This is a genomic window from Limnohabitans sp. Rim47, from assembly GCF_001517545.1.
GTDB lineage: Bacteria > Pseudomonadota > Gammaproteobacteria > Burkholderiales > Burkholderiaceae_C > Limnohabitans_A.
Genome location: NZ_FBYA01000006.1, coordinates 1 through 106,770, shown reverse-complemented (window position 1 = coordinate 106,770; position 106,770 = coordinate 1). Strand labels below are relative to the sequence as shown.

At 59.2% G+C, this 106,770-nt stretch carries 126 protein-coding genes, 5 tRNA genes and 1 pseudogene (1 of these 132 only partly in view); 86 read left to right on the top strand and 46 right to left on the bottom strand.

The annotated features are described in order from the left end of the window. The 5 genes in view from yghU to BN3544_RS13475 are tightly spaced (at most 47 nt apart) and all read right to left on the bottom strand, a layout consistent with a single transcriptional unit that may run on beyond the window. Positions 1 to 252 carry the 5' portion of a glutathione-dependent disulfide-bond oxidoreductase gene (gene yghU, locus BN3544_RS13495; protein WP_019429168.1) on the bottom strand. It extends 621 nt beyond the left edge of the window, so the window shows 252 of its 873 coding nt (coding positions 1-252); it begins with the start codon at positions 250 to 252; its stop codon lies beyond the left edge, outside the window. A gap of 30 nt (positions 253 to 282) precedes the next feature. Beyond that, a complete protein-coding gene (gene lipA, locus BN3544_RS13490) occupies positions 283 to 1,293 on the bottom strand; it encodes a lipoyl synthase (protein WP_019429169.1) in 1,011 nt (336 codons plus the stop codon). Positions 1,294 to 1,340: 47 nt separating this feature from the next. Then, positions 1,341 to 2,003: a lipoyl(octanoyl) transferase LipB gene (gene lipB / locus BN3544_RS13485; protein ID WP_019429170.1), complete on the bottom strand. Its 663-nt coding sequence runs from the start codon at positions 2,001 to 2,003 to the stop codon at positions 1,341 to 1,343. A 2-nt stretch (positions 2,004 to 2,005) separates the two neighbouring features. After that, positions 2,006 to 2,305 (bottom strand): DUF493 family protein, encoded by a 300-nt coding sequence (locus BN3544_RS13480; RefSeq protein WP_019429171.1) that lies wholly within the window; start codon positions 2,303 to 2,305, stop codon positions 2,006 to 2,008. Between the two features lie 26 nt (positions 2,306 to 2,331). After that, positions 2,332 to 2,778 carry a CopD family protein gene (locus BN3544_RS13475; protein WP_019429172.1) on the bottom strand — a complete coding sequence of 149 codons (447 nt, stop codon included), beginning with the start codon at positions 2,776 to 2,778 and terminating at the stop codon, positions 2,332 to 2,334. Positions 2,779 to 2,974: 196 nt separating this feature from the next. On the opposite strand from BN3544_RS13475, the gene BN3544_RS13470 reads away from it, so the two are divergent. From BN3544_RS13470 to BN3544_RS13415, 12 genes are all read left to right on the top strand, one after another. Further along, on the top strand, positions 2,975 to 3,493 hold the full coding sequence (locus BN3544_RS13470; RefSeq protein WP_019429173.1) for an ATP synthase subunit I: 519 nt from the start codon (positions 2,975 to 2,977) through the stop codon (positions 3,491 to 3,493). A gap of 15 nt (positions 3,494 to 3,508) precedes the next feature. Beyond that, a complete protein-coding gene (gene atpB / locus BN3544_RS13465; RefSeq protein ID WP_019429174.1) occupies positions 3,509 to 4,387 on the top strand; it encodes a F0F1 ATP synthase subunit A in 879 nt (292 codons plus the stop codon). 57 nt (positions 4,388 to 4,444) lie between these two features. Then, the gene (gene atpE, locus BN3544_RS13460) at positions 4,445 to 4,693 is read left to right on the top strand and encodes a F0F1 ATP synthase subunit C (protein WP_019429175.1); all 249 of its coding nucleotides are present in this window, start codon (positions 4,445 to 4,447) and stop codon (positions 4,691 to 4,693) included. Between the two features lie 36 nt (positions 4,694 to 4,729). Next, positions 4,730 to 5,200 carry a F0F1 ATP synthase subunit B gene (locus BN3544_RS13455; RefSeq protein WP_026036503.1) on the top strand — a complete coding sequence of 157 codons (471 nt, stop codon included), beginning with the start codon at positions 4,730 to 4,732 and terminating at the stop codon, positions 5,198 to 5,200. Between the two features lie 22 nt (positions 5,201 to 5,222). Then, positions 5,223 to 5,753 (top strand): F0F1 ATP synthase subunit delta, encoded by a 531-nt coding sequence (locus BN3544_RS13450; RefSeq protein WP_019429177.1) that lies wholly within the window; start codon positions 5,223 to 5,225, stop codon positions 5,751 to 5,753. A gap of 44 nt (positions 5,754 to 5,797) precedes the next feature. Then, the gene (atpA, locus tag BN3544_RS13445; RefSeq protein ID WP_019429178.1) at positions 5,798 to 7,351 is read left to right on the top strand and encodes a F0F1 ATP synthase subunit alpha; all 1,554 of its coding nucleotides are present in this window, start codon (positions 5,798 to 5,800) and stop codon (positions 7,349 to 7,351) included. Positions 7,352 to 7,378: 27 nt separating this feature from the next. After that, positions 7,379 to 8,266, top strand: a complete 888-nt coding sequence (atpG, locus tag BN3544_RS13440; RefSeq protein WP_019429179.1) for a F0F1 ATP synthase subunit gamma — start codon at positions 7,379 to 7,381, stop codon at positions 8,264 to 8,266. Positions 8,267 to 8,304: 38 nt separating this feature from the next. After that, the gene (gene atpD / locus BN3544_RS13435) at positions 8,305 to 9,708 is read left to right on the top strand and encodes a F0F1 ATP synthase subunit beta (protein ID WP_019429180.1); all 1,404 of its coding nucleotides are present in this window, start codon (positions 8,305 to 8,307) and stop codon (positions 9,706 to 9,708) included. A gap of 70 nt (positions 9,709 to 9,778) precedes the next feature. After that, positions 9,779 to 10,192 (top strand): F0F1 ATP synthase subunit epsilon, encoded by a 414-nt coding sequence (locus BN3544_RS13430; RefSeq protein ID WP_019429181.1) that lies wholly within the window; start codon positions 9,779 to 9,781, stop codon positions 10,190 to 10,192. Positions 10,193 to 10,311: 119 nt separating this feature from the next. Beyond that, on the top strand, positions 10,312 to 10,761 hold the full coding sequence (locus tag BN3544_RS13425) for a YybH family protein (RefSeq protein ID WP_019429182.1): 450 nt from the start codon (positions 10,312 to 10,314) through the stop codon (positions 10,759 to 10,761). A 5-nt stretch (positions 10,762 to 10,766) separates the two neighbouring features. Further along, positions 10,767 to 11,780 (top strand): YheT family hydrolase, encoded by a 1,014-nt coding sequence (locus BN3544_RS13420; protein ID WP_036074800.1) that lies wholly within the window; start codon positions 10,767 to 10,769, stop codon positions 11,778 to 11,780. After that, positions 11,773 to 12,306 carry a DUF2946 family protein gene (locus tag BN3544_RS13415; protein WP_019429184.1) on the top strand — a complete coding sequence of 178 codons (534 nt, stop codon included), beginning with the start codon at positions 11,773 to 11,775 and terminating at the stop codon, positions 12,304 to 12,306. Before BN3544_RS13420 ends, BN3544_RS13415 begins: the two co-directional genes overlap by 8 nt. 72 nt (positions 12,307 to 12,378) lie before the next feature. Here the strand turns inward: BN3544_RS13415 and BN3544_RS13410 are convergent, their stop codons facing one another. Next, positions 12,379 to 12,903: a c-type cytochrome gene (locus BN3544_RS13410; RefSeq protein WP_019429185.1), complete on the bottom strand. Its 525-nt coding sequence runs from the start codon at positions 12,901 to 12,903 to the stop codon at positions 12,379 to 12,381. A 139-nt stretch (positions 12,904 to 13,042) separates the two neighbouring features. Here BN3544_RS13410 and BN3544_RS13405 point away from each other — a divergent pair. Next, a tRNA-Arg gene (locus tag BN3544_RS13405) sits at positions 13,043 to 13,118 on the top strand. A gap of 52 nt (positions 13,119 to 13,170) precedes the next feature. Here BN3544_RS13405 and BN3544_RS13400 read toward each other — a convergent pair. Together BN3544_RS13400 and pyrE are read right to left on the bottom strand one after the other, a co-directional pair. Continuing rightward, the gene (locus BN3544_RS13400) at positions 13,171 to 13,761 is read right to left on the bottom strand and encodes an NlpC/P60 family protein (RefSeq protein WP_019429186.1); all 591 of its coding nucleotides are present in this window, start codon (positions 13,759 to 13,761) and stop codon (positions 13,171 to 13,173) included. A gap of 54 nt (positions 13,762 to 13,815) precedes the next feature. After that, entirely contained in the window at positions 13,816 to 14,520 is a 705-nt protein-coding gene (gene pyrE / locus BN3544_RS13395; RefSeq protein WP_019429187.1) for an orotate phosphoribosyltransferase, read from the bottom strand. Between the two features lie 10 nt (positions 14,521 to 14,530). Here pyrE and BN3544_RS13390 point away from each other — a divergent pair, with 10 nt between their 5' ends. Further along, a complete protein-coding gene (locus BN3544_RS13390; RefSeq protein ID WP_026036504.1) occupies positions 14,531 to 15,322 on the top strand; it encodes an exodeoxyribonuclease III in 792 nt (263 codons plus the stop codon). Here BN3544_RS13390 and BN3544_RS13385 read toward each other — a convergent pair. Further along, positions 15,311 to 16,369, bottom strand: a complete 1,059-nt coding sequence (locus tag BN3544_RS13385) for an oxidoreductase (RefSeq protein ID WP_026036505.1) — start codon at positions 16,367 to 16,369, stop codon at positions 15,311 to 15,313. The two genes, BN3544_RS13390 and BN3544_RS13385, sit on opposite strands and share 12 nt — an antisense overlap. 161 nt (positions 16,370 to 16,530) lie before the next feature. Continuing rightward, positions 16,531 to 17,247, bottom strand: coding sequence for a class I SAM-dependent methyltransferase (locus tag BN3544_RS13380; RefSeq protein WP_019429190.1), 717 nt, complete (start codon positions 17,245 to 17,247; stop codon positions 16,531 to 16,533). 108 nt (positions 17,248 to 17,355) lie between these two features. On the opposite strand from BN3544_RS13380, the gene BN3544_RS13375 reads away from it, so the two are divergent. Further along, positions 17,356 to 17,997 carry an MBL fold metallo-hydrolase gene (locus tag BN3544_RS13375; RefSeq protein WP_019429191.1) on the top strand — a complete coding sequence of 214 codons (642 nt, stop codon included), beginning with the start codon at positions 17,356 to 17,358 and terminating at the stop codon, positions 17,995 to 17,997. Positions 17,998 to 18,058: 61 nt separating this feature from the next. Here the strand turns inward: BN3544_RS13375 and BN3544_RS13370 are convergent, their stop codons facing one another. Next, the gene (locus BN3544_RS13370) at positions 18,059 to 18,946 is read right to left on the bottom strand and encodes a M48 family metallopeptidase (protein ID WP_036074804.1); all 888 of its coding nucleotides are present in this window, start codon (positions 18,944 to 18,946) and stop codon (positions 18,059 to 18,061) included. 72 nt (positions 18,947 to 19,018) lie between these two features. Between BN3544_RS13370 and BN3544_RS13365 the strand changes: the two genes are divergently transcribed. The 3 genes and pseudogenes from BN3544_RS13365 (at position 19,019) to BN3544_RS13355 (ending at position 22,490) form a co-directional block, all read left to right on the top strand. After that, positions 19,019 to 20,365, top strand: coding sequence for an AmpG family muropeptide MFS transporter (locus tag BN3544_RS13365; protein ID WP_036074808.1), 1,347 nt, complete (start codon positions 19,019 to 19,021; stop codon positions 20,363 to 20,365). Between the two features lie 60 nt (positions 20,366 to 20,425). Beyond that, positions 20,426 to 21,128 (top strand): annotated as a pseudogene (locus BN3544_RS13360) (response regulator). A 3-nt stretch (positions 21,129 to 21,131) separates the two neighbouring features. Further along, a complete protein-coding gene (locus BN3544_RS13355; protein WP_019429197.1) occupies positions 21,132 to 22,490 on the top strand; it encodes a sensor histidine kinase in 1,359 nt (452 codons plus the stop codon). A gap of 75 nt (positions 22,491 to 22,565) precedes the next feature. Here BN3544_RS13355 and BN3544_RS13350 read toward each other — a convergent pair whose 3' ends face one another. The 5 genes from BN3544_RS13350 to BN3544_RS13330 all read right to left on the bottom strand — a co-directional run bounded on the left by BN3544_RS13350 (position 22,566) and on the right by BN3544_RS13330 (position 26,940). Next, positions 22,566 to 22,769 carry a zinc-finger domain-containing protein gene (locus BN3544_RS13350; RefSeq protein ID WP_019429198.1) on the bottom strand — a complete coding sequence of 68 codons (204 nt, stop codon included), beginning with the start codon at positions 22,767 to 22,769 and terminating at the stop codon, positions 22,566 to 22,568. A gap of 11 nt (positions 22,770 to 22,780) precedes the next feature. Next, positions 22,781 to 23,719 carry a branched-chain amino acid transaminase gene (locus tag BN3544_RS13345; protein ID WP_026036506.1) on the bottom strand — a complete coding sequence of 313 codons (939 nt, stop codon included), beginning with the start codon at positions 23,717 to 23,719 and terminating at the stop codon, positions 22,781 to 22,783. A gap of 93 nt (positions 23,720 to 23,812) precedes the next feature. Continuing rightward, positions 23,813 to 24,244, bottom strand: a complete 432-nt coding sequence (locus BN3544_RS13340; RefSeq protein ID WP_036074812.1) for a hypothetical protein — start codon at positions 24,242 to 24,244, stop codon at positions 23,813 to 23,815. 194 nt (positions 24,245 to 24,438) lie between these two features. Continuing rightward, a complete protein-coding gene (gene radA, locus BN3544_RS13335) occupies positions 24,439 to 25,818 on the bottom strand; it encodes a DNA repair protein RadA (RefSeq protein WP_019429201.1) in 1,380 nt (459 codons plus the stop codon). Between the two features lie 69 nt (positions 25,819 to 25,887). Further along, positions 25,888 to 26,940 (bottom strand): NAD(P)H-dependent flavin oxidoreductase, encoded by a 1,053-nt coding sequence (locus BN3544_RS13330; protein ID WP_026036507.1) that lies wholly within the window; start codon positions 26,938 to 26,940, stop codon positions 25,888 to 25,890. A gap of 232 nt (positions 26,941 to 27,172) precedes the next feature. On the opposite strand from BN3544_RS13330, the gene hpaR reads away from it, so the two are divergent. The 11 genes from hpaR (at position 27,173) to BN3544_RS13275 (ending at position 36,983) form a co-directional block, all read left to right on the top strand. Further along, entirely contained in the window at positions 27,173 to 27,658 is a 486-nt protein-coding gene (hpaR, locus tag BN3544_RS13325; protein ID WP_019429203.1) for a homoprotocatechuate degradation operon regulator HpaR, read from the top strand. Between the two features lie 4 nt (positions 27,659 to 27,662). Next, positions 27,663 to 28,304: a fumarylacetoacetate hydrolase family protein gene (locus BN3544_RS13320; RefSeq protein ID WP_019429204.1), complete on the top strand. Its 642-nt coding sequence runs from the start codon at positions 27,663 to 27,665 to the stop codon at positions 28,302 to 28,304. Further along, positions 28,301 to 29,068 (top strand): fumarylacetoacetate hydrolase family protein, encoded by a 768-nt coding sequence (locus BN3544_RS13315; RefSeq protein ID WP_019429205.1) that lies wholly within the window; start codon positions 28,301 to 28,303, stop codon positions 29,066 to 29,068. Before BN3544_RS13320 ends, BN3544_RS13315 begins: the two co-directional genes overlap by 4 nt. Positions 29,069 to 29,297: 229 nt before the next feature. After that, positions 29,298 to 30,767 carry a 5-carboxymethyl-2-hydroxymuconate semialdehyde dehydrogenase gene (gene hpaE, locus BN3544_RS13310; RefSeq protein WP_019429206.1) on the top strand — a complete coding sequence of 490 codons (1,470 nt, stop codon included), beginning with the start codon at positions 29,298 to 29,300 and terminating at the stop codon, positions 30,765 to 30,767. A 36-nt stretch (positions 30,768 to 30,803) separates the two neighbouring features. After that, positions 30,804 to 31,730 carry a 3,4-dihydroxyphenylacetate 2,3-dioxygenase gene (gene hpaD / locus BN3544_RS13305; RefSeq protein ID WP_019429207.1) on the top strand — a complete coding sequence of 309 codons (927 nt, stop codon included), beginning with the start codon at positions 30,804 to 30,806 and terminating at the stop codon, positions 31,728 to 31,730. A gap of 98 nt (positions 31,731 to 31,828) precedes the next feature. Beyond that, entirely contained in the window at positions 31,829 to 32,287 is a 459-nt protein-coding gene (locus BN3544_RS13300) for a hypothetical protein (protein ID WP_019429208.1), read from the top strand. Between the two features lie 3 nt (positions 32,288 to 32,290). Next, a complete protein-coding gene (gene hpaH / locus BN3544_RS13295) occupies positions 32,291 to 33,112 on the top strand; it encodes a 2-oxo-hept-4-ene-1,7-dioate hydratase (protein WP_019429209.1) in 822 nt (273 codons plus the stop codon). A 167-nt stretch (positions 33,113 to 33,279) separates the two neighbouring features. Next, entirely contained in the window at positions 33,280 to 34,095 is an 816-nt protein-coding gene (locus BN3544_RS13290) for an aldolase/citrate lyase family protein (protein ID WP_019429210.1), read from the top strand. Positions 34,096 to 34,177: 82 nt separating this feature from the next. Further along, positions 34,178 to 34,966 (top strand): class II aldolase/adducin family protein, encoded by a 789-nt coding sequence (locus BN3544_RS13285; RefSeq protein ID WP_019429211.1) that lies wholly within the window; start codon positions 34,178 to 34,180, stop codon positions 34,964 to 34,966. Continuing rightward, positions 34,963 to 35,973 carry a 2-dehydropantoate 2-reductase gene (locus BN3544_RS13280; protein ID WP_019429212.1) on the top strand — a complete coding sequence of 337 codons (1,011 nt, stop codon included), beginning with the start codon at positions 34,963 to 34,965 and terminating at the stop codon, positions 35,971 to 35,973. Before BN3544_RS13285 ends, BN3544_RS13280 begins: the two co-directional genes overlap by 4 nt. A gap of 68 nt (positions 35,974 to 36,041) precedes the next feature. Beyond that, entirely contained in the window at positions 36,042 to 36,983 is a 942-nt protein-coding gene (locus BN3544_RS13275; RefSeq protein ID WP_050999078.1) for a DMT family transporter, read from the top strand. Between the two features lie 39 nt (positions 36,984 to 37,022). On the opposite strand, the gene rsmI is transcribed toward BN3544_RS13275, so the two are convergent. Further along, on the bottom strand, positions 37,023 to 37,922 hold the full coding sequence (rsmI, locus tag BN3544_RS13270) for a 16S rRNA (cytidine(1402)-2'-O)-methyltransferase (RefSeq protein WP_019429214.1): 900 nt from the start codon (positions 37,920 to 37,922) through the stop codon (positions 37,023 to 37,025). A 14-nt stretch (positions 37,923 to 37,936) separates the two neighbouring features. Between rsmI and BN3544_RS13265 the strand changes: the two genes are divergently transcribed. The 3 genes from BN3544_RS13265 to BN3544_RS13255 all read left to right on the top strand — a co-directional run bounded on the left by BN3544_RS13265 (position 37,937) and on the right by BN3544_RS13255 (position 39,631). Beyond that, positions 37,937 to 38,323 carry a YraN family protein gene (locus tag BN3544_RS13265; protein WP_019429215.1) on the top strand — a complete coding sequence of 129 codons (387 nt, stop codon included), beginning with the start codon at positions 37,937 to 37,939 and terminating at the stop codon, positions 38,321 to 38,323. A gap of 96 nt (positions 38,324 to 38,419) precedes the next feature. Then, a complete protein-coding gene (locus BN3544_RS13260; RefSeq protein ID WP_026036510.1) occupies positions 38,420 to 39,004 on the top strand; it encodes an SIS domain-containing protein in 585 nt (194 codons plus the stop codon). Beyond that, entirely contained in the window at positions 39,005 to 39,631 is a 627-nt protein-coding gene (locus BN3544_RS13255) for a BON domain-containing protein (RefSeq protein WP_019429217.1), read from the top strand. 106 nt (positions 39,632 to 39,737) lie between these two features. On the opposite strand, the gene BN3544_RS13250 is transcribed toward BN3544_RS13255, so the two are convergent. Then, positions 39,738 to 40,643 (bottom strand): NAD(P)-dependent oxidoreductase, encoded by a 906-nt coding sequence (locus tag BN3544_RS13250; RefSeq protein ID WP_019429218.1) that lies wholly within the window; start codon positions 40,641 to 40,643, stop codon positions 39,738 to 39,740. 168 nt (positions 40,644 to 40,811) lie between these two features. On the opposite strand from BN3544_RS13250, the gene BN3544_RS13245 reads away from it, so the two are divergent. Continuing rightward, positions 40,812 to 41,495 carry a YggS family pyridoxal phosphate-dependent enzyme gene (locus tag BN3544_RS13245; RefSeq protein WP_019429219.1) on the top strand — a complete coding sequence of 228 codons (684 nt, stop codon included), beginning with the start codon at positions 40,812 to 40,814 and terminating at the stop codon, positions 41,493 to 41,495. Positions 41,496 to 41,540: 45 nt separating this feature from the next. On the opposite strand, the gene BN3544_RS13240 is transcribed toward BN3544_RS13245, so the two are convergent. The 9 genes from BN3544_RS13240 to purU form a co-directional block, all read right to left on the bottom strand. After that, positions 41,541 to 42,557 (bottom strand): asparaginase, encoded by a 1,017-nt coding sequence (locus BN3544_RS13240; protein WP_019429220.1) that lies wholly within the window; start codon positions 42,555 to 42,557, stop codon positions 41,541 to 41,543. Positions 42,558 to 42,644: 87 nt separating this feature from the next. Beyond that, positions 42,645 to 43,970 carry a fumarylacetoacetase gene (fahA, locus tag BN3544_RS13235; RefSeq protein WP_019429221.1) on the bottom strand — a complete coding sequence of 442 codons (1,326 nt, stop codon included), beginning with the start codon at positions 43,968 to 43,970 and terminating at the stop codon, positions 42,645 to 42,647. A 10-nt stretch (positions 43,971 to 43,980) separates the two neighbouring features. Beyond that, entirely contained in the window at positions 43,981 to 44,517 is a 537-nt protein-coding gene (locus BN3544_RS13230) for a VOC family protein (RefSeq protein ID WP_019429222.1), read from the bottom strand. Between the two features lie 25 nt (positions 44,518 to 44,542). Beyond that, positions 44,543 to 44,743 carry a hypothetical protein gene (locus tag BN3544_RS13225; protein ID WP_019429223.1) on the bottom strand — a complete coding sequence of 67 codons (201 nt, stop codon included), beginning with the start codon at positions 44,741 to 44,743 and terminating at the stop codon, positions 44,543 to 44,545. Positions 44,744 to 44,754: 11 nt separating this feature from the next. Continuing rightward, positions 44,755 to 46,443, bottom strand: coding sequence for an FAD-dependent monooxygenase (locus BN3544_RS13220; protein ID WP_019429224.1), 1,689 nt, complete (start codon positions 46,441 to 46,443; stop codon positions 44,755 to 44,757). A 22-nt stretch (positions 46,444 to 46,465) separates the two neighbouring features. Continuing rightward, complete coding sequence (locus BN3544_RS13215; RefSeq protein ID WP_050999082.1) at positions 46,466 to 46,948, bottom strand: MarR family winged helix-turn-helix transcriptional regulator; 483 nt, start codon at positions 46,946 to 46,948, stop codon at positions 46,466 to 46,468. Between the two features lie 153 nt (positions 46,949 to 47,101). Next, positions 47,102 to 48,610, bottom strand: a complete 1,509-nt coding sequence (locus BN3544_RS13210) for an FAD-linked oxidase C-terminal domain-containing protein (RefSeq protein WP_019429226.1) — start codon at positions 48,608 to 48,610, stop codon at positions 47,102 to 47,104. 93 nt (positions 48,611 to 48,703) lie between these two features. Next, the gene (locus BN3544_RS13205; RefSeq protein WP_019429227.1) at positions 48,704 to 49,579 is read right to left on the bottom strand and encodes a LysR substrate-binding domain-containing protein; all 876 of its coding nucleotides are present in this window, start codon (positions 49,577 to 49,579) and stop codon (positions 48,704 to 48,706) included. Between the two features lie 47 nt (positions 49,580 to 49,626). Continuing rightward, positions 49,627 to 50,475 carry a formyltetrahydrofolate deformylase gene (purU, locus tag BN3544_RS13200; RefSeq protein ID WP_019429228.1) on the bottom strand — a complete coding sequence of 283 codons (849 nt, stop codon included), beginning with the start codon at positions 50,473 to 50,475 and terminating at the stop codon, positions 49,627 to 49,629. A 203-nt stretch (positions 50,476 to 50,678) separates the two neighbouring features. Between purU and BN3544_RS13195 the strand changes: the two genes are divergently transcribed. Then, a complete protein-coding gene (locus tag BN3544_RS13195; RefSeq protein WP_036074818.1) occupies positions 50,679 to 51,992 on the top strand; it encodes an omega-aminotransferase AptA in 1,314 nt (437 codons plus the stop codon). Between the two features lie 114 nt (positions 51,993 to 52,106). Beyond that, positions 52,107 to 53,189, top strand: coding sequence for an AbrB family transcriptional regulator (locus BN3544_RS13190; RefSeq protein WP_026036511.1), 1,083 nt, complete (start codon positions 52,107 to 52,109; stop codon positions 53,187 to 53,189). A 345-nt stretch (positions 53,190 to 53,534) separates the two neighbouring features. Here BN3544_RS13190 and BN3544_RS13185 read toward each other — a convergent pair whose 3' ends face one another. From BN3544_RS13185 to BN3544_RS13175, 3 genes are read right to left on the bottom strand one after another with little or no spacing between them, the layout of a single operon-like run. Next, positions 53,535 to 53,816 carry a BTH_I0359 family protein gene (locus BN3544_RS13185; protein WP_019429232.1) on the bottom strand — a complete coding sequence of 94 codons (282 nt, stop codon included), beginning with the start codon at positions 53,814 to 53,816 and terminating at the stop codon, positions 53,535 to 53,537. 53 nt (positions 53,817 to 53,869) lie between these two features. Beyond that, the gene (locus BN3544_RS13180; RefSeq protein ID WP_019429233.1) at positions 53,870 to 55,051 is read right to left on the bottom strand and encodes a DUF3108 domain-containing protein; all 1,182 of its coding nucleotides are present in this window, start codon (positions 55,049 to 55,051) and stop codon (positions 53,870 to 53,872) included. Further along, positions 55,051 to 55,878, bottom strand: a complete 828-nt coding sequence (locus BN3544_RS13175; RefSeq protein WP_019429234.1) for an IclR family transcriptional regulator — start codon at positions 55,876 to 55,878, stop codon at positions 55,051 to 55,053. Before BN3544_RS13175 ends, BN3544_RS13180 begins: the two co-directional genes overlap by 1 nt. A gap of 103 nt (positions 55,879 to 55,981) precedes the next feature. Here BN3544_RS13175 and BN3544_RS13170 point away from each other — a divergent pair, with 103 nt between their 5' ends. From BN3544_RS13170 to BN3544_RS13155, 4 genes are all read left to right on the top strand, one after another. Further along, positions 55,982 to 56,992 (top strand): fumarylacetoacetate hydrolase family protein, encoded by a 1,011-nt coding sequence (locus BN3544_RS13170; protein WP_019429235.1) that lies wholly within the window; start codon positions 55,982 to 55,984, stop codon positions 56,990 to 56,992. A gap of 215 nt (positions 56,993 to 57,207) precedes the next feature. Then, on the top strand, positions 57,208 to 57,420 hold the full coding sequence (locus BN3544_RS13165) for a type II toxin-antitoxin system RelB family antitoxin (protein ID WP_019429236.1): 213 nt from the start codon (positions 57,208 to 57,210) through the stop codon (positions 57,418 to 57,420). Continuing rightward, positions 57,404 to 57,673: a type II toxin-antitoxin system RelE family toxin gene (locus BN3544_RS13160; protein WP_019429237.1), complete on the top strand. Its 270-nt coding sequence runs from the start codon at positions 57,404 to 57,406 to the stop codon at positions 57,671 to 57,673. The genes BN3544_RS13165 and BN3544_RS13160 overlap by 17 nt, the downstream gene beginning before the upstream one ends. A gap of 64 nt (positions 57,674 to 57,737) precedes the next feature. Next, positions 57,738 to 58,937, top strand: coding sequence for a Fic family protein (locus BN3544_RS13155; protein WP_019429238.1), 1,200 nt, complete (start codon positions 57,738 to 57,740; stop codon positions 58,935 to 58,937). A gap of 3 nt (positions 58,938 to 58,940) precedes the next feature. Here the strand turns inward: BN3544_RS13155 and gatB are convergent, their stop codons facing one another. Genes gatB through gatC form a run of 3 tightly spaced genes read right to left on the bottom strand, consistent with a single transcriptional unit; the run spans position 58,941 to position 62,240 of the window. Then, the gene (gene gatB, locus BN3544_RS13150) at positions 58,941 to 60,416 is read right to left on the bottom strand and encodes an Asp-tRNA(Asn)/Glu-tRNA(Gln) amidotransferase subunit GatB (RefSeq protein WP_019429239.1); all 1,476 of its coding nucleotides are present in this window, start codon (positions 60,414 to 60,416) and stop codon (positions 58,941 to 58,943) included. Position 60,417: 1 nt separating this feature from the next. Continuing rightward, positions 60,418 to 61,932, bottom strand: coding sequence for an Asp-tRNA(Asn)/Glu-tRNA(Gln) amidotransferase subunit GatA (gene gatA / locus BN3544_RS13145; protein ID WP_036074822.1), 1,515 nt, complete (start codon positions 61,930 to 61,932; stop codon positions 60,418 to 60,420). Positions 61,933 to 61,940: 8 nt separating this feature from the next. After that, positions 61,941 to 62,240 carry an Asp-tRNA(Asn)/Glu-tRNA(Gln) amidotransferase subunit GatC gene (gene gatC / locus BN3544_RS13140; protein ID WP_019429241.1) on the bottom strand — a complete coding sequence of 100 codons (300 nt, stop codon included), beginning with the start codon at positions 62,238 to 62,240 and terminating at the stop codon, positions 61,941 to 61,943. 211 nt (positions 62,241 to 62,451) lie between these two features. On the opposite strand from gatC, the gene BN3544_RS13135 reads away from it, so the two are divergent. The 4 genes from BN3544_RS13135 (at position 62,452) to mrdA (ending at position 67,004) form a co-directional block, all read left to right on the top strand. Continuing rightward, positions 62,452 to 63,495 (top strand): rod shape-determining protein, encoded by a 1,044-nt coding sequence (locus tag BN3544_RS13135; protein ID WP_019429242.1) that lies wholly within the window; start codon positions 62,452 to 62,454, stop codon positions 63,493 to 63,495. A gap of 73 nt (positions 63,496 to 63,568) precedes the next feature. After that, the gene (gene mreC / locus BN3544_RS13130; RefSeq protein WP_019429243.1) at positions 63,569 to 64,510 is read left to right on the top strand and encodes a rod shape-determining protein MreC; all 942 of its coding nucleotides are present in this window, start codon (positions 63,569 to 63,571) and stop codon (positions 64,508 to 64,510) included. Next, complete coding sequence (mreD, locus tag BN3544_RS13125) at positions 64,507 to 65,028, top strand: rod shape-determining protein MreD (RefSeq protein ID WP_019429244.1); 522 nt, start codon at positions 64,507 to 64,509, stop codon at positions 65,026 to 65,028. The genes mreC and mreD overlap by 4 nt, the downstream gene beginning before the upstream one ends. A gap of 2 nt (positions 65,029 to 65,030) precedes the next feature. After that, positions 65,031 to 67,004, top strand: coding sequence for a penicillin-binding protein 2 (gene mrdA, locus BN3544_RS13120; protein WP_036074787.1), 1,974 nt, complete (start codon positions 65,031 to 65,033; stop codon positions 67,002 to 67,004). A gap of 9 nt (positions 67,005 to 67,013) precedes the next feature. Here mrdA and BN3544_RS13115 read toward each other — a convergent pair whose 3' ends face one another. The 5 genes from BN3544_RS13115 to BN3544_RS13095 all read right to left on the bottom strand — a co-directional run bounded on the left by BN3544_RS13115 (position 67,014) and on the right by BN3544_RS13095 (position 71,232). Then, entirely contained in the window at positions 67,014 to 67,613 is a 600-nt protein-coding gene (locus tag BN3544_RS13115; RefSeq protein WP_019429246.1) for a MarC family protein, read from the bottom strand. A gap of 5 nt (positions 67,614 to 67,618) precedes the next feature. Beyond that, positions 67,619 to 68,032 carry a VOC family protein gene (locus BN3544_RS13110; protein ID WP_026036513.1) on the bottom strand — a complete coding sequence of 138 codons (414 nt, stop codon included), beginning with the start codon at positions 68,030 to 68,032 and terminating at the stop codon, positions 67,619 to 67,621. A gap of 122 nt (positions 68,033 to 68,154) precedes the next feature. Further along, entirely contained in the window at positions 68,155 to 68,526 is a 372-nt protein-coding gene (locus BN3544_RS13105) for a TraR/DksA family transcriptional regulator (protein ID WP_036074824.1), read from the bottom strand. Between the two features lie 85 nt (positions 68,527 to 68,611). Further along, positions 68,612 to 69,262, bottom strand: a complete 651-nt coding sequence (locus BN3544_RS13100; RefSeq protein WP_019429249.1) for a glutathione S-transferase — start codon at positions 69,260 to 69,262, stop codon at positions 68,612 to 68,614. A 74-nt stretch (positions 69,263 to 69,336) separates the two neighbouring features. Then, on the bottom strand, positions 69,337 to 71,232 hold the full coding sequence (locus BN3544_RS13095; RefSeq protein ID WP_019429250.1) for a sigma-54-dependent Fis family transcriptional regulator: 1,896 nt from the start codon (positions 71,230 to 71,232) through the stop codon (positions 69,337 to 69,339). A 331-nt stretch (positions 71,233 to 71,563) separates the two neighbouring features. Here BN3544_RS13095 and BN3544_RS13090 point away from each other — a divergent pair, with 331 nt between their 5' ends. The 7 genes from BN3544_RS13090 to BN3544_RS13060 all read left to right on the top strand — a co-directional run bounded on the left by BN3544_RS13090 (position 71,564) and on the right by BN3544_RS13060 (position 77,398). Then, on the top strand, positions 71,564 to 73,084 hold the full coding sequence (locus tag BN3544_RS13090; protein ID WP_019429251.1) for an acetaldehyde dehydrogenase ExaC: 1,521 nt from the start codon (positions 71,564 to 71,566) through the stop codon (positions 73,082 to 73,084). 73 nt (positions 73,085 to 73,157) lie between these two features. Further along, entirely contained in the window at positions 73,158 to 73,535 is a 378-nt protein-coding gene (locus tag BN3544_RS13085; protein WP_026036514.1) for a DUF779 domain-containing protein, read from the top strand. Positions 73,536 to 73,593: 58 nt separating this feature from the next. Then, entirely contained in the window at positions 73,594 to 73,959 is a 366-nt protein-coding gene (locus BN3544_RS13080) for a DUF2946 family protein (RefSeq protein WP_019429253.1), read from the top strand. Positions 73,960 to 74,034: 75 nt separating this feature from the next. Further along, the gene (locus BN3544_RS13075; protein ID WP_019429254.1) at positions 74,035 to 74,577 is read left to right on the top strand and encodes a YcnI family copper-binding membrane protein; all 543 of its coding nucleotides are present in this window, start codon (positions 74,035 to 74,037) and stop codon (positions 74,575 to 74,577) included. A 32-nt stretch (positions 74,578 to 74,609) separates the two neighbouring features. After that, positions 74,610 to 75,080 (top strand): copper chaperone PCu(A)C, encoded by a 471-nt coding sequence (locus BN3544_RS13070; RefSeq protein ID WP_019429255.1) that lies wholly within the window; start codon positions 74,610 to 74,612, stop codon positions 75,078 to 75,080. Between the two features lie 217 nt (positions 75,081 to 75,297). Further along, entirely contained in the window at positions 75,298 to 76,149 is an 852-nt protein-coding gene (locus tag BN3544_RS13065; protein WP_019429256.1) for a PhaM family polyhydroxyalkanoate granule multifunctional regulatory protein, read from the top strand. 7 nt (positions 76,150 to 76,156) lie between these two features. Continuing rightward, positions 76,157 to 77,398 carry an FIST signal transduction protein gene (locus BN3544_RS13060; protein ID WP_026036515.1) on the top strand — a complete coding sequence of 414 codons (1,242 nt, stop codon included), beginning with the start codon at positions 76,157 to 76,159 and terminating at the stop codon, positions 77,396 to 77,398. On the opposite strand, the gene tgt is transcribed toward BN3544_RS13060, so the two are convergent. The 3 genes from tgt to BN3544_RS13045 form a co-directional block, all read right to left on the bottom strand. Next, a complete protein-coding gene (tgt, locus tag BN3544_RS13055) occupies positions 77,399 to 78,595 on the bottom strand; it encodes a tRNA guanosine(34) transglycosylase Tgt (RefSeq protein ID WP_026036516.1) in 1,197 nt (398 codons plus the stop codon). A gap of 30 nt (positions 78,596 to 78,625) precedes the next feature. Beyond that, a complete protein-coding gene (gene queA, locus BN3544_RS13050) occupies positions 78,626 to 79,723 on the bottom strand; it encodes a tRNA preQ1(34) S-adenosylmethionine ribosyltransferase-isomerase QueA (protein ID WP_019429259.1) in 1,098 nt (365 codons plus the stop codon). A gap of 113 nt (positions 79,724 to 79,836) precedes the next feature. Beyond that, complete coding sequence (locus BN3544_RS13045) at positions 79,837 to 80,394, bottom strand: outer membrane beta-barrel protein (protein ID WP_019429260.1); 558 nt, start codon at positions 80,392 to 80,394, stop codon at positions 79,837 to 79,839. Positions 80,395 to 80,618: 224 nt separating this feature from the next. On the opposite strand from BN3544_RS13045, the gene BN3544_RS14390 reads away from it, so the two are divergent. The 4 genes from BN3544_RS14390 to ubiA are packed head-to-tail and all read left to right on the top strand — an operon-like array spanning position 80,619 to position 84,990. Continuing rightward, the gene (locus BN3544_RS14390; RefSeq protein ID WP_193364656.1) at positions 80,619 to 81,032 is read left to right on the top strand and encodes a hypothetical protein; all 414 of its coding nucleotides are present in this window, start codon (positions 80,619 to 80,621) and stop codon (positions 81,030 to 81,032) included. Positions 81,033 to 81,060: 28 nt separating this feature from the next. Next, complete coding sequence (gene recG, locus BN3544_RS13035) at positions 81,061 to 83,145, top strand: ATP-dependent DNA helicase RecG (RefSeq protein WP_019429263.1); 2,085 nt, start codon at positions 81,061 to 81,063, stop codon at positions 83,143 to 83,145. A gap of 16 nt (positions 83,146 to 83,161) precedes the next feature. Beyond that, positions 83,162 to 84,124 (top strand): LysR substrate-binding domain-containing protein, encoded by a 963-nt coding sequence (locus BN3544_RS13030; protein ID WP_019429264.1) that lies wholly within the window; start codon positions 83,162 to 83,164, stop codon positions 84,122 to 84,124. A gap of 8 nt (positions 84,125 to 84,132) precedes the next feature. After that, the gene (gene ubiA, locus BN3544_RS13025; RefSeq protein WP_019429265.1) at positions 84,133 to 84,990 is read left to right on the top strand and encodes a 4-hydroxybenzoate octaprenyltransferase; all 858 of its coding nucleotides are present in this window, start codon (positions 84,133 to 84,135) and stop codon (positions 84,988 to 84,990) included. A gap of 55 nt (positions 84,991 to 85,045) precedes the next feature. Here the strand turns inward: ubiA and proC are convergent, their stop codons facing one another. Then, positions 85,046 to 85,870, bottom strand: coding sequence for a pyrroline-5-carboxylate reductase (proC, locus tag BN3544_RS13020; protein ID WP_019429266.1), 825 nt, complete (start codon positions 85,868 to 85,870; stop codon positions 85,046 to 85,048). 584 nt (positions 85,871 to 86,454) lie between these two features. On the opposite strand from proC, the gene rplN reads away from it, so the two are divergent. The 18 genes from rplN to BN3544_RS12930 all read left to right on the top strand — a co-directional run bounded on the left by rplN (position 86,455) and on the right by BN3544_RS12930 (position 95,357). After that, entirely contained in the window at positions 86,455 to 86,823 is a 369-nt protein-coding gene (gene rplN / locus BN3544_RS13010) for a 50S ribosomal protein L14 (protein ID WP_019427444.1), read from the top strand. A gap of 9 nt (positions 86,824 to 86,832) precedes the next feature. Further along, positions 86,833 to 87,153: a 50S ribosomal protein L24 gene (gene rplX, locus BN3544_RS13005; RefSeq protein WP_019429268.1), complete on the top strand. Its 321-nt coding sequence runs from the start codon at positions 86,833 to 86,835 to the stop codon at positions 87,151 to 87,153. A 2-nt stretch (positions 87,154 to 87,155) separates the two neighbouring features. Next, on the top strand, positions 87,156 to 87,695 hold the full coding sequence (gene rplE / locus BN3544_RS13000; protein ID WP_026036518.1) for a 50S ribosomal protein L5: 540 nt from the start codon (positions 87,156 to 87,158) through the stop codon (positions 87,693 to 87,695). Between the two features lie 8 nt (positions 87,696 to 87,703). Further along, a complete protein-coding gene (gene rpsN / locus BN3544_RS12995; RefSeq protein ID WP_026036519.1) occupies positions 87,704 to 88,009 on the top strand; it encodes a 30S ribosomal protein S14 in 306 nt (101 codons plus the stop codon). A gap of 18 nt (positions 88,010 to 88,027) precedes the next feature. After that, entirely contained in the window at positions 88,028 to 88,423 is a 396-nt protein-coding gene (gene rpsH, locus BN3544_RS12990) for a 30S ribosomal protein S8 (RefSeq protein ID WP_019429271.1), read from the top strand. 13 nt (positions 88,424 to 88,436) lie between these two features. After that, on the top strand, positions 88,437 to 88,970 hold the full coding sequence (gene rplF, locus BN3544_RS12985; RefSeq protein WP_026036520.1) for a 50S ribosomal protein L6: 534 nt from the start codon (positions 88,437 to 88,439) through the stop codon (positions 88,968 to 88,970). An 11-nt stretch (positions 88,971 to 88,981) separates the two neighbouring features. Next, positions 88,982 to 89,347, top strand: a complete 366-nt coding sequence (rplR, locus tag BN3544_RS12980) for a 50S ribosomal protein L18 (protein WP_019429273.1) — start codon at positions 88,982 to 88,984, stop codon at positions 89,345 to 89,347. Positions 89,348 to 89,364: 17 nt separating this feature from the next. Beyond that, on the top strand, positions 89,365 to 89,883 hold the full coding sequence (rpsE, locus tag BN3544_RS12975; RefSeq protein WP_019429274.1) for a 30S ribosomal protein S5: 519 nt from the start codon (positions 89,365 to 89,367) through the stop codon (positions 89,881 to 89,883). A 14-nt stretch (positions 89,884 to 89,897) separates the two neighbouring features. Beyond that, positions 89,898 to 90,080 (top strand): 50S ribosomal protein L30, encoded by a 183-nt coding sequence (gene rpmD / locus BN3544_RS12970; protein ID WP_019429275.1) that lies wholly within the window; start codon positions 89,898 to 89,900, stop codon positions 90,078 to 90,080. 10 nt (positions 90,081 to 90,090) lie between these two features. Beyond that, positions 90,091 to 90,522 carry a 50S ribosomal protein L15 gene (rplO, locus tag BN3544_RS12965; protein WP_026036521.1) on the top strand — a complete coding sequence of 144 codons (432 nt, stop codon included), beginning with the start codon at positions 90,091 to 90,093 and terminating at the stop codon, positions 90,520 to 90,522. A 22-nt stretch (positions 90,523 to 90,544) separates the two neighbouring features. Next, positions 90,545 to 91,864 carry a preprotein translocase subunit SecY gene (gene secY / locus BN3544_RS12960; protein WP_026036522.1) on the top strand — a complete coding sequence of 440 codons (1,320 nt, stop codon included), beginning with the start codon at positions 90,545 to 90,547 and terminating at the stop codon, positions 91,862 to 91,864. A 198-nt stretch (positions 91,865 to 92,062) separates the two neighbouring features. Beyond that, on the top strand, positions 92,063 to 92,176 hold the full coding sequence (gene rpmJ / locus BN3544_RS14205) for a 50S ribosomal protein L36 (protein WP_011481465.1): 114 nt from the start codon (positions 92,063 to 92,065) through the stop codon (positions 92,174 to 92,176). 24 nt (positions 92,177 to 92,200) lie between these two features. Continuing rightward, entirely contained in the window at positions 92,201 to 92,566 is a 366-nt protein-coding gene (rpsM, locus tag BN3544_RS12955; RefSeq protein WP_019429278.1) for a 30S ribosomal protein S13, read from the top strand. Between the two features lie 19 nt (positions 92,567 to 92,585). Further along, entirely contained in the window at positions 92,586 to 92,990 is a 405-nt protein-coding gene (gene rpsK, locus BN3544_RS12950; RefSeq protein ID WP_019429279.1) for a 30S ribosomal protein S11, read from the top strand. Positions 92,991 to 93,075: 85 nt separating this feature from the next. After that, positions 93,076 to 93,699 (top strand): 30S ribosomal protein S4, encoded by a 624-nt coding sequence (gene rpsD, locus BN3544_RS12945; protein ID WP_019429280.1) that lies wholly within the window; start codon positions 93,076 to 93,078, stop codon positions 93,697 to 93,699. A 100-nt stretch (positions 93,700 to 93,799) separates the two neighbouring features. Then, positions 93,800 to 94,792, top strand: a complete 993-nt coding sequence (rpoA, locus tag BN3544_RS12940) for a DNA-directed RNA polymerase subunit alpha (protein WP_019429281.1) — start codon at positions 93,800 to 93,802, stop codon at positions 94,790 to 94,792. 83 nt (positions 94,793 to 94,875) lie between these two features. Next, entirely contained in the window at positions 94,876 to 95,262 is a 387-nt protein-coding gene (gene rplQ / locus BN3544_RS12935; RefSeq protein WP_019429282.1) for a 50S ribosomal protein L17, read from the top strand. A gap of 18 nt (positions 95,263 to 95,280) precedes the next feature. Then, a tRNA-Met gene (locus BN3544_RS12930) sits at positions 95,281 to 95,357 on the top strand. Between the two features lie 72 nt (positions 95,358 to 95,429). On the opposite strand, the gene BN3544_RS12925 is transcribed toward BN3544_RS12930, so the two are convergent. From BN3544_RS12925 to apaG, 4 genes are read right to left on the bottom strand one after another with little or no spacing between them, the layout of a single operon-like run. After that, positions 95,430 to 95,867, bottom strand: coding sequence for a CinA family protein (locus BN3544_RS12925; RefSeq protein WP_369814616.1), 438 nt, complete (start codon positions 95,865 to 95,867; stop codon positions 95,430 to 95,432). 28 nt (positions 95,868 to 95,895) lie between these two features. Continuing rightward, on the bottom strand, positions 95,896 to 96,438 hold the full coding sequence (locus BN3544_RS12920; RefSeq protein ID WP_019429284.1) for a phosphatidylglycerophosphatase A family protein: 543 nt from the start codon (positions 96,436 to 96,438) through the stop codon (positions 95,896 to 95,898). After that, a complete protein-coding gene (thiL, locus tag BN3544_RS12915) occupies positions 96,435 to 97,394 on the bottom strand; it encodes a thiamine-phosphate kinase (RefSeq protein ID WP_026036523.1) in 960 nt (319 codons plus the stop codon). Before thiL ends, BN3544_RS12920 begins: the two co-directional genes overlap by 4 nt. Before the next feature lie 35 nt (positions 97,395 to 97,429). Beyond that, the gene (apaG, locus tag BN3544_RS12910) at positions 97,430 to 97,822 is read right to left on the bottom strand and encodes a Co2+/Mg2+ efflux protein ApaG (protein WP_019429286.1); all 393 of its coding nucleotides are present in this window, start codon (positions 97,820 to 97,822) and stop codon (positions 97,430 to 97,432) included. 29 nt (positions 97,823 to 97,851) lie between these two features. On the opposite strand from apaG, the gene rpe reads away from it, so the two are divergent. The 14 genes from rpe to BN3544_RS12845 form a co-directional block, all read left to right on the top strand. Then, the gene (gene rpe / locus BN3544_RS12905; protein WP_019429287.1) at positions 97,852 to 98,532 is read left to right on the top strand and encodes a ribulose-phosphate 3-epimerase; all 681 of its coding nucleotides are present in this window, start codon (positions 97,852 to 97,854) and stop codon (positions 98,530 to 98,532) included. A gap of 4 nt (positions 98,533 to 98,536) precedes the next feature. Next, positions 98,537 to 99,265: a phosphoglycolate phosphatase gene (gene gph, locus BN3544_RS12900; protein WP_019429288.1), complete on the top strand. Its 729-nt coding sequence runs from the start codon at positions 98,537 to 98,539 to the stop codon at positions 99,263 to 99,265. Between the two features lie 112 nt (positions 99,266 to 99,377). After that, positions 99,378 to 99,503 (top strand): hypothetical protein, encoded by a 126-nt coding sequence (locus BN3544_RS14530; protein WP_019429289.1) that lies wholly within the window; start codon positions 99,378 to 99,380, stop codon positions 99,501 to 99,503. Between the two features lie 29 nt (positions 99,504 to 99,532). After that, positions 99,533 to 101,032 carry an anthranilate synthase component I gene (trpE, locus tag BN3544_RS12895; protein ID WP_019429290.1) on the top strand — a complete coding sequence of 500 codons (1,500 nt, stop codon included), beginning with the start codon at positions 99,533 to 99,535 and terminating at the stop codon, positions 101,030 to 101,032. Positions 101,033 to 101,034: 2 nt separating this feature from the next. Further along, a complete protein-coding gene (locus BN3544_RS12890) occupies positions 101,035 to 101,616 on the top strand; it encodes an anthranilate synthase component II (protein WP_193364657.1) in 582 nt (193 codons plus the stop codon). Further along, positions 101,613 to 102,680, top strand: coding sequence for a low-specificity L-threonine aldolase (gene ltaE / locus BN3544_RS12885; protein WP_019429292.1), 1,068 nt, complete (start codon positions 101,613 to 101,615; stop codon positions 102,678 to 102,680). The genes BN3544_RS12890 and ltaE overlap by 4 nt, the downstream gene beginning before the upstream one ends. A gap of 11 nt (positions 102,681 to 102,691) precedes the next feature. After that, positions 102,692 to 103,372, top strand: coding sequence for a LysE family translocator (locus BN3544_RS12880; RefSeq protein ID WP_019429293.1), 681 nt, complete (start codon positions 102,692 to 102,694; stop codon positions 103,370 to 103,372). A 37-nt stretch (positions 103,373 to 103,409) separates the two neighbouring features. Then, positions 103,410 to 104,438, top strand: coding sequence for an anthranilate phosphoribosyltransferase (gene trpD, locus BN3544_RS12875; protein WP_019429294.1), 1,029 nt, complete (start codon positions 103,410 to 103,412; stop codon positions 104,436 to 104,438). A 136-nt stretch (positions 104,439 to 104,574) separates the two neighbouring features. Further along, positions 104,575 to 105,363 (top strand): indole-3-glycerol phosphate synthase TrpC, encoded by a 789-nt coding sequence (trpC, locus tag BN3544_RS12870; protein WP_019429296.1) that lies wholly within the window; start codon positions 104,575 to 104,577, stop codon positions 105,361 to 105,363. Further along, positions 105,363 to 106,124, top strand: a complete 762-nt coding sequence (locus BN3544_RS12865; RefSeq protein WP_019429297.1) for a uracil-DNA glycosylase — start codon at positions 105,363 to 105,365, stop codon at positions 106,122 to 106,124. The genes trpC and BN3544_RS12865 overlap by 1 nt, the downstream gene beginning before the upstream one ends. 62 nt (positions 106,125 to 106,186) lie before the next feature. Beyond that, positions 106,187 to 106,272: transfer RNA gene (locus tag BN3544_RS12860), tRNA-Tyr, on the top strand. Positions 106,273 to 106,357: 85 nt separating this feature from the next. Continuing rightward, a tRNA-Gly gene (locus BN3544_RS12855) sits at positions 106,358 to 106,431 on the top strand. A 30-nt stretch (positions 106,432 to 106,461) separates the two neighbouring features. Beyond that, a tRNA-Thr gene (locus BN3544_RS12850) sits at positions 106,462 to 106,536 on the top strand. Between the two features lie 73 nt (positions 106,537 to 106,609). Further along, positions 106,610 to 106,770: GTP-binding protein (locus BN3544_RS12845; RefSeq protein ID WP_059356001.1), on the top strand; the 161-nt coding region annotated here is incomplete at its 3' end.

The window sequence follows — 106,770 nt, the reverse complement described above, 5'->3', positions numbered from 1 at the left end:
CTGGATACGGATCAGCCAGGCGTCGTATTCAGCGCCCACATGGCCCAAGGCCAGCAGCTCTTCGAGCATCACCGTGACTTTGACGCCATTGGGCGTGGCCAGCGAATACAGCTGCAGCGGGTGCTTGCCGCGGGGCAGTTCTTGCTCGTGTGTTGGTCCTGCAATGGGGCGATTGATGTTGGCAAAGCGTCCGCCATTGGCCTTGTTCCAAGTCCAGATGGAGGGTGGTGTGTAAGGGCTGGAATCGGTCATGACGGCCTTGAGGTGGATAGGTTGAGCGGGTCAGGGTTTGTCGGCCAGATTCAGCTGCGCCGAATGCGCCTGCTGGTCTGCGTGGTAGCTGCTGCGCACCATCGCGCCCACTGCCGCATGCGAAAAGCCCATTTCGTAGGCTTTGGCCTCGAACATCTTGAAGGTGTCGGGGTGAACATAACGGCGCACGGGCAGGTGGCTGTTGCTGGGTGCCAAGTACTGGCCAATGGTCAGCATCTCGATGTTGTGCGCGCGCATGTCGCGCATGACGTCCAAAATTTCTTCGTCTGTTTCGCCCAAGCCGACCATCAAGCCACTCTTGGTGGGCACGTTCGGAAACAGCGCTTTGAATTTCTTCAACAAGCTCAACGAAAACTGGTAATCCGAGCCGGGGCGCGCTTCTTTGTAAAGGCGCGGCACGGTTTCCATGTTGTGGTTCATCACATCGGGTGGTGCGGCTTTGAGGATTTCCAATGCGCGGTCATCGCGTCCCCGGAAGTCGGGCACCAGCACTTCGATCTGGGTGGTGGGTGACAGCTCACGTGTTTTGCGGATGCACTCCACAAAATGCCCCGCACCGCCGTCGCGCAGGTCGTCGCGGTCCACGCTGGTGATCACCACGTATTTCAGCTTGAGTTGCGCAATGGTCTTGGCCAGGTTGTCGGGCTCGTTTACATCCAGCGGGTCGGGGCGGCCATGGCCCACATCGCAAAACGGGCAGCGGCGGGTGCACTTGTCGCCCATGATCATGAAGGTGGCGGTGCCTTTGCCAAAGCATTCACCAATATTGGGGCAGCTGGCTTCCTCGCACACAGTCACCAGTTTGTTGGCGCGCAGCACGTCTTTGATTTCGTAAAAGCGGGTGGTGGGGGAGCCCGCTTTGACGCGGATCCACTCGGGTTTTTTGAGCACTTCACCGGCTTCGACTTTGACCGGAATGCGAGACAGCTTGGCCGCTGCTTTTTGCTTGGCCATGGGGTCGTAGTTTTCAACGCTTTGGGCTTCGCGAACCACGTTGCGTTCGGTGGGGGTGTTGCTCATCTTGTTCTTTCAGTCACTGCAGCCACATCGCGTGCGCAGGCAGGGGTTCATAAACGGGCCGCCAATTGTTGGGCCAGCACATGGGCGGTTTCGTCCCAAGTGGTTTCTACGCCGATTGTAGAAAGGTCCACGGTTTTCAGGCCGGCATAGCCACAGGGGTTGATGCGGTTAAAGGGCTCGAGGTCCATCGCCACGTTGAGTGCGGCACCGTGGTAGGTGCAATGTCGGCTGACTTTGATGCCCAGCGCACTGATTTTGCCCAGGCCTTTGAATGGGTCACTGGCTGGCGCAGGCCCCACCAGCGCAGCATGCGAGTAGGGGTCGTCTAGGCGCACATAAATGCCTGGCGCACCGGTCACACGGTGGCCCGTGACACCAAAATGCGCCAGCGTGCGGATGACCGATTCTTCGAGCTTGTAAACGTATTCTTTGACGAAATAACCAGCACGTTGCAAGTTGACCAGTGGGTATGCCATCACTTGGCCCGGTCCATGAAAGGTGACTTGCCCGCCCCGGTTGGTCTGCAGCACCGGAATGTCGCCAGGCATCAACACATGACCCGCTTGTCCAGCCAGGCCTTGTGTAAACACAGGAGGGTGTTCGCAAATCCAGAGTTCGTTGGGCGTCTCAGGCGTGCGTTCGTGGGTGAAGACCTGCATGGCCTCGTAAGTTGGCAGGTACTCGACCCGCCCCAGAAGCCGGATGTCCATGTTCAGAGGACGATTTTGACCATCGGGTGCGAGGTCAGCGCACGGTACAAATCGTCAAGTTGTTCACGGCTTGTGGCGGTGATGTTGAGCGTTACGCCAAGGTAGTTGCCGCCCTTGCTGGGGCGCAGTTCGATGGTGGCTGCATCAAAACCGGGGTCAAATTGCAAGGCTACCTGGCATAAAGCTTCAGCAAAACCATCGACCATGGCCCCCATGACTTTGATGGGGAAGATCGAGGGGTATTCGATCAGGGTTTCTTTGCGCGGATCAATGCCGGCAGGAGGAGTAATGGACGCACTCATGAAAAAATTCCGTTGGGGTTGCAAGCTTAACGCCAGACCACGACGGCCAAAACCGCCAGCCAGCCCAGCACGAAATTGGTCACCACCAAGGGGTGAATTTGCCCAAGAGCTTTGCCTGCAGCGGGCCAGTCAGCGGCCAGCACGGCGGCCTTCAGCTTGCGAAATGGCGCGAACCAGATGTGCGCAAAAATCAGACACATCAACAGGCCAAGTCCGGACATGGCATGCCAACCTTTGGGGGCCAGTTTCATATCGGTCATGGACAGCATCCAGAAGCCCGAAGCCAGGAGCAGGGCGATCGAAATCCACACCATCACAAAAAAGCGGGACAACACACCAGACATCAGGGTCAAGCGCTCGGGTGGCGCCATCTGAGCCATGACCATCGGGCGCAAAGCCAAAATGACCGAGGCCATGCCGCCGAGCCACACGATGCCAGCGCCAAGGTGAAAAAATTTAAACCATTCGTACATATAAAGAGCCAATCATCATGCTTTGAAACGAGTCCTCAAATGAGGATGAACGAGACAATTGTCGCTGTTGGGGGCAGGCCACATACAGCATGAGGGAATTGTTGTGAATCAAAAGCTGAAGACGCACGGGTTTCTACGTATAATCAAAGGCTTTGCTGGATTTGACGTGTTGTACGTAACTTCGGTGTAATTTGAGATGGTCAAAATCGCCTCATACCCAGAAACGGGTATCCCGGTCAGTGCGTCAGATGGTGCAGATGAAGGTCTTGAGCCCGAATTCAAGCCCTTGACGGCTGAACAGGCCCAAGCTTGGCGTCAACAAAACCCGGTGGTTTCACCTTGGCGCGTGTTGGCTTTGCAGGTGGTCGTGGGTGCGTTGATGGCTGTGTTGACTGGTTTGGTCAGCGGGCAGTTTCGATTGGCGGCATCGGCGGCATGGGGTTCTGTGGCGGTGGTGATTCCGGCTGTTGTATTTGTCAGGGCTTTGAGTCGACAAATGCGACGAACCCAATCAGGCTCTGCCTTGGCGGGTCTGTTTGTTTGGGAGTTGGTCAAGATCATCTTGACCGTGGCGTTGCTTCTGGTGGCGCCAAAAGTGATTTCAGATCTGAGCTGGCTCGCCTTGGTGGCCAGTTTTGTGGTGACGATGAAGGTGTATTGGCTGGCCATGGCGCTGGGCTGGATGCAAACCAAGTCGAAGCCGAAACTTTTATGAACTGATTGGTGATTTATGTCTGCTGAAAACGCTGGCGCGCATGCCCCAACGGCTGGAGAGTACATCCAGCACCACCTGCAACACCTGCAAATGAACTTCTCATTTGAGGGCGTCAAGCAAACGAGCATCGTTGACTTCAGTCTGTTTAACTTGGACTCGGTCGTTTTCTCACTCGTTTTGGGTGTGATCGGTTGTTTTGTCATGTGGGCGGCTGCCCGCAAAGCCACTTCGGGCGTTCCCGGTCGTTTTCAGGCCGGTTTCGAGCTGCTGGCTGAAATGGTTGAAAACCAAGCCAAAGGCGTCATTCACAACGCCAAGAGCCGTAAACTCATTTCTCCTTTGGCGCTGACCGTGTTTGTCTGGATTTTCCTGATGAACGCCATGGACATGCTGCCTGTTGACTTGATCCCGGGCGTTTGGCATGCTGCCGGCCCTACTTTGGGTTTTAAAGACTATTTGCGCGTCGTGCCAACAGCCGACTTGTCCTCCACGCTGGGCCTTTCTTGCTCGGTGCTGTTCATTTGCCTGGTTTACAACATCAAGATCAAAGGCTTGGGCGGCTGGGCGCACGAGCTGATTGCTGCGCCCTTTGGTGACCATTGGGCTCTGTATCCGATTAACTTCTTGATGCAGATGATTGAATATTTGGCCAAGACGGTTTCGCATGGCATGCGACTGTTTGGCAACATGTTTGCGGGTGAGTTGGTGTTCATGTTGATTGCCCTCATGGGTGGCGGCTGGGCATTGTCGGCAACTGGCGTGGGTCTGGCTATTGGCCATATTCTTGCCGGTACCGTGTGGACTTTGTTCCACATCCTGGTCATCACCTTGCAAGCCTTCATCTTTATGATGTTGACGCTGATCTACACAGGTCAAGCGCACGACGCACATTGATGACACTTTTTCTCTCGTTTCCTGTTTCTTTTTTCCACTAACTTTTAGGAGCTTCTCATGGAAAACATTCTCGGCCTGGTGGCATTGGCATGTGGTTTGATCGTTGGTCTGGGTGCTATCGGCGCTTCTATCGGTATCGCTTTGATGGGCGGCAAATTCCTCGAGTCTTCGGCTCGTCAACCTGAGTTGATGAACGAACTCCAAACCAAGATGTTCATCTTGGCTGGTCTGATCGACGCTGCGTTCCTGATTGGTGTGGCCATCGCTTTGCTGTTTGCCTTCGCCAACCCCTTCGTTCTGAAGTAATCCACGTACCTCTTCCAACAGAAGAAGGACTGAACCGTGAACATTAACGCTACTCTGTTCATTCAGATGATCGTTTTTGCGATTCTGGTGTGGTTCACGATGAAATTCGTGTGGCCCCCGATCACAAAAGCGCTCGACGAACGGGCACAGAAAATCGCTGACGGCCTCGCTGCCGCAGACAAAGCCAAAGCCGAACTCTCCAGCGCCAACGCGCGTGTCGAGTCCGAGTTGGCCCAGTCGCGCAACGAGACGGCTTCGCGCTTGGCTGATGCCGAGCGCCGTGCAAATGGCATCGTTGACGAAGCCAAAGCACGCGCCACCGAAGAAGGCAACAAGATCATCGCTGCTGCAAAAGCTGAAGCTGAGCAGCAGGCTGTCAAAGTCCGCGAAACCTTGCGTGAGCAGGTTGCGGCTTTGGCCGTCAAAGGCGCCGAGCAGATTCTCCGCAAGGAAGTCAACGCTGGCGTCCACGCTGATCTGCTGAGCCGCCTCAAGACCGAGCTGTAAGAAGCTCCAGCCAGAGAAGACCATGGCAGAACTTGCTACCATCGCCCGCCCTTATGCCGATGCGCTTTTCAAGGCGCAGGCATCCGACCTCGCTGGCACGGCCGCTTGGCTGGACGAACTGGCTGTGATTGCCGACAACGCGCAATTGCAACAGTTCGCCGACAGCCCCAAAGTGTCCGACGAGCAGGCATTCGAGCTGATCTCTGGCGTGGTGCGCACAGCACTGCCCGAGGCTGGCAAGAATTTCCTGCGCCTGGTGATCGAAAACCGCCGTCTCAGTGCGCTGCCTGTCGTTGCACAGCAGTACCGGGCCCTCATGAATGCGCAAGCTGGCACCGCTGACGCGGTCGTGTACAGCGCATTTCCCATCGACGCTTCGGCCTTGGCCGATCTGTCGTCCACGCTCGAAAAACGCTTTGCGCGCAAGCTCAATGTGAGCGTCGAGCAAGATGCTGCCTTGATCGGTGGCATTCGTGTGGTGGTGGGCGACGAGGTGCTCGATACCTCTGTCAAGGCCCGACTGGAACAAATGAAATCGGCCCTCACCGCTTGATGCGGATTGAGACCGGACATATTTAAAGAAAGAAGGAAAGAGTCATGCAACTCAATCCCGCAGAAATTTCTGAACTGATCAAGAGCCGCATCGAAGGGCTGTCCGCCAGCGCCGATATCCGCAACCAAGGCACTGTGGTGTCTGTGACCGACGGTATCGTTCGCGTCCATGGCTTGTCGGATGTGATGCAGGGCGAAATGCTCGAATTCCCATCCACAGCCGATGGCACTGCCACTTTTGGTCTGGCCCTGAACCTCGAGCGTGACTCGGTTGGCGCAGTGATCTTGGGCGAGTACGAGCACATCTCCGAAGGCGACACTGTCAAATGCACAGGCCGCATTCTGGAAGTGCCCGTGGGCCCCGAACTGATTGGCCGTGTGGTGAACGCTTTGGGTCAGCCGATTGACGGCAAAGGCCCCATCAACGCCAAGATGACCGACGTGATCGAAAAAGTCGCCCCTGGCGTGATCGCACGTAAATCGGTTGACCAGCCTATGCAAACCGGCCTGAAGTCGATCGACTCCATGGTGCCCGTGGGCCGTGGTCAGCGCGAGCTGATCATTGGTGACCGTCAGACTGGCAAGACCGCTGTCGCCATCGACGCCATCATCAACCAAAAGGGTCAGAACATGACCTGCGTTTACGTCGCGATTGGCCAAAAAGCCTCGTCGATCAAAAACGTGGTGCGCGCTCTGGAACAAGCTGGCGCGATGGAATACACCATCGTCGTGGCCGCTTCTGCCTCTGAATCTGCTGCCATGCAGTACGTGTCGGCCTACTCCGGTTGCACGATGGGCGAATATTTCCGTGACCGTGGCGAAGACGCACTGATCGTTTATGACGATCTGTCCAAGCAAGCCGTGGCTTACCGTCAAGTGTCGCTGTTGCTGCGCCGCCCACCAGGCCGCGAAGCCTACCCTGGCGACGTGTTCTATCTCCACAGCCGTTTGCTCGAACGTGCAGCCCGCGTGAATGCCGATTACGTCGAAGCCTTCACCAAAGGCGCGGTCAAAGGCAAAACAGGTTCCTTGACGGCTTTGCCCATCATCGAAACCCAAGCCGGTGACGTGTCCGCATTCGTGCCCACCAACGTGATTTCGATCACCGACGGTCAGATCTTCTTGGAAACCAGCCTGTTCAACGCCGGCATTCGTCCTGCGATCAACGCCGGTATCTCGGTGTCGCGCGTCGGTAGCTCAGCTCAAACCAAGATCATCAAAGGCCAATCCGGCGGTATCCGTACCGACTTGGCCCAGTACCGTGAATTGGCGGCTTTCGCCCAGTTCGCATCTGATCTGGACGAGTCCACACGCAAGCAGTTGGACCGTGGTGCCCGCGTGACTGAATTGCTCAAGCAAGCCCAATACAGCCCTCTGTCGATCAGCTTGATGGGCGCCAGCCTGTTTGCGGTGAACAAAGGCTTCATGGACGACATCGACGTCAAGAAAGTCCTGGCTTTCGAACACGGTTTGCACGCTTACCTCAAAGACAAGAGCGCAGCCCTGTTGGCCAAGATGGAAAGCACGCAAGCACTGGACAAAGAAGCTGAGGCTGAATTGACCACTGCTGTCGCCGCTTTCAAGAAAAGCTTTGCTTAATTTCTACCTGATCAAAAGGAGCCGCTGATGGCATCGGGCAAGGAACTACGCACCAAGATCAAATCGGTGGAAAACACCAAGAAGATCACCAAGGCCATGGAGATGATTTCCGTCTCCAAAATGCGCAAAGCGCAGGAGCGTATGCGCACGGCCCGGCCTTACAGCGAGAAGATTCGCACCATTGCGACTCATCTCGGGCAGGCCAACCCTGAGTACGTACACGCCTTCATGAAGCAAAACGACGGCAAGTCCGTCGGCTTCATTGTGGTGACCACGGACAAAGGTTTGTGCGGTGGCTTGAACACCAACCTGCTGCGTGCCGTGACTGGTAAATTGCGTGAAACGCAGGCCGCAGGCAACACGCCTCTGGCCGTGGCCATTGGCGGCAAAGGTTTGGGTTTCCTGAACCGCGTCAATGCCAAAGTGGTGGCGCATGTGACGCATCTGGGCGACAAGCCTCATCTGGACAAGCTGATTGGCCCCGTCAAGGTGCTGCTCGACGCTTATGCCGCTGGTGAGGTGAGCGCTGTGTACCTGTGCTACAACAAGTTTGTCAGCACCATGGCACAAGTGCCCACCATCGACCAGCTGCTGCCACTGTCTTCTTCCAAGATGGAAGCAGACACCAAGGCAGCAGGTGCCGTGGCCCATGGATGGGATTACATCTATGAGCCCGATGCCCAGTCGGTCATTGACGATTTGTTGATCCGCTATGCAGAAGCCCTGGCTTATCAAGCCGTGGCCGAAAACATGGCTTCTGAGCATGCTGCGCGCATGGTGGCCATGAAGGCTGCTACAGACAACGCAGGCAATGTGATTGGCGAGCTCAAGCTCGTCTACAACAAGACCCGTCAAGCAGCCATCACCAAAGAACTGTCGGAAATCGTCTCTGGCGCAGCCGCGATCAGCGGCTGATCCCCAGTTCAGCAAATTCAAATTATTTGGAGCGAAAAATGCAAGCCCAAGGAAAAATTGTTCAGTGTATTGGCGCTGTGGTCGACGTGGAGTTTCCACGCAACCAGATGCCCAAGGTTTATGACGCACTCAAAATGGAAGGCTCCGCGCTGACCCTGGAAGTGCAGCAGCAACTCGGCGATGGCATCGTGCGCACCATTGCGCTCGGTTCTTCTGACGGTTTGCGTCGTGGTCTGATCGTGTACAACACCGGTAAGGCGATCACCGTGCCTGTGGGCAAAGCCACACTGGGCCGCATCATGGACGTGTTGGGTGCGCCCATCGACGAACGTGGTCCTGTCAGCCAGGAACTCACTGCTTCCATTCACCGTAAAGCCCCTGCGTACGACGAACTGAGCCCTTCGCAAGAACTGCTGGAAACCGGCATCAAGGTGATTGACTTGGTTTGCCCGTTCGCCAAAGGCGGCAAGGTCGGCTTGTTCGGTGGTGCCGGTGTGGGCAAGACCGTGAACATGATGGAACTCATCAACAACATCGCCAAGGCGCACAGCGGTTTGTCCGTGTTCGCCGGTGTGGGTGAGCGTACCCGTGAAGGCAATGACTTCTACCACGAGATGGCCGACTCCGGCGTCGTGAACCTCGAGAACCTGCCTGAGTCCAAAGTGGCCATGGTGTACGGCCAAATGAACGAGCCACCAGGCAACCGTTTGCGCGTCGCCTTGACCGGTCTGACCATCGCCGAATCCTTCCGTGACGAAGGCAAAGACGTGTTGTTCTTCGTGGACAACATCTACCGCTACACCTTGGCCGGTACCGAAGTGTCCGCCCTGTTGGGCCGTATGCCTTCTGCTGTGGGTTACCAGCCTACGCTGGCCGAAGAAATGGGCCGTTTGCAAGAACGTATCACGTCGACCAAAGTCGGCTCGATCACCTCCATTCAGGCCGTTTACGTGCCAGCCGATGACTTGACCGATCCATCGCCAGCGACCACCTTTGCGCACTTGGACTCGACTGTTGTGTTGTCCCGTGACATCGCTTCGCTGGGTATCTACCCCGCTGTGGATCCTCTGGATTCCACAAGCCGTCAGCTCGATCCTTTGGTGGTGGGCCAAGACCACTACGAAACCGCTCGCGCTGTGCAAGGTACTTTGCAGCGTTACCGCGAACTGCGCGACATCATCGCCATCATGGGCATGGACGACTTGGCTCCTGAAGACAAGTTGGCCGTGGCCCGTGCCCGCAAGATCCAGCGTTTTCTGTCGCAGCCTTTCCACGTGGCTGAAGTGTTTACCGGTTCCCCCGGCAAGTACGTCACATTGGCTGAAACCATCCGTGGCTTCAAGATGATTGTGGCCGGCGAGTGCGATCACCTGCCAGAGCAAGCTTTCTACATGGTCGGTACCATCGACGAAGCTTTCGAAAAGGCCAAAAAGGCCGCGTAAAGCAGAACCCCGGGGCGGCTATCCAGCCTCCCCGTAGTCCGCTTTAACGCACCTTTTTTAAGGAGTAAACATGAACACCATCCACGTTGATGTGGTCAGTGCAGAAGAGTCCATCTATTCGGGCGAAGCCCGATTCGTGGCCTTGCCTGGCGAGTCTGGCGAACTGGGCATTTACCCACGTCACACCCCGCTGATCACCCGCATCAAAGCCGGTTCGGTTCGCATCGAGACGGCTGACGGCGGCGAGGAATTTGTTTTCGTGGCCGGTGGCATTCTGGAAGTGCAGCCTGACTGCGTGACCGTGCTGTCTGACACCGCGATCCGCGGCAAAGACCTCGACGAAGAGAAAGCCAATGCGGCCAAAGCAGCAGCAGAAGAAGCTTTGAAAAACGCCAAAAGCGAAATCGACTTGGCCCGTGCCCAGTCCGAGTTGGCTGTCTTGGCGGCTCAGTTGTCGGCCTTGCGGAAATACCGCAAAAAATAAGACGCTGAACAAGAGCAACACCTGCAGATAAGCAGGCCCATTCAAAAACCCGACGCAGCAATGTGGTCGGGTTTTTTGTTGCCCGACGTACCAAAGGCGCGTGTAGACTTGGTCGGATCATGAAACGAGCCAAATTGCAAGCAGCCATCGTGGGTGGAACACCCGACGACATCGAACAAAGCTTTTATGAGGCGCTGCACAACGCTGACATCGAGCAGCTCATGGCGTGTTGGGCAGAAGAAGATGACATCGTCTGTGTGCACCCTGGTGGGCCGCGCATGATCGGGCCGGGCGCCATCCGTGCCACATTTGAGGGCATGTTTGCCAACGGCAGTGTGCAAGCGCACCCAGAAAGAATCCACAAAATCGTTTCCCTCGCGTGCGCGGTTCATCACCTTGTGGAGCGTGTGGAGGTGATCACACCGCAGGGCGCCAAACAGGCATTTGTGATTGCCACCAATGTGTACCAAAAAATGCCACAGGGTTGGCGCATGGTGGCCCACCATGCAAGCCCTGGCACCCCGAATGACTCGGCCGATGTGGGGGTCAAGCCCACAGTGTTGCACTGATGCTGATGCACTATCGAGCACCTGTATGGCTGCCCGGTGGCCATGCCCAGACCATTTGGCCAGCGCTGTATGCACGCAGACGGTGGGGCCCGGCATTGCCTAAACAACGTGAGCGCTGGCTAACTCCGGACGATGACTTCATCGATGTCGATCGACAAAACGCCAGTCGACATGACAGGCCGATGTTGGTGTTGTTTCACGGCCTCGAGGGTTCATCGGACAGCCATTACGCGCAGTCATTCGCTGATTGGGCGGCAGCGCACGACCTCAACTTTGCTTTGCCCCACTTTCGCGGCTGCGGCGGCGAACTCAATCGTGCACCGCGTGCGTACCATTCAGGTGATCACCAGGAAATAGACTGGGTATTGAGCCGTCTGCGCAAGCAGCATCAATCTCAGGGGGGGCAAACACTGATCGCAGCAGGCGTGTCCTTGGGCGGCAATGCCTTGATGCGTTGGGCCGCCGAACACGGCACCGCAGCCTTGCAAAGTGCAGATGCCATCGCTTCAATTTGTTCGCCGCTTGATTTGATGCAAAGCGGGCATGCCATAGGCCGTGGTTTGAACCGACAAATATATACGCGCATGTTTTTGCACAGCATGAAGCCAAAGGCGTTGGCCAAGTTGGCGCAGCACCCAGGCCTGTTTGATCGGCAGCAGCTCATGGCTGCGCGAGATCTGTATGAGTTTGACAATGTGTTCACAGCGCCTTTGCATGGCTTCAAAAACACAGACGATTACTGGTCCAAAGCATCGGCCAAACCGTTGATGCAGAACATCTGTCTGCCTGCCTTGGCATTGAATGCCCGGAACGACCCCTTCGTGCCAGCGAGCAGTTTGCCGCAAAAGAACGATGTATCGAGGTCGGTCACGCTTTGGCAGCCCGAGCACGGAGGGCATGTTGGATTCGCCCAAGGCAGTTGGCCCAGCCATGTGCGTGGCTTGCCCGATGCCGTGGGAAGCTGGCTTTTGGGTGCTTCAGGCCGGCCGTTTCATGAAGGGACTTCAGCCCATGGATGACATCGTTCGCCAAGCCATGACCAAGTGGCCGAATGTGCCCGACTGCTTTGGCTGGCTGGGTTTGGACAGTCGCGGGCAGTGGCACATGCGAGATGACCGGGTGCAGCACTTGGGTGCGTTTCAAAGTGGTCAACCAGGAGCAAAAGGCTCTGTGCTGAGGCATGAAAAGTTGATTGACTTCATTCATCGCAACTACGATGCCGATGTGCATGGGCGTTGGTTTTTTCAGAACGGACCCCAGCGGGTCTACATCGAGCTGGAAGTTGCGCCCTACATTTGGCGGCTGAACGAAAGCTTCGAGCCGACTGCGCACACAGGTCAACAAGCCATGCAGGTGCGCGCTTGCTTGGTTGACGAAACCGGGCGTGTTTATCTGGAAACCACATCGGGGTTTGGCCTGGTTCACACCCTGGATGTGGGGCTGGTTGCCGAAGCCATAGAAAGTGGTCTTTGGACGCCTGAGGATTGTTTGTCTCAGGCATTGCCAGAGCGCTTTGGATTTGTCATCAGCCCACAGCAAGGCTAAGTTTGTTCATCAGAGCGCGGACATAAAAAAACCGACCACAAGGGTCGGTTCATTCAAAAGGCCGCAGCTGCTTTACTTCGTTTCGCCTTCGGCAGCAGGGGCCTTGGGTTCATCGAATTTGCCACCGGCATTGTTGGCCATGTAGACCACAGCGCGGGCAATTTCGGTGTCGTTGAAATCACCGCCACCTTGCGCACCCATGGCGCCTTTGCCTTTGAGGGCCGAAGTCACCAAAGTTTCCAGACCTTGCTTGATGCGTGCACCCCAAGCGCCAGCGTCGGCAAACTTGGGCGAACCGGCAGCGCCAACAGCGTGGCAAGCAGAGCACTGCGCTTTGTAAACGTCTTCACCGGTCTTCAAAGGACGATTGGCATCGCGAATTTCAATAGTGCCGATTTTTTGAATGCGCTGGGCAACCGATCTTTCGGAGTCACTTGCACCCGGAGCCGTCTTGTTGGCAGAAGTCACGTAAAAGACCAGGCCGATGATGATGAACACCGGGATGATGAAAGAAGCAAGGCTTAGCAAAAGCATTTGCTTGGGCGTTTTCACCGGGCCGGTGTGTGCTTCGTGTTGATCGTGGCTGTTGTCGCTCATGAGGTCCTCTTGTTGGGCTTGGCCTTTGGGCCTGGGTGTTGACCGTAATCAACCCAAGATTATAGCGGCCCACCCTTCACCGGACTTGCAACCATCGGCCAGAAAGACAAGCCGTGACATAATCCGTGCAGCATCAAGTGCGGCTGTAGCTCAGTGGATAGAGTATTGGCCTCCGAAGCCAAGGGTCGTGGGTTCGATCCCCGCCAGCCGCACCAAACTCAACTTCGCCACCCTTCGCGGTGGCGTTTTTGTTTCTGAAAGACGGATTCAGCGGCTGGGACTGTCGGTTGCAGGTGTTTCTTTGACTCGGCGGGCGCCGGTAAAACGTTTGGTCCAGTAAGCCGCGCGCAAATCATCCACGCGCACCGTTTTGCCGGCGCTGGGTGCATGGATGAATTTGCCATCGCCAAGGTAAATGCCTACATGGCTGAACGTGCGACGCATGGTGTTGAAGAAAACCAGATCGCCCGGGTTGAGTTCATTGCGATCGATTTTGTCTGTCGCCGCTGCTTGCTCATCTGCACGCCGTGGCAACAAGCGCCCAACGGATGTTTCATACATGTAGCGCACGAATCCGCTGCAGTCAAAGCCAGTTTCGGTAGAACTGCCGCCGCGTTTGTAAGGCACGCCCAGCAAGCCCATGGCTTTACCAAGCATTTGGTCGGTTTTTTCGCCGACGCTGTTTTTCATTTGGTCGCCCAGTTGCATCAAGCTGGCCAGTTCTGACATCCGCTTGACTTCTGCCGCCTGCTCGTCTGCAGGCGCGGCAAAAACCATGGTGAACGCCAGCAGCAAACTGACAGCGGTGGCAAGGGGCTTAAATTTCACGATATAAGATTTTGTGGAATAACCGCCCATAATAACCGCTCCAACCGTGCGCGGGCAATGGCTTTATTGAGTATCTTTGTTTAATCAAACGCCGTAACGGTCACGATAAGCTTGAACTTTGGGCAGATGTTCGGCCAGCGCGTTGCCGCCCTGGTTCGACAGATAAGCCAACAAATCAGACAGTTGAGCAATCGTGCAGACCTGCATGCCCAGTGTGCCGCGCACGTACTGCACGGCGCTGTGGGGCACGTCTTGCACCGAGCCGTCGGCCTGCTTTTCGGTGGCCATTTCTTGACGGTCTAGGGCAATGGCAATCGCGTGGGGCGTGGCACCAGCGGCCTGAATCAGCGCAATCGACTCGCGTGCGGCGGTGCCCGCGCTCATCACATCGTCCACGATCAGCACGCGGCCCTTGAGTGGCGCACCCACCAAACTGCCGCCTTCGCCGTGGTCTTTGGCTTCTTTGCGGTTGTAGGCGAAAGGCACGTTCTTGCCCAAGCGGGCCAGTTCTACCGAGACCGCCGCGCCCAGCGGAATGCCTTTGTAGGCAGGACCAAAGATCATGTCGAATTCGATGCCGCTGGCCAACAGGGCTTTTGCATAGAATTGCGCGAGTCGACTCAGCTTGGCGCCGTCGTCAAACAGCCCGGCGTTGAAAAAATAGGGGCTCATGCGCCCGGCTTTGGTCTTGAATTCGCCAAAGCGCAGCACGCCCGAGTCGACCGCAAATTGCACAAATTCTTGAGCGAGCGCCTGCATCTCGGCGCTGCTTGCCTGTCCTGTCACCATGGGGAAATCCTTGTTCAAACTCACCAGCCTCAACCTCAACGGCATCCGTTCAGCCACGACCAAAGGGGTCGAAGCTTGGTTGGCGCAAGAAAAGCCAGATTGTATTTGCGTGCAAGAAGTCAAAGCCCAAGCGGCCGATGTCGCAGGGAAATTTGAAGACATTGCAGGCCTGAAAGGCCACTTTCAGTTTGCCCAGAAAAAAGGCTATTCCGGCGTGGGCGTGTACACCCGGCATGAGCCCAGCGATGTGGTCGTGGGTTTTGACGGTGGCGAGTTCGACGCCGAAGGCCGCTATGTCGAGCTGCGTTTTGACACGCCCAGCCGCAAGCTGTCCATCATCAGCAGTTACTTTCCCAGTGGTTCATCGGGGCCTGAGCGGCAAGAGGCCAAGTTCCGATTTTTGGACAAGATGTACCCGCACCTCATGGCTCTCAAAGCCGAGCGCGACTTTGTGGTGTGCAGTGATGTGAACATCGCGCACCAAGAGGCCGACCTCAAGAACTGGAAGGGCAACCTCAAAAACAGCGGGTTTTTGCCCGAAGAGCGTGCCTGGATGACGCAGCTCACCACCACCGGGGGCATCGCGGATGTGTACCGCCGCCTCCAGCCCGACACCACCGACGCTTGCTACACCTGGTGGAGCAACCGGGGCCAGGCCTATGCCAAGAACGTGGGCTGGCGGCTGGACTACCACCTCGCCACCCCGGCCTTGGCTGAAAAAGCCCGAACCGAATCGATTTACAAAGACCAAAAGTTTTCGGACCACGCGCCGATCACGATCGAATACGACTTAGACCTTTGAGCGCAAGGCCACGGCCATGCGCCGCCCTTCGGTGGCGCTGCGCTGACCCAGCTCGATCAGTTCCATCACCCGCAGCGCTTCTTCGGCGGGCACTGGGTTGACCGCGCCGCATTGCACTGCATCGCGAATGCCCGCGTAATAGCGCGTGTAATCGCCGGGCATGCCCATTTGCGTGCTTTCGCTCAGTTGTTGCTGCGCGTCTGACAGCGTCAAGCGCAGGGGCTCAGGGTCAACGCCCCAATGGGCTTGGGGTGGGCGCTGGCCCGCCTTCAATGCGGCCTCTTGGGTGTCCAGCCCCCACTTGAGCATCGACCCCTCGGTGCCATGCACGGTGAAGCGGGGGGCCACATGGGCGGTCAAGGCACTGGCGTGCAGCACCACCTTCAAATCGCCGTAATGCAAAAGCGCATGAAACCAATCGTCGGCGCGGCTGTTCTCACGCTGGCGTGCCCAGTCCAGTGAAAGCGCTTGGGGTGGGCCAAACAACTGCAATGCCTGGTCCAGCAAATGCGGCCCCAAGTCGTACCACAGGCCGCTGCCGGGCTCTCCAGAGTCGCGCCAGCGCTGCGGCACCAGTGGGCGATAGCGGTCAAAGTGAGATTCAAAATGCACGATGCGACCCAGCGTGCCGCTGCGCAGCAAAGCTTGCAGCGACAAGAAATCCCCATCCCAGCGTCGGTTGTGAAAGACCGACAACAAACGCGCTTGCTGCTTGGCCAACAAGATCAGGTCGCGGGCCTCTGGCACATTCAGGGTAAAGGGCTTATCGACCACTACATGCTTGCCCGCTTGCAGCGCTAAAGCAGCCAGTGGGGCATGGGTGTTGTTGGGCGTGGCCACTACCACCAAGTCAATGTCGGGTCGCGCGATCAATTGCTCGGGGCTGTCGCATACCGCCACGCCGGGCCAAGCGGCGTGCACGTCTTGCGCACGGCTGCTGGCGATGGCCGTCAACTGCAAACCCGGCACAGCGGCAATCAGTGGTGCATGAAAAGTGGCGCTGGCATAGCCAAAGCCCAAAAGGCCCACTTTCAGGGGAGAGGTCATCGTTGTGCTTTCGGTTTGGCCATGAAACTTGGCCATTTAACAGGGTCGTCAGCTTAAACCAAGCCGCTTGCCTACGCCGATACATCCAGATCGTGACACTCAAGCCCTTGCCAGCATTTGGTGCACATTTGCCTTGCACACAAGTCAGGCCCGTGTTCAGCTCAACCCCGTGTATAGGTCAGCATGCGCCCCTTGTAGGCCAGGGCATCTGAATGGGCGGACTGGTCCAGCACCTGCTCGTGCATGGCAAAGCCCACACGCGCCATGTGCTTGTGAAACGCTGACCTGTTGCCCCGATTCGGGTCCACCACCCAAATTTCCGAAACCCGTGCGGCATGGGTATTGATGAAGCTTGCCAGCGTGCCCTCGTCGTCGCGCTCGTACAAAATGTCGCTGCCCACAATCAGGTCAAAAAGGCCGTTCACTCCGGCATCTTTTGCCGACGTCAGCACTGGCAAGCCGTCTTCACGCAGCGCAGCGGTGCCCCATAAACCATGGCGGTAAGTCATCGGTGGCAGGCCATTCAATAGGGTGTTTTCATCGAGAAAGGCGTGGGTCAACGGGTGGCAGTCACTGGCCGTGACATTGGCCCCGCGCCGATGCGCCACCAGGCTGGACAAACCCAGGCCGCAGCCAATCTCCAGAATGCGCTCGCCCGTCACGGGCCGCTTGGCCATGCGCTCAGCCATGCGCTGACCCGATGGCCACAGCAGGCCAAACAAAGGCCAAGTGGCCGAAGAAATGCCCAAATTCAGGGCCTCGTCCAAGGGGTCGTGGAATTGGTTTTTGTCGAGCAGGGAGCGGATGAGCAAGTCATCCACGCCCAAAACCGCGATGCTTTCCTGTTTGGTCAGGTAGCCGGGAAAAGAGGTGTGCAAAAGGGCAATCGGTGCAGCGCAAAGGCCGAAGTTCAAAGGCGCTGGCTGGGCGCACTGTACACCCCGACCTCGAGAGACGGGCGCAATCGCATCCCTGATAATTCTCACATGCTGCAATACCAAACCATCCCCGTTACCCCTTTCCAGCAAAATTGCTCCCTGATTTGGGACGACCAAACCCGCCAAGCGGCGGTGGTGGACCCGGGGGGCAATCTCGATTTGATTTTGGCCGCGGTCAAAACGCGAGGCCTTCAGCTGGAGCAGATCTGGATCACCCACGGCCACGTGGACCACGCATCGGGCACGGCCGACTTGGCTGAGCAATTGGGCGGCTTGCCGATCATTGGGCCGCACCCGGCGGACCAGTTCTGGATCGATGGCTTGCCTGCAGCGGCTGCGGCCTATGGCTTTCCACCTGCGCGGGTCTTCAAACCCACGCGCTGGCTGGCCGATGGCGACACCGTCACCTTGGGTGCGCACACCTTGCAGGTGCGCCACTGCCCAGGACACACACCGGGCCATGTGGTGTTTTATTCGCCAGAGATCCAGCGTGCTTTTGTGGGCGATGTGCTGTTTGCCGGCAGCATCGGGCGCACCGATTTTCCGCAAGGCAATCACGATGATTTGATCGCCAGCATCACCGAGCGGCTGTGGCCCATGGGCAATGACACTGTGTTCATTCCCGGGCATGGCCCTGAAAGCACCTTCGGGCGTGAACGCCAGTCGAACCCTTATGTGCGGGATGTCTGAAGGCATGGATTCCCGATCCAGTCGGGAATGACAGCCACTGGTGCTTATGCGCTTGTCAAACTCAGCCTTTGAGCGCCTGCTCGTACAGGTGTTGCACCTTGGGCAAGTTGGCTTGGAGTTCTTGAATGCGGTTGGCCCCGCTGGGGTGTGTCGACAGGAATGAAGGGCTGCCATTGCCACTGGTTGCTTGCATTTTTTGCCACAGACTGACACTGGCCTCGGGCTTGTAGCCGCCGCGTGCGGCGATCTCCAGCCCCACCAAGTCTGATTCGGTTTCGTCGTCCCGGCTGTACTTCAGGGTGAGCAATTGAGTGCCCAGGCTGGCCGCGGCATCGCCCAAAGAGCCCAAGCCCAAGAGCTGAGACGCAATCGACAGGCCGATGCTGGTGGCTTGGCTTTTGGCCAGCCGTTCGCGGGCGTGTTCACGCAGGGCGTGCGCCATCTCGTGTCCCATGATCATGGCCGCTTCGTCATCGCTGAGTCTGAGCTGCTCCAAGATGCCGGTGTAAAAGGCGATCTTGCCGCCGGGCATGCACCAGGCGTTGATTTGTTTGCTGCCAATCAGGTTGACTTGCCACTTCCAGTCACGCGATCGTGTGTTCCATTGCGAGGTGTGGGGAATGAGCTTTTGGGCAATGGCTTGCAGGCGTTGCAGTTGCGGGTGGCCGTCGGGGGCCAGAGCACCTTTGGCCCGGGCCTCGGCCAGCACCTGCGTGTATTGCTGCCGGGCTGAAGATTCCAGTGTTTCAGCCGGAACCAGTTTGCGCAGGCCAGAGGCCGCGCCCACGTCGACTTGGGCCAGGGCCGAGCCGGCGGCCGTGGCGCCCGCTGCCAGCATGAATGCCCGGCGGGCTTGCCAGCGCGGCGCGGTGGGCAGGGGCGTGCGGGCTTCGGGTGTGGCAGCGCTGGGCAGGGCCGAGGGGGTTTTGAGGTCGCAAATCAAGCACATGGTTTGCAAATGATAGCGACTGGCCAGATGCGCCGTGAACAAGGCCGGACTGGTGCATCCGATAATCGGCGCATGTCTGAAATCACCCCCCCTCTTGAGACCTCCGCGCCAAGCACCCTGCGCACCTGGCGCGAAGCTTTGCGTTTGTATCTGCAGCCCGCCAGCTTGCGCATGTTGGCCCTGGGCTTTGCGGCGGGCTTGCCGCTGTTGCTGGTGTTGGGCACCTTGAGCTTTCGGTTGCGCGAGGCGGGCATTGACCGCAGCACCATCGGTTATTTGAGCTGGGTGGGTTTGGCGTATGGCGTCAAGTGGATGTGGGCACCTTTGGTGGACCGCATGCCCATTCCGTGGCTCACGCGCCAGTTAGGGCGTCGCCGCAGTTGGTTGCTGTTGTCGCAAACCGTCATTGTGGGTGGTTTGGTGGGCATGGCGCTCAATGACCCGTCGCAGCTGTTGGGGCCTTTGGTGGCCTGTGCGGTGGCGGTGGCGGTGGCCTCGGCCACGCAAGACATTGCGCTCGATGCCTACCGCATCGAGTCAGCCCCGGTCCATGAACAGGCGGCCTTGGCGGCCAGTTACCAAACCGGGTATCGCCTGGCCATGATCTGGGCCGGTGCGGGTGTGTTGTGGATTGCGGCATGGGCGCAAGGCGAGCAAACCACGGGCTATGCCCAAGCGGCCTGGCAAGTGGCGTATTTGGTGATGGCGGCCAGCATGTTGCCCGGCATGTGGATGGTGCTGGCCTCGCCCGAGCCAGTGCCTGCACCGATGCCGCCCGCCCGCAATGTGGCCGAGTGGGTGAAGGGCGCATTGATCGAACCCTTTGCCGACTTTTGGCGACGTTACCGCTGGCAGGCACTGCTGGTGCTGGGCTTGATCGCGGTGTACCGCATCAGCGATGTGGTGATGGGCATCATGGCCAACCCGTTTTATGTGGACATGGGTTTCACCAAAGCCGAGGTGGCCAGCGTGACCAAGGTGTATGGTGTGGTCATGACGCTGGTGGGCGCGTTTGTGGGCGGGGTCTTGTCGGCGCGTTGGGGGGTCATGCGCATCCTCATGCTGGGCGCGGTGCTCAGCGCCGCCAGCAATTTGCTGTTTGTCTGGCTCAGCGGCGTGGGGCACGATGTGAGCGCCTTGGTCTGGGTGATCTCGGCCGACAACTTGGCCAGTGGCATCGCTTCGGCGGCCTTCATTGCCTACTTGTCTTCGCTGACCAACATCCAATATTCGGCCACGCAATACGCGCTGCTCAGCTCGATGATGCTGCTGCTGCCCAAGTTTTTGGCGGGTTTTTCGGGGGACTTTGTCGATGCCTATGGCTACGCCAGTTTCTTCACCGCCACCGCTTGGCTGGGGGTGCCGGTGCTGCTGCTGGTGGCCTTGGCGTCGCGGGTGCATGCCAGCGCCAAGGCATGAATTTACCCATCTTTACCCAAGCGACACGACAAACCCCACAGCCCGGACGATGATCAGGCCATGCAAGAACTTTTGATGATCGAAGACGATGTCCGCTTGGCGGGCATGGTGTCTGACTATCTGGGGCAAAACGGTTTTGGTGTGGGCCACGCGCCCGATGCCCAAAGCGGTTTGGCCCGTTTGCAAACGGCGGGCGTCGATTTGGTCATTTTGGATTTAATGCTGCCCGACATGGACGGCCTTCAAGTGTGCCAACGCATCCGCGCTTTGCCAGGGGCCTTGGGCCAAGTGCCGGTGCTCATGCTCACCGCCAAAGGCGACCCGATGGACCGCATCATTGGGCTTGAAATGGGGGCCGACGATTACCTGCCCAAGCCCTTTGAGCCGCGTGAGTTGCTGGCCCGCATCAAGGCCATCTTGCGGCGCAAAAGTGCCCCCCCCCGAAGTCAGCAGCCAGGTCATGCAGTTTGGCTCGCTCGAAATCGACCGCGATGCGCGGCGGGTGTCGGTGGCCGGGCAGGCCTGCGACCTGACGTCTTACCAATACGATGTGTTGGTGGCTTTGGCCGAACGCGCGGGCCGCGTGCTCACGCGCGACCAGATCATGGAAGCCGTGCGCGGGCGTGAGCTGGAGGCGTTTGACCGCTCGATCGACGTGCACATGGGCCGCATCCGTGCGGCCATCGAGGCCGACCCCAAAGCGCCGCAGCGCATCTTGACGGTGCGCGGCGTGGGCTATGTCTTTGCCCGGCAGCAGGACTGACGCATGGCCTTGCGCACTTGGTTACGGCAATGGTCGCGTCATTTGTATTTGCGCATTTGGCTGGCTGTGGTCGTGGGCGTGGCCTTGCTCATGCTGGTGGTGGGCTGGGCCTGGCGTGCCAGTGTCGAGCACAACAACCCGCCGCCCGTGCCGCGTGAATGGGTGGTGCTTGATGCCCAAGGCGAAGTGCTGTCCACCTCGACCCGGCCGCCTGGCCCCGGCGCGCCGCTTGAATTTGACGTGACCTTGCCCGATGGGCAACAACTCCAGTTGCGTGTTCAGCGCAACGGGGAGCGTGCAGACCCGTTCGACATGGGCCATCCGCGTGGTGGGCGCATGGCGTCGCCACACATGTCGCAGCAAGACTCACCGCACAGTTCGGCACGCATGCCACCCCATGTGCGCAACGAGCCGCCTTGGTGGGCCAAGCCGCCCTATGGTTTTTTTTGGATGCTGGGGCTGATCGGGTTGGCGGTGGCGCTGGGTTTGTACCCGGTGGTGCGGCGACTGACTCAAAGGCTTGAAGGCTTGCAGCGTGGGGTACAGCGCTGGGGCGATGGCGATTTGTCGGTGCGTGTGCCGGTGCAAGGCGATGACGAAGTGGCCGATTTGTCGGAGCGCTTCAACGCGGCGGCCGAACGCATCGAAGGGCTGATGGCCTCGCAAAAATCATTGCTGGCCAATGCCTCACATGAGCTGCGCTCGCCTTTGGCCCGCATCCGCATGGGGCTGGAGCTGATGGACACGGCGGTTGCCGACAGCGTCACGCGCCAAGCCACGCGCACCGAAATTTTGCGCAACATGAGCGAACTCGATCAGCTGATTGATGAGATCTTGTTGGCCAGCCGTTTGGATGCCAAAGAAGCGGACATTGGCACGGTCGAGGCAGTGGACTTGGTGGGCCTGTGTGCCGAAGAATGCGCCCGCGTGGGGGCCTTGCTGGAGGTGCCGCCCGGCCTGTCGGTGCTGGAGGTGCAGGGCGTGGCCAAGTTGCTGCGGCGCATGGTTCGCAATTTGTTAGAGAACGCGCGGCGCTATGGTGCCACCGGCATCGATGGTCACGTCAACCGCGGCGATGACGTGGCCTTGTCTTTGGCGCAGCAAGGCCGGCAGGTTCATCTCCGTGTGTGCGACCACGGGCCGGGGGTGCCACAGGCTTGGCGTGAGCGGATTTTTGAGCCGTTTTTTCGGCTGCCGGGTGCCAGTGAGCGCGTGGGCGGTGTGGGTTTGGGTCTGTCGCTCGTTAAATCGATTGCCGAGCGGCACGGCGGGCGGGTACGGTGTGCAGATCGCCCTGGCGGTGGTGCGTGTTTTGAGGTGAGTTTCGACCAAAGGCCCCAAAGCAAAACGGCGAACACCTGAGGGTTCGCCGTTGCAGCGCGCTTGAGGAGCGCCGTGGGGTTAGCTGGCCATCGCCTTGATGGCCGCGCAGGCCTGTCAGTGGTGGTGACCCACCACTTCACCGGCTTTCAATTTGTAAGCGGTGCCGCAATACGGGCATTTGGCTTCGCCGGTTTTGGCCACGTCCAGATAGACCTTGGGGTGGCTGTTCCAGAGTTTCATGTCGGCTTTGGGGCTGGGGCAAAAAACACCGCCCTGGGGGTTCAGGTCGGCGGCCAGCAGTTCAACGGGATTGCTCATTTTTTCTTTCCTTAAACCAGCGTCAGCCAGTGGGCGTATTTCGGGTTGCGGCCGTTGACGATGTCAAAGAACGCGGATTGGATTTTTTCGGTGATCGGGCCACGGCTGCCTGCGCCCAGCTCAATTCGGTCCAGTTCGCGGATCGGGGTCACTTCAGCGGCGGTGCCGGTGAAGAAGGCTTCGTCGGCAATGTAAATTTCGTCGCGTGTGATGCGCTTTTGCACGATCTCCAGGCCCAGATCTTTGGCGATGTGGAACACCGTGTTGCGGGTGATGCCGTTCAGGGCACCAGCCGACAAATCGGGGGTGTAGATCACGCCGTCCTTGACCACGAAGATGTTTTCGCCAGCGCCTTCCGACACAAAGCCCGAGGTGTCGAGCAACAAGGCTTCGTCGTAACCTTCGTCGGTCACTTCCATATTGGCCAAGATCGAGTTGGTGTAGTTGCTCACCGCTTTGGCCTGCGTCATGGTGATGTTGACGTGGTGGCGTGTGTAGCTGCTGGTCTTCACGCGGATGCCGCGCTTCATGCCTTCTTCGCCCAGGTAGGCGCCCCAGGTCCAGGCAGCGACCATCAGGTGGATGGTGTTGCCCTTGGGGCTCACGCCCAGCTTTTTGTCGCCAATCCAAGTGAGCGGGCGGATGTAACCGCTTTCCAAGTTGTTCTCGCGCACCACATCGCGTTGGGCTTGGTTGACCTGATCTTTGGTGAAGGGGATGGCCATGCGCAAAATTTTGGCGCTGTTGAACAGTCGGTCGGTGTGTTCTTGCAAACGAAAGATGGCCGTGCCTTGCTCGGTTTTGTAGGCGCGCACGCCTTCAAAAGCGCCACAGCCGTAGTGCAGGGTGTGGCTCAACACATGGATCTTGGCATCGCGCCAATCGACCATCTGGCCGTCCATCCAGATTTTGCCGTCGCGGTCGGACATGGAGGGAATGACAACGCTCATGAAAGTGTCCTTTGAAGAAGGGGCAGTAAACAGTGCAAAAAAATGATTTTAAGGTCCGCCGCCACCGTCAGATGACGCGGATGTGGACGGCACTCAGGTGGACAGCGGCGGGGCTGATGCTTCAACTGGGGTGTCGGTGGTGGGACGCTCCAGCGTCCACTCGGTCAGTTTGCCCCCCACGAAAGTGCCGGTCACCTGCGATTGGCCGGCGTCTGTCCAGCGAAAGATTTCTGGCTGGGCGTCTTTTTCGGTCAAGAGTTGGCCCAAAGACCGTGTCATGGCGATCACATGCATCAAGCTCGCTCCTTTTTGGAGCTTGGCGTTGAGCATCACGGCGCTGGCGACATGCCCGATGGGGCGGTTGGACGCTTTTTTAAGGATGGTGACCATGCGCGTGAAGTGCAGCAAGATCCACATGACCACACCCCCTGCAGCCAGGGCAATGCCGGCCCACTGAAAGGCGTGCCAAGCACCGATGGTGAAAACGAGGATGGCCGCAGGAGCCAATATTTTGTTGAAATTCATGGGGGCAGATTGTGCCTTGTGTGGCGTGGGCTTGCTCTTGGAGTCCTCGCTCAAGCCGGGCTTCATGAGGTCGTTTCAAACCTTCTTTTAACGGCAGCCATATCGAAGTCAAAGGTTGTGTGGAGGTCAACAACGGCTTCTGGGTGATCCAGTTCAAAGTCAAAAATGGCGACAGCGACCGTGAGGACTGAGCCTTAATCCAGCTCACGCACCACGCTCATCGCTTCTTCAATCCTTTCAACGGCATGCACCTGCATGCCCGGGATGGCGGTCTTGGGCGCATTGGCTTTGGGAATGATGGCGGTGGTGTAGCCCAGTTTGGCCGCTTCTTTCAGGCGGTCTTGGCCACGCGGCGCAGGGCGCACCTCACCGGCCAAGCCCACCTCGCCAAAGGCGATGAAGCCTTTGGGCAGGGCTTTTCCGCGCAAGCTGCTGGTGATGGCCAGCATCACCGCCAAGTCGGCGGCGGGTTCGCTGATGCGCACGCCGCCCACGGCGTTGACAAACACGTCTTGGTCCATGCAGGCCACACCTGCGTGCCGGTGCAGCACCGCCAGCAACATGGCCAAGCGGTCGCGGTCCAGGCCCACGCTCAGGCGGCGTGGCGAAGGGCCACCGCTGTCCACCAGCGCCTGAATCTCGACCAGCAGAGGGCGTGTGCCTTCCAAGGTGACCATCACGCAGCTGCCGGGTACAGGCTCGCTGTGCTGGCTCAAAAAGATGGCGCTCGGGTTGCTCACGCCTTTGAGCCCTTTTTCGGTCATGGCAAAAACGCCAATTTCGTTGACGGCCCCAAAGCGGTTTTTGATGGCACGGATCAGCCGGAAGTTGGAGTGGGTGTCGCCCTCAAAGTACAGCACGGTGTCCACCATGTGCTCCAGCACACGCGGGCCAGCCAGGGCGCCTTCTTTGGTGACGTGGCCAACCAGCACGATGCTGGTGCCGGTGGCTTTGGCCGTGCGCGTCAGGTGTGCCGCGCACTCGCGCACTTGGGCCACAGAGCCAGGCGCACTGGTCAATTGATCCGAGTAAACCGTCTGGATTGAGTCGATGATGGCGATGTTCGGCTGGCGTGCTTGCAGGGTGTGCAAAATCTTTTCGAGCTGGATTTCGGGCAACACCGGCACTTGCGAGTCGGGCAAACCCAAGCGGCGTGAACGCATGGCCACTTGCGCACCGCTTTCTTCGCCCGTCACATACAGGGTGTTCATGCCGCTGCGCTGCAAGGCGTCCACCGCTTGCAACAGCAAGGTCGATTTGCCGATGCCCGGGTCGCCACCAATCAACACCACGCCGCCTTCGACCATGCCGCCGCCGAGCACGCGGTCTAACTCGTCGATGCCGGTAGGGTGGCGCTCAAAGTCGGCGGCTTCGATTTGTGACAAGGGCAGCACTTCGGAGGTGGGGGCCAATGAGGCGTGCACCGAACCAAAGCGATTTTTGCCTGTGGCCGCCGGCTCGCTTGCGCTCTCGATCAGCGAGTTCCAAGCGTTGCAGCTGGGGCATTTGCCCATCCAGCGGGCGCTGGTGCCGCCGCATTCGTTGCAGGTGAAAATTGTTTTGTCTTTGGCCATGGGAGGATTGTGCCTTTGACCGTGTCTTTGCCGACAGTCGACCGCAGTGGCACTGCTGGCCCCAAGTTTTTAGGCCACTTTCAGCCAGGCCTTGACAAAGTCTTGTGTGATCTCTGCTGCGCTCAGGCTGCGCGCACCTGTCGCGTTTTGCCCAGACCACAAGGGGGTGAAATCACTCGAACCCCTGGCCTCGGCCGCCGCACGCAGGGGGGCAATGCCTGCTGTAGCCAGTGGAAATACCGGGGCCTGTTCGCCCAAAGGCCCCAGCTCGCGCATGAGGCGGTTGACGATGCCGCGTGCCGGACGGCCGCTGAACAGCCGGGTCAGAGCCGTGTGTTGCGCCGCAGGCGATTGAAGGGCGGCGCGGTGCAAGGCGCTGGTGGTGGCCTCGTGGCTGCACAAATAGGCGGTGCCGATCTGCACACCTGCGGCACCCAGCGCCCTGGCTGCTGCCACGCCCCCTGCGGTGGCGATGCCACCCGCTGCGATCACCGGCACATTCACGGCTTGCACAATTTGTGGCAGCAGCGCGAAGGTGCCCAGTTGCGTGCTCAGGTCGTCGGTCAGGAACATGCCCCGATGCCCGCCGGCTTCCAGCCCTTGCGCGATCACCGCATCTGCACCCTGTGCTTCGAGCCACAGCGCTTCTTGCACCGTGGTGGCGGACGACAGCACCTGGCTGCCCCAGCTTTTCACCCGGGCCAGCAAGTCAGGCGCAGGCAAACCGAAATGGAAGCTGACCACCGCCGGGCGAAACACTTCCAACACATCGGCGCTGTCGTGGTTGAAGGGCAGACGCCCTGGGTCGGAGGGGATGTTGTCGCTATCCAAGCCGGCTTCGCGGTAATACGGAGCCAGCGCTTGGTGCCACCGCGCTTGGCGCTCCGTGTCGGGCGTGGGGCTGACGTGGCAAAAGAAATTGATGTTGAAAGGGGCGCTGGTGGCTGCCTGCAGTGCTTGCAGTTCGGCGTGCAGTGCCGGGGGGCTGAGCATGGCGGCCGGCAGTGAGCCCAGGCCGCCTGAATGGCAGACGGCGGCAGCCAGGCGGTGATCTTGCGCGCCGGCCATGGGGGCCTGGATGAGGGGGGCGGCAAGGCCCAAGCGGTGAAAGAAGTGAGACATGCCCAAAATGTAACGCGAGTGGACGCCCTTGAGTGCGTTGGCCGTCACCGCGATGATGGGCGTGCGGGGCTTGAAGCTGGCTTGCTCCATGGCGCGGATGATCTCGGTCGCCTCGATCCCGCTGATTGCAGGCTGAAAACTCAGTGAGACTTGACAGTGGTGCCATTCGCCGGGTTGATTAAGGGTAATCCCGGGGTCTTTTCTTCATCAAATCATTTAACATGTTAAATAAATGACAAGCACTCCATTCGTTCACCGCAATTTGCCGCGTTTGTTGCTGCAGGCGCGAGAGGCCGTCATGGCACATACCCGCCCGAGTCTGCGCGCGCATGGCTTGTCGGATCAGCAGTGGCGTGTTTTGCGGGTTTTGGGCGAACACGCGCAAGAGTTGGCTGGGGTGGAAACGGGGCGCGTGGCGAAAGAAGCGTATTTGTTGGGCCCCAGCCTGACGGGCGTACTGACCCGCATGGAGCGTGACGGCCTGATCGAGCGCAGCCGTTGCCCGCAGGATGCGCGGCGCACGGTGGTGCGGGCCACCCCGGCGGGTTTGGCCAAAGTCGGGGCCTTGTCGCAAACCATTGAAGCCCACTACGCCTGGATGGAAATGCAACTGGGCAAAGCGGCCTTGCAAACCCTGTACGGCCTGCTGGACCAAGTCATTGAACTGGAAGGTGACGTGCTGTCGGCCAGTGAACTGCCGCAAGGCACAGAGGAATGAAAACATGAGCCACATGAGCCATTGGCAACCCCGAGGCACGGTGTATGGCACCCTGCTCAATTTTCGCCGCGAGTGGGACCTGTGGTCACCGCGCATGACACAAGAGCCGCACAAGGCCGCGCCCCAAGCGCCCGTGCTGTACGTCAAAACGGCCAACACCTTCAGCCCCGCTGGACAAAACTTGTTGCTGCAAGACGGTGTGAGCGAAGTCGACATTGGCGCAACGCTGGGCTTGGTGATCGGTGAGGCGGGGCAAGTGGCTGGGGCGGTGTTGCTCAATGACTGGTCTGTGCCGCACACCAGCTATTACCGCCCGCCGGTCAAGTTTCGCTGCCGCGATGGTTTTTTGGCCCTGCCCGAGCAGATCACGCCAGGCCGTGTGCAAGACTGGGCCGCGCTGCAGCTCACAGTGCACTGCAACGGCGAACCGGTGCAGACCGTGGACTTGCGCGAGCTGGTGCGCGACATGCCCACTTTGTTGGCCGATGTGGGCGAATTCATGACGCTGCAAGCGGGCGATGTGCTGATGGTGGGCACCGATAGCCTGGCCGATGGCGCGCGCCCGCGTGCCCGGGCCGGTGATCGGGTTGATATTTCTGCGCCCGGCTTCGCGCCTGTGTCGGTGCAAGTGGGAGGTGCCGCATGAAACGCGCTCGCATCGCATGGGCAGGTGCTGTGCAGCAAGCGCTTGAATCTGAGGGTCAGCTGCTCATCACCCAAGGCCCGCACAAAGGCCATCGCGTGGGTTTTGACGAAGTGGTCTGGCTGCCGCCACTTGCACCCGTGCCGCAAGCCCGCACCGTGATTGCGCTGGGCCTGAACTATGCCGACCATGCCAAAGAATTGGCCTTCAAGGCCCCAGAAGAACCCTTGGCATTTATGAAGGGCGAGGCTTCATTGATCGGCCACAAGGCGCTGACCGTGCGCCCCAAAGGGGTCAAATACATGCACTACGAGTGCGAACTGGCCGTGGTGATGGGACGCACCGCGCGGCGCGTGAAAAAAGCCGATGCCTACGACTTTGTGGCCGGCTACACCGTGGCCAACGACTACGCGATCCGCGATTACCTGGAAAACTGGTACCGCCCCAACCTGCGCGTGAAAAACCGTGACACCTGCACCCCCATTGGCCCCTGGCTGGTGGACGCGGCAGACGTCATCAACCCCATGGCCTTGACATTGCAGACCACCGTCAACGGCCAAATCACACAAAGCGGCAGCACGGCCGACATGATTTTTGATGTGCCTACCCTGATCGAATACTTCAGCAGCTTCATGACGCTCCAGCCCGGCGACCTGATCTTGACCGGCACGCCCGATGGCATCGTGGATTGCCAGCCCGGTGACGTGATCGTCACCGAGATCGAAGGCATCGGGGCGCTGAGCAACACCATCGTGGCCCAGACATGAATATGCACATGCTGCAAATGGCAACCGCAACCGCAACCGCAGCAACAGCAACAGCAACAGCAACAGCAACAGCAACAGCAACAGCAACAGCAACAGCAACCGCAGCAACAGCAAGCCCCCGATTTGTCATCCCTGCGAACGCGGGGATCCATGGCTTTGGTGCCGTGCACGCGTGACCATTCGCATGCTCGGCTGTGGCATGAATTTAAGAAATTGACGGAGACACCCCATGCAAATCGACCACCTCATCAACGGCCAACGTGTCGCGGGCAGCGACTACTTTGAAACCACCAACCCGGCCACTCAAGAGGTGTTGGCCGAAGTCGCCTCGGGCGGCGAGGCGGAGGTCAACGCTGCCGTGGCCGCCGCCAAAGCGGCCTTCCCTAAATGGGCCGCTACGCCCGCCACCGAACGCGCAAAAATCATGCGCAAGTTGGGTGACTTGATCACGCAACATGTGCCCGAGATTGCAGACACCGAAACTCGCGACTGTGGCCAGACCATCAGCCAGACCGGCAAACAACTGGTGCCGCGTGCCGCCGACAACTTCCATTACTTTGCCGAAATGTGCACCCGTGTGGACGGCCACACCTACCCCACGCCCACTCACCTGAACTACACGCTGTACCACCCAGTGGGCGTGTGCGCGCTCATCAGCCCCTGGAACGTGCCTTTCATGACCGCCACCTGGAAAGTCGCGCCGTGCTTGGCCTTTGGCAATACTGCCGTGCTCAAGATGAGCGAGCTGTCACCCCTGACCGCCGCGAGATTGGGCGAGCTGGCGCTGGAGGCGGGCGTGCCTGCAGGCGTGCTCAATGTGGTGCACGGCTTTGGCAAAGAGGCGGGCGAACCGCTGGTGTCGCACCGCGATGTGCGGGCGATCAGTTTCACCGGCTCGACGGTCACGGGCAACCGCATTGTCCAAAGCGCGGGTCTCAAAAAGTTCAGCATGGAGTTGGGCGGCAAAAGTCCGTTTGTGATTTTTGAGGATGCCGACCTGGAGCGCGCCCTTGACGCGGCCATCTTCATGATCTTTTCCAACAACGGCGAGCGCTGCACCGCAGGCAGCCGCATCTTGGTGCAGCAAAGCATCTATGCCGACTTTGCGGCCCAGTTTGCCGAACGCGCCAAACGCATCTCCGTGGGCGACCCGCTGGATGAAAAAACCACCGTCGGCCCCATGATCTCTAAGGCCCACTTGGCCAAGGTGCGCAGCTACATCGAACTGGGTCCGAAAGAGGGCGCAACCCTGCTGTGCGGTGGCTTGGGGCAACCCGCTTATGCCGCCGATTTGCCCGCCCATGTGCAAAACGGCAACTTCGTTTGGCCCACCGTGTTTGCCGATGTCGACAACCGCATGCGCATCGCACAGGAAGAAATTTTTGGCCCCGTGGCTTGTTTGATTTCTTTCAAGGACGAGGCCGATGCCATCGCCAAAGCCAACGACATTGAATACGGCTTGAGCAGTTACGTCTGGACCGAAAACCTGGGCCGCGCCCACCGCGTGGCCGCTGCCGTGGAGGCGGGCATGTGCTTTGTCAACAGCCAGAACGTGCGCGACCTGCGTCAGCCCTTCGGCGGCACCAAGGCCAGTGGCACGGGTCGCGAGGGCGGCACCTGGAGCTACGAGGTGTTTTGCGAGCCCAAAAACGTGGCCGTGTCGATGGGCAGCCACCACATTCCACATTGGGGCATCTGATCATGGGACCACTCGATCACTTCAGGAGACTTCGCCATGGGTAAGCTCGCACTCGCCGCCAAAATCACCCACGTGCCCAGCATGTACCTGAGTGAGATCCCCGGGCCACGCTTTGGCACGCGGCAAAGCGCCATTGATGGCCACCACGAAATCAGCCGCCGCTGCCGCGCGATGGGCGTGGACACGCTGGTGGTGTTTGACACGCACTGGCTGGTCAACGCCGGTTATCACATCAACTGTGCGCCGCATTACAAGGGCGTGTACACCAGCAACGAGTTGCCGCACTTCATCAGCAACATGGCGTTTGAGTCGCCGGGCAACCCGGTGTTGGGCCAGTTGTTGGCCAAGGTCGCCAACGCACACGGCGTGGAAACCTTGGCGCACGAAGCCACCACCTTGCAGCCCGAATACGGCACGCTGGTGCCGCTGCGCTACATGAACGCCGACCAGCATTTCAAGGTGGTTTCGGTCTCGGCCCTGTGCACCTCGCACTACCTCAATGACAGTGCCCGTCTGGGCTGGGCCATGCGCGAGGCGGTGGAGCAGCATTACGATGGCACGGTGGCGTTTTTGGCCAGCGGCAGCTTGAGCCACCGCTTTGCACAAAACGGCTTGGCGCCTGAGTTCGCGCACAAAATCTGGAGCCCTTTTCTGGAAAAACTCGACGAGCAGGTGCTGCGCATGTGGGACCAGCGCGAGTGGAAAGCCTTTTGCGAGATGCTGCCCGAGTACGCCAGCAAAGGCCACGGTGAGGGCTTCATGCACGACACGGCCATGCTCTTGGGTGCTTTGGGCTGGACGGGCTACGACGGGGCGGTGGACATCCTTACCCCTTACTTTGGTGCATCGGGCACCGGCCAGCTCAATGCCGTGTTTGAAATTACGCCCCAAACCGGCCAGCACATCCCGGCGGCGCAGGCCAGCAGTGCCCAGGGCTACACCGCAGTGAGCACCCGATTGTGAGCACGGTGCTATGACCATGAAAAAACAGCATGGCTCCTCGGGTCAAGCCCAAGGATGACAACGTTTCAAGCTTCAACGACAAAGTCAGAAGGCACACCATGCCCCACCTTGTGATTCTCTACACCGGCCAGCTCGACGCCGAAGTCAACATGACCACGCTGTGCCGGCAAATGGCCGACGCCATGCTCACCGTTCAAGACGAAAACGGCCAAGCGGTTTTTCCGACAGGCGGCACGCGTGTGCTGGCTTACCCCGCGCCACATTACGCAGTGGCCGATGGCGGCGCGGCAGGCTTGGCGGCGGGTGTGTATGCGCACAACCCGCATGGCGGTGCGGGCGATTACGCGTTTGTGTACCTGAACCTGCGCATGGGCAAGGGCCGCAGTGAGGCGGTGCAACACAGCGCCGGACAAAGCTTGATCGAAGTGGCCAAAGCCTTTTTTGCACCCACCATGGCGCAACGCCACATCGGCATCACGCTGCAAATCGATGTGGGTCCTGAGGTGTTTGATGCCAAGCACAGCAACCTCCATCCTTTGTTCATCAAGAAGGCCTGAGCCATGTTTGTTTTCACCGAAGAGCAAATCCAGCAGCTTGCGCAAGCGCTGAACGAGTCTGAAAAATCGCGCGTGCAGATCGAGCACTTTTCCAAGCGCTTCCCAGGCATGACGATCGAAGACGGCTACCGCATTAACCGCGCTTGGATGCAGATCAAGTTCGCCGAAGGGCGAAAGATGATTGGCCACAAGATCGGGCTGACCAGCCGCGCCATGCAGGTCTCTAGCCAGATCGACGAGCCCGACTACGGCACGCTGCTTGACGACATGCGCTACGACTGCACGCCGGGCCAGGTGCTGGACATTCCGTTCAGCCGTTTCATGGCCCCGCGTGTGGAGGTGGAGTTGGCCTTCATCCTTAAGAAAGCGCTGCGCGGCCCCGATGTGACGGTGCAAGAGGTGCTCGATGCGACTGAGTATGTGACCCCGGCCATCGAGATCATCGATTCGCGCATCGAGCAATTCGACCGCCACACCCAGGTGATGCGCAAGGTGTTTGACACCATCAGCGACAACGCCGCCAATGCGGGCATCGTGCTGGGAGCCAAACGGGTCGATCCCTTGACGACCGACTTGCCTTGGTGCGGTGCCATCTTGCGCCAAAACGGCGTGGTCGAAGAAACCGGCCTGGCCGCGGGCGTGCAGGGCCACCCGGCGGTGGGCATTGCCTGGTTGGCCAACAAGTTGGCACCTTGGGGCGAGCATCTGCAAGCCGGTGAGATCGTGTTGGCCGGCTCGTTCACCAAACCGGCGCTGGCCAAAGTGGGCGATGTGTTTGAGGCGGACTACGGGCCATTGGGCAAGCTGGCGTTTCGTTTTGTTTGAGCGTTTTGAAGAGTCTGCAGTGGCTTCGTCTGGCGATAGCGGGAGGCTGCTGGGGCCAGGGTGGCGGCCCGGGCTCAGAGGCGCTTCGCTTTGCCACATCGCCCGAGCCGCCACCCCGACCCCAACATCCTGTGAGCCGTTTGGCCTTTAAAGAGAGGAACTGATTGATGAGCACCCCCGTGAATACATTCAAGCAAGCCCTGCAAAACAAGCAGCCTCAGATTGGCCTGTGGATGGGCTTGGCCAGCGCTTACACCGCCGAAATCTGTGCCTTGGCGGGCTTCGACTGGCTGGTCATCGACGGCGAACACGCGCCCAACGACCTGCGCAGCATCCAGGCGCAACTGCAAACCTTGGCCGCCTACCCCACCAGTCACCCCGTCTGCCGCGTGCCCGTGGGCGAGACGGCGCTCATCAAGCAATACCTCGACTTGGGGGCGCAAAACATCTTGGTGCCCATGGTCGATACCGCCGAGCAGGCCGCGCAACTGGTGCAAGCCATGCGCTACCCGCAAGACGATGGCCGTGGCGGCATGCGCGGCATGGCGGGTGCACGGGCTTCGCGCTGGGGCCATTACCCTGACTATTTCAAGCGTGCCAATGAAGAGGTCTGCCTGTTGGTGCAGGTGGAGTCACGCGAGGCCCTGAAAAACCTGGACGCGATTGCCGCCACGCCCGGTGTGGACGGTGTGTTCATTGGCCCAGCAGATTTGTCGGCCTCGATGGGCCATGTGGGCAATGCCGCTCACCCCGAGGTGCAGGCTGCGATTGCCGATGCGGTGGCCCGCATCCTGCAAGCGGGCAAGGCCCCCGGAATCCTCACGCCCGACCGCGCATGGGCGGCCCAGTACCTGAAACTGGGGGTCTTGTTTGTGGCGGTGGGCCTGGACACGCAAATCCTGATGCGCCAAACCACCGACTTGGCCGCGCACTTCAAATCAGAAGTGCGCGCCATCGCATCCACCCCAGGCGCGACTTATTGATGCGCACCTTTAAAACAATGGGGATCTGACCCCAATTGATCCCAATTGACCAAATTCACTGACCCCAAACCAGGAGATCACGATGTTTCCCACCCCTCAAGCTGTGGTGCCGTCTTTGCAAGCGCGTGTCCACCCAGACGAATGGCAGACCCGCTTGCAGCTGGCGGCCTGCTACCGCGTGTTTGCCATGCTCGGCTGGACCGAGATGATCTACAACCACATCACCGTGCGTCTGCCCGACAGCGTCACGGGCGGTGATAAGCAGTTCTTGATCAACCCTTTTGGCCTGCATTACAGCGAGGTCACGGCCAGCAACCTGGTCAAGATCAACTTGCAGGGCGAGGTGTTGGACGGCTCACCCTATAAGGTCAATCCGGCTGGCTTTGTGGTGCATGCCACGCTGCACGGCGGCATAGACGGAGCGCACTGCGTGATGCACACCCACACCACGGCAGGTGTGGCGGTGGCTTGCCTGCAAGATGGCTTGTCCCAAAGCAACTTTTACTCAGCTCAGCTGCACGGCATGGTGGCCTACCACGACTTCGAGGGCATCACCATCCATGCTGACGAAGCGCCGCGTGTGCTCAAAAGCATTGGCAACAAGCCCGCCGTGATCCTGCGAAACCATGGCCTGTTGGCTTGGGGCGCGAGTTTGCCGCAGACCTTTGCCATTCTTTGGACGCTGCAACGTGCCTGCGAAATCCAGCTCGCTACGCAAAGTATGGGCGCACCGATTGCCGTGCCTGAGACGATTGCTGCCAAGTGCACGCGGGACGCGCTGCAGTTCAACCCGAACCACGGGGCCGGTCAGGACGTGTTCGAGGCGCTGGTGCGTCAGATGGACAAACAAGACACAGGGTGGCGCGCATGAGCGAAACAATCAACGGCGTGTCATTCAACAAAGTCGCCATCGTCGGCGCAGGGGCCATTGGTGGCTGGCTGGGCGTGCACTTGGCGCGTGCAGGAGTGCAGGTCAGCGTGCTGGCGCGTGGCGACACACTGGGCGCCTTGCAGCAGCAGGGCCTGCAATTGCATCAAGGGAGCAATTTGCACACCGTGCCGGTTCACGCCTCGAACGATGCTGCCGCATTGGGCGTGCAAGACCTGGTGGTGATTTCGGTCAAAGCTCCCGCGCTGGCCTCTGTCGCACAGCAGCTTGGACCCCTGATCGGGCCCAATACCGTGGTGCTGACCGCCATGAACGGCGTGCCTTGGTGGTTTTTGCAGGGGCTCGGTGGCACAGTAGCGGACCGCTCTCTGGACGCCGTGGACCCGCAGGGGGCGATTGCACGCGCCTTGCCTGCCGCGCACATCATCGGCTGCGTGGTGCATGCCAGTTGCTCGGTGGATGCGCCGGGTGTGGTCCGTCACCACTTTGGTGATGGCCTGATCGTGGGCGAGCTTTCGGGCGAGGTGTCGCCCCGCGTGCAGGCCTTGCATGCACTGCTGCAAAAGGCCGGCTTCAACGCCAGTGTGTCGCCGCAAATCCAAAAAGACATTTGGTACAAACTTTGGGGCAACATGACGATCAACCCCATCAGTGCCATCACCGGGGCCACGACCGACCGAATTCTGGACGACCCCTTGGTGCGTCAATTCATTTCGGGGGTCATGCTCGAAGCCAAAGCCATTGGGGAAAAAATCGGCATCCCCATCGACCAGCAACCCGAAGACCGCCACGCTGTCACTCGCAAATTGGGCGCATTTCGCACTTCAATGCTGCAAGACGTGGAGGCAGGCAAGCCGGTTGAACTGGATGCCTTGGTCTCGGCCGTGCGTGAGTTGGGTCAGTTGACCCATGTGCAGACGCCATTGACCGATGTTTTGCTGGGGCTCAGCCGCTTGCATGCACAAGGTAGGGGGCTTTACGGCTGCTGATTCAAGTCTTCAGTGTGCCAGTCGCGTTCTTGTCATCCCTGAGCCGAAGAGGGCGGTAAATTGGCCCCATGTCATCTCGCCCCACCTCAGCTACTTCCTCCGCTGCCCCCGCGTCCTTTTCCCGGTTGACCCTGACCGGTTTCCTCACGCTCTTGTTGATCGCCCTGATGATGGGTGCCAACCATGTCGCGGCCCGCACCGCTTTCAACCATGGTGTGGATGTGGTGACCGCCGTCACCTTTCGCAGCAGTGTCACGGCCGTTGTGGTGGCCTTGATCCTTTGGCAGCAAAAGGTTTCGCTCCAGCTGACGGGGCGGCACAAAAAGAACCTTCTGCTGATTGGCGCATTGATCGCCGTGCAAAGTGTTTGCCTCTATTCGTCGGTTGCCCGTCTGCCTGTGGCCTTGGCTTTGTTGGCGTTTAACACCTACCCTTTGCTGACGGCTTTTTGGGCGCGGGTGCTGTACCGCCACCGCCCGGAGCGTGCCGTGTTGTTGGCCATGCCCGTGATGCTGTTGGGGCTGGCTTTGGCCCTCGACGTGATGGGTGCTGCATCGGGGCTGGGTGCCGCCCAGCAATGGGGGCAAATCGGTGTGGGCGTGGGCTTTGCCATGGCGGCATCGGCCACGTTTGGCTTGGCCTTGGTCATCACCCAGCACGAGGCTGCCGATGTGGATGGCCGTTTGCGCACCTTCACCACCATGGCCACGGTGGCAGTGTTGGCGGCGGCGGTGGCCGCCAGCCAGAGCGGCTTGCATTTGCCCACGGCCACGGCCGGTTGGTGGGGTTTGGGGGCGTTGACGTTCTTGTATGGCACGGCCTTCACCATCATGTTCACGGTGTTGCCCAAGTTGGGCGTGGTGGGCAACTCGGCCATCATGAACGTGGAGCCGGTGTTTGCCTTGGTGTTGGCTTGGGGCGTGTTGGGGCAGTCGATTGCACTGATGCAGTTGGTCGGTGCTTTGGTGGTGGTGGCCACCGTCATGTGGCTGGGTTTGCGCAAGCGTTGAGGCGCTAAGGCGCTAAGGCGCTTTGTCGGGTCAGCGGTGTCAGCCGTTTTTCAGCGCCAAGGCTTTGTCGTACAGCTCGTTTTTTGATTCGCCCGTGATCTCGGCCGCCAGTTTGACCGCGGTTTTCAGGGGCAGTTCGGGCAACAGCACTTGCAGCACACGCAGGCCTTCGCCCGCTGAGGCTTCAACAGGCGCATCGTGCAGCACCAGCACAAACTCACCACGCTGGCGGTCTGGCTTTTCGGCCAGCCAGCCTGGCAAGGCCTGTGCCGTGACGGTTTCGATTTGTTCAAATTGCTTGGTCAGCTCGCGCCCCACGGTGATGCGGCGCTCACCGAGCACCGACAGCGCTTGCGCCAAGGCTTCGATGCGGTGTGGCGCTTCCAGCAGCACCACGGCACGACTTTCTTGTGCGAGGGCCTGCACGGCGCGTTCGCGTTCGCCGGATTTGCTGGGCAAAAAGCCCGCAAACACAAAGCCGTCTTCGCCCGTCATGCCCGAGGCGCTGAGCGCGGTGGTCACGCTGCTGGCGCCTGGCAAGGGCAGCACCCGGTAACCGGCTTGCCGCACCGCCGCCACCAGCCGGGCGCCCGGATCGCTGATGGCCGGGGTGCCTGCATCGCTCACATACGCCACGCGCTCACCTTGTGCCAGACGGGCGATCACGGTTTGTGACGCTTCTGCTTCGTTGTGCTGGTGCACCGCCAGAAGCTGCGCGCCGGGGCGGTCCATGCCATAGGCCCGCAGCAGTTGCTGGGTGTGGCGGGTGTCTTCGCAAGCCACGGCGTCGACCTTGGCCAGCACATGCAGCGCACGCAGGCTGATGTCGGCGAGGTTGCCAATGGGGGTGGCCACGACATACAGTGTGCTGGCCGGGTTGTTTTGCGATCCGGCAGCGTCGTGCGCGGCCTCCAGGGCTTTGGCAAACGAGGCAGACAAGGGAGACGGAGTCAATGCAATTCCTCAAAAAAGACATGGTGGGCCAGACCACCAAAGCCCGTGGTGATGCGGGCGAAGACGAGGCGCTGGCCTATTTGCAAGAGCGGGGTTTGCGCCTGCTGAAGCGCAATTATCGGACGCCTGGCCGAGGGGGTGGCGAAATCGACCTGATCATGCAATCGGCGGATGGCACGGTGGTGTTTGTCGAGGTTCGTCAACGCAGCCGAAGTGACCATGGCGGGGCTGCTGCCAGCATCGGGTATCCAAAGCAAAGGCGCATTATTTTTGCGGCGCAGCACTACCTGTTGCGCTGGCGCAGCTTGCCCCCGGCACGCTTTGATGTGGTGACCATCGAGGCCACTGGACCCGAATGGTTGCAAGCCGCTTTTGATGTGAGCTGATGCACACAACTGAAGCCTGACGAAGGCTCGAATAACCGTGTAAATAACTGTTTTTCCGGGTGGCCGCCGTGTTGCGGGGGGTATCATTCGCACCGCATGCTAGACCTACGAATCCAACAACACTTTATCGACAGTGCCGATTTGCACTACCAAGTGGCCGAGACTTTGGCCAAACCTGTGGACGCCGCTGTTCAGGCCGTTCTGGCTTGTGTGACCGGGGGCGGCAAGGTGCTTGCTGGTGGCTTGGGCCCTTCGGCCGCATTGGCCCAATATTTGGCGAATTTGCTGGTGGGTGGTTTTGAACGTGAGCGTCCGGGTTTGGCCGCCATGGCCTTGTCATCGGACGCCTTGACGGCCAGTCGCTGGCCCGATGGCCAGGCCTTGGCCCGGCAGGTGCTGGCGCTGGGCCAAACCGGCGACGTACTGGTGCTGATCAGTGTGGATGGTGCAGAGCCTGCATTGGTCGAAGCGGTGCAAGCGGCCCACGACCGGGAAATGAGCGTATTGGCCCTGACTGGCCATCACGGGGGCGGTTTGGCCCGCCAGTTGCGCGAGACCGATGTGCATGTGTGTGTGCCGCATGAGCGAGCCGCCCGAATTCGTGAAGTTCAGCACTTGGTGCTGCACTGTCTGTGTGATGGCATTGACACCCAACTTTTGGGTGAACAGGAGACTCTTTAAATGAAACGCAATCTGCAATCTTTGGTTTTTTCGGGTGCTGTTTTGGCCGTTGCGCTGTCCAGCTTGTCCGCCTGCGCCCCCTTGATCGTGGGCAGTGCTGTCATGACCGGCATCGTGGCCACCGATCGCCGCACCACGGGCGCACAGGTCGAAGACGAGGGCATCGAGCTCAAGGTCGCCAGCGCTGTGCGTCAGGATTTGGGTGAACGTGTGCACTTGAACGTGACCAGTTTCAACCGCAAAGTGTTGCTCAGCGGTGAGGCCCGGACCCAGGCCGACAAAGACCGTGCAGAGAAGCTGGCTCAGAGCCAAGAAAATGTCCAGTCGGTCGTGAACGATTTGGCGGTGACCATGCCCAGCAGCCTGACCCAGCGCTCCAAAGACACGGTGACCACCAGCCAGGTCAAGGCCGCATTCATCGATGCAAAAGACCTGCAGGTCAATTCAATCAAGGTGGTGACCGAGCGCGGCATTGTGTACCTGATGGGCCGTGTGACGGCTCGTGAAGCAAAACGTGCCAGTGACATCGTGCGCAGCATCAGCGGCGTGACCAAAGTGGTCCGCGTGTTTGATGAAATCTCTGAAGAAGAGCTCAAGCGCTTGAGCCAGCCGCCTCTGTCCAAGTAAAGCCTTGCTGCTTCATGAAAAAGAGCGACCTTTGTGTCGCTCTTTTTTTTCAAATCTTGGGTCAAGCCCGTGCAGGCGTGTCGTCAAGGCCTTCTGCTGTGCGCGTTCAGCGCAGTCGGCGGATCAGGCTGGAGGTGTCCCAGCGGCCACCGCCCATTTTTTGCACATCGGCGTAAAACTGGTCGACCAGTGCCGTCACGGGCAGGCGAGCGCCGTTGCGCTTGGCTTCGTCCAGCACCAGGCCGAGGTCTTTGCGCATCCAGTCCACCGCAAAGCCAAATTCGAACTTGTCGTCGGCCATGGTTTTGCCCCGGTTGTCCAGCTGCCAGCTTTGCGCAGCGCCCTTGCCGATCACGTCCAGCACTTGGTGCATGTTGAGGCCCGCCTGCTGGCCAAAGGCTACGGCTTCGGACAAGCCCTGCACCAGCCCGGCGATGCAGATCTGGTTAACCATCTTGGCCAGCTGGCCCGCGCCCGATTCGCCCAGCAGGGTGAAAGCACGTGAAAACGCCATGGCGGCGGGTTTGACGTTGTCAAAAGCCACTGCATCGCCACCGCACATCACGGTGAGCATGCCGTTTTGCGCGCCCGCCTGGCCACCCGAGACGGGGGCGTCGATGAATTGCAGGCCGAGCTTTTGCGCTTCGGCAGACAACTCCCGTGCGATGGAGGCCGAGGCTGTGGTGTGGTCCACAAAAATGGCACCGGGCTTCATGCCGGCAAACGCGCCATCGGCACCGAGCACCACACTGCGCAGGTCATCGTCGTTGCCCACACAGGCGAACACAATGTCGGCACCCGAAGCCGCTTCACGCGGGGTGGGGGCGCTGGCGTTGCCGGGGCATTCGGCCACCCAAGCGGCGGCTTTGGCCGCGCTGCGGTTGTAAACGGTGACATGGTGACCCGCGCGGGCCAAGTGCCCGGCCATGGGGTAGCCCATGACGCCCAAGCCCAAAAAGGCGACTTTGCGGCTGGGTGCAGGTTCGTAGGTTTTGGCAGCGATTTGGCTCATGGAGGTCTCGATTCAGGATAAACAAGCGGCTAATTTAGCAGTCTGGCCAAGAGTCGGTGCACCTTGGGTGCATTGGGCTGACCGCTGGGCGACAGCTGGGTGTCATCTGAGGGTGCGCAAGAAAGGTTCACCCGTAAGGCTCGCACTCGGGTTTGGTACGCTCGGTCCATGAACACTACCATCGCCGAGAACCTGGCGCAGGTCCACGCGCACATTCAGGCCGCCTGCCAAGCGGCAGGCCGCGCGCCGGGCAGCGTGCAATTGCTGGCCGTCTCCAAGACCTGGGGGCCCGATGCCGTGCGGGCCGCCCATGCCGCGGGGCAAACCGCTTTTGGCGAAAACTACATCCAAGAAGCGGTGGACAAGATCACGGCCTTGCACGACCTGCCCTTGCAATGGCACTGCATCGGCCCGATCCAGAGCAACAAAACCCGCTTGGTGGCCGAGCACTTTGACTGGGTGCACAGTATTGATCGCCTGAAAATCGCACAGCGCTTGAGTGAGCAGCGCCCAGACCACAGGCCGCCCTTGCAGGTGTGCATTCAGGTCAATGTGGATGGGGGCGAGACCAAATCGGGTGTGGCCCCGCAGGACCTGCCTGCGCTGGCCCAGGCGGTGGCCGCTTTGCCACGCTTGCAGTTGCGCGGTTTGATGACCATCCCCGAGCCCGCCGAAACCGATGCCCAGATGCGGGCGGTGCACCGTCAGGCCAAAGACTTGCTGGACCGTTTGCGCGCACAAGGCTTGGCGCTGGACACGCTGTCGATGGGCATGAGCGCCGATCTGGCCGCCGCGATTGCCGAAGGCAGCACGATGGTGCGGGTGGGCACAGCCATTTTTGGCAAGCGCTGAAAGCCGCTGCCGCGATGGCTGCGGCTGCGGATGCGGCGGGTGTTTTTAGCGCCCAGCGCTCGCTTGCAGTTGGAACACACTGCGCCGCTCGCCCACGGGCAAGCCCGCCACATTCAAGAGCTGCTGAGCACGCCAAGGGGCCAGTTGCTGGCGCTGGGCGTCGTCCAGCCAGCCCAGTTGGCCCAGGGCCTCGACCGTGGCGGCAAACAGGGCGGCCTTGTTGCCGTCCATGATCTTGATCGCCAGAGCCTGCCCCCGCGCACGACTGGCCACGACCTGCACGCCGTCCGCCCCCACTTTGCTGACCCAATCGCCTCGGCCTGCACGCATGAAGTCGGCGTCGTTGCGCCCGGTGCCCGAGACCAGTTCGGGGTGTGCGCTCATGGCTTGGCCCAGCTGCTGCAAGCTCTGGCCGTAAAGTCCATCGGCTTCGGGGCAGGCCAAACGGGCATAGCTGCGGGCCAAGCGCGACAAGGGCATGGCGTAGTTGGGGGCCGAGCAACCGTCGATGCCCAGCGGCAGCTCTTCTTCGCGCAATCCGGCCAGGTGCGCCACGGCTTGGCGCACCTGTTGTTGCAAAGGATGGTCCACCTCGGTGTAGTCATCGGTGGACAAACCGTGTTGCACGCAATAGGCCAAAAAGCCACTGTGCTTGCCGCTGCAGTTGTGGTGCCGCTCATCGTAGGCAAAGCCCTCGGGCATGGGGCGGTCGAAAAACGTGAAGCGGTAGGGCACATGGCAGCCGCAGCGCATCTGCTGGGTGCCAGTGCCGCTTTTGCGCAAGATGGAAGCCACCTGCTCGACGTGCATCGCCTCGCCGTTGTGGCTGGCACACATCATGGCCAACTCGGGTGGCGTGAAGCCGAAATGGGCCACGCCGCCCGACTGGATCAACGGCAGCGCCTGCATGGCCTTGAGGGTTGATCGGGTGAAGCACAGCCAGTGCGGGTTGCCCACTTGGGCCAGCACACGGCCTTCGGTGTCGGTCACGGCCAGTGCGCCCATGTGCAGGCACTCTGGCACGCCGTTGCGGGTCAACTCGATCAGGGGTTCAAAGTTCATGGCTTCGCCTTGGTGTGTGGACAAACCAGTGTAAGTTCTCGCCTGTCCGGTGAGGGCTGGCCGCTTGGGCCGCGCAGCGCCGTTGACTCAGCCTTGGGGCAGCCGCGCCGGCAGCACCGTGCCCACGCATTCGCCAAAGCCAATGCGTGCCGCGCCTTCGCGCTCGCACCAGCCGCGCAGCACCACGCTGTCGCCGTCTTCGAGCCAGGTGCGCTGTTCGCCGTTGGGCAAGGCGATGGGGTTCTTGCCGCCCGTGGTCAGCTCGATCAGGGCGCCTGCTTGGTCCAAAGTGGGGCCTGACAGGGTGCCGCTGCCCAGCAAGTCGCCCGCTTGCAGGTTGCAGCCATTGACGGTGTGGTGGGTGAGCATCTGCGCCACGGTCCAATAGGCGTGGCGGTAGCTGGTGCGGCAGATGCTGGCGTCGCTGAGGCCTGCGGCGCGCATCTGCGGTGTTTGCAAACCCACTTGCAGTTGGATGTCAAAAGCGCCGCCGCTGCGGTTGGCTGGTGAGTCCAAATAAGCCATGGGCTGCGGGTCTTCGGCAGGCCGGGTGAAGGCCACGCGGTAAGGGGCCAAGGCTTCGAGCGTGACGACCCAGGGCGAGATCGTGGTGGCGAAGTTCTTGGACAAGAAGGGGCCGAGCGGTTGGTATTCCCAGCCCTGGATGTCGCGGGCCGACCAGTCGTTGAGCAGGCAGATGCCGAACACATGGTCTTCGGCTTTGGCGATGTCCACGGCTTCGCCCAGTGCATTGCTGCGGCCCACAAAAATGCCCAGCTCCAGCTCGATGTCCAGTCGCTTGCAGGGGCCGAACGTGGGCGCGGCTGCGCCCGGCGGCATGGTTTGGCCGACTGGGCGGCGAAATGTTTGGCCCGACACGCCAATGCTGGAGGCTCGGCCGTGGTAACCGATGGGCACCCATTTGTAGTTGGGCAGCAGCGGGTTGTCGGGGCGGAACTGTTTGCCGATGTTGGTGGCGTGGTGCACCGAGGTGTAGAAGTCGGTGTAGTCGCCAATGCGGGCAGGCACGTCGTATTCGGCCTGGGCTTGCGGCACGAGGCCGTCTTGCAAGGCGGCTTGCGCTGCCGATCCTTCGCGCAGAGCGCGTGACAGGGCCAGGCGCAAGGCGCTCCAAGCCGGGGTGCCCAGCGCCATCAAGGCGTTGAGCTTGTCTTGCGCGCCCGCTTGGGCGGCTGCAGCGGCCTCGCCGGTCAGTACGCCTGACTTGGCCAATGCGGCCAAGTCCACGATTTGGTCGCCAATGGCCACGCCGCCGCGAAAAGCCTCGGTTGAGCCCTTGCGGCGAAACACCGCGAACGGCAGGTTTTGGATGGGGAAGTCGCAGCCTGCGCTGTTGGCCGAGGCGAGCCAGCTTTTGAGCGCCGGGTTGTGGGTGTCGTTCAGCAGAGTCATCGAGGCCCTTTCAAGCGGCCATGCTGCCATCGTGCATCCACGCGGCGTGCTTGGGGGCGCGTTTGGTTTGGCTCCATTCTTCGAGCATGTCCCACTTCACTTCGTCGAGCTTTTGCATCATCTCGGGCGTGCCGCAGTCGGCGGCCAGCTCCAGGCGGTGGCCGCTGGGGTCAAAGAAATAAATGCTTTTGAAAATGGTGTGATCGACCGGTCCGAGCACCTCGATGCCACCTGCGACCAATTTGTCTTTGGCGGCGATCAGCGCGTCCATCGACTCGACCTTCAAAGCCAAGTGCTGCACCCAAGCCGGGGTGTTGGTGTCGCGGCCCATTTCGGGCTGGCTGGGCAGCTCAAAAAAGGCCAGGATGTTGCCGTGGCCCGCGTCCAAAAAGATGTGCATATAGGGGTCGGGTGCTTTGGTCGAAGGCACTTCGTTTTCGGCAATGGCCAGCACAAATTTCATGTCGAGGTGTTTTTGGTACCACTCAACGGTTTCTTTGGCGTCTTTGCAGCGGTAAGCGACGTGGTGAACGGATTGAACGAGCATCGTGGTCTCCTTTGAAGTGAGGGGGTCAGAGGTCTTGCAATGCAGCGGTGATGTGCTGCTGAAACAGGGTTTCGTCGGCCAGCGCGTTGGCGTTGAGCAAAGCCAGCTTGACGAGGAACAGCGGGGCCTTGTCGGCCCCGGCTTGGTCGATGGCCGTGGCCAGCGCGTCGTAGACGGTTTCGAGGCCGCCGATGGAAAGTGTGGGTGAATGTGACAGGGGGGTCATGGTGTTGTTCCTTATCGGGGCAAGGCCTGGTTCAGGGCCGCTTGCAGCCGCGTGGCGTCCAGCGTGAGCCAGCGGGCGCAGATGTGCTGGTCGGGGCGCAGCAAATACGCGCCGCCATGGGCTGGCACACCGTAGCGTTGGCGCAGGTGGCCATCGGCATCGGGCAGGTGTTGGTCGGCCCCGGCCACGGGCTGCGCCGCGCCCACGGCGGTGACGTTTAAAGGCATGCCTTTTTGCCGTGCGGCGTTGATCACTTGTTGCAGTGCATCGGGCAAGGCGGTGTCGGTGAAATACAGCAGCTCAAAGCCGCCGCCCAGGTGGTCGAGCAAAAAGTCGTTGGCCCCCAAGCGCACGTTTTGCGGTGGCGCACCGTGGGCCGGGCCACTCTTGAACAAGCCATTGTCGTCCCCCGTGCTGTTGAGCATCGAGTGCGTGTACGCGTGCGGCCTTGAGGTTCGCCAGTGGTACAGGGGCCGCACAAATTCTTGTGTGAGCGAGAGCGACAGCACCGCGTCGCGCAGCAGCCGAAAGCCCGGACTGGGCGGGGCCATGAAGCGGGTGCTTTTGCCCGCTTCGGTGATGATCTCGCGGGCTGCGCCCACGCGCTCGGCGCTGTGGTTGGCCAGCAGCCGTGGGCCGGCAAGCCCTTTGACCACCAAGCCCAAGTGCCAGCCCAGCGACTGCGCATCCTGAAAGGCGGTGTTGGCCCCGCGCACGCCAAAAATCGGCAACAGGTGCGCGGCGTCGCCCGTGAAGATGACGCTGCCGTGCACAAAGTCGGGCAAGGTGAGCGTGCGGGCCGAGTAGACCGAAGACCAGTCCATCTGCCACGGCACACCGGCGTGGCCGATCATGGCCAGCTGGGCGTCGATGCGGGCTTTGAGCGACTCGGGGCGCAGCGCTTCTTCGGGCGTTTCGCCCGGCGGCAGTTGGTAGTCCACGCGCCAGATGCCGTGGGGCTCACGGTGCATCAAGATGGTGTTGCCGGGGTTCCAGTCGGGGTCAAAGTAAGCCAGGCGCTCGGTGGGCAAAGGCAGGTCGACTTGGATATCGGCGATCACGAAAAAGCCTTCGTAAGACGCGCCTTCCATTTGCAGGTTCATGGCTGTTCGGATGCCCGAGCGCCCGCCGTCAGCGGCCACCACCCAGTCGCTCTCCAGCGTGTAAGGGCCTTCGGGCGTGTCGACTTCCAATTGCGCATGACCGTCTTTTTGCACCACCGCCGTGACCTTGTTGCCCCAGCGGAAATCGATCAGCGGGTTGGCTTGGCAGGCCTCGTGCAGGTACTCCTCCAAGAACTGCTGCTGCACATTGATGATCGGGAAAAACCGGTCATCGGCATCGTGCGGCGCTTCCATTCGAAACACGCGCTGGCCCCGGTAAAACGAGTTGCCAAAGCGCCAAGGCAGACCGCCTGCGGTCATGCGGTCGGCCACCTCCACTTGCTGCAAGATTTCCATCGAACGGCGGGTGAAGCAGATGGCGCGGCTGCCTTGAGACAACTGCAATTCGGCGCTGAGCACCACGCTGGGCACGCCGTGGCGGGCCAACTCCAGCGCCGTCACCATGCCGGCTGGGCCAGCGCCAACGATCACCACCTTTTGACGCGTCTGTGGAGGGTGCGCCGAGGCCAGCCAAGGTTTGAACACCTGGTACTGGTAATAAATGGAAGGGCGGGCTTCGGTGCTGGGGGTGTGCATGTTGTCTTCCGGATGTTGGGGCTCAGCGCGGGCGAGAGTTCGAAGCAAGGACTGGCCGGGAGTCCGTCGTAACCCCCGGACGGGCGTGGGCAATCAGGCGGTCGAACATGGCGCTCAAGGTGCTTTGTTCTTTTTCTGTCAGGCAGCCGAAGATGTCTTGGTTGCGTTGGGCGACCATGGCCATGGCGCGGTCGAACACCCCGCGCCCTTTGGCCGTCAGGGTCAGCACCACACCCCGGCCATCGCCCGGATGATCGGCTTTGAGCACTAAACCCTGATCGACCAGCGCCTGCGCGCCCCGGCTGGCCTGGCCTTTGTTCAGGTTGGCTTTTTCGGCCAGTTCTTTGACCGACAAGGGCTCAAAGGTGCCAATCGTCGTCAAGCAGCGCCCGTCGCTCATCGACAAACCCGTGTGTTCAGGGTAGGCCGATTGGCTGTCCGAGTCGGTCAGCTTGTGCAGTTGGTGCAGGCGGTAGGTCAGCGTGCGGTCAAGAGGCGTGGGCATGGCGGGCGTTGCCGTGGTTTGGGAATTGGCCCGCATCTTAGGTGAATATGGTTGCGTGCGCAACCATATTCGTCGGCATGGCCTTGTGCGTTGAGCCATGCCCCCGAAAAAAAGGCCTGAGGATCGCTCAGGCCTGTGGGGTGTTGGCGAAGCTCAGAACCGCTCCAACTCCGGGTGCTTGATTGCCCCCGCACGCACCAGCATGCGGCCATATTCAGCGCACCGGTTCAGCGTCGGAATCACTTTGCCGGGGTTGAGCAGGCCCTGCGGGTCGAAGGCGCGTTTGATGGCGAACATCTGCTCGTTTTCTTCGGCGCTGAACTGCACGCACATGCTGTTGACCTTTTCGATGCCCACGCCGTGCTCACCTGTGACGGTGCCGCCCATGGCCACGCTGGTCTCCAAAATCTCGGCACCAAACAGCTCGCAGCGGCGCAATTGGTCGGCGTCGTTGGCATCGAACAGGATCAAGGGATGCAGGTTGCCGTCGCCTGCGTGGAACACGTTCAGGCATTTCAGGCCGTACTTGATTTCCATTTCGGAAATGGCTTGCAGGATGTCGGCCAGGCGCTTGCGCGGAATGGTCGAGTCCATGCACATGTAATCGGGGCTGATGCGGCCCGATGCGGGGAAGGCGTTTTTGCGCCCGCTCCAGAACTTCATGCGCTGGGCTTCGTCACGGCTGACGGTGATGGCGGTCGCACCGCAGCCGCGCAGCACCTCGCTCATGCGGCCGATTTCCTCTTCGACTTCTTCGGGCGTGCCGTCGCTCTCGCACAAAAGAATAGCGGCGGCGCTCAGGTCGTAGCCCGCGTGCACAAAGTCTTCGACGGCCACGGTCATGGGGCCGTCCATCATCTCTAGCCCTGCGGGGATGATGCCCGCTGCGATCACGGCGGCCACGGCATCGCCCGCTTTGCGCACGTCGTCAAAGCTGGCCATGATGCAGCGTGCCAGCATCGGTTTGGGCACCAACTTAACGGTGACTTCGGTGGTCACGGCCAGCATGCCTTCGCTGCCCACCAGCACGGCCAACAGATCGTAGCCAGCCGTGTCGAGCGCGTCGCTGCCAAATTCAATCGGGTCGCCTTCGATCGTGAAGCCTTTGACTTTGAGCACGTTGTGCACCGTGAGGCCGTATTTGAGGCAGTGCACCCCGCCCGAGTTTTCGGCCACGTTGCCGCCAATCGTGCAGGCGATCTGGCTCGACGGGTCAGGTGCGTAATACAGGCCATAGGGCGCAGCCGCTTCGCTGATGGCCAGGTTGCGCACGCCGCACTGAACCACCGCCGTGCGGCTGACCGGGTCCACGGTTTTGATCTGGTTGAAGCGGGCCATCGACAAGGTCACACCCATGCGGTGCGGCATGGCCCCGCCCGACAGGCCGGTGCCGGCACCGCGTGCCACCACGGGCACTTGCAGAGCGTGGCAGACCTTGAGCACGGCCTGCACTTGGCCCTCGGTCTCGGGCAATGCCACCACCAAGGGCCGCTCGCGGTAGGCGGTCAGGCCGTCGCATTCATAGGGCGTGGTGTCTTCGGGGGTGTAAAGGATGGCATCTTGGGTCAGCACGCGGCCCAAGGCCTGCACCACGGCGCGCTGGCGCTCGGCCCGTTCGGTGGCGGTCAATTGCTGGGTTTCGATGGGGGTGTTGGCACTCATGACAGTCAAAACCTGGAGTTAAGCCCATCACTGTAAGCCCAAGGCCGGTCGCCGGGGCTGAAGAATCTTTGATGGGTTTGTGAATTTGGCCGCTCAGGCCAGCGCTTTTTTCAGCCAGTCGGCAAAGGCGGCGCATTCCCAGCGCTCCATGGTGCCGGTGCGCCAGCACAGGTAGTGCGCATGGGGGCTGGGCACGCTGCGCTCAAACAGCCGAACCAGTTGGCCGCTTTCGAGCCAAGGAGCGCCCAGCTTGGTGCGGATCAGGCCGATGCCCAGGCCTTGGGCTGCGGCATCGCACATGAGGCCGATGTCGTTGAACGATGACCCGTCGATGGGTTCTGGCCAATCGAGGTCGTGTGCGGCAAACCAGGTACGCCAGGGCTCCAGCGGGCTGCGCAGCAGAGGCTGGCCTTGCAGGTCTTCGGCGTTGGCAAACGGACCGTTTTCACGCAACCAAGCGGGCGATGCCAAGGGCGTGACTTCGTCTTTGGCCAGGCAGACGTGTTCTACGTCCGAGTAGCGGCCTGTGCCAAAGCGCACGGTCAGGTCGGCGTCTTCGGCCACCACGTCCAAAAGCGGAATGCTGACCTGCAAAGTGATGTCGATCTCGGGGTAAGCGTCTAAAAAGTGTTTCAGGCGCGGCATGAGCACCGAGCGGGCAAAAGTGGGCGTGACCGCCAGGCGCAGCTTGCGCCGCCCCGGGGTGTTGCTGGCGCTGGGAAAGCGCTGCAGCGACACCAGCCCTTCGCGCACATGCGCCAGGTATTCGATGCCTTCGGTCGTGAGCGAGAAATCGGCCCGACCAAACAGCTTGGTTCCGATGATTTGCTCCAGCTGCTTGACGCGGTGACTGACGGCGCTGGGCGTCACGCACAGTTCTTCGGCCGCTTGGGTCACGCTGCGCAGGCGCGCCAAGGCCTCAAAGGTCAAGAGGCACTGGATCGGCGGGATGCGCGAGTTGGCGGACATAGTTAATCAGTTGGGGACAGAGCTAAAGATCTGTCCCGCAAGTTTATTTATTTGAAAATCACCGTCTTGTGGCCGTTGATGAGCACGCGGTGTTCGCTGTGCCATTTGACAGCGCGGGCCAGCACTTGGCTTTCGGTGTCGCGGCCAATGGTGGTCAGGTCTTCCACGGTTTTGCTGTGGTCCACACGGGCCACGTCTTGCTCAATGATTGGGCCTTCGTCCAGGTCGGCCGTCACATAGTGGGCGGTGGCACCAATCAGTTTCACACCCCGGTCGTGCGCCTGGTAGTAAGGCTTGGCGCCCTTGAAGCTGGGCAAGAACGAGTGGTGGATGTTGATGGCACGGCCGGCCAGTTTGCGGCACAGGTCGTCGCTCAGAATTTGCATGTAGCGGGCCAGCACCACCAGCTCGGCACCTTCGGCTTCGATGATTTCGTACTGCTTGGCTTCGGCCTGTTCTTTGGTGGCGGCGGTCACCGGAATGTGGTGAAACGGCACGTTGTAGCTGGCCGCCAGCTGGTAGAACTCGCGGTGATTGCTCACGATGGCGCGGATGTCCAAAGGCAGCAGGCCGCTCTTCCAGCGGAACAGCAGGTCATTCAGGCAATGGCCTTCCTTGCTGACCATGAGCACGGTGCGCATGGGCTGGGTGGTGGCATGCAAGTCCCACTTCATCTGAAAGGTCTGTGCAAACTCGCCCCACTGCGCGTTGAGTGCTGCGCCGTCGGCTTGGCCGCACGCAAACTGCACGCGCATGAAAAACAGGCCGGTGTCGTGGTCGTTGTATTGCGCCGCTTCTTCGATGTTGCCGCCTCGCTCCAACAAAAAACCCGAAACGGCATGCACGATGCCGGTGCGGTCAGGGCAAGAAAGCGTCAGGATGTAAGTCGTGGTCATGGGGCAAAGCGGTTGGGTGGACGCGCCCTTTAAAAGGTGGGGCGCTTCAGTTCAGGACGGCTTATTGTAGAGACACCCTCCGGGGTCCTCGGGCACAGGCGCGGCATGTCGCCCCGGTGGCGGGGCCAGGCCCTTGCGGGCTTTAAACTGGCTAGCTGAATGGATTTCAAGGAGTTTTTGCCGTGACCCTCACCGATCTGAACATGGACAACCAGTGGTTGCCCTTCACGCCCAACCGCACTTTCCGCCAAGACCCCCGTGTGTTCGTGGGTGCCGAGGGCATGCACTTCACCACCCACGATGGCAAAAAAGTCATCGACGGCATCTCTAGCCTGTGGTGTGTGGGCGCGGGCCACAACCGCATGCCGATCAACGAGGCCATCAAAAAGCAGCTGGACACGTTGGACTACGCCACGGCGTTCCAGGCCAGCAACGACAAGGCCTTCAAGGCGGCGCAGATGATTGCCGCCATGGCCCCGGGCGACCTGAATAAAGTGCTGTTTTGCAATTCGGGCTCTGAGGCGGCTGACACCGCCCTGAAAGTGGCGCTGGCTTACCACCGCGCTCGGGGCGAAGGCCACCGCACGGTGTTCATTGGCCGCGAAAAGGGTTACCACGGCGTGAACTTCGGCGGCATGAGCGTGGGCGGACTGCCAGCCAACCGCAAGGCGTTTGGGGCGCAGTTGTTGCCGCGTGTCGACCACATGCGTTTCATCCACGATCCTGTGAAGCACCCCTACATCCACCACGAAGAACCAGTGTGGGCCGAAGACCCGCTGCTGGAGCTGGAAAACCGGATCTTGGTGCTGCACGACCCGAGCAATGTGGCGGCGGTCATCGTCGAGCCGATCGCGGGCAGCGCGGGCTGGTACATCCCGCCCCAAGGCTATGTGAAGCGCCTGCGCGAGATTTGCGACAAGCACGGCATCTTGCTGATTTTTGACGAGGTCATCACCGGCTTTGGCCGTTTGGGTGTGAACTTTGGCGCGGACTATTACGGCGTGGTGCCCGACATGCTGAACTTTGCCAAGGCGGTGACCAACGGCGTGATCCCGCTGGGCGGCGTGATCTGCCGTGACTTCATCTACGACGCCATGATGAATGCCAACTCGCCCCAGCATGCCATCGAGTTTTTCCATGGCTATACCTATTCTGGCCACCCTGTGGCTTGCGCTGCGGCCATTGCCACGCTTGACTTGATGGCAGAAGAAAACCTCTTTGCCCGTGCGGGCCAGCAAGGCCGCGTGTTGGGCGACGCGATGCACAGTGCCCTTAAAGGCTTGCCCAACGTGATCGGCATCCGCACCTTGGGCCTGGCTGGGGCGGTGGAGCTGGCCAGCATCGCGGGCTCGCCAGGCAAGCGGGCCTATGACATTTTTATGGATTGCTTTCACAAAGGCGTGTGGGTGCGCCCCGCGGGTGAAAACATCGTCATTTGCCCGCCTTACATCGTGGAAGACGCGCACATCGACCAGATCGTGCAGACGGTGGCCGACAGCATCCGCCGGCATGCCTGAGCGGGTTCCCGTCGGGCGGATGGGTGTCAGTCAGGGCTTCAGCTCCGACATGAGCTGTATAGGGTGCTGGCGACACAAGGTCGTGACTGAAGCCGCCAACCGATGGGGCCGAGCATGATGTTTTGGGGACGAACGGCGTTGACCTTGCTGGTGGCGCTGGTTGCTGCCCAGGTGTGTGTCTGGCTGCACACACCGATTCCATGGATGCTGGGGCCGTTGCTGGCGACGGCGGTGGCCTCGGTGCTGGGCGCGCCCACGCGCAGTGCGGCCTTGTTGCGCAATGCTGGGCAGTGGGTGATCGGTGCCGCTTTGGGCCTGTATTTCACACCGCAGGTGAGTGAACTGGTGGTCAGTCTGTGGTGGGCGATTGGGCTGGCGGTGCTTTGGGCGCTGGGCTTGGGGGCTTTGTTTGGTGCGTGGCTGCAACGCCAGCATGCGGCCGATTTTGCACACCTGCCGCCGGGGGCTTGGCGGGCCACCAGTTACTTTGCCAGCGCGATTGGTGGCGCTTCAGAGATGACCTTGTTGGCCGAACGCCATGGTGCCCGCACCGACTTGGTGGCGGCAGCGCACAGCGTGCGGCTGGTGATCGTGGTGGTGTCGGTGCCCTTTGCCATGCAATGGGCGCAAAACCATTGGGGCTTGCAGGTCGATGCCCGTCTGCTGCCGGGGCCGCGTGTGGCGCAATGGCCGGGCTTGCTGTGGTTGGCGCTGGCCACGGCGGGCGGGGCGTTCTTCATGACTTGGCTCAAACGCACCAACCCATGGTTCATGGGCGCTTTGCTGGTGTCGATGGGGTTGACGCTTTCTGGGGTTTATTGGTCGGCGGTGCCCACGGCTTTGTCGAACGCGGCGCAGCTGGTCATTGGCGTGAGTCTGGGGGTGCGCTTTCAGCGTGAATTTGTGCACACCGCGCCGGGCTGGCTCGCCTCGGCCGCCACGGGCACGGTGGTCATGATGGTGCTGTCTGTGGGTTTTGGCTTGGCGCTGGCGTGGGCCACGGGGCTGCACCCTGCGACTTTGATTTTGGGCACCTCACCGGGCGGCATTGCCGAGATGGCGATTACCGCCAAAGTCCTGCAGTTGGGCGTGCCGGTGGTCACGGCGTTTCAGGTTTGCCGTTTGGTGGCCGTGCTGATTTTGGTGGGGCCGATTTTCCAGTGGCTCGGTGGGCACAAAAAAGCGTCTGACAAGTAGTCGGTGTGTGGCGTGTGGTGAGTGGTGAGTGGTGAGTGGTGAGTGGTGAGTGGTCACCCATATGTCATGCCCGCGAATGCGGGTATCTATGACTCGAACCACATGGATACCCGATCAAGTCGGGTATGACAAAAACCAAGTTGTTTATGACGACAAGCCACAAAGTCACCTCCAACCTCAACCTCAACCTCAACCTCAACCTCAACCTCAACCTCAACCTCAACCTCAACCTCAACCTCAACCTCAACCTCAACCTCAACCCCTCAACCTCAACCTCAACCTCAACCTCAACCTCAACCTCAACCTCAACCTCAACCTCAACCTCAACCTCAACCTCAACCTGTTTTAGTGCACCACCACCGGTTGTTGGGCCAGGCCGGTGTAGCCCTCGAGCGTGTCTTCGACTTCTTCTTGGGTGGGGGTGTGTTGCTGCCACGCCTGGATTTGCTGCTGGAACATTTCGGCCCACGAGCCGTCCAGATAGACCTCTTTGCCAGAGCGTTTGTCCACGATTTCGAAACCATGACGCTCCAGCATGGGCTTGCTGGTCACGGGGGCCGGCTCGGCAGGCGCGTTGGCCAGCACATGCATCACGGCAAAGGTTTCAGATTCGTACAACAGATTCATGCGTTCATTCTCTCTCAACTTGTGCTGACCACTTGGGGCTTTTGGGATGAACTTCAAGATGGTGTGGTTTTCCTGGCAGGCAGCTCAGCAACAGGCAAAGGCGGCAAGGGCTCTTGGCCACTCAGCGTCAGGTCGATGAAGTCACCGCTGATCTGGGTGATGCGGATGCGCACGGGCATCCAGGCGTATTTTTCGGCCATCCAGAACTCTACTTTGGCGTCAAAACGGTTGCGTGGCTGGCACACCCACTTGGCGGTGGGCAAGGTTTGTGCGTCCAATTTCAGGGTTTCGCCAGGCTCCATGGTCAGCAACCATGGCAAGGCGTCGCGCGTGGTGGCCGTTTGAATTTGCAGACGCGTTCCGGGCTGAAAGCGCTGCGGCTCGCCCGCCATGGCGGCGGCCAGTTGCACATACAGGCTGATCTGGTCTTGCGCGCCCGGCTCCAGCGTGGCCACGGGCGCGTTGCTGCTGAAGACCACCCGGTTGTTTTCGCGGTCAAAGTGCGCTGCGCGTTCACTGCGCCAGCTGTCTGAAAAACGGGTGGGGGCCAGGCCGGAGGCATTGACGGCGCCCACGCTGCGCCAGTGCCGCGAGCCGAGCAAAAAGGCCTTCACCGACAGGCTCATGGCGTAGGCGCTCTCGTTGGATTGCCAGCGAAGCTCGCCGGTGGCGTGGTAGGTGAGGCCCTTGGCCAAGCCCGTCAGGCGGTAGCTCAGCAAGCTCGAAGGCGGCAAGGCCCCCAGTGGAATAAGGGGCATGGCCGAGGTGGCGGTTTGTGCTGCGGCATTGCTGGCGGCCGTTGCGGCAGGCAACGCCTGAGTTGGGGCGCTTTCGGCAGGTGTTGCCAATGGGGCCGCAGGAGGCGGTTCGACCGCCGTGGACGGTGGCAACTCTGCCGGTTCCGGCATGGCGACCGGCTCGGGCGCGGGTGAGGATACAGGTGCAGGCACGGGTGCAGCCGGTTCGGTGGCGATGCGTTGGCGCGGCGTGACCGCTTTCGGGGCAGCTTGAGTAGGCTTAGCAGCAGGCGGAGGGACCCAGCGCGTTTGCAGCGGGCCGGTTCGCACGGCGTCGTCTGAAGGCAAGCTCAGATCCAGTGAACCCGACACACTCAACAGCGCCACAGCGTGCGCCATCAGCACGACCAGCACCAAGGCCAGCAAAGTCCGGCGTGAGGGTGGCCCCGATAAAGCGGGTTTGTCGCCGGTGTGTGGGTGGTCCAGCTTGGCAGGCATCAAGCACGCCAGCCCAAGTCAGCCGACAGTTGCCCGGCAAACTGGCGCAAGCTTTGGGCAATCGGCCCGTCCCATGCGGTGTCGAGCGTGGCGGACGAACCCAGCGCCACCACGCCCAGAACCAAGTGCCCGTCAGCATCAAAAACCGGGGCGCAAAAGCCTGAAATGCCAGGCAACAAGACATTGACCACGCGGCCCAGACCCTGTTGCCGCGTTTCTTTCACCATGGCTTGCAGTTGGGCGGGCGTGCTGGGCAAGTCGCTGCGGCCCACTTTGCGGGCCAAGGCCAATTCTTCTTCGATCATGGGGCGGGCTTTTTCGGCAGCACCGCCATGGCTGTTGAAGGCGGCAAAGCACCGACCCGTGGCCGAAGACAAAAGCGGCATCACATCACCCAAGCGCAAGCTGACCGGCATGGCGAGTGGGGTTTCTTGCCAATGCACCAAGGTCGGCCCCCGGTTGCCCCAAACGGCAAGCGCCATGGTGTGGCCCGTGGCCTCGATCAAGGCGGGCAAGCGTTCACGGGCCATCTTGACGGCGTCCAGCCGCGACAAGGTGGCCAAGCCCAGCCGCAAGGTGGCGGGCCCCAGCTCGTAGCGCGTGCTGGTGCTGTCTTGCACCACCAAGCCCAGGCGCTGGAAGCTGACCAAATATCGGTGGGCTTTGGCCGCGCTCATGTGGGCGGCGGCGGCCAGGTCGCGCAGCATCAAGGGGGCGGGGGCTTGGGCCAAGACATCCAGCAAGGCAAACCCCACCTCGACCGATTGAATCCCTGCGCGTTCCTTGTCACCGTCTTGCGGGCTGGAAGCGGTGCTGTCTGTGTCCATATCGCCTAGAATCTGGTTTCGTTTAGTTAAATGAGTTTAACAATGCGTAATTTCTCGCTGGTGCACACTGTAGCGCATCGAGACCAGAACGGACACATTCAACATGAAATTGGCGACCTACAAAGACGGCTCACGCGACGGACAACTGGTGGTGGTTTCGCGCGACCTGAGCACCGCACATTATGCGACCGGCATCGCCAGCCAGCTGCAACGGGTGCTCGACGACTGGAACTTCTTGGCCCCCCAATTGGAGGACCTGTACACCACGCTCAACCAAGGCAAGTCACGACATGCCTTCCCGTTCAACCCCGCGCAATGCATGGCCCCGCTGCCCCGCGCCTACCAATGGGCCGACGGCTCGGCCTACCTCAACCATGTGGAGCTGGTCCGCGCGGCCCGCAACTCCGAAGTGCCCAGCAGCTTTTACACCGACCCGCTGATGTACCAAGGCGGCAGCGATGACTTCATTGGCCCGTGCGACTCGGTGGTGTGCGCCAGTGAAGCCTTTGGCATCGACTTTGAAGCCGAAATCGCGGTCATCACCGGCGACGTGCCCATGCAAGCCAGCGCGGACGACGCCATCGAAGGCGTGCGCTTGATCATGCTGGCCAACGACGTGAGCCTGCGCAACCTGATCCCGAACGAGCTGGCCAAAGGCTTTGGCTTTTTCCAGAGCAAACCCGCCACCGCCTTCAGCCCCGTGGCCGTGACCCCCGACGAGTTGGGCGAAGCCTGGCAAGGCGGGCGCGTGCACCTGACGCTGCAGTCCACCTGGAACGGCCGCAAAGTCGGCATGTGCGAGGCCGGGCCTGAAATGACCTTCCACTTCGGCCAGCTGATCGCCCACATTTGCAAAACCCGCAACGTGCGGGCCGGCTCCATCGTGGGCAGCGGCACGGTGAGCAACAAGAGCGTGGAAGTGAAGGGCAAACCCGAGTGGCCCAAAGGCTACAGCTGCATCGCCGAAAAACGCGCCATCGAAACCATCCTGGACGGCAAGCCCAGCACCGAGTTCATGAAATACGGCGACACCATCCGCATCGAGATGAAGGGCTTGAACGGCGAGAGTTTGTTTGGGGCGATCGAGCAGGAAGTGGTGCCGCTGGAGCGTTGAAGTCGACACACCCTTGCCCCTGTGGGAGGCCGCCCCTGCGGCCGAAGGGCGTGCCACAGGCCCTGAAAACCCGACGAGCCAATGGGCCTGATCAATAACCTTGGAACAAAAAATCCATAGCAGCGGTGATCTGGTCTTGGGATGGGTCTGTCAAATTTGGCTGTAATGGATGGGCTGGCTATACTTGTATAGCAATCATTGAAAGGGAAGAAGCCATGCTTGCCATCCGCCTGCCCGAAAACATTGAAACCCGCTTGGCTCAACTGGCCCAAGAGACCGGGCTGACCAAGACCGCGCTGGTGCGCGAAGCCATCCTCGAACACATCGACGACCTCGAAGACTATTTCCTGGCCGAGGCCCGCGCCCGCAAGAACCGCAACACCATTTCGTTGGAAGACGTGGAGCGCGAGCTTGGCCTGGCAAATTGAGTTTGACCCGGACGCCCTCAAAGACCTGCGCAAACTCGACAAGCCGATCCAGATCCGGCTGGTGGGTTTTTTGCGCACACGCGTCAGCAGCTTGACCAACCCACGCGACATCGGCGAGGCCCTCTCGGGTCAGCGCCTGGGCAGCTATTGGAAGTACCGAGTCGGTGACTGGCGCATCATCTGTGACCTTCAGGATCAGAAAATTCTGGTGCGCGTGTTGCGGATCGGCAATCGGCGAGAGGTCTACCGATAGTGCTGAAGCGTAAAAAAACCATTTACGCTTCACATTTGAAGCGTAAATCCCTAAAATACGCTTCATGTATCTTTGGCAATCTCCCCAATGGCCTGAATTTCAGGTCGATCTGGCCGTGCTGCAACCGGCGCTGGCTGCCGCACGCTATGCGCAGGGGCGTGCCATGGGGCTGGCCAGTCATCTGCAACGGATGGACCTGGGTGACTTGCAATTGCAAGGCTGGGCCGACGAAGCCGTGGCCACGGCGCAGATCGAGGGCGAAACGCTGCAGGTCAACTCGGTGCGGGCCTCTGCCGCCCGGCGTTTGGGCTTGGCTGACGCCAAAGCGCTGGAGCGCGACGCACGCACCGAAGCCACTCTCGACGTACTGCAAGCGGCCATCGAACAAAGCCAGCAGCCTTTGAGCCACGACACCCTGTACGGCTGGCAAGCGGCCTTGTTCCCGACTGGGCGCAGCGGCATCCAGAAAATCCGCACAGGCGCTTACCGCGACCATGCCGAACCCATGCAGATCGTCACGCTCCGCATGGGCAAGCCCGACATCGTGCATTACCAAGCCCCCGATTCGGCCGACGTGCCTGCGCAGATGACACATCTGATCGATTGGTTCAACAGCAGCCTGGGAAAGGCCGACGGCCTGGTGCGTGCAGCGCTGGCGCACTTGTGGCTTGAAGCCATTCACCCCTTTGAAGACGGCAACGGCCGCGTGGGCCGGGCGCTGGTTGAAATGGCTCTGGCGCAAGACCTGAAAACCGACAAACGCCTGTGGAGTCTGTCGCAGCAAATGTGGCTGGACCGGGCAGGTTACTACGCCCAACTGCAAGCGGCCACCGGGCAGGCCAATATGGACGTGACGCCCTGGGTGCAATGGTTTGTGGGCTGCGTGCACAAAGCCGCTGATGCCACCTGGGAACACATGCAAGCGGCCATGCGCAAAACCCGTTTTTGGGCCGAACTGCGCGAGCAACATCCGCAGCTCACGCCCACGGAAACCAAGGCGATCAACAAGCTGTATGACGTGGGGCCGGAAGGTTTCGCCCACGGCATCAGCACCGAGAAATACGTGAACCTGTGCCGCGTGTCACGCGCCACGGCCTACCGGGAGCTGACGGCGCTGTGCGAGATGGGGGTGTTGGTGCAGACGGGGACGGGGCGGGGAACCAGGTATCAGTTGATTCCCCTGTGCGAGGCTGCCCCTCCGACGATGGTGTTGAGTGAACAGACATTCGCGAGCAAGGACTCGCTTCCACACCCAAAAGCGTGAGCGTTAACCGCCCAGCTTCTTCATCAACAAAGCATTCACCTGCCCCGGATTCGCCTTGCCCTTGCTGGCTTTCATGATCGGGCCGACCAGGCCGTTCAGGGCCTTGGCATTGCCCGCCTTGAACTCTTCCACGTTCTTGGGGTTGGCGGCCAGCACTTCGTCGATGATTTTTTCCAGCTCGCCGGTGTCGTTCATCTGCTTGAGGCCTTTGGCTTCGATGATGGCGTCGACATCGCCTTCGCTACCGGAGGGGCCTTCTTTATTCCACAGACCTTCAAACACCTGACGAGCCGCGTTGTTGCTGATGGTGTTGTCGCTGATTCGACCAATCAAAGCGGCCAGCTGTGCCGCGCTCACTGGCGCTTGCTCGATGCCCATCTCACTCACATTCAAGCGCCGCGACACTTCACCCATGATCCAGTTGCTGGCCAGTTTGGCTTGGCCGCAGGCCTTGGCGGTGGCTTCAAAGTAAGCGGCGACCGCCTTGCTTTGGGTCAGCTGGGTGGCGTCGTATTCGGGCAGGGCGTAGTCTTTGACGAAGCGCTCGGCCATCACGCGGGGCAGCTCGGCCATCTCGCCTTTGACGCGCTCGACCCAGTCGCGGCCGATCACCAGCGGCGGCAGGTCAGGGTCGGGGAAGTAGCGGTAGTCGGCGGCGTCTTCCTTGGTGCGCATGGCGCGGGTTTCGCCCGTGTCGGGGTCGAACAGCACCGTGGCTTGCTGGATGGCGTGGCCGTCTTCGATCTGGTCAATCTGCCAGCGCACTTCGTAGTCGATGGCTTGCTGCATGAACTTGAAGCTGTTCAGGTTCTTGATCTCGCGGCGCGTGCCCAGAGGTTGGCCGGGCTTGCGCACCGACACGTTGGCGTCGCAGCGGAAGCTGCCTTCTTGCATGTTGCCATCGCAGATGCCGACCCAGGTCACGATTTTGTGCAACTCTTTGGCATAGGCCACGGCCTCGTCACTGCTGCGCATGTCGGGCTGGGTCACGATCTCCAGCAGCGGGGTGCCCGCGCGGTTCAGGTCGATGCCGCTTTGACCAATGAAATCCTCGTGCAGCGATTTGCCCGCGTCTTCTTCGAGGTGGGCACGCTCTAGGCGCACGGTTTTGCGCACCGTTTCTTTGCCTTCTTCGAGGAAAAACGACACCTCGCCACCTTGCACCACCGGGATTTCGAACTGGCTGATCTGGTAGCCCTTGGGCAGGTCGGGGTAAAAGTAGTTTTTGCGCGCAAAGATGCTGCGCTCGGCGATGTGCGCGTTGACGGCCAGACCGAATTCGATGGCGCGCTCGACCGCGCCCATGTTCATCACGGGCAGTGTGCCAGGCAGGGCCATGTCCACCGCGCAGGCTTGCGTGTTGGGCTCGGCACCAAACGCCACCGAGGCGCGGCTGAAAATCTTGCTCCGGGTGGAGAGTTGGGTGTGCGTTTCAAAGCCGATGACGACTTCGTAGCCTTGAACTAATTTAGCGGTCATATCAAATGCCCTCCGGCTTGCGAAGGTGGAAATCGGTGGCTTGTTGCAGGCGGTGCGCAGCGTTCAACAAGCGAGCTTCTTGAAAATAGTTGCCAATCAATTGCAGGCCCACGGGAAGCGGCTTGCCGATTCCCGTTCCTAAGTTCTGCATGTCGCCGGTGCCAAATCCAGCGGGCACACTCATCGCGGGCAGGCCGGCCAGCGAGGCGGGCAGGGTGAAGATGTCGGCCAGGTAGTCGGCCACCGGGTCATTGGCGTTGTCGCCAAACTTCCAGGCCACAGACGGGGCCACGGGGCCAGCGATCACGTCACACTGCTGGAACGCGTTCTGGAAGTCGTCTGCGATCATGCGGCGGATTTTTTGCGCTTGCAGGTAGTAGGCGTCGTAATAACCGTGACTCAGCACATAAGCGCCCGTCATGATGCGGCGTTTGACCTCGTTGCCAAAGCCTTCGGCGCGGGTTTTTTTGTACATGTCCACCAGGTCGGTGTAGTCCTTGGCGCGGTGGCCAAACTTCACGCCGTCAAAGCGGCTGAGGTTGGAGCTGGCTTCGGCCGGGGCAATGATGTAGTAGACGGGAATCGACAACTCGGTGCGCGGCAGGCTGATGGGCACCAGCTTGGCGCCGAGCTTTTCATACTCGCGCAAAGCACCGTCTACGGCGGCGCGCACATCGGCAGCCAGGCCATCGCCAAAGAACTCTTTGGGCACGCCAATGCGCAGGCCTTCGAGCGAGTTGTTCAGCGAAGCGGTGAAGTCTTCGGCGGGCACGTCGAGCGAGGTCGAGTCGCGGTCGATGTCGGGGCCGCACATGGCGCTGAGCAGCAAAGCGCAGTCTTGGGCGGTGCGGGCCATGGGGCCGCCTTGGTCGAGGCTGGAGGCGTAGGCGATCATGCCGTAACGGCTGGCGCGGCCATAGGTGGGCTTGATGCCGGTGATGCCGCAAAAGCTGGCGGGCTGGCGGATGGAGCCGCCGGTGTCGGTGCCCGTTGCTGCGGGGGTCAGGCGTGCCGCCACGGCGGCGGCGCTGCCACCCGACGAGCCGCCGGGCACGCGGGCGATGTCCCAAGGGTTGGTGACTTTGCCAAAGGCCGAATTTTCGTTGGCCGAGCCCATGGCGAATTCGTCGCAGTTGAGCTTGCCCAATGTGACCATGCCCGCGCCGCCCTGTGCGGAGGCACCGAGTTTTTGCACCAGTGTGGCGTCAAAAGGCGAGCGGTAGCCGGTGAGTATTTTGGAGCCTGCGGTGGTGACAAAGTCGCGCGTCACAAACACGTCTTTGTGCGCCACGGGCACGCCTTCGAGCAGGCCGCCTGTGCCCGCAGCGAGGCGGGCGTCGCTGGCTTGGGCTTGCGCCAAGGTCACTTCGCTGTCGATGTCCAGAAAGGCGTTGTGCGGGTTGCCACCGGTTTGGGCCAAAAAACGGGTCGCGACTTCGACGGCGCTGACTTGTTTGGATTTCAGGGCGTGGGCCAGTTCGGCCACGGTCATGTCTTGCAGGTTGGATGTCGTCATGGTGCGGCTCACTCGATCACCTTGGGCACCAGAAACAGGCCGCGCTCGACGGCGGGGGCACTGCGCTGGTTCAGGTCGCGTTGGTTGGGTTCACTGACCACGTCGGGTCGCAGGCGCAATGTGATGTCCTGAATGGCAGCCACGGGGTGGGCCATGGGCTCGATTCCGGTCGTGTCCACCGCCTGCATGGCCTCGACGATGCCAAAAAAGCCGTTGATCTGAGTCAGCATGCGTTCACTTTCGTCGGGCTGCAATTCCAGGCGGGCGAGGTTGGCGATGCGGGCAATATCCTGCGGGGTCAGGGACATGGTTTGAAACGAGTTGTAAATGACGGGTTTTCCGGCTGGAACGGCACATGAATGCGTCTGTTTTACCGGGGGATCGGGTATTATCCTGTGTTTGGCGCTGTTCAAAGCAAAGCCTCTGAGCCAGCCCTAAAGACACACCAAATTTGACCGCCGCGCTACCCCAAGCAGTCCCCTCTGCGGGTCTTGGGGCTGAGCGTCAAAGGACTCCCCCATGTTTTCCTCTTTCCGCCGTTATTTTTCCAGCGACCTGGCCATTGACCTGGGCACCGCCAATACCCTGATTTTTGTGCGCGACAAGGGCATCGTGCTCGACGAGCCCTCGGTTGTGGCCATCCGCCACGAAGGCGGCCCTCAGGGCAAGAAAACCCTGCAAGCCGTTGGCCACGAAGCCAAGGCCATGCTGGGCAAAGTGCCTGGCAACATCGAAGCCATTCGCCCCATGAAGGATGGCGTGATCGCCGACTTCACCGTGACCGAGCAGATGCTCAAGCAGTTCATTCGCATGGTGCACCCCCGCAGCACCTTCCGCCCCAGCCCCCGCATCATCATTTGTGTGCCTTGCGGCTCTACCCAGGTCGAGCGCCGGGCGATTCGCGAATCGGCTTTGGGCGCAGGTGCATCCGAGGTGTATTTGATCGAAGAACCCATGGCCGCAGCCATCGGCGCAGGTTTGCCGGTGTCGGCAGCTTCGGGCTCCATGGTGGTCGACATCGGTGGTGGCACCACCGAAGTGGGCGTGATCTCGCTGGGCGGCATGGTCTACAAAGGCAGCGTGCGCGTGGGTGGCGACAAGTTTGACGAAGCCATCATCAGCTACATCCGCCGCAACTACGGCATGTTGATCGGCGAGCCCACTGCCGAGGCGATCAAGAAAAACATTGGCTCGGCCTTTCCCGGCAGCGAAGTCAAGGAGATGGAAGTCAAGGGCCGCAACCTGTCCGAAGGCGTGCCGCGCAGCTTCACCATCAGCTCCAACGAAATCCTGGAAGCCCTGACCGACCCGCTCAACCAGATCGTGTCCGCTGTCAAAACCGCGCTGGAACACACGCCGCCAGAATTGGGTGCCGACATTGCCGAGCGCGGCATGATGCTGACCGGCGGCGGCGCATTGCTGCGCGACCTGGACCGTTTGCTGGCCGAAGAAACCGGCTTGCCCGTGCTGGTGGCCGAAGACCCACTGACCTGTGTGGCACGGGGTTGCGGCATGGCGCTGGACCGCATGGACCAGTTGGGCAGCATTTTCACCAGCGAATAAGGCACGCTCGTTGGCTGTTTTCCGGCAGTCACAGATCAAGCCTTTTCAAACCTGAATCCGGCGCAACACCTTCATGGCTCTGGATACCCTTGAACGCAGTTCCCCGCCGATTTTTCGGCAGGGCCTGTCTGCGACCACCAAACTGGTGCTCTTGGCGCTGCTGTCGATTTTGTTGATGGCATCAGACCACCGTTTCCAGATCTCCCAGCCGCTGCGTGCGGGCATTGCCATGGTGCTGTCCCCCTTGCAATGGTTGTCGCTACAGCCTGCGCGCGCGGTCAGGGGCATGGGTCAATACTTTCACAACCTGGAAGAGGCGCAAGATGCCGCACAAAACTTCCAGACGCGCACCATCGCGCAGGCCCAGCGTTTGCAGCAAGTTGAACAATTGAGACTGGAAAACACCCAATTGCGGGAGTTGCTTGATTTGCGAGCACAAATTGCAGGGCCTGCCAAGGCGGTTGAAGTGCTTTACGAAACGGCCGACCCTTATACCGATCGCATCGTGGTGGACCGAGGACAAATCGGGGGCATCGTGCCAGGTTCTGCGGTCATTGATGCGGGCGGCGTGGTGGGGCAAGTCACACGCGTTTATGCCTTGGTCAGCGAAGTGACACTGCTGACAGACCGGGCCCAAAGCATTCCTGTGGTGAATGCCCGAACGGGCAGCCGCCATGTCGTTGTTGGCGATCCGACCATGTCCTCTGGTGCACTCGAGTTGAAATTTGTGCCGGCCAGCACGGATGTCAAACAAGGTGACTTGCTCACCACCAGTGGCATCGATGGTGTTTACCCGCCGGGTTTGCATGTGGGCACGGTCAGCCAGATTGACCGCCGCGTTGATTCGTCGTTTGCGCGGGTTCACGCGATTCCTGCGGCCAAGCCAAGGGGGCGGCATTTGCTGGTGCTGACGCCGACGAAAGACTGGCCCACTGCTCCCACGCACCCAATTGAGCCTAAGCGCTTGGGCAAAGGCCGGACAGCTGCGGCTTCTTCAGCAGGAGTTAAACCATGATCATGCCCGCAGGGCGCCCTTTGCTGTTGCCCGCCAACCCCCGCTTCATTGCCATGACCGTGGTTGTGGGCCTGTTGCTGAACATGCTGCTCGGCTTGGTGGGGTGGCATTGGTTACCCGATGTGCTGGCCATCGTGGTGGTGTTCTGGAATGTTTATCAACCCAGGCGTGTGGGTGTGGTGTTGGCTTTTGTGCTGGGCTTGGCGTTGGACGTGCACGAGTCGGCTTTGCTGGGGCAAAACGCGTTGTCTTATGTGGTGCTGAGCGGCATGGCGCTGGCTGTGCAACGGCGACTGTTGTGGTTTCCGTTGCGTGAGCAAGCCCTGCAGATCGTTCCGCTGTTTGTGATTGCGGCATTGCTGGAGTGGCTCACGCGCCTGATCGTGCACGATGCCTGGCCTCACTGGAGTCAACTCTTTGCGCCGTTGCTGCAGGCAGCCCTGTGGCCACTGATCGGGGCCTTGTTGCTGGCACCGCAGCGGCGTGCTTTTGACCCCGACAACATCCGGCCCCTTTGACCATGTCATTCTGGCTGCCTTCACTTGCCGAGTTGCGCGATAGCCAAGCCGAACTTCAGCGGTTTCGCGCTCGGGTGGCCGTGGTGCAGGGGGTGGTGCTGGTTTGCTTTCTTTTGTTGGGCGTCCGCTTGTCCTATTTGCAAATCGTGCGACACGAGGACTTGCTGGAACAGGCTGAAAACAACCGCACGGCGGTGATCCCGACCGTGCCCCCACGCGGCACCATTTTGGACCGCAATGGGGTTGTGCTGGCCAGCAATTACTCGGCCTACACCCTGGAAATCACGCCCTCTCAAGTGGCCGACCTCGAGGCCACGATCGACGCATTGGCCGAGGTGGTGGAAATCCAAGGCAAAGACCGCCGCAGGTTCAAGCGTTTGCGGGAAGATTCGCGCAGCTTCGACTCCCTGCCAATTCGCACCCGACTGAATGACGAAGAGGTGGCGCGTTTCAGTGCACAGAGTTACCGGTTCCCGGGTGTTGAAATCAAGGCTCGTCTGTTCAGACAATACCCTTACGGTGAACTGGCCAGCCATGTGGTGGGCTACATCGGGCGCATCAATGCCAAGGAAAAAGAACGCATCGAAGACGACGACGATGTTGGCAATTACCGGGGCACCGAATACATCGGCAAATTGGGTGTGGAGCAACGCTACGAGCGCGAACTGCACGGCATCACAGGGGTGAACCGGGTTGAAACCTCGGCGGGCGGTCGAGCCACTCGAAGCCTGTCCAGTCACCTGGCCACGCCGGGGCAAAACGTGGTTTTGTCGATCGACATCCAGTTGCAAAAAATGGTGGAGGACCTTTTTGGTACCCGCCGCGGTGCCTTGGTGGCGCTGGACCCCAACACGGGCGAGGTGCTGGCCTTTGTCAGCAAGCCCACGTTTGACCCCAATTTGTTTGTCGATGGCATTGATGTCGAGAACTGGAAAATCCTCAACGAGTCGATCGACAAGCCCTTGCTCAACCGGGCTTTGCGGGGCACCTACCCGCCGGGCTCGACCTACAAGCCCTTCATGGCCATGGCCGCGTTGACCACCGGCAAACGCAGTTCCAGCACCATCATCAACGATGCCGGTTCTTGGAGCTATGGTGGCCATACCTTTCGCAGCCACGGCGACACGGGGCTGGGGCCCGTTGACATGGTCCGCTCCATTGTGCTGTCGAGCAACGTTTATTACTACTCGCTGGCCAACGAGATGGGGGTGGACGCCATTCACGACTTCATGAAGCCGCTGGGCTTTGGCCAGATCACGGGCATTGACTTGCCTGGTGAGGTGCGCGGCATTTTGCCCAGCACCGAGTGGAAGCGCAATTACTACAAGAAGCCCGAACAAAAGAAGTGGTATGGCGGCGAGACCATTTCTCTGGGTATTGGGCAGGGTTACAACAGCTTCACCATGCTGCAACTGGCTTCGGCCACGGCCACACTGGCCAGTGGAGGTATGCAGTTCAAGCCCCATGTTGTCACGGCCACACAAGACGCGCTGACCCACGTGCCCACCCAAGTCAACTCACCTGAGCCGCTCAGCCTGGGCTTCAAACCTGAGCACATGAGCGTGGTGCGCAACGGCTTGGTGGGCGTGGTGACTTCAGGTACTTCTGCGCGCGTGTTTGCGGGGGCCGGGTATGCCAGTGCGGGTAAAACAGGGACAGCCCAAGCGGTAACCATTGGCCAAAAGGACAAGTACAACGCCGCTAATTTGTCCGAATACCAACGCGACCACGCCTTGTACATGGCGTATGCACCTGCAGAGGCCCCCAAGATCGCGGTGGCCGTGGTGGTCGAAAATGCCGGTTTTGGTGCGGCCTCTGCCGCCCCGATTGCCCGGCGTGTTTTTGACTATTGGTTGTTGGGGCAATACCCCAGCGAAGAAGACATGGCTGCGACCCAAAAAGGCCAGACGGCCAACCCGATCGGCAAACCACGCACCAAGCAGGAAGTGCCACTGGAAGCCCGCCGACTCAACTGAGCAGATGCCTCAGTGTGGCCAGTTTTGCGCCAGAGACTTCAGGCCTCGGATCAGCATCTCCACCGAGATGGACACCAAAATCAGGCCCATCAAGCGCTCAAAGGCCGAGACTACGCGCAAACCGACCACCCGCTGCAAGCGCTCGGCCAGCAACAAAACCACCGCACAAACCAGCATGGTCACCGTGAGGGCGGCGACCCACTCAAGCCGACGCTCGGGCGCCTGGCTGACCAGCAGCAGCACAGTGGCCATGGCCGAGGGGCCCGCCAAGGCCGGAATGGCCAAGGGCACGATCAATGGTTCGGCGGCAGGCACGGGCGAATCTTGCGGCGGGGGTGGAAAAATCATGCGCAACGCGATCAAAAACAGCACCACCGCACCGCCAATTTGCAAAGACACATCCGACAGGCTCATCGCCTTCAGGAACGATTGCCCGACAAACATGAAGGCCAGCAGCAGGCCAAAAGCGATCAGCACTTCGCGCACGATGACGCGGGCACGTCGTTCGGGTGGCACGGCCCGCAAGGTGTTCACAAAAATCGGGATATTGCCTAGCGGGTCGGTGATCAGCAGCAGCAAGATGGTGGCCGAAGCAAATGTGTGTTCCATGCCTATCAGCCTGCGTAAACCGTGTTCAGACTGGCAAAGCCTTTCACTTCAATCGGGTTGCCGAAGGGGTCCATGAAGAACATGGTCCATTGCTCGCCCGGCTGACCTGCAAAACGCAGGTGCGGCGCGACCACAAAGGCCATGCCAGCGGCCTGCAGGCGGTCTGCCAGACGTTGCCAATCGTCCTTTTGCAAGACCAAGCCAAAGTGCGGCATGGGCACCAGGTGATCGCCCACATGACCTGTCAAGCTGGTCTTGAACGGCTCACCCAGGTGCAGCGAAATTTGGTGCGAGAAAAAATCAAAGTCCACCCAAGTGTCGGTGGAGCGACCTTCCTGGCAACCGAGTGTGCCGCCATAAAAGCGGCGGGCCTCGTCGAGGTCGGTGACGTGAAAAGCGAAGTGAAACAGGCTGTGCATGCCCGAAAGCATAGCAGCCAGTCACCACAGGGTCAGCAGGAAGAGCCCGCAGCGGTGGCTTTTTGGTGGGCCATCCAGACAACGGCGTGAAAAGTGCTCATGGTGCTCTTTGTGTAAAAAAATCAACGGTATTGTTCGGCCAACGACTGGCAATTGATGCAGCGCTTGGCGGTGGGGTAGGCCTTGAGCCGGGCGGGCGGGATGTCGACGCCGCAGTCTGTGCACTGGCCGTAGGTGCCTGTTTGGATGCGTTTCAGGGCGGCTTCGATGTCGCCTAACTCGGCCGTTTCGTGTTCGTTCATGGCGAACTCGGTTTGCCGTTCAGTCTGGATCTGGGCGCGCGACTGGAAGCTGTTGTCAAAGTGGTCGGCGGCCATGTCGGCGCGCGACACAAGGCCGCCGCGCTCGTACGCCATGCGTTCCAGCAGCTGCGTGCGGGCCTGGATCAGCAGGGCCTGAAAGACATCTGGAGAGGAGGGTGGTGTGGTGCTCATGTGTTCATCATGAAACAGCCACATCGCGTTGACATTGATGCAGGTCAACCAACAGGGTGCAGCCGTGCGCTGCCTCCCGTAGGGCTCAAACTTTGGCTTTGGCTCGGGAAAGCATCAACTCGGTGTTGGTTTTGCGATCGGCGTTGACCTGTTGCAGGCTGGGGCGTTCGCCCATGCGTTTGAGGTAGTCGCGCACTGGCAGGTCGGCCAGAAAGTCGCGCCCATAAACGAGCTTGGTCGCAGCCGACACCAAGGGCAAATGCACCACCGCCGCGCAGTCGGCCAAGCTCAGTTTGTCGCCCAGCATGAAGGGGCTGAACTGGGCCAGTTGGGCCAATGCCGCCACGTTTTTCTCAAGTTGGGCACCGGTCTTTTCCTTGGCGCTGTCGCTGATCTGACCGCCAAAGAATGCCTGTGGGTACAAGTTGCGGGCCACCAGCTCGAGGTGCAGCTCCAGAAAAGTCACCAGCTCGCGGACCTTTGCTGCGGCAAAAGGGTCTGCGGGCAGCAAGGGGTTTTGGGGGTATTCGTGCTCGATGTACTCCATGATCACGCCCGACTCGCACAGCGAACCTTGGGGGGTCTTGATGTAAGGCACTTTGCCCAAAGGGCTGCACGCCGAATCGGTCTGGCCTACCCAGGCCAGCTCTTCGGTGAAGGGCACACCTTTTTCGAGCAGGGCGAATTTGACTTTGTTGTAGTAGTTGCTGGCTGCAAAGCCGCAGAGTGTGAGCATGGATGAATCTCCGTGAATGGATTTACTAGCGTAGTGCGAGCGCAAGCAGACTTCGGTCGCGCAGATGACCTTGCTTATTGAAGTTTGCGGTAAAGCGTCTGACGGCTGATGCCCAACTGGCGTGCTGCTGCTGAAACATTGCCTCGGGCATTTTCAAGTGCCTGCTGGATGGCCTTGATCGACAGTTCGTGCAGGTTTTGTGCTGGCCCATCGGGGGGCTGTTGCTGGGCCTGATTTTGAATGTCTCGAATTAAATCGTCCGGCAAGTGAGTCCAGTTGATCTGTGATTCATGAGGGTCCATTAAGGCGACGGCAGTGCGCAAGATATGGCTGAGTTGGCGCAGGTTGCCAGGCCAGTTGAACGTCGCCATGGCTGTCATCACGTCGGGCGTGATGCTCAATCCTGCATCGGGTGCCAAATCTTGCAGCATGCGTTGCGCCAATTTTGCAAAGTCATTTCGTTCACGCAGGGCCGGCAGTTGCACCTGCAGTCCGTTGATGCGGTAGTACAGGTCGCTGCGGAACTGGCCCTTTTCAACAGCCGCACGCAAATTTTGATGCGTAGCGCAAATCAGATTGAAATCGACTGCAACGGGTGTGCCACAACCGAGTGGTGTGACCATCCGCTCTTGCAGCACCCGCAGCAAGCGCGTTTGCAGCGCGATGGGCATGTCCCCAATCTCATCCAGAAACAAGGTGCCGCCATGGGCCTCGCGCAGACGACCTGGAGCACCCTGTCGAGAGGCTCCGGTGAACGCGCCACCCACATAACCAAACAACTCTGACTCGATCAGGTGTTCAGGCAGGGCCGCGCAATTCACGGCGACGAATGCTTTGTCCTTGCGGGCAGAACATTGGTGCACCGCTTGCGCAAACAATTCTTTGCCGACCCCCGACTCGCCAAAGACCAGCAATGGAATGTCTTTGTCGATGACCCGGCGGGCCTTGTCTGCGGACTGACGCCACAAGGGGTCTCCGCTGTCCATGCGGTTCAGTGCGTCGCGTGCGGGCGCTGCACTGATGGTGATTTTTTGTTGCACCTGACTCTGGCTGTGCAGTTGTGCATGGATTGCGATGCCATGTCGTGTGTGCAACAGACTTGGGCGGCCACCGCTGCGGTGCTGCAAACCGAGCAGTCGCTCGAAGTCTTCGTCGAACAAGTGAGGCCAGCTGGTAGCACCCATGTCGGTGTGCTGAATTCCCAGCAAGTCCAGTGCTTTGCGGTTGGCCCCGACCAGCCAGCCATCCTCCGAAAAAGCCAGCATGCCTTGTGCCACAGTGCCTATGCCTTCTGCCCGCGTGTGCAGTTGAACCATGATTTGCTGGCGACAGGCAGACAGGACCAAGCTGTTTTCGATCATGCGTGCAGCGGTTGACACGAGACTCAAGGTGTGGGGGTGGCGGCTGCGGTGGTCGCCAGAAATGTCGAGGATGCCCATGAGCTTGCCTTGTGCCGACAAAATGGGCGCAGCCGCGCAGGTCAGAAAGCCATTTCGGTCTAGATAGTGTTCTGCACCATTGATTTCCACTTCGTGTGTTTCGGCCAAAGCCGTGCCGATGGCGTTGGTGCCACGTTGGTTTTCGGCCCAAGAGGCACCGCATCGCAGGGCCACCCGATCGGCCTTGTTCAAAAAATCCAGATCGCCCAGTGTGTGCATCAAGACGCCTTGTGCGTCGGCCAGAACCACCATGCTGTGGCTTTGCCGCACTTGCTCGAACAGGTACTCCATCACCGGTTCTGAATGGCTGATCAGGTCATGGTTGAGCGTGCGGGCGCGTTGCAGGCTGCTGCCCGCCAAGTTGTCGTGACAGTCCAAACGGCCGATGGGCGAGAGCCCTGCCGTCAGACTGCGGTTCCAAGACCTGGCCACCAGTGCGCCAATCGCCGATGTGGGCGCTATGCCTTGCTCGACCAGTTGAAGTCGGGCTTGCCTGAGCTGCGGGGTGGGCAAGATCGCGTGAGGGCGCATGGTTTGTCTCCGGTGGCGAGTGATCTCGCTTGTATTTAATCAGTCTAGGGTCTGGAACATGTGCTGCAAGCTTTGTCCCCAACAGATGGCTTCAAGTGTCTCAATTTGTGACATGTGTTGCTGACGGCGGGCGTACGGCGGACAGTTGTTGGCGCCATTTCCTGTCGGGATAACCCTTGAGTTGCTTCGGCCATTGGCCTGAGCAGGCCAAGAGACTGGTGGATACCCTCGGTTTATGCGTTCTGGCATTCGTCTTGCAAAGATGTGCAGCGTGTGCCGGGTGCTTGCCCTGCACCGATGGTTCCCCATAAATCCCCAACTGGAGACACACATGATTTACGCAGCCCCCGGCGCCGCAGGCGCCAAAGTCCAATACAAAGCCCGCTATGACAACTTCATCGGTGGCAAATTTGTGGCCCCCGTCAAAGGCCAGTACTTTGACGTGATCACCCCCATCAGCGGCAAGGTCTATACCCAAGCCGCCCGTTCAGATGCCGCCGACATCGAGCTGGCGCTGGACGCCGCCCACGCTGCCGCAGACGCCTGGGGCAAGACCGACGCGGCCACCCGCGCCAACTTGCTGTTGAAAATTGCGGACCGCATTGAAGCCAATCTGGAAATGTTGGCGTACGCCGAAACCGTGGACAACGGCAAAGCGATTCGCGAAACGCTCAACGCCGACATTCCGCTGACCGTCGACCACTTCCGCTACTTCGCTGGCTGCCTGCGTGCGCAAGAAGGTGCGTTGTCCAACATTGACGAAAACACCGTGGCCTACCACTTTCAGGAACCACTGGGCGTGGTGGGTCAGATCATTCCTTGGAACTTCCCGATCCTGATGGCCGCCTGGAAACTGGCCCCCGCCATTGGTGCTGGCAACTGCGTGGTTTTGAAGCCCGCTGAATCCACCCCTATCAGCATCTTGATTCTTGCTGAGCTGATCGCCGACATCTTGCCCCCAGGCGTGCTCAACATCGTCAACGGCTATGGCCGCGAAGCCGGCATGCCCTTGGCCACCAGCAAGCGCATCGCCAAGATCGCCTTCACGGGCTCGACCTCGACAGGCCGCGTGATCGCCCAAGCCGCTGCCAACAACCTGATCCCCGCCACACTGGAGTTGGGTGGCAAGTCGCCCAACATCTTCTTTGCCGACATCATGGACAAGGACGATGGCTTCTTGGACAAAGCGATCGAAGGCTTGGTGTTGTTTGCCTTCAACCAAGGCGAGGTGTGCACCTGCCCATCGCGTGCGCTGATCCAAGAAAGCATCTATGACAAGTTCATGGAACGTGTCTTGAAGCGTGTGGCCGCCATCAAGCACCAAAACCCACTCGACACCGACAGCATGATGGGTGCGCAAGCGTCCAAAGAGCAGTTGACCAAAATCTTGTCTTACCTGGATTTGGGCAAGCAAGAAGGCGCTGAAGTGTTGGCTGGTGGCAACCAAGCCCATCTGGGTGGCGACCTCGAAGGTGGCTACTACGTGCAGCCCACCTTGTTCAAGGGCCACAACAAAATGCGCATCTTCCAAGAAGAAATCTTCGGCCCCGTGTTGGCCGTGACCACCTTCAAAGACGAAGCCGAAGCCTTGGCCATCGCCAACGACACGCTGTACGGTCTGGGCGCTGGCGTCTGGAGCCGCAATGGCAACGTCGCCTACCGCATGGGCCGCGCCATCAAGGCCGGTCGTGTGTGGACCAACTGCTACCACGCCTACCCCGCACACGCGGCATTCGGCGGCTACAAAGAGTCCGGCATTGGCCGCGAAACCCACAAAGTCATGCTCGACCACTACCAGCAGACCAAGAACCTCTTGGTCAGCTACAGCGAGAGCAAGCTGGGCTTTTTCTGATCGATTGAATCGGTCATCCTCACAGGGGCGGCGCAATCCGCCCCTTTTTGTCTTTGCTTGTCAGGAGATGAACATGGTTGAACGTGTGGTGGCCACGCCCGAAGCGCTGGCCCTGATCGCCGAACTCCAAGCCCAATATGGCGAGTTGATGTTTCACCAGTCGGGGGGCTGCTGTGACAACAGCGCCGCCAACTGTTATCTGCCCACCGACCTGACGATTGGCCCTTATGACGTGCAACTGGGCCATGTGGGCGGCGTGCCGTTTTACATCAGCAAATCCCAGTACGAGTACTGGAAACACACCCAGCTCATCCTGGATGTGATCGAAGGCTCGGGCGGCACCTTTTCACTCGAAGGCAACACCGGCAAGGCGTTTCACAGCCGATCACGCCTGTTCACCGACGAAGAGTGGGCCGAAATCGAGCCTCAGGTCTTGCGCGATCTGGCCTGAGTTTGCCGTTAAGTCCACGCCCGCTGCTTTACAAAAGCCCGATGCCATAATCGCGCCTATGTCACTTTTGCAGTCCCTGCGCAATGCCCATCGCCTCACCCGCTTCATGCTGGTGTGGTTTTCATTGTTCATTGGGGTGGCCGTGGCATCGCCGCTGGTCAAGCCCCAAGCCACGCAGATGGTCTGCTCTGCAATGGGGGGCATGAAAATGGTGATGGCTGACGATGCGGGGCACGGCGAAACGTCTTCGGGCGGCATGGACTGCCCCTTGTGCACGCAGGTCAGCGCACCGCCAGCGCCTGTGTTCTCGGGCTTTGCGGCTCCGAGCGCTTTAGCCCATGCTTTGCGTCCCCTCGCGCTGGCCCACATCGCCTGGTTGACCGGTTCTCCTTTGCCGCCACGCGGCCCGCCTTCATTTTCCTGAACTGCCCCGTTGATGCCGCTGTGGTGAATGGTCACCAACGGACATCTTTCGTGTTTCTTTTTTCAGGATATTGCAATGAATTTTTACGTCAAATTTCTGGCCGCTTTGGCCTTCGCATTGTGCGGCGTGGCTTCTGCTCACACCGTGCTCGAATACCCAGTGGCTACGGCAGCACAAAGCTATAAGGCCACGTTCAAGGTTGGTCATGGTTGCGGCACATCGCCTACGCGCCAGATCGCGATCGACATTCCCATGGGGGTGAAGGGCGCCAAGCCCATGCCCAAGCCCGGGTGGCGTCTGGAGGTGACTCGCGAGAAGCTCATGCAGCCTTACATCAGCCATGGTCGAAGCATCACCGAAGATGTGACTCGCATCACTTGGACAGCCAAATCGACAGACGACATGTTGCCCAGCGGGTACTACGACGAGTTTGTGTTGGTGGGCACATTGCCCTCCAAGGCAGGCATGATGTACTGGCCCGTTCAGCAAGTTTGTGAGCAAGGGCGCAATGACTGGACGGAAGTTCCTCAACCAGGACAAAAGCTTTCCGATCTGCAGTCACCTGCTGCGGCGCTCGAGATCATGCCCAGCGCAGGCGTTGCTGCACACGTTCATTGATCGAAGTCAATCACTCCAATAGAGGACCTAATATGAAAAACACATTCAATCAAATCGCTGGCTTGGTGGCCGGCCTGTGCTTTGCGGGCGTTGCCATGGCGCAAGTCAAGGTAGAAAGCGGGTGGGCTCGCGCCACTGTGCAGGGCCAAAAAGCCACAGGCGCCTTCATGAAGCTCACGGCTGCGCAGGCCACTCGTTTGGTGGCCGTGTCTACCCCGGTGGCGGGCTTGGCCGAGATTCACGAGATGAAGATGGAGGGCTCGGTCATGCAAATGCGAGCTGTGCCGGCATTGGACCTGCCTGCCAACCGGGCGGTGGAGCTCAAGCCCGGCAGTTACCACCTGATGCTGATGGACCTCAAGTCGCCCCTGATGAAGGACAGCAGCGTCCCCCTGACCTTGACCTTCAAGGACGCCAAAGGCGTTGAAACCCAACAACAGGTGAGCGTGCCTGTGACCACAGCCATGCCCAACGGGCATGCAGATGGCGCGCACAAGCATTGAAGTGCTGGCAAGGCTGCGGCTTGAATAAATGACTGCTGAGCCCAGCTGAGCCCAGCTGAGCCCAGCTGAGCCCAGCCAAGCCGCCCGTGCCTGCTGTTCGCTTGAAAAGTTGCTCTGGCCTGGGCTTTGCCTCAAGCCAAGAGCAAGATGGGGCTTGCCTTGTCAAAATTGAAAGCATCATCGTTTAAGCTTCGCTCACCACCCTGAGGAGACCCCCATGAGCGACCCTTCTGCCTTCGGCTTTGGCCAATTTGTGCCCGGCTTTGATTTTTTGCAAAACCTCTCCAAAACCGCATCTCAAGCCCAGCCTGCTGCTGCGGGCGGCATACCGGGCATGGCCAGTTGGGCGGCGCCTACACTGAGCATCGAAGAAATCGACAAGCGAATTCAAGAGCTCAAGTCGGTGCTGTTTTGGTTGGAGCAAAACACCACGGCGCTCAAAGCCACCATCCAGGCCATGGAGGTGCAAAAGATGACCTTGACCACCTTGCAAAGCATGAATGTGAACATGGCTGACTTGGCCAAGGCGTTCACGGCCAAGCCTCCGGCAGCCGAGCCTGCACAGCCTTCATCCTCTGGTGCGACTGCCAACAATGCAGCGGCTGTCAAATCTTCGCTGTTCACACCCAAAACAAGCCCAGATGCGGTGGTCGAACCTGCGGCCGAAACACAGGCCGAACCGCAAGCGCCAGCAGATGCTTCGGCTGCCGAGCCGGTCAGCGATGCGGCCAAACCCGCTGTAGATCCGATGCAGTGGTGGGGTGCTTTGACACAGCAGTTTCAGGGCATTGCCGCTGCCGCCTTGAAAGACGTGGCGGGTGAGGCCATGAAAGCCGGAATGGCTGCCAAGGCCGCTAAACCAGCCCAACCTGAGAAAGCCCCGGCTGGCCGCAAAGCAGCGGTAAAAACCGCCAAGGCCTCGGTGTCATCGTCGCGGGCCAAGCCGCAAAGCAAAGCTGTTGCTGGCGCAGCCCAGCCCGCTGCCGCACGCAAGAGCGCCAGCGCAGCACCGGCCAAAACCGTGCGCCAAAAGGCCAAGCCTACGCCGCGCCAATCCGCTGCGAAGTAAGGCGGCCATGAAGCTGTTTCCTTACGGCCACGCCACCCATCCGCAGTGGCGGATGGCCGCCGGCTTGGTGTTGGCCCAATTGCATACCCAAATGGGTTTGCCTGATTACGCGAGCGCACCCCGCCTGGCTTTGCTGTACATCACCGACCACTATGCCGCTCAGGCGCAGGCCATTCTTGACCATTTGCGCCAAGAGTTACCCGCCGTGACCGATTGGGTTGGCACCGTTGGCGTGGGGCTGGCGGTCAACAACGCCGAGTATTTTGATGAGCCGGCCCTCGCGGTCATGCTGTGTGATGTGCCGCCTGAGCACTACCGCGTGTTCTCGGGCCTGTCGCCGCTGCCTGACAGTAGGTTTGCCGATGTGGCCTTGGTGCATGCCGATCCCGCTACCCCCGAACTGTCTGAGCTGATTCAGGAGATGTCGGGGCGCACCCTGCAGGGTTATTTGTTTGGCGGCTTGACCTCCAGCCGCACCCGCAGCGTGCAGTTTGCCGTCAATGCCGGGCAGAGCCTGGCCGATGGCGGCGTTCTGGAAGGCGGCCTGAGCGGTGTGGCTTTTTCGCCTGCGGTGGGTTTGCTGTCCCGTGTGACACAGGGTTGCCAGCCTGTTTCGCTTGAGCGTGAGATCACCGAGTCCGATCGGCATTTGGTGCTCAAGCTCGATGGCGAACCGGCGCTGGATGTGATGTTGGCCGATCTGGGCATTTCCATGGGCGATCCGCAAAAGGCCATTCCGGTGGTGCGGGCCACCTTGGTGGGTTTGAGCCCCAGTGGTCAAAGTGGCGTGGGCCGCACAGGCCATCTCGGCAGCGATGTTCGGGTGCGTCACATTGTGGGCCTTGACCCGTCGCGACAGGGTGTGGCGGTGGCTGAAAACCTGGAGCCAGGCATGCGCTTGGCCTTTTGCCGTCGCGATGTGCAGGCCGCTCGGGCAGATCTGGTGCGCGTGTGCGCCGAAATTCGTGAAGCGCTGGAGCCCGACATGCTGTCCATCGAAGCCATCAACGCTTTGAGCGATGACCCTGTGGCAAGCTTGCCTCAAAAGGGACGTCGCATGGCGGGCGCGGTGTACGTCAGCTGCACCGGCCGTGGTGGCCCCCACTTTGGCGGCCCCAGCGCCGAGATGCAAATCATTCGTCATGCATTGGGCGATGTGCCCTTGGTGGGGTTTTTTGCCGCTGGCGAGATCGCCCGCAACCAGTTGTACGGCTACACCGGCGTGTTGACGGTGTTCACCACCGATTGATCAAACGCCCCGCGCACGATCCGTTTTGAACTGCGCCCTGAATTCAGAGAACTTGCCCGCGTCCAGCGACTCGCGCACTTCGCGCATCAGGTTCAGGTAGTAGTGCAGGTTGTGGATGGTGGTCAGCATGGGGCCGAGCATTTCGCCGCAGCGGTCCAGATGATGCAGATACGCGCGGCTGAAACCATCGCGGCCGCCCTGGTCCCACGACACGCCACCACTGCCGGAGGGCGATCCTGTAGGGCTACCCGCGCAGGCATAGCAGGTGCAAGTCGTGTCCAACGGTTGCGGGTCTGTTTTGTGGCGGGCGTTGCGCAGTTTCAGATCACCAAAGCGGGTGAACACCGTGCCGTTGCGCGCGTTGCGGGTGGGCATCACACAGTCGAACATGTCCACGCCATCGGCCACGCCCTGCACCAAATCCTCGGGCGTGCCCACGCCCATCAGGTAGCGCGGTTTGTTGGCGGGCAGGCGGTGTGGCGTGTGCGCCATGATTTGCAGCATCAGGTCTTTGGGTTCGCCCACGCTCACGCCGCCCACGGCATAACCGGGGAAGTCCATCTCGACCAGCGCGTCCAGTGATTCTTGGCGCAGGTTTTCAAACATGCCGCCTTGCACGATGCCAAACAACGCGTTGGGGTTTTCCAGTCGCGCAAATTCGTCTTGGCTGCGCACAGCCCATCGGCGGCTCATCTCCATCGACTTGCGGGCTTCGGCTTCGGTGGTCAGGTGCCCCTTGGTCTCGTAAGGCGTGCACTCATCGAGTTGCATCACGATGTCTGAATTCAAGGTGGTCTGAATCTGCATGCTGACCTCGGGCGACATGAACAGCTTGTCGCCGTTCACGGGCGATGCAAAGGTCACGCCTTCTTCGGTGATCTTGCGCATGTCGCCCAGCGACCACACCTGAAAACCACCCGAGTCGGTCAGGATGGGTTTGTTCCATTTTTCAAATTTGTGCAGTCCGCCAAAGCTTTCCATGATGTCCCGTCCGGGGCGCATCCACAGGTGAAAGGTGTTGCCCAGAATGATCTGTGCGCCCATTTCTTCCAGGCTGCGCGGCATCACGCCTTTGACCGTTCCGTAGGTTCCCACTGGCATGAAGATGGGCGTTTGCACCACGCCATGGTTCAGGGTCAGCGTGCCGCGGCGGGCGTGGCTGGAAGGGTCGGTTTTGAGCAGGTCGAATTTGAGCATGGCAGGCATTGTAGGAGGGCAGCTTGGACTTCAGCGCGGTGGCGTGCGCGTCAGCAGCATCGCATCGCCATAGCTGAAGAAGCGGTATTGGTGCGCGATCGCGTGTCGGTACAAGCCCATGATGTGTTCGTACCCCGCAAAGGCGCTGACCAGCATCATCAGCGTGCTTTTGGGCAGGTGGAAGTTGGTGATCAGTCGGTCCACCACTTTGAATTCAAAGCCCGGCGTGATGAAGATTTGCGTGTCACCGCTGGCCTGACCAAACAGCGCCCATGATTCGAGGGTGCGCACAGTGGTCGTGCCTACCGCCACCACTTGGCCGCCCCGTGCTTTGCAAGCGGCAATGGCTTGTTGCGTCGCTTCGGGCACCTCGTACCACTCGCGGTGCATGGTGTGGTCGGCGATGTTCTCGGTTTTGACGGGTTGGAACGTGCCCGCACCCACATGCAAGGTCACGCTAGCGCGTTGCACGCCGCGTGCCTCCAACTGGGCCAACAGGGCCTCGTCAAAATGCAAGGCGGCCGTAGGCGCGGCCACCGCACCGGGTGTTCGCGCAAATACGGTTTGGTAACGCTGGGCGTCTTCTTCTGAATCGGTGTGGGTGATCGCGCCCGAAGGTCGCTCAATATAGGGCGGCAGTGGCACCACGCCGTGCTTTTCCATCAGGGCATGTGGTTCGTCGCTCAGTTGCAGGTGAAACAGCTGACCGTTTTCATCAGGCCAGCGGCCCAGCAGCACGGCATCAAAACCGCCGTTGCGGGCACCGCCCATCATGAACATCTTGCCGCCCGGCAGCGGCTTTTTGCTGACCTTCATGTGCGCCACCACCTTGTGGCCGGGCAGCACACGCTCGATCAGCAGCTCCAGTTTGCCGCCCGAGGCCTTCTCGCCAAAGATGCGCGCCTTGATCACCTTGGTGTCGTTGAAGACCAGCAGGTCGCCCGCGTTCAGCAGGCTGGGGAGTTCATGAAAGATGCGGTCCACCACCGTGGGCAAAGAACCATCGAGCAAACGCGAACCGCTGCGCTCGGCGGCGGGGTGTTGGGCAATCAGTTCGGGGGGCAGCTCAAAGTCGAAATCGCTGAGCGTGAAGGGGAGGGGGGCCGGGGTGACTGAGGAAGAAGACATGGCGCAGGGCTTGACAGGCCCTTATGAATTGAAAACGGCGTGATTATCGAATATTTTCTAAATGACAAAGCCACTCAACGTGGCTTTGTCTGACATGTTCAAGTGGCCTTGACTTAGAACTTGAAGCCTACGCCAAATGTGAAGCCGTTAGCTTTGAAGCCATCTTTGTTCAGGTAAGACATGTAATCGGCGTTCAGCGAAGTGGTGGGGTCGATGGCATAGCTAAGCCCAGCCCCGTAGGAGAAGCTGTTCGCGCTAGAAGATTCGGAGCCAACGCCGATGGCTGAAAAAGTGCCTTTCCCGCGAGCAAAACCGACGCGGCCAAACATTTCCATGTTGTCGTTCAGTTTGGTTTTGGGTTTTAGGTAAACACCGACGACATTGTCGATTTCCATTTTGAGGCCGGGAATGCCGGCGCCGTTAACTTTGACTGTGGCATCGCTCAGGCCAAAGGCGGCCAATGCTTCGATGGCCAGATGCTGGTTCAACTCGTAACCAAAGATGCCACGCAGGGCAGTAGGAGATGCTTTGACGTCGTAAGAGCTGCCATTCAAAGCAATGGTTTCTTTGGCCGTTACGCTGGTGTAGCCAATTTCGCCATAAGTTTGTGCGGTAGCTGCAGTTGTGATCGCGATAGCGGCCAATGCCAAGAGGTTCGAGCTTAATTTCATGGTTTCTTTCTAGTTGGTGTGAAAAAAATGCGTCACAGCCATCGCATATCTGACAGGGGTATGGGCGTTGCGCAATTGGCATTTAATGCGTTGCTGAAACCTCAATCGGCCACCCCACTCGAAGAGGTTGTCCATGGCTTCTCAAATTCAAAATTTAATCAACTATAACAATAATTGTTATAAAAATTTAAATTTCAAATGAGTGCTGCATTTAACTTAGTGGCATGGGCACATCCACTGAAACAGAAGCTTTTGCACAGCGGTTGCGTCGTGCATTGGAGTCGAATGGTGTCCGTGTCTCTCCGACTGTTGTGTCAAATGATTTCAATCTGCGGTATTGGGGACGCAGCATCACATCGCATACAGCACGTAATTGGTTGCTGGGGAAAGCCATTCCGACTCAGGACAAATTGCGCGTTTTGGCGGATTGGCTTCAGGTCAGTCCAGATGAATTGCGATTTGGACGTGTCACATCCCCTCAGAGTTCGCCAGATCCAGACCAGAGTCTGAGCGCGCTTGGCATGGCCGACCGGGAAATGTTGACCCGTTACTTGGCGCTTGGTTTAAGTGAGCGGAAAACGGTGCGCGACGTGGTCATGGCCTTGTCTTTGGCTGCATCCGTTAAAAAGAGCGGTTGACTTGCTTGGCTGACGGCACAATCAGCGCATGCCTGTTCCGTCGTCAGCTTCCACGCTCAAATCAACGCCCGCCAAAACGCTCAGCGCCCCCCAAAAGGCGCTGATCAAGCTTGGGCTCAAGCGCGACATCGATTTGGCGTTGCATTTGCCGCTGCGCTACGAGGACGAGACGCGCATCGTCCGGCTGCGCGATGTGCGCGAGGGCGATACCGCGCAGATCGAGGCCACGGTGACCGCCTGCGAGATCACGATGCGCCCGCGCCGCCAGCTTTTGGTGACGGTGGATGACGGCTCGGACACCTGTGTGATGCGGTTTTTCAGTTTTTACCCATCGCACCAAAAGGCGCTGGCGGTGGGCAACCGCATCCGGGCGCGGGGCGAGGTCAAGGGCGGTTTCATGGGCTTGACCATGATGCACCCCACGTTCAAGGCTGCGGGTGGCAACTTGGCCGAAGCGCTGACGCCGGTGTATTCCACCGTCGCCGGGCTGGCCCAGGCCTATTTGCGCCGGGCGGTCATCACGGGCCTGAACCATGCCGACTTGAGCGAGACATTGCCCCTAGGCATTGCATGGCCAGACCCGCGAGGGGCCTGGTCGCTGCGCGATGCGCTGCGGTTTTTGCACCACCCTACGCCCGATGTGTCGCTGGCCGCGCTGGAAGACCGCAGCCACCCGGCCTGGATTCGCCTCAAATGCGAGGAGTTGCTGGCGCAGCAGCTGTCGCAACTCACGGCCAAGCGCGAGCGCGATTTGTTGCGGGCCCCGGCATTGAGGCTAAAACCCGATGGCTTGTACGGCCAGTTGCTGGCCGCCTTGCCGTTTGGCCTGACGAATGCCCAGCAGCGTGTGGGCCATGAGATTGCGCAAAATTTGGCCCGCCATGTGCCGATGCACCGCTTGTTGCAAGGCGATGTGGGCGCGGGCAAAACCGTGGTGGCGGCCTTGGCGGCCATGGTGGCGGTGGATGCGGGCTGGCAATGCGCCCTGATGGCACCCACCGAAATTCTGGCGACCCAGCACTTCGCCAAGCTGGTCGGCTGGTTGGAGCCATTGGGCGTGAAAGTGGCTTGGTTGATTGGCAGCCAAAAAAAGAAAGAACGTGCCGCCATGCTGGCGCTGATCGAGTCGGGCGAGGCCGCACTGGTGGTGGGCACGCACGCGGTGATTCAGGACCACGTCAAGTTCAAAAATCTGGCACTGGCCGTGATCGACGAGCAGCACCGCTTTGGCGTGGCGCAGCGACTGGCCCTGCGCGGCAAGATGCAGGCCGACGGCATGGAGCCGCACATGCTGATGATGACGGCCACGCCGATCCCGCGCACGCTGGCCATGAGCTATTACGCCGACCTGGATGTGTCGGTCATCGACGAGCTGCCGCCGGGGCGCACGCCCATCGTGACCCGCGTGGTGTCGGACCACCGCCGCCACGAGGTGGTTGAGCGCATTGGTGCGCAGTTACACGAAGGGCGGCAGGTGTATTGGGTCTGCCCCTTGATCGAAGAAAGCGAAGCGCTGGACTTGACCAATGCCACACAAACCCACGCCGATTTGAGTGAGGCTTTGCCGGGCGTGATGGTGGGTTTGCTGCATTCGCGCATGCCCGTGGCCGAAAAGAAGGCGGTCATGGATTTGTTTACCGCAGGCCAGATGGGTGTGTTGGTCAGCACCACGGTGATCGAGGTCGGGGTGGACGTGCCCAATGCCTCGCTGATGGTGATCGAGCACGCTGAGCGCTTTGGCCTGTCTCAGTTGCACCAGCTGCGTGGCCGGGTGGGGCGCGGCGCGGCGGCCTCGGCCTGCGTGTTGCTCTATGGCACGCCCGAAGGCGGCCGCTTGAGCGAGACCGCCCGCGAACGCCTGCGTGCCATGGTCGAGACGAACGACGGTTTTGAAATTGCGCGGCGCGATCTGGAAATTCGCGGGCCGGGCGAGTTCTTGGGGGCACGCCAGTCGGGTGCGCCCTTGTTGCGTTTTGCCGATCTTGAGACCGACGGACATTTGCTGGACTGGGCGCGTGCGCTGGCCCCTCAGATGCTGGACCAGCACGCTGGCCTGGCCGAGAGGCACATTGGCCGTTGGTTGGGCGGCAAATCCGAGTATTTGAAAGCTTGATGTTTAATTAGTGCCCATGACCCTGACCGAACTCAAATACATCGTGGCTGTGGCCCGCGAAAAACATTTCGGCAAGGCCGCCGAGGCCTGCTTTGTGTCGCAGCCCACCTTGTCACTGGCCATCAAAAAGTTGGAAGAAGAGCTCGAGGTCAAGTTGTTCGAACGCAGCGCCAGCGAGGTGTCCGTGACCCCGCTGGGCGAAGAAATCGTCCGCCAGGCCCAAAGCGTGTTGGAGCAAGCCGCTGAAATCAAGGAAATCGCCAAGCGCGGCAAAGACCCTTTGGCCGGCACCATGCGCTTGGGGGTGATTTACACCATCGGGCCTTATTTGCTGCCCGATCTGGTGCGCCAGATCATCACCGACATGCCGCAAATGCCCTTGATGCTGCAAGAAAACTTCACGGTGCGTTTGCTGGAAATGCTGCGCACCGGCGAGCTCGATTGCGCCATTTTGGCCGAGCCGTTTCCCGAGTCGGGTCTGGCGGTCGCCCCCTTGTACGACGAGACCTTCATGGCGGCTTTGCCGCTCAACCATCCCTTGGCCTCAGAAGCCTTTATCACGCCCGAGCAGCTGAAAAACGAGACCATGCTGTTGCTGGGTGCTGGGCATTGCTTTCGCGACCATGTGCTGGAGGTGTGCCCCGAATTCGCGCGTTATGCGAGCCAGACCGACGGCATCCGCAAGACCTTTGAGGGCTCGTCGCTGGAAACCATCAAGCACATGGTGGCTGCCGGCATGGGCGTGACTTTGGTGCCGCGCCTGTCGGTGCCTGAGCTCAAGCCGGTGCACAAGCGTTCGGGCGGATGGCACGATTCGCCTGTGCGCTACCTGCCCATCGTGGACCCTGCGGGCGGCAAGCCGCCCACGCGCCGCGTGGTGTTGGCATGGCGTCGCAGCTACACCCGCTACGAGGCGATAGCTGCCATGCGCAACGCCATTTACGCTTGCCCATTGCCGGGTGTGACGCGCTTGTCTTGAGGCCTTGCATGACCGACAAACTCAAGCTTTATCTGGACTTGATCCGCTGGAGCCGTCCTGCGGGTTGGCTGCTGTTGCTGTGGCCTTCCTTGGCCGCGTTGTGGGTGGCCGCAGGCGGCTTTCCGGGCTGGCATCTGATCTCGGTGTTCACTTTGGGCACGATCCTCATGCGCAGCGCGGGCTGCTGTCTGAACGACGTGGCCGACCGCGACTTTGACAAACACGTCAAACGCACCGCCAACCGCCCGGTGACGAGCGGGCGCATCAGCACCCGAGAGGCTTTGTGGGTGGGGGCCGTGCTGGCGTTGTGTGCGTTTGGTTTGGTACTGACGACGAACACGGCTGCCATCCAGTGGTCGTTTGCCGCTTTGGCGGTGACACTGATTTACCCCTACGCCAAGCGTTATGTGTCCATGCCGCAAGCGGTGTTGGGCGTGGCGTTCAGCTTCGGCATTCCGATGGCGTTTGCCGCAGTGCAAAGCGATGTGCCTTTGCTGGCTTGGGGTTTGTTGCTGGGGAACTTGTTTTGGGTGCTGGCCTATGACACGGAATACGCCATGGTCGATCGTGATGACGATCTCAAAATTGGCATGAAAACCTCAGCCATCACCCTGGGTGACCGCGATGTGCCCGCCATCATGGGCTTTTATGGGGCGTATTTGTTGATCTGGGCGTGGCTGCTGAACGCCCCGCAGCAAGGCGCGTGGTTCTGGCTGGCTTGGGTTGCTTCTGCCGCCCAGGTGGTCTGGCACTATTTTTTGATACGCCACCGGGAACGCGAGGGCTGTTTCAAGGCCTTCCGCCTGAACCATTGGCTCGGGTTCAGCGTGTTTGTGGGCGTGGTGCTTTCTTATGGCGTGGCCTGACGGCCCTTGCTGGCCATCAGGCGCTAGGCCAAGTTCAGACTGAAGGCTTGCCGCTTCAGGCTTTGCCGAATTCGTCGCCCAGCTCGCGTGCGCGTTGCTCGGCGGCCTGCATGGCATTCACAAAAGAGGCCTTGATGCCGGCGGCCTCCATAGCAGTGATGGCCGCGTAGGTCGTACCGCCTTTGGATGTGACGCGCTGGCGCAGCACTTCGGGTGATTCTGTCGATGCCGCAGCCAAAGAGGCGGCACCCGAGAAAGTGGCCACGGCCAGTTGATAAGCCTGCTCGGGGCTCAACCCCATGCCCACGCCTGCTTCGGTCATGGCTTCGAGGAAATAAAACACATAGGCCGGTCCGGAGCCGGACAGGGCGGTCACCGCATCCAGATGCGATTCTTGTTGTACCCAGAGATATTGGCCGGTGGTGCCAATGACCTGCTCTACCAGCGCTTTGTCGGCGGGCGTGACGGATGGGCAAGGGAAAAGGCCCGTGATGCCTTGGCCCACCAAGGCAGGTGTGTTGGGCATGCAGCGCACCACCCGATCGGTGCCCACCCAGCGGCAGATGCTGTCGGTTCGGATGCCTGCGGCCACTGAAAGGTGCAAGGCACCGCGGGTGTGCGGCATGACGGGCGCGGCGGCTTCGTTGAATATTTGAGGTTTGACCGCCCAGACCACCAGTTGCGCTTGTGCCAGTTCCGGGCCCGCCGCGGGCAGGGCGGTGATGCCGAAGTTCTGCTGTAGTTTTGCGGCGGTATCTGCAAAGGGCTCGACCACGGTGATCTGCTCAGGCTTTATGCCTTGACGGATCAGCCCGCCGATGATGGCGCTGGCCATGTTGCCGCCGCCGATGAATGCGATGTGCTGTGAGCTTGAGGTCATTGGGGTGCGTGCCTTGTGTGTCTGATGCCGATGGTGTGTCCGAGAATTGTCGCTTTTTGCAGTCGTGACTTTGTTTGGGCCCTGCAAAAAACGGGCTTGTTGGTAGATATCTCATTCATCACTGGCAAATTAAAGACACTCCTACACTGTGTGCCACGTCGTCTGTGTCCGCGTCGAGGGTGGCACAGGGCATTTGGCACAGGCGACAGCCAGTCGCTGTGGAAGCTATGGAAGCTATGGAAGCTATGGAAGCACACCGGGGGCAGTTTGCACGCCATCGACTCCAGTAAGGCGACGCACAACTGGCGGTTCCATTTAAAACAGGGGCTTCAAACCCTTTGGCTGGGCTAAATAGGTGACTCACGGGTCCATGATCGCTTGTTAATTTCAAATAATTTGGACATCTTGTTGCGCAGACCTGTTTTTTCAGACATAATAGAGGGCTTCGCTTTGCAAAAAGCGCAGGTATCTGCCCAAACTGAAGTGTTGCGAGTGGTTCGCGGCATGAATGACGGGTCCAAGACTGATTTCTGTTTGTTGGCTGTAAGGCTGGCGGGCAAGAAATACAAGTTGGGAATAAAGAAATGATCCAGACAGAATCTCGGTTGGATGTGGCCGACAACACCGGCGCAAAGTCCGTGCTGTGCATTAAGGTGCTCGGCGGATCCAAGCGTCGCTATGCAAGTGTTGGCGACATCATCAAAGTGAGCATCAAAGAAGCCGCCCCGCGTGGTCGCGTCAAAAAAGGCGAGATCTACAGTGCTGTGGTGGTTCGTACTGCCAAGGGCATCCGCCGTGGCGATGGCTCCCTCATCAAATTCGATGGCAACGCAGCTGTGTTGCTGAATGCCAAGTTGGAGCCTATTGGCACCCGCATCTTCGGCCCGGTCACGCGTGAATTGCGTACCGAGAAGTTCATGAAGATCGTGTCCCTGGCTCCTGAAGTACTGTAAGGACGCGCCATGAACAAGATTCGCAAGGGCGACGAAATCATCGTCATCACAGGTCGTGACAAAGGCAAGCGCGGCACAGTGTCGCTGCGCGCCAGTGACTCGCATCTGTTGATCGAAGGTGTCAACCTCGTCAAAAAGCATGCCAAGCCAAACCCAATGAAGGGCACAACTGGCGGCATTATCGAAAAGGCCATGCCGATTCACCAATCCAATGTGGCGATTTTCAACGCTGCAACTGGTAAGGCTGATCGTGTGGGCGTCAAGCTGCAGGCTGATGGAAAACGCGTCCGCGTTTACAAGTCGAGCGGCGAAGAAATCAAGGTGGCATGAGCATGGCACGTTTGCAACAACTCTTCCGCGAGAAAATCTCTGCTGACTTGATTGCCAAATTTGGCTACAAGTCAACAATGCAGGTTCCTCGCATCACCAAGATCACCTTGAACATGGGTGTGTCTGAGGCGGTGGCTGATAAAAAAGTCATGGACCACGCTGTGAGCGACTTGACCAAAATCGCAGGCCAAAAGCCTGTGGTGACCAAGGCCAAGAAAGCGATTGCTGGCTTCAAGATCCGTGAGCAACAGCCTATTGGCTGCATGGTGACACTGCGTGGCGTTCAGATGTATGAATTCCTGGACCGTTTCGTGACCGTGGCTTTGCCTCGCGTTCGTGACTTCCGTGGTATTTCTGGTCGTGCGTTCGATGGTCGTGGTAACTACAACATCGGCGTCAAAGAGCAGATCATTTTCCCTGAGATTGAGTACGACAAGGTTGATGCCTTGCGTGGTCTCAATATCAGCATCACCACAACGGCTAAGTCTGACGAAGAGTGCAAAGCTCTTCTGGCAGCTTTCCGCTTCCCCTTCAAGAACTGAGGTGTCACGTGGCTAAAGTAGCTTTGATCGAGCGCGAGCTCAAGCGTGAAAAACTGGCAGCTAAATTCGCGAAAAAATACGCTGAATTTAAGGCCATCGCCAACGATGCCAAGCGCAGCGATGAAGAGCGTGCAGCAGCCCGTCTGGGTCTGCAAAAGCTTCCGCGCAACGCCAACCCGACCCGTCAACGCAACCGCTGTGCAATCACCGGTCGCCCACGCGGTACGTTCCGTCAATTTGGTCTGGGCCGCGCCAAGATCCGTGAATTAGCCTTCGCAGGCAACATTCCGGGCGTGACCAAGGCCAGCTGGTAATCGGCAGGAGATAACAACATGAGCATGAGTGATCCTATTGCCGATCTGTTGACCCGCATCCGTAACGCACAAATGGTGTCAAAAGCCATCGTGTTGGTTCCATCTTCTAAAGTGAAGGTGGCCATCGCCCAAGTGCTGAAAGATGAAGGCTACATTGACGGCTTCCAAGTCAAAACCGAAGACGGCAAGTCCGTTCTCGAAATTGCCCTGAAGTACTACGCTGGCCGTCCGGTCATCGAGCGTATTGAGCGTGTGAGCCGTCCAGGCCTGCGTGTGTACAAAGGCCGTGATGCTATTCCTCAAGTCCAAAACGGCTTGGGCGTGGCCATCGTCACCACACCCCAAGGCGTGATGACTGATCGCAAAGCGCGTGCAGCCGGTGTCGGCGGCGAAGTGCTGTGCTACGTCGCTTAAAGGGAGAAAAAGAATGTCCCGCGTAGGAAAAATGCCTGTGACCATCCCCGCTGGTGTGGATGTGTCGATCAAACAAGATCAAATCAGTGTGAAGGGCGCTGGTGGTCAATTGGCCATCGCCTCCAACATGCTGGTGACCGTGAGCAACGAAGGAGGCAAGCTGAGCTTTGCCCCCGCCAATGATTCACGTGAAGCCAATGCCATGAGCGGCACCTTGCGTCAGCTGGTGAACAACATGGTGACTGGCGTGACCAAAGGCTTCGAAAAGAAGCTGAACCTGGTCGGCGTGGGTTACAAGGCGGCTGCCTCTGGCGCCAAATTGAACCTGGCTGTTGGTTATTCACATCCTGTCAACATCGATATGCCTGCTGGCATTACGGTGGCCACTCCGACTGCGACCGAAATCGTGATCAAGGGTGCCGACCGTCAACGTGTTGGCCAAATTGCTGCTGAGATCCGTGCTGTTCGTCCTCCTGAGCCTTACAAAGGCAAGGGCATCCGTTATTCGGATGAGAAGATCACGATCAAAGAGACTAAGAAGAAATAAGGAGCTGCATCATGTTGACCAAGAAAGAGCAGCGTCTCCGTCGTGCACGTCAAACACGCATCCGCATTGCACAGCAAGGCGTGGCCCGTTTGACCGTGAACCGCACCAACCTGCACATCTACGCCAGCGTTATCTCTGGTTGCGGTACAAAAGTGTTGGCCAGTGCCTCTACAGCCGAAGCCGAAGTGCGCACGGCTCTGGGCGCTACAGGCAAAGGTGGCAATGCCGCTGCTGCCGCAGTCATTGGCAAGCGAATTGCTGAAAAAGCAAAAGCTGCTGGCGTTGAGAAGGTCGCCTTCGACCGCGCAGGTTTCGCTTACCACGGTCGTGTCAAGGCTTTGGCCGAAGCAGCCCGTGAAGCAGGTCTGCAGTTCTAAACGGATCGGAGTTACAAATGGCTAAATTTACAGCAAAACCGCAAAGCGACGGTCCTGAAGACGGTCTTCGCGAAAAGATGATCGCGGTCAACCGCGTGACCAAGGTGGTCAAGGGTGGCCGTATCTTGGGTTTCGCAGCGTTGACCGTGGTCGGTGACGGCGATGGCAAAGTGGGCATGGGCAAGGGCAAATCGAAAGAAGTGCCAGCAGCCGTGCAAAAAGCGATGGAAGAAGCCCGTCGCAACCTGGCCAAAGTCCACCTCAAAAATGGCACGATTCACCATGCAGTACACGGTCACCACGGCGCAGCCCGCGTCATGATGGCTCCAGCTCCCAAGGGTACCGGCATCATTGCTGGTGGACCCATGCGCGCAGTGTTCGAAGTGGTCGGTATCACCGACATCGTGGCCAAGAGCCATGGTTCGTCCAACCCTTACAACATGGTTCGTGCCACTCTGGACGCATTGTCCAATTGCACAACAGCTTCCAACGTGGCTGCCAAGCGTGGCAAGTCCGTTGAAGAGTTGTTCGGCTGAACCGGAGATCGAACATGACGACACAATCAACCGTGAAAGTCCAATTGGTTCGCAGCCCGATTGGCACCAAAGTTTCGCACCGCGCCACAGTCCGTGGTTTGGGTCTGCGCAAGCTCAACTCCGTGAGTGAGCTGCAGGACACCCCCGCAGTGCGCGGCATGATCAACAAGATCAGCTATCTGGTCAAAGTTCTCTGAGAGGCCGATGATGGAACTCAATAGCATCAAGCCCGCAGAAGGCTCCAAGCACGCAGCGCGTCGCGTTGGCCGTGGTATCGGTTCGGGTCTGGGTAAAACCGCCGGCCGTGGTCACAAAGGTCAAAAATCCCGTTCGGGTGGCTACCACAAAGTGGGCTTCGAAGGCGGTCAAATGCCTTTGCAGCGCCGTCTGCCCAAGCGCGGCTTTAAGTCACACTTGCTGAAGTACAACGCAGAAATCACATTGACAACCTTGTCCCGTTTGGACTTGGCAGAAGTGGATGTGTTGACACTCAAGCAAGCTGGCTTGGTTTCGCAGATGGCCAAAGTGGTCAAGGTGATCAATACTGGTGAACTCGCTAAAGCCGTCAAATTGACAGGCATTGGTGCGACAGCTGGTGCCAAAGCAGCGATCGAAGCCGTTGGTGGCTCCGTAGCCTGAATGTTGATAGGCGAGACACATCGTGGCAACCAGCGCTAATCAGACAGTCAAGGGGGACAAGTTCGGCGACCTGCGTCGTCGGCTTATCTTCTTGCTGCTCGCGCTGGTGGTTTACCGTGCGGGCGCACACATTCCAGTACCTGGCATTGATCCTGAGCAGCTCAAGCAGCTGTTCAATGGTCAGCAAGGTGGCATCCTGAGCTTGTTCAACATGTTTTCGGGTGGCGCTTTATCGCGGTTTACCGTGTTCGCGCTGGGCATCATGCCGTACATTTCTGCATCCATTGTGATGCAGTTGTTGACTTACGTTCTTCCTGCTTTCGAGCAAATGAAGAAAGAAGGCGAAGCAGGACGGCGCAAAATCACACAGTACACGCGTTTTGGCGCACTGGGCCTGGCTGTATTTCAGTCTTTGGGCATTGCTGTCGCTCTGGAAGCATCGGCGGGTTTGGTCATCAATCCAGGTATGGGTTTCCGCATGACTGCGGTGGTCAGCCTGACGGCAGGCACGATGTTCTTGATGTGGCTGGGTGAACAAATCACTGAGCGTGGTCTGGGCAACGGTATTTCGATCCTGATTTTTGCGGGTATTGCGGCTGGTTTACCAAATGCCATGGGTGGTTTGTTTGAGCTTGTTCGCACAGGCGCCATGAATCCTCTGGTATCCATGTTGATCATTGCGGTTGTGGTTCTGGTGACTTACTTCGTGGTGTTTGTGGAGCGCGGTCAACGCAAGATTCTGGTCAATTACGCTCGACGTCAGGTCGGCAATAAGGTGTACGGTGGTCAATCGTCGCACCTGCCGCTTAAGCTGAACATGGCGGGTGTGATTCCTCCGATTTTTGCCTCATCGATCATCTTGTTGCCTGCAACAGTCATCAACTGGTTCAGTTCCGGTGAAACCGACAGTGTTGTGGTTCGCTTCTTCAAGGATGTTTCGAGCAGCTTGACGCCAGGTCAACCGATCTATGTCATGTTGTACGCTGCTGCCATTGTGTTTTTCTGTTTTTTCTACACGGCCTTGGTTTTCAACAGCCGCGAAACAGCGGACAACCTCAAAAAGAGCGGTGCTTTCATCCCTGGGATTCGCCCAGGTGACCAAACAGCACGTTACATCGACAAGATTTTGTTGCGTTTGACAATGGCCGGTGCTGCATACATCACATTTGTGTGTCTGTTGCCCGAGTTCCTGATTCTGAAATATAATGTTCCGTTTTACTTTGGTGGCACATCGTTGCTGATCATCGTGGTCGTGACCATGGATTTCATGGCTCAGGTGCAAAATTATTTGATGTCTCAACAATACGATTCGCTTTTAAAGAAAGCCAGTTTCAAATCCTGATCGGTGAACAAGATGTGCGCATCTTGTGACTGCGAAGATTCGAATGATCATTTGTTGAGATGGAGCACCGAACAGGATTTTTAAATCCTGGAGCCGGTGGATAGGTTTCGGTAAAAACCCCTGCACTTTTGTGCAGGGCCACAAAAATTTCACCTGGTCTGAGAAGGTCTGGGTAACGATGAGTTTTAGGAGAAAACCATGAGAGTTTCGGCTTCGGTGAAAAAAATTTGCCGCAACTGCAAAATCATTCGCCGTAAAGGCGTTGTTCGTGTGATCTGTACAGATCCGCGTCACAAGCAGCGTCAAGGCTGATTGAATTAGTTTTAGAGGACGAAAATGGCACGTATCGCTGGCATCAACATTCCGCCGCACAAACATGCTGAAATTGGCTTGACCGCCATTTTCGGTATTGGTCGCACCCGCGCTCGACAAATTTGCGAAGCCTCTGGCATCGCTTATTCCAAAAAGATCAAAGATCTGACGGACGCTGATCTCGAAAAAATTCGCGATCAAATCGCAGTTTTCACCATCGAAGGTGATCTGCGTCGCGAAACCACCATGAACATCAAGCGTTTGATGGACATTGGTTGCTATCGTGGTTTCCGCCATCGCCGCGGCTTGCCTATGCGCGGTCAGCGTACACGCACCAATGCACGTACTCGCAAGGGTCCGCGCAAAGGCGCAGCGGCTCTGAAGAAATAAGCAGGATTGAGAGACCACTATGGCTAAAGCACAATCAAACAGCGCATCACAACGTGTTCGCAAAAAAGTCCGCAAGAACATTGCTGACGGCATTGCACACGTTCACGCGTCGTTCAACAACACCATCATCACGATCACCGATCGCCAAGGCAATGCCTTGTCATGGGCTTCTTCAGGTGGCCAAGGCTTCAAGGGTTCGCGCAAGTCGACACCTTTCGCTGCTCAGGTCGCTTCTGAAGTCGCAGGTCGTGCAGCACAAGAACAAGGCATCAAAAACTTGGACGTCGAAATCAAGGGCCCAGGCCCAGGTCGCGAGTCTTCTGTTCGTGCCTTGGGTGCATTGGGTATCCGCATCACGTCAATTGCTGACGTGACACCGGTCCCGCACAACGGCTGCCGCCCTCAAAAGCGTCGTCGTATCTAATTTCAAACCAAGCCCACCGCCAGGCCATGCTTGCATCGCCTGGCTCCCGCATTTTTGATGCGGCAGATGCATAAAAGGATTTCAAGTGGCACGTTACCTCGGCCCCAAGGCCAAACTCTCACGCCGTGAAGGCACCGACCTGTTCCTGAAGAGCGCACGTCGCTCGATCGCTGACAAGTCTAAATTTGATACCAAGCCCGGCCAGCACGGTCGCACTTCGGGTCAGCGCACTTCGGACTACGGTCTCCAATTGCGTGAAAAGCAAAAAGTCAAGCGCATGTATGGCGTGCTCGAAAAGCAGTTCCGCCGCTACTTCGCTGAAGCTGATCGCCGCAAAGGCAACACAGGTTCCAACTTGTTGGGTCTGTTGGAGTGCCGCTTGGATAACGTGGTGTACCGTATGGGCTTTGGCTCTACACGTGCTGAAGCACGTCAGATGGTTTCTCACAAAGCCATCACGGTGAACGGTCAATCTGTGAACATCCCATCCTACTTGGTCAAGGCCGGCGACGTGATCGCTGTTCGTGAGAAATCCAAAAAGCAAAACCGCGTGGTTGAAGCTTTGCAGTTGGCCTTGCAAGTGGGCATGCCAGCTTGGGTTGAAGTCAATGCCGACAAGGCTGAAGGCACCTTCAAGAAGGTTCCTGATCGCGATGAATTCGCAGCTGACATCAACGAATCGTTGATCGTCGAACTGTATTCACGTTAATTCGTTGTTTCAATCGTTCCCGGCGCACAAGGCATTGTGAGCCGGGTGCTTCATCAGCCTTACCGGTGTAACGAACCGGGGGTATTGAGAGGAAGTCTGAATGCAAACCAATCTGTTGAAACCCAAAGCCATCCAAGTCGAACAATTGGCCACGAACCGTGCCAAAGTCACGTTGGAACCATTCGAGCGTGGTTACGGTCACACCCTCGGCAACGCTTTGCGTCGTGTTTTGTTGTCTTCCATGGTCGGTTACTCCGCCACAGAAGTCACCATCGCTGGTGTTGTGCATGAATACTCTTCTATTGATGGTGTTCAAGAAGATGTCGTAAATATCTTGTTGAACCTCAAAGGTGTAGTGTTCAAACTGCATAACCGTGACGAAGTGACTCTGAGTCTGCGCAAAGACGGCGAAGGCGCTGTCACAGCGGCTGACATCCAGACACCACACGATGTTGAGATTATCAATCCTGAGCACGTTATTGCCAACTTGTCGCATGGCGGCAAGCTGGACATGCAGATCAAGGTTGAAAAAGGTCGTGGCTATGTGCCCGGCAGCATGCGCCGTTTTGCTGACGAGCCTACCAAAGCTTTGGGTCGCATTGTTCTTGATGCATCGTTCTCTCCGGTCAAGCGCGTGAGCTACACCGTTGAAAGCGCTCGCGTTGAACAGCGCACTGATTTGGACAAGTTGGTCATCGAGATCGAAACCAATGGCGCCATCACCGCTGAAGACGCTGTGCGTTCTTCTGCCAAGATCCTCGTCGAGCAATTGGCTGTTTTTGCACAACTTGAAGGCAGCGAATTGTCTGCATTCAATGAGCCCGCTCAACGCGGTGGTGCAGGCAGCTTCGATCCGATTTTGTTGCGCCCTGTGGACGAACTCGAACTCACTGTTCGTTCGGCCAACTGCCTGAAAGCAGAAAACATTTACTACATCGGCGACCTCATCCAGCGCACTGAGAATGAATTGCTCAAGACCCCTAATCTGGGTCGCAAATCGCTCAATGAAATCAAGGAAGTCTTGGCTTCCCGCGGTCTGACTTTGGGCATGAAGCTCGAAGCCTGGCCACCAGCTGGTTTGGAAAAGCGATAATACGAAGTTCTCGGAAAAATTTCCGGGGTGTGCACGGGCAGTACCTGATACGGCTGCCTGTTTAATAAAGAAAGGAAAGCACCATGCGTCACGGACACGGCCTCCGTAAATTGAACCGCACCAGCGAGCACCGCCTCGCCATGCTGCGTAACATGATGAACTCGCTCATCGAGCACGAAGTCATCAAGACCACACTTCCCAAAGCCAAAGAACTGCGTCGCGTCATTGAGCCCATGATCACCTTGGCCAAAGAAGACAGTTTGTCCAACAAGCGCTTGGCATTTAACCGCCTGCGCGACCGTGACAGCGTTGTCAAATTGTTTGCCGATCTGGGCCCTCGTTTTGCCAAGCGTCCTGGTGGTTACACACGCATCCTGAAAATGGGTTACCGCGTGGGTGACAATGCACCAATGGCTTTGGTTGAATTGGTTGATCGTGCGGATTCTTCTGCTGAAACAGCAGCAGAGTAAGGTATAATTTAAAGATACCGCGGGGTGGAGCAGTCTGGTAGCTCGTTGGGCTCATAACCCAAAGGTCGTTGGTTCAAATCCGGCCCCCGCAACCAAATTTCAATTTCGGTTGAATTTCAATAAACCCTCCTCGGAGGGTTTTTTCGTTGGTGCTGTCTTTTCCCCGATTACTCAGGCAGTCGCAGGATCAAACCCAGAAGCGCATGCTTCACCGTAGCTTGCCTGACCTGATTGCGGTTGCCGTCAAAGTGCTTGATTTCAGCTGAAACAATACCGTTGATGCACCATGCCAGCCAGACTGTTCCGACTGGTTTTTCAGGACTGCCGCCGCTGGGGCCTGCCACGCCAGTGACGGCAATAGAGGCCTGTGCTCCAGACCGATAAACGGCACCCAACGCCATCGTGAGTGCAACGGACTCGCTAACCGCTCCATGAACCGCAATGAGTTCGTTCGGAACACCTAGCATTTGTGCCTTGGCTTCGTTGGAGTAAGTGATAAATCCTCGGTCAAACCAAGCGCTGGACCCTGCCAAGTCGGTGCAATGGGCTGCAATCATGCCGCCAGTGCAGCTTTCTGCTGTTGACAGCATCCATTTCAAATGCATCAAGCGCTCAGCCACTCGCAGGGCGATGTCAGGCATGAAACCACCTCCACAACGCGATGGTCAGCAAAGTGCAAAATGCCGCCACGATGTCGTCCCACATAATCCCAAACCCGCCGCGCCAGCCAAATCCTTTGAAGAGTTGATCCGCCCATGTGACAGGACCGGGTTTTGCCGCATCAAAAAACCGGAACAAGACGAATGCCGCGAGCTGCGCGCCAAAGTTGGATGGCATGACCAGATAAAAAATCAGCCATATGGCGATGATCTCGTCCCACACGATGGATCCTGGATCACCGATGCCCATATTGCGCGCAGTGACGGTGCATGCCCACCAGCCTAAAAGGAGTCCAAAGAGAATCAATGTCATTTGTGCGGACAGGGACAGGTAGTTTTGGAGCACCAGCCAAGATAACCAACCCCAAAGACTCCCGACCGTGCCCGGCGCTTTAGGGGCCAAACCAGAGCCAAAACCCAACGCAATGACATGTGCCGGATGTGAAAGCATGAACGCTGCATTGGGCTTATGTTGCCGAATGGCGGCTTCAGAGGTTTTGGCTTGAGTCATGTTCATGCGAAATGATCGAACGATCGAAATGGGTTGCGTACGCTTTGGCCCAATTCATTCAGTAAAACAAGGCTTTGAGATTCGGTGATTCGTCCAATGCGGGTGACATGCGTTCCAGAGGCTTGAGCAGCTGCGATGACTTGATCCGATGCAGAGGGTGGTGCGCAGAACACCAGTTCGTAATCATCGCCACCTGACAAAATGCAAGTCATGGACAGATCGGCGGGGCAGCCCCAAATGTCGGTGGTGTGCATCAGTGTTTGCGTCGAAGGCAATTCAATTTCAGCGCCCACACGGCTGGCTTTGAGGATATGTCCTAAGTCACCAAGCAGGCCATCACTGATGTCGGCCATGGCGTGGGCGATGCCGCGAAGGGCCTGCCCGAGTGCAACGCGGGGAGTGGGCAATTCCATCCGCAACCTGGCGGCATCAAATACAGCTTGCGGCAAGCTGATGGCTCCGCGAAAGGCTTCAAGTGCCAAGCGAGCATCTCCCAAGTGACCACTGACATACAAATCATCGCCAATTTGAGCCCCGCTGCGCAAGATAGATTGCCCTTGAGGCACATCGCCCATCACGGTGATCGCAATGTTCAAAGGCCCTTGCGTGGTGTCGCCGCCAATCAGTTCGCAGCCATGTGCGTCGGCCAATTGATACAGACCTTGGCAAAAACCAGCTAGCCAGTTTTCATCTGCGCGTGGCAAAGACAATGACAGGAGAAAGGCGCGCGGGCTTGCGCCGCAAGCCGCCAGATCACTCAGATTGACAGCCAGTGCTTTGTGACCAAGACGTGAGGGGTCAACGGTCGACAAAAAATGACGCCCCTCGACCAACATGTCGGCTGAAAAAGCCAGTTGATGTCCTGGACGTGGTGTCCATATGGCGCAGTCATCGCCAATGCCGATATCCGCCTGTCGTGGCGGACGTTTAAAAAAGCGTTCAATCAGGTCAAATTCACCCATGACCATGAGCTTAACCGCAAGTCACTCAACAGGGTTCAGTGAAGCGTGCGCCCTGAGAGTGCAGAATCGGAGGATTCGAGCACAAATGTGGCAATGGTCGCATCAAAGCGATGTCCATCCTCAGCCACAAAAAAGAAACTGCCGTGCATCGTTCCGCTGGGGGCACGCAGGCGGCAACCGCTGCTGTATTGAAAAGATTCGCCGGGACGCAGCAAGGGCTGCTGACCCACGACACCCAAGCCTTTGACTTCTTCTGTGTGCCCATGTTCATCCTGAATAATCCAGTGGCGTGAGATCAACTGGACAGGCACCGTGCCCGTGTTGGTCACTGTGATGGTGTAGGCAAAAGCGAAAATATCTTGTAGGGGGTTGCTTTGGTCTGCCACGTATTGGGGCAGCGCATCAATTTGAACGGTGTGAGCAGACATTGGTACATGTTAACTGCGACAATTCAGGGATGACGACGACCTACCGAATTGCCCCTTCCATCCTCTCGGCCGATTTCGCACGCTTGGGCGAAGAAGTCAAAAGCGTCATCGACGCAGGTGCTGACTGGATTCACTTTGACGTGATGGATAACCATTACGTGCCCAACCTCACATTTGGCCCGATGATTTGTCAGGCTTTGAAGCCACATGCCAAAACGGCAGCGGGTGTGGCTGTGCCGATTGATGTGCACTTGATGATTTCACCTGTGGATGCCTTGGCTGCATCGTTTGCGGAAGCCGGTGCCGACCTCATCAGCTTTCATCCAGATGCCAGTGGGCATGTGCACCGCAGTGTCCAGGCGATCAAAAGCAAGGGCGTCAAAGCGGGCTTGGTGTTTAACCCGGCAGAGCCGTTGGACGTGCTGGAATGGACCATTGACGAGATTGATTTGATCCTCATCATGAGTGTCAACCCCGGTTTTGGGGGGCAGAGTTTCATTGATTCCGCCCTGCGCAAAATTGAACAAGCACGCAAACTCATTGACGTCAGCGGCCGCGACATTCGCCTTGAAGTCGATGGCGGCATCAAGGTTGACAACATTCGCCGTGTAGCCGATGCGGGTGCAGACACTTTTGTGGCGGGCAGTGCCATTTTTGGCAAGTCAGATTACAAAGCCGTAATCGACCAAATGCGCGCGGCCCTGGGTTGATCCGATGGTCAGCCCTTTGCAGGATCTGACGCAGATCGAAGCGGTCATTTTTGACCTGGACGGCACCATGGTTCACACCTTGGGTGATTTTCAGGTGGCCCTGCACCGCACAATGGCTGATCTGGACTTACCCCCGGTTTCCAACGCCTTGATCGAGCAGACCATTGGCAAAGGCTCGGAGCACTTGATCCGAACGCTGCTGGCTCACCAGATCACACGATCCGAGGTCAAGGGGGTCGGTCAGGCCTGTCCGGCCCTGTCGGTGGATGCCTTGTTTGATCGGGCTTGGCAGCGTTACCAGCACCATTACCTTCAGATCAATGGCCAGTTCGCTGATGTATATCCTGGCGTGCTGGAGGCTTTGCAGGTGTTCGCCGAGCAAGGCTTGCCAATGGCTTGCCTGACGAACAAGCCGCTGTCGTTTGCCATCACGCTTTTGAAAGAGAAATCGCTGGACCATTTCTTTGGCCATGTGTTTGGCGGTGACAGTTTTGAACGCAAAAAACCGGACCCGTTGCCCATCCTCAAAACATGTGAGGCCTTGGGCACACCCATGGCCAAAACCTTGATGGTGGGTGACTCCAGTAACGATGCCCAAGCTGCCCATGCTGCTGGGTGCCCCGTGGTGTTGGTGACGTATGGCTACAACCATGGCCAACGGGTACAAGACACCCCTGCCGCCGCATGGCTGGACTCATTGGCTGACTTGCCGTCTCACTTGCGTGCCGTCTAGTTGGTGGGTACTTTGCGAGGTCGAAAGTTGGCCTCGCGGCTTTGCTACACTAAGGCCATCATGTTCATCATCTTTAGCCACTCCTGCGCAGCCAGCCTGCAGAGCCATTCCCATGTGGAAGGCCAAGGAGCCTGGCCCTGGCGTCAGCCAGCCTGACCCCATTGACTGTGCGGCCTTGCCCGCCACCCGCGCCCGGCATTGGCTGGGCACCTGGATGAATGAAAAGCACCTCGACTGAGGTCGCTGAGCGCTTTGGAGGCTCTTGCCGTGATCACCGAACTTGAATTCAAAAGCCTGGCCAGTCAAGGCTACAACCGCATTCCTCTTATGTTGGAAGCCTTTGCGGACCTGGAAACCCCACTGTCGCTTTACCTGAAGCTGGCACACACCAAAGACAACGGCAAGTACAGTTTCTTGCTCGAATCGGTGGTGGGCGGCGAGCGCTTCGGACGCTACAGCTTCATTGGCCTGCCTGCACGCAGCTTGTTGCGCGCCAGTGGTTTTGGTGCCGAGGCCAAGACCGATGTGGTGCGTGATGGCGTAGTGATCGAGACCGCAGCGGGAAACCCGTTGGACTTTATTGAGCAGTACCAAAAACGGTTCAAGGTCGCCTTGCGTCCGGGCTTGCCGCGTTTTTGTGGCGGTCTGGCGGGCTACTTTGGCTACGATGCGGTGCGCTACATTGAGAAAAAACTCGAGAGATCTTGTCCGCCCGACACCTTGGGCACGCCCGATATTTTGCTTTTGCAATGCGAAGAGCTGGCAGTCATCGACAACCTGTCGGGCAAGCTTTACCTGATCGTCTATGCCGACCCGGCCATGCCCGAGGCCTATGTGGGTGCCAAAAAACGCTTACGCGACCTGAAAGAACAACTCAAATACTCAGTCAGCGCGCCGGTGGTCAAAGCCAGTCAGTCTTATCCGGCCGAGCGTGACTTTGCCAAGGCCGACTACATCGCCGCCGTGGAAAAAGCCAAGGAGCTCATTGCCGGGGGTGACTTCATGCAGGTGCAAGTGGGCCAGCGCATCAAAAAGCGCTACACCGAAAGCCCGCTGTCCTTGTACCGGGCGCTGCGGTCGCTCAACCCTAGCCCGTACATGTACTTCTACAACTTCGGCGATTTTCATGTGGTCGGGGCCAGTCCTGAGATCTTGGTGCGACAAGAGCAAACCGAAGAGGGCGCCAAAGTCATCATTCGCCCGTTGGCTGGCACGCGCCCCCGTGGTACAACACCCGAAAAAGACAAGGCCGCCGAGCATGAGCTGATCAACGATCCCAAAGAGCGGGCAGAGCATGTGATGCTGATCGATTTGGCCCGCAACGACATTGGACGCATTGCCCAGATCGGTTCCGTCAAGGTGACTGAGGCTTTTGTCGTGGAGCGCTACAGCCATGTGATGCACATTGTGAGCAACGTCGAGGGGACGCTCAATGAGGGCATGAGCAACATGGATGTGCTCAAAGCCACTTTCCCTGCAGGCACTTTGACCGGCGCGCCCAAAGTCCATGCGATGGAGTTGATCGACCAGTTCGAGCCCGTCAAGCGCGGCATTTACGGCGGCGCTTGTGGCTACATCAGCTATGCGGGCGACATGGATGTGGCCATCGCCATCCGCACCGCCGTCATCAAGGACCAAACTTTGTATGTGCAGGCAGCAGCGGGCGTGGTGGCCGATTCGGTGCCCGAGATGGAATGGCGCGAAACCGAACACAAGGCGCGCGCCTTGTTGCGGGCGAGTGAGTTGGTAGAAGAAGGGTTGGAGTGATCATGGCGAAAAAAATCAAACTCCTGATCGTCGACAACTACGACTCTTTTACCTTCAACATCGTGCAGTATTTTGGTGAGTTGGGCGCTGAGGTGGAGGTGTTTCGCAACGACGAAATTACCCTGGAGGGCATTGCCGCGCGGCAACCGGATCGCTTGGTGATTTCACCTGGCCCTTGTTCGCCTGCCGAGGCGGGTATTTCGGTGGCGGCGATTCAACATTTCGCGGGCAAGTTGCCCATTTTGGGCGTGTGCCTGGGGCACCAGAGCATTGGCGCCGCGTTTGGCGGCAAGATTGTTCGGGCGCAAGAGCTGATGCACGGCAAAACCAGTGTCATCACGACCACCCAAGAAGGTGTTTTTGCAGGCTTGCCGCAGCAATTCACCGTCAACCGATACCACTCGCTGGCGATTGAGCGGGCCACTTGTCCTGCATGCCTGAAGGTGACGGCCTGGACCGAAGATGGCGAAATCATGGGCGTGCGTCACACCGAACTCGACATTGAGGGGGTGCAATTCCATCCCGAATCCATCTTGACCGAACACGGTCACGCGATGCTCAAGAACTTTCTGGAACGGCCATGATCGATTTGCGCAGCGACACCGTCACCCAGCCCACAGCGGCGATGCGGGAGGCCATGCTGGCAGCGCCTTTGGGTGACGATGTGTTTGGCGACGACCCCACGGTCAATGCCTTGCAAGAACGCATCGCGCAGATCACGGGCAAAGAAGCGGCCCTGTTCATGCCCTCTGGGACACAAAGCAATCTGTGCGCGCTGATGGCGCATTGCGAGCGAGGCGACGAGTACATCGTGGGCCAAAACGCCCACACCTACCGCTATGAAGGCGGGGGAGCGGCTGTTTTGGGCAGCATCCAGCCGCAGCCGCTGATGCAAAACGCGCAAGGCGAAATGGCGTTGGCCGACATCGCGTCAGCCATCAAGCCGATCGACTGTCACTTTGCGCGCACCCGCTTGTTGGCACTGGAGAACACTTGGAACGGGCACGCCATGTCGCAAGACTACCTGGTGCAAGCCACAGCGCTGGCCAGGCAGCATGGTTTGGCCACACATCTGGATGGCGCCCGATTGTTCAATGCGGCGGTTGCCGATGCCCAAGGCGGTGCGGTGATGGAACGCGTTCGCCGCATCGTGGACCATTTCGACAGCGTGTCGGTGTGCTTCAGCAAAGGCTTGGGTGCGCCGGTGGGCTCGGCCCTGTGTGGCTCGCGTGAACTGATCGCCAAAGCGCTTCGTTGGCGCAAGGTGCTGGGCGGTGGTTTGCGGCAGTCGGGTGTACTGGCGGCTGCGGCTTTGCACGCGCTGGATCACCATGTCGATCGATTGGCTGACGACCATGCTTTGGCACAGCGTCTGGCGCAAGGCTTGCAGGGCATAGAGGGTTTGCATGTGCGTTCGGCCAAGACCAACATTGTGTTTGTAGAGGTGGCAGATGGCCGGGGCCCGGCGCTGCTGGAAGCCTTGAAAGTCCAGGGCGTTTTGGCCACAGGGCTGATCGGTTTGCGCTTTGTCACGCATCTGAATGTGGATGCAGCAGGCATTGACCATGCGTTGGACTGTATTGGCCAATTCATGCGCGAACAGACCCGCGAAGCGGCGCAAGGTCTTGTGCGCTCGGGCGTTTACTGAGTCCATACACCATGCCGGACGCACAGCAACTCTGGATGTTCATGGTGGCGGGCGTGCTGCTCAATCTCACGCCAGGACCTGATGTGCTTTTCATCGTCAGCCAGTCTTTGCGTGGCGGTGTGCGTTCAGGCTTGGTGGCCGCATGGGGCATCACGGCGGGGTGTTTTGTGCATGTGGCGGCAGCGGCTTTGGGTGTGGGGGTCTTGCTGGCCAACTCTGCTGCCGCTTTCAACGCGGTCAAATGGTTGGGCGCGGCGTACTTGATGTGGATTGGTGTGCGTTTGCTGTGGTCCACGACCAAGTCGGGCGTTGGGGCGGGGGATGCCCGCAGTGCCTTGCCTGCTCAAATTGATCGCGAAAACGGGCCTGAAGCACCCGGCTTGCCTTCGGTTTTCTTCAAGGCGTTTGCCACCAATGCCTTTAACCCCAAAGTGGCTTTGTTTTTTCTGGCCTTCGTGCCGCAGTTCGTTCCGGTCAACTCACCCGATCCCGCCTGGACCTTTGTGTTGCTCGGGTGTTTGTTCAATTTCAACGGCCTGCTGATTGGCATGGCCTGGGCGCTGGCAGCTTCTTGGTTGTCTCTGCGTGCTCGTTTGTTGCAGAGTGGATTGCAACACCTTGACCGCTTGGCGGGCTTCATGTTTGTGGGCTTCGGCCTCAAGCTGGCTTTGACGCAAGCGCCCACGCATTGACGCATTCAACAACATCGAAACATTGCAAGGAAATCGTATGCCCATCACCCCCCAAGAAGCGCTGCAGCGCACCATCGAGCACCGCGAGATTTTTCATGACGAGATGCTCAAAATCATGCGCATGATCATGAATGGCGAGTTGTCACCTGTGATGACGGCTGCGCTGATCACCGGTCTGCGTGTGAAGAAGGAAACCATCGGCGAGATCACTGCAGCAGCCCAGGTCATGCGTGAGTTCTCGACCAAAGTGCATGTGGCCGATGCCACGCACTTGGTCGACATCGTTGGAACGGGAGGTGACGGCGCTCACACTTTCAACATCTCGACCTGCGCCATGTTTGTGGCTGCTGCTGCTGGGGCTAAAACCGCCAAACACGGTGGGCGCAGCGTCAGCAGCAAATCGGGTAGCGCCGATGTGGTCGAGGCGCTGGGTGGCAACATCAATCTGTCGCCTGAGCAGATTGCGCGCTCCATCGAAAAGGTCGGCATTGGCTTCATGTTTGCGCCCAACCACCATCCGGCTATGAAAAACGTGGCTCCGGTGCGCAAAGAGCTGGGTGTGCGCACCATTTTTAACATCCTCGGGCCGCTGACCAATCCGGCCAGTGCTCCCAACATTCTGATGGGCGTGTTCCATTCAGATTTGGTGGGTATCCAGGTGCGTGCCTTGCAACGTCTGGGTGCCCAGCATGCGGTGGTGGTTTATGGCCGTGATGGCATGGATGAAATCAGCTTGGGTGCCGCCACTTTGGTGGGCGAGCTCAAAAATGGCCAGATCACCGAGTATGAAATTCATCCCGAAGATTTTGGTTTGACCATGGCCAGCAACCGGGCCTTGAAAGTGGATACGCCTGAGCAGTCGATGGCGATGTTGCGAGGCGTGCTGGACAATCAACCCGGTGCAGCAAGGGACATCGTCATGATCAATGCTGGTGCGGCTTTGTATGCGGCCAATGTGGCCGACAGCATTGCCGATGGTCTGGCGCGCGCCCGCGTGGCCATTGAGTCCGGGGCAGCCAAAGCCAAGCTGGCGCAATTTGTGGCCTTTGGCCAATCGGCGGTTTGACCCATGTGGCACGGTGAGGGTGCGTGGATCGCCTTGGGCGTCTCTGCTTTGTTTGTGGTGGTCGGGTTGGTGATGCACCGCATTTTTGTTCGAATTTTGAAAAACGGTGCCACCGAGCCCGTACAGGAAAAAAACCATGACTGACATCCTTGACCAAATCATCAAAGTCAAGCGTGAGGAAGTTGCCGCGGCACAAACGCAGAAACCCATGGCCGTCGTGCGGACTGATGCTGAGAGCCGTGTTCTGACCCGGGACTTTGAGGGGGCCATGCGCGCCAAGATTGCCGCAGGACAAGCTGCTGTGATCGCCGAAATCAAAAAAGCCAGTCCATCCAAGGGCGTGCTGCGCGCTGAGTTCATTCCTGCTGACATTGCGCAAAGCTATGCCGAGCACGGAGCGGCTTGTTTGTCAGTTTTGACAGACAAACAGTTCTTTCAGGGCAGTGTGGATTTTCTGAAACAAGCCCGAGCCAGTTGCGACTTGCCCGTGTTGCGCAAGGATTTCATGATCGATGCCTACCAGGTGTATGAAGCCCGGGCGATGGGTGCTGACGCTGTTTTGCTGATCGCTGCCTGTTTGGACGATGCGCAAATGGCTGACATGGAGGCCGTGGCCCGCAGCTTGGACATGGCTGTGCTGGTGGAGGTGCACGACCGTGCCGAGCTTGACCGAGCGCTGAAGCTGAAAACCCGCTTGGTCGGGATCAACAACCGCAACCTGAAAACATTTGAGGTGTCGTTGCAGACCACCTTGGACATGTTGCCGGCTGTCCCGGCAGACCGCTTGTTGATCACCGAAAGCGGTATTTTGTCGGCTGACGATGTCAAACGCATGCGTGAAGCCCGAGTCAATGGGTTTCTGGTGGGCGAAGCGTTCATGCGTGCGGCAGAGCCCGGTGAGGCCTTGGCCCAACTTTTTGCTTAATGCTCGTGTCGCCTGCCCAGCAAACCCTGGGTTTTGAAGAGCCGCCCATGGCGACAGCGCGCTTGTCGCAGTGGCCACCTGATTTGCAGGCACTCAGTGCCGATTGGCTGGTGCTGGTTCAAGACTTTTTGGCGTCTTCTTTTGGCCACGCCTTGTCAGCGCATTTGAGGACTGCGCTTGACGCCGGTCAAACGGTTTATCCGGCGGAGCCATTCAAGGCCTTGGCGTTGACGCCTCTGGATCAAGTCCGCGTGGTGATTTTGGGCCAAGACCCCTACCACGGCCCAGGTCAGGCGGAGGGTTTGGCGTTTTCGGTGGCCCCCGGAATCCGCTTGCCGCCAAGCTTGCGAAATGTGTTCAAAGAGTTGCAGCAAAGTTTGGGTAGGCCAATTCCTGCTCATGGCTCTTTGGTGAATTGGGCCCAGCAAGGGGTGTTGTTGCTCAATACCAGTCTGACGGTTGAGGCGGGGATCCCTGCCAGTCATGCTCGCTGGGGTTGGGAGGTCCTGACCGACGCGTTGGTCATCGCTGCGGCCAAAAACCCTCATTCTGTGGTGTTCATGCTGTGGGGCGCCCACGCGCAGACTAAAAAAAGACTGATTGAAGCCGTTGAGGGCGCCTCTCGGCACTTAATTCTGGAGGCGAATCACCCCTCGCCTTTATCGGCCATGCGCCCGCCTCAGCCATTTATGGGATGCGGCCATTTTGTGAGGGCAGCTGAGTTTTGGGGCCGCAACGGCGAAAAACCCATCAATTGGTGAAAAAGTTATGCCCAAACTTGCGAGGGCTCGCAAAAGGATGGCATAATCTGAGACTCGCTTCTGGAGGGGTGCCCGAGTGGCTAAAGGGGGCAGACTGTAAATCTGTTGGCTTACGCCTACACTGGTTCGAATCCAGTCTCCTCCACCAGCAAACTGGCTTAAGCCGGTTGATTTGAGTAATTGGAAATGGTTCCAAGCATTGGCGTTGCATCCACTCGTGCGGCGCAATCAGTGCGGGAGTAGTTTAATGGTAGAACCTTAGCCTTCCAAGCTAATGACACGGGTTCGATTCCCGTTTCCCGCTCCAGTCATTCGGTTGAGTTTGTAAGAAGATTTTGCCCTTGTGGCTCAGTGGTAGAGCACTCCCTTGGTAAGGGAGAGGTCGCGGGTCCGATTCCCGCCAAGGGCACCAGTTTTGGGGCGCGCAATGCAAGTTGTGCGCCCTCTGTCTTGGTTGTTGACCACTACTTTTCGGAGTCGAAGATATGGCAAAAGAGAAATTCGAACGGACCAAACCCCACGTCAACGTGGGCACCATCGGTCACGTTGACCACGGCAAAACCACACTGACAGCGGCCATTACGACCGTGTTGGCAGTTAAATTCGGTGGTTCGGCCAAGGCGTACGACCAGATCGACGCAGCACC

What these genes read in the sequence shown, in the direction of transcription:
- BN3544_RS14530 (WP_019429289.1), top strand. Translation starts at nt 99,378, where the DNA reads ATGTGGAAGGCCAAGGAGCCTGGCCCTGGCGTCAGCCAGCCTGACCCC.
- hpaH (WP_019429209.1), top strand. Translation starts at nt 32,291, where the DNA reads ATGTTTGTTTTCACCGAAGAGCAAATCCAGCAGCTTGCGCAAGCGCTG.
- rpe (WP_019429287.1), top strand. Translation starts at nt 97,852, where the DNA reads ATGACGACGACCTACCGAATTGCCCCTTCCATCCTCTCGGCCGATTTC.
- BN3544_RS13110 (WP_026036513.1), bottom strand. Translation starts at nt 68,032, where the DNA reads ATGCACAGCCTGTTTCACTTCGCTTTTCACGTCACCGACCTCGACGAG.
- BN3544_RS13350 (WP_019429198.1), bottom strand. Translation starts at nt 22,769, where the DNA reads ATGAGCAATCCCGTTGAACTGCTGGCCGCCGACCTGAACCCCCAGGGC.
- rpmJ (WP_011481465.1), top strand. Translation starts at nt 92,063, where the DNA reads ATGAGAGTTTCGGCTTCGGTGAAAAAAATTTGCCGCAACTGCAAAATC.
- BN3544_RS12865 (WP_019429297.1), top strand. Translation starts at nt 105,363, where the DNA reads ATGCTCGTGTCGCCTGCCCAGCAAACCCTGGGTTTTGAAGAGCCGCCC.
- rplF (WP_026036520.1), top strand. Translation starts at nt 88,437, where the DNA reads ATGTCCCGCGTAGGAAAAATGCCTGTGACCATCCCCGCTGGTGTGGAT.
- BN3544_RS13070 (WP_019429255.1), top strand. Translation starts at nt 74,610, where the DNA reads ATGAAAAACACATTCAATCAAATCGCTGGCTTGGTGGCCGGCCTGTGC.
- rpmD (WP_019429275.1), top strand. Translation starts at nt 89,898, where the DNA reads ATGACGACACAATCAACCGTGAAAGTCCAATTGGTTCGCAGCCCGATT.
- ltaE (WP_019429292.1), top strand. Translation starts at nt 101,613, where the DNA reads ATGATCGATTTGCGCAGCGACACCGTCACCCAGCCCACAGCGGCGATG.
- gph (WP_019429288.1), top strand. Translation starts at nt 98,537, where the DNA reads ATGGTCAGCCCTTTGCAGGATCTGACGCAGATCGAAGCGGTCATTTTT.
- BN3544_RS13345 (WP_026036506.1), bottom strand. Translation starts at nt 23,719, where the DNA reads ATGAGCGTTGTCATTCCCTCCATGTCCGACCGCGACGGCAAAATCTGG.
- tgt (WP_026036516.1), bottom strand. Translation starts at nt 78,595, where the DNA reads ATGCTCAAATTCGACCTGCTCAAAACCGACCCTTCCAGCCACGCCCGC.
- atpB (WP_019429174.1), top strand. Translation starts at nt 3,509, where the DNA reads ATGTCTGCTGAAAACGCTGGCGCGCATGCCCCAACGGCTGGAGAGTAC.
- rplN (WP_019427444.1), top strand. Translation starts at nt 86,455, where the DNA reads ATGATCCAGACAGAATCTCGGTTGGATGTGGCCGACAACACCGGCGCA.
- BN3544_RS13080 (WP_019429253.1), top strand. Translation starts at nt 73,594, where the DNA reads ATGTCACTTTTGCAGTCCCTGCGCAATGCCCATCGCCTCACCCGCTTC.
- BN3544_RS13220 (WP_019429224.1), bottom strand. Translation starts at nt 46,443, where the DNA reads ATGCACACCCCCAGCACCGAAGCCCGCCCTTCCATTTATTACCAGTAC.
- purU (WP_019429228.1), bottom strand. Translation starts at nt 50,475, where the DNA reads ATGACCACGACTTACATCCTGACGCTTTCTTGCCCTGACCGCACCGGC.
- BN3544_RS13095 (WP_019429250.1), bottom strand. Translation starts at nt 71,232, where the DNA reads ATGCGCCCTCACGCGATCTTGCCCACCCCGCAGCTCAGGCAAGCCCGA.
- lipA (WP_019429169.1), bottom strand. Translation starts at nt 1,293, where the DNA reads ATGAGCAACACCCCCACCGAACGCAACGTGGTTCGCGAAGCCCAAAGC.
- BN3544_RS13175 (WP_019429234.1), bottom strand. Translation starts at nt 55,878, where the DNA reads ATGGACACAGACAGCACCGCTTCCAGCCCGCAAGACGGTGACAAGGAA.
- radA (WP_019429201.1), bottom strand. Translation starts at nt 25,818, where the DNA reads ATGGCCAAAGACAAAACAATTTTCACCTGCAACGAATGCGGCGGCACC.
- BN3544_RS13290 (WP_019429210.1), top strand. Translation starts at nt 33,280, where the DNA reads ATGAGCACCCCCGTGAATACATTCAAGCAAGCCCTGCAAAACAAGCAG.
- ubiA (WP_019429265.1), top strand. Translation starts at nt 84,133, where the DNA reads ATGACCGACAAACTCAAGCTTTATCTGGACTTGATCCGCTGGAGCCGT.
- hpaR (WP_019429203.1), top strand. Translation starts at nt 27,173, where the DNA reads ATGACAAGCACTCCATTCGTTCACCGCAATTTGCCGCGTTTGTTGCTG.
- BN3544_RS13470 (WP_019429173.1), top strand. Translation starts at nt 2,975, where the DNA reads ATGGTCAAAATCGCCTCATACCCAGAAACGGGTATCCCGGTCAGTGCG.
- BN3544_RS13240 (WP_019429220.1), bottom strand. Translation starts at nt 42,557, where the DNA reads ATGAACTTTGAACCCCTGATCGAGTTGACCCGCAACGGCGTGCCAGAG.
- BN3544_RS13105 (WP_036074824.1), bottom strand. Translation starts at nt 68,526, where the DNA reads ATGAGCACCACACCACCCTCCTCTCCAGATGTCTTTCAGGCCCTGCTG.
- proC (WP_019429266.1), bottom strand. Translation starts at nt 85,870, where the DNA reads ATGACCTCAAGCTCACAGCACATCGCATTCATCGGCGGCGGCAACATG.
- BN3544_RS13030 (WP_019429264.1), top strand. Translation starts at nt 83,162, where the DNA reads ATGACCCTGACCGAACTCAAATACATCGTGGCTGTGGCCCGCGAAAAA.
- rplX (WP_019429268.1), top strand. Translation starts at nt 86,833, where the DNA reads ATGAACAAGATTCGCAAGGGCGACGAAATCATCGTCATCACAGGTCGT.
- BN3544_RS13045 (WP_019429260.1), bottom strand. Translation starts at nt 80,394, where the DNA reads ATGAAATTAAGCTCGAACCTCTTGGCATTGGCCGCTATCGCGATCACA.
- atpG (WP_019429179.1), top strand. Translation starts at nt 7,379, where the DNA reads ATGGCATCGGGCAAGGAACTACGCACCAAGATCAAATCGGTGGAAAAC.
- BN3544_RS13315 (WP_019429205.1), top strand. Translation starts at nt 28,301, where the DNA reads ATGAAACGCGCTCGCATCGCATGGGCAGGTGCTGTGCAGCAAGCGCTT.
- BN3544_RS13250 (WP_019429218.1), bottom strand. Translation starts at nt 40,643, where the DNA reads ATGAGCCAAATCGCTGCCAAAACCTACGAACCTGCACCCAGCCGCAAA.
- recG (WP_019429263.1), top strand. Translation starts at nt 81,061, where the DNA reads ATGCCTGTTCCGTCGTCAGCTTCCACGCTCAAATCAACGCCCGCCAAA.
- BN3544_RS13205 (WP_019429227.1), bottom strand. Translation starts at nt 49,579, where the DNA reads ATGTCCGCCAACTCGCGCATCCCGCCGATCCAGTGCCTCTTGACCTTT.
- pyrE (WP_019429187.1), bottom strand. Translation starts at nt 14,520, where the DNA reads ATGGTGACAGGACAGGCAAGCAGCGCCGAGATGCAGGCGCTCGCTCAA.
- gatA (WP_036074822.1), bottom strand. Translation starts at nt 61,932, where the DNA reads ATGACGACATCCAACCTGCAAGACATGACCGTGGCCGAACTGGCCCAC.
- hpaD (WP_019429207.1), top strand. Translation starts at nt 30,804, where the DNA reads ATGGGTAAGCTCGCACTCGCCGCCAAAATCACCCACGTGCCCAGCATG.
- BN3544_RS13190 (WP_026036511.1), top strand. Translation starts at nt 52,107, where the DNA reads ATGATGTTTTGGGGACGAACGGCGTTGACCTTGCTGGTGGCGCTGGTT.
- rpsH (WP_019429271.1), top strand. Translation starts at nt 88,028, where the DNA reads ATGAGCATGAGTGATCCTATTGCCGATCTGTTGACCCGCATCCGTAAC.
- rpsK (WP_019429279.1), top strand. Translation starts at nt 92,586, where the DNA reads ATGGCTAAAGCACAATCAAACAGCGCATCACAACGTGTTCGCAAAAAA.
- BN3544_RS13215 (WP_050999082.1), bottom strand. Translation starts at nt 46,948, where the DNA reads ATGCCCACGCCTCTTGACCGCACGCTGACCTACCGCCTGCACCAACTG.
- atpA (WP_019429178.1), top strand. Translation starts at nt 5,798, where the DNA reads ATGCAACTCAATCCCGCAGAAATTTCTGAACTGATCAAGAGCCGCATC.
- BN3544_RS13340 (WP_036074812.1), bottom strand. Translation starts at nt 24,244, where the DNA reads ATGAATTTCAACAAAATATTGGCTCCTGCGGCCATCCTCGTTTTCACC.
- BN3544_RS13275 (WP_050999078.1), top strand. Translation starts at nt 36,042, where the DNA reads ATGTCATCTCGCCCCACCTCAGCTACTTCCTCCGCTGCCCCCGCGTCC.
- BN3544_RS13420 (WP_036074800.1), top strand. Translation starts at nt 10,767, where the DNA reads ATGCACTATCGAGCACCTGTATGGCTGCCCGGTGGCCATGCCCAGACC.
- BN3544_RS13185 (WP_019429232.1), bottom strand. Translation starts at nt 53,816, where the DNA reads ATGAATCTGTTGTACGAATCTGAAACCTTTGCCGTGATGCATGTGCTG.
- BN3544_RS13260 (WP_026036510.1), top strand. Translation starts at nt 38,420, where the DNA reads ATGCTAGACCTACGAATCCAACAACACTTTATCGACAGTGCCGATTTG.
- BN3544_RS13155 (WP_019429238.1), top strand. Translation starts at nt 57,738, where the DNA reads ATGTATCTTTGGCAATCTCCCCAATGGCCTGAATTTCAGGTCGATCTG.
- BN3544_RS12890 (WP_193364657.1), top strand. Translation starts at nt 101,035, where the DNA reads ATGGCGAAAAAAATCAAACTCCTGATCGTCGACAACTACGACTCTTTT.
- BN3544_RS13210 (WP_019429226.1), bottom strand. Translation starts at nt 48,610, where the DNA reads ATGAGTGCCAACACCCCCATCGAAACCCAGCAATTGACCGCCACCGAA.
- BN3544_RS14390 (WP_193364656.1), top strand. Translation starts at nt 80,619, where the DNA reads ATGGGCACATCCACTGAAACAGAAGCTTTTGCACAGCGGTTGCGTCGT.
- rpsE (WP_019429274.1), top strand. Translation starts at nt 89,365, where the DNA reads ATGGCTAAATTTACAGCAAAACCGCAAAGCGACGGTCCTGAAGACGGT.
- BN3544_RS13170 (WP_019429235.1), top strand. Translation starts at nt 55,982, where the DNA reads ATGAAATTGGCGACCTACAAAGACGGCTCACGCGACGGACAACTGGTG.
- BN3544_RS13330 (WP_026036507.1), bottom strand. Translation starts at nt 26,940, where the DNA reads ATGTCTCACTTCTTTCACCGCTTGGGCCTTGCCGCCCCCCTCATCCAG.
- BN3544_RS13280 (WP_019429212.1), top strand. Translation starts at nt 34,963, where the DNA reads ATGAGCGAAACAATCAACGGCGTGTCATTCAACAAAGTCGCCATCGTC.
- BN3544_RS13115 (WP_019429246.1), bottom strand. Translation starts at nt 67,613, where the DNA reads ATGGAACACACATTTGCTTCGGCCACCATCTTGCTGCTGCTGATCACC.
- BN3544_RS13430 (WP_019429181.1), top strand. Translation starts at nt 9,779, where the DNA reads ATGAACACCATCCACGTTGATGTGGTCAGTGCAGAAGAGTCCATCTAT.
- rplO (WP_026036521.1), top strand. Translation starts at nt 90,091, where the DNA reads ATGGAACTCAATAGCATCAAGCCCGCAGAAGGCTCCAAGCACGCAGCG.
- BN3544_RS13085 (WP_026036514.1), top strand. Translation starts at nt 73,158, where the DNA reads ATGGTTGAACGTGTGGTGGCCACGCCCGAAGCGCTGGCCCTGATCGCC.
- BN3544_RS13100 (WP_019429249.1), bottom strand. Translation starts at nt 69,262, where the DNA reads ATGCTCACACTCTGCGGCTTTGCAGCCAGCAACTACTACAACAAAGTC.
- BN3544_RS13285 (WP_019429211.1), top strand. Translation starts at nt 34,178, where the DNA reads ATGTTTCCCACCCCTCAAGCTGTGGTGCCGTCTTTGCAAGCGCGTGTC.
- BN3544_RS13475 (WP_019429172.1), bottom strand. Translation starts at nt 2,778, where the DNA reads ATGTACGAATGGTTTAAATTTTTTCACCTTGGCGCTGGCATCGTGTGG.
- mreD (WP_019429244.1), top strand. Translation starts at nt 64,507, where the DNA reads ATGATCATGCCCGCAGGGCGCCCTTTGCTGTTGCCCGCCAACCCCCGC.
- BN3544_RS13355 (WP_019429197.1), top strand. Translation starts at nt 21,132, where the DNA reads ATGGCCTTGCGCACTTGGTTACGGCAATGGTCGCGTCATTTGTATTTG.
- BN3544_RS13400 (WP_019429186.1), bottom strand. Translation starts at nt 13,761, where the DNA reads ATGGGCGGTTATTCCACAAAATCTTATATCGTGAAATTTAAGCCCCTT.
- mrdA (WP_036074787.1), top strand. Translation starts at nt 65,031, where the DNA reads ATGTCATTCTGGCTGCCTTCACTTGCCGAGTTGCGCGATAGCCAAGCC.
- hpaE (WP_019429206.1), top strand. Translation starts at nt 29,298, where the DNA reads ATGCAAATCGACCACCTCATCAACGGCCAACGTGTCGCGGGCAGCGAC.
- BN3544_RS13320 (WP_019429204.1), top strand. Translation starts at nt 27,663, where the DNA reads ATGAGCCACATGAGCCATTGGCAACCCCGAGGCACGGTGTATGGCACC.
- mreC (WP_019429243.1), top strand. Translation starts at nt 63,569, where the DNA reads ATGGCTCTGGATACCCTTGAACGCAGTTCCCCGCCGATTTTTCGGCAG.
- BN3544_RS13230 (WP_019429222.1), bottom strand. Translation starts at nt 44,517, where the DNA reads ATGCTCGTTCAATCCGTTCACCACGTCGCTTACCGCTGCAAAGACGCC.
- BN3544_RS13135 (WP_019429242.1), top strand. Translation starts at nt 62,452, where the DNA reads ATGTTTTCCTCTTTCCGCCGTTATTTTTCCAGCGACCTGGCCATTGAC.
- atpD (WP_019429180.1), top strand. Translation starts at nt 8,305, where the DNA reads ATGCAAGCCCAAGGAAAAATTGTTCAGTGTATTGGCGCTGTGGTCGAC.
- BN3544_RS13265 (WP_019429215.1), top strand. Translation starts at nt 37,937, where the DNA reads ATGCAATTCCTCAAAAAAGACATGGTGGGCCAGACCACCAAAGCCCGT.
- BN3544_RS12920 (WP_019429284.1), bottom strand. Translation starts at nt 96,438, where the DNA reads ATGAACATGACTCAAGCCAAAACCTCTGAAGCCGCCATTCGGCAACAT.
- trpC (WP_019429296.1), top strand. Translation starts at nt 104,575, where the DNA reads ATGACTGACATCCTTGACCAAATCATCAAAGTCAAGCGTGAGGAAGTT.
- lipB (WP_019429170.1), bottom strand. Translation starts at nt 2,003, where the DNA reads ATGGACATCCGGCTTCTGGGGCGGGTCGAGTACCTGCCAACTTACGAG.
- BN3544_RS13415 (WP_019429184.1), top strand. Translation starts at nt 11,773, where the DNA reads ATGGATGACATCGTTCGCCAAGCCATGACCAAGTGGCCGAATGTGCCC.
- BN3544_RS13165 (WP_019429236.1), top strand. Translation starts at nt 57,208, where the DNA reads ATGCTTGCCATCCGCCTGCCCGAAAACATTGAAACCCGCTTGGCTCAA.
- BN3544_RS13300 (WP_019429208.1), top strand. Translation starts at nt 31,829, where the DNA reads ATGCCCCACCTTGTGATTCTCTACACCGGCCAGCTCGACGCCGAAGTC.
- rplR (WP_019429273.1), top strand. Translation starts at nt 88,982, where the DNA reads ATGTTGACCAAGAAAGAGCAGCGTCTCCGTCGTGCACGTCAAACACGC.
- BN3544_RS13480 (WP_019429171.1), bottom strand. Translation starts at nt 2,305, where the DNA reads ATGAGTGCGTCCATTACTCCTCCTGCCGGCATTGATCCGCGCAAAGAA.
- BN3544_RS13410 (WP_019429185.1), bottom strand. Translation starts at nt 12,903, where the DNA reads ATGAGCGACAACAGCCACGATCAACACGAAGCACACACCGGCCCGGTG.
- BN3544_RS13090 (WP_019429251.1), top strand. Translation starts at nt 71,564, where the DNA reads ATGATTTACGCAGCCCCCGGCGCCGCAGGCGCCAAAGTCCAATACAAA.
- rpsM (WP_019429278.1), top strand. Translation starts at nt 92,201, where the DNA reads ATGGCACGTATCGCTGGCATCAACATTCCGCCGCACAAACATGCTGAA.
- BN3544_RS13450 (WP_019429177.1), top strand. Translation starts at nt 5,223, where the DNA reads ATGGCAGAACTTGCTACCATCGCCCGCCCTTATGCCGATGCGCTTTTC.
- BN3544_RS13365 (WP_036074808.1), top strand. Translation starts at nt 19,019, where the DNA reads ATGTCTGAAATCACCCCCCCTCTTGAGACCTCCGCGCCAAGCACCCTG.
- rpoA (WP_019429281.1), top strand. Translation starts at nt 93,800, where the DNA reads ATGCAAACCAATCTGTTGAAACCCAAAGCCATCCAAGTCGAACAATTG.
- BN3544_RS13195 (WP_036074818.1), top strand. Translation starts at nt 50,679, where the DNA reads ATGGACAACCAGTGGTTGCCCTTCACGCCCAACCGCACTTTCCGCCAA.
- fahA (WP_019429221.1), bottom strand. Translation starts at nt 43,970, where the DNA reads ATGACTCTGCTGAACGACACCCACAACCCGGCGCTCAAAAGCTGGCTC.
- BN3544_RS13060 (WP_026036515.1), top strand. Translation starts at nt 76,157, where the DNA reads ATGAAGCTGTTTCCTTACGGCCACGCCACCCATCCGCAGTGGCGGATG.
- BN3544_RS13375 (WP_019429191.1), top strand. Translation starts at nt 17,356, where the DNA reads ATGCTGCAATACCAAACCATCCCCGTTACCCCTTTCCAGCAAAATTGC.
- apaG (WP_019429286.1), bottom strand. Translation starts at nt 97,822, where the DNA reads ATGTCTGCTCACACCGTTCAAATTGATGCGCTGCCCCAATACGTGGCA.
- BN3544_RS13065 (WP_019429256.1), top strand. Translation starts at nt 75,298, where the DNA reads ATGAGCGACCCTTCTGCCTTCGGCTTTGGCCAATTTGTGCCCGGCTTT.
- queA (WP_019429259.1), bottom strand. Translation starts at nt 79,723, where the DNA reads ATGTCTTCTTCCTCAGTCACCCCGGCCCCCCTCCCCTTCACGCTCAGC.
- BN3544_RS13255 (WP_019429217.1), top strand. Translation starts at nt 39,005, where the DNA reads ATGAAACGCAATCTGCAATCTTTGGTTTTTTCGGGTGCTGTTTTGGCC.
- rplQ (WP_019429282.1), top strand. Translation starts at nt 94,876, where the DNA reads ATGCGTCACGGACACGGCCTCCGTAAATTGAACCGCACCAGCGAGCAC.
- BN3544_RS12880 (WP_019429293.1), top strand. Translation starts at nt 102,692, where the DNA reads ATGCCGGACGCACAGCAACTCTGGATGTTCATGGTGGCGGGCGTGCTG.
- BN3544_RS13370 (WP_036074804.1), bottom strand. Translation starts at nt 18,946, where the DNA reads ATGTGCTTGATTTGCGACCTCAAAACCCCCTCGGCCCTGCCCAGCGCT.
- BN3544_RS13245 (WP_019429219.1), top strand. Translation starts at nt 40,812, where the DNA reads ATGAACACTACCATCGCCGAGAACCTGGCGCAGGTCCACGCGCACATT.
- BN3544_RS12925 (WP_369814616.1), bottom strand. Translation starts at nt 95,867, where the DNA reads ATGCATTTGAAATGGATGCTGTCAACAGCAGAAAGCTGCACTGGCGGC.
- BN3544_RS13225 (WP_019429223.1), bottom strand. Translation starts at nt 44,743, where the DNA reads ATGACCCCCCTGTCACATTCACCCACACTTTCCATCGGCGGCCTCGAA.
- atpE (WP_019429175.1), top strand. Translation starts at nt 4,445, where the DNA reads ATGGAAAACATTCTCGGCCTGGTGGCATTGGCATGTGGTTTGATCGTT.
- gatC (WP_019429241.1), bottom strand. Translation starts at nt 62,240, where the DNA reads ATGTCCCTGACCCCGCAGGATATTGCCCGCATCGCCAACCTCGCCCGC.
- gatB (WP_019429239.1), bottom strand. Translation starts at nt 60,416, where the DNA reads ATGACCGCTAAATTAGTTCAAGGCTACGAAGTCGTCATCGGCTTTGAA.
- thiL (WP_026036523.1), bottom strand. Translation starts at nt 97,394, where the DNA reads ATGGGTGAATTTGACCTGATTGAACGCTTTTTTAAACGTCCGCCACGA.
- trpD (WP_019429294.1), top strand. Translation starts at nt 103,410, where the DNA reads ATGCCCATCACCCCCCAAGAAGCGCTGCAGCGCACCATCGAGCACCGC.
- BN3544_RS13180 (WP_019429233.1), bottom strand. Translation starts at nt 55,051, where the DNA reads ATGCCTGCCAAGCTGGACCACCCACACACCGGCGACAAACCCGCTTTA.
- rplE (WP_026036518.1), top strand. Translation starts at nt 87,156, where the DNA reads ATGGCACGTTTGCAACAACTCTTCCGCGAGAAAATCTCTGCTGACTTG.
- BN3544_RS13425 (WP_019429182.1), top strand. Translation starts at nt 10,312, where the DNA reads ATGAAACGAGCCAAATTGCAAGCAGCCATCGTGGGTGGAACACCCGAC.
- BN3544_RS13385 (WP_026036505.1), bottom strand. Translation starts at nt 16,369, where the DNA reads ATGACCTCTCCCCTGAAAGTGGGCCTTTTGGGCTTTGGCTATGCCAGC.
- BN3544_RS13075 (WP_019429254.1), top strand. Translation starts at nt 74,035, where the DNA reads ATGAATTTTTACGTCAAATTTCTGGCCGCTTTGGCCTTCGCATTGTGC.